Raw genomic sequence first — 81,205 nt, forward strand, 5'->3', positions numbered from 1 at the left:
GACGGTCTCGCTGGTGCTGTCGCTCAGAATGCATACGTTGCTCCGGGGCAGTTCGAAACCCCGTCACCCCTATCGGGATGATAAACGCTACGTCGTGGTCTCGCGGTTACTCGGAGCCACTCCCGAACAACCGTTTCGTCCGGCCCCACACGGACGATGTCTCGGACTCGTCATCGTCCGCACCAGCATCCACGGCGCTCGCTTCGTGAATCCGGTCTGTCTCTCGGTCATGATCTGCAAGTTCGGCCGTGAGACGCTCGATCTCTGCTTCGAGTGTGTCGATACGCTCGTCCTTTTGTTCAAGCGTCGCCTTGAGTTCGTCGACACGATCGGTTAACAGCCGATTCTTCTCGGTCAGATATGCGCGACTGCGGTTCGAGTCGTCACGTCCGGCATCGGTAGTCGACGTACCCGAGCTGGCGTGGGATTGCGTGGACTCGTCTCTGGAGTCTGGATCATAGAATTCCGAGGTGTTCGCAATCGCCCGGTCGATGGTTTTCTCCCCGTACGTCGACCCATCGGCGTAGTGAACCTCGTCCCACTTCTCCCGGAGAAGGCCTGATTGGCGGAAGAGCTGATCTACGCGCGTGTGGTCGCCGCCGGTCCAGAACGCCAGCAAATAGCACAGGGCCATGTCAGCCTCCGACTGGCTATCGTATCCGACTGTATTCCCGTTCCAGAGCCGCTCGAACTTCGTCCCATTCGACGCGTTCGTTGCCTTCTCGAGGAGCTCCTCGTCCTCGAGGTCAACGTCAACCCTGCCTCCACCGTTCGTCTCTGACTGGTCGTCAGTAGCGCCACGTTGCCCGGACTCGGCCTTCACATCGCTATCAGTGTCTTGGACGTACTCGCGGTGGATCGCCACGAGCGCGTCCTGTCGGCGCGCAACGTGGGTTGGTGTCTCCTCGACGTGGCCGCCAGTGACGGTGAAAAAGCGTGCAGTATCGTACAGTTCGATGCTTCCGCGGCGGTTTCGTCCCTCCGGTAGTTCTCCGGTGATGAGCACGTGGTAGCCGGTTCTGGATGGTGAAATTTCCGTATAGGAGTCGAGTCGCTCGATGATGTCCAGCGCTGCGTCGTCGACCTCCCCGGTCTCGGGATCACGGCAGTCATCGAGATCCACGCCGACAATTGGATCATCGTCGGTAAAGACGAAGCCAACGCCAGCAGCGTTCCCTGTTTCGACGTACTCGAGTGCCGTCTCAAAGCTGTCCCACGTATTTGGATCCGTCGACGACGCGAACGCTCCCGTCTCTGGTGACACCGGTATCTTCGTCGGTTTGCCATCGCGCTTTTCCTCTCGCCAGCACACCCACTGCTCACGCTCTCGCAGGTCGTCTGGAAGTTCCGATGCATCAATTGGCGGTTCAGAATCCATCATCATACCTCGTGGTGAGAGTCCGTCTGGACATCGCACATCCTCCATCACGATGTTGATAGAAGTCCCAGTGACCGATGGGCTGTTCGCTACCCTGTCCAACGGGTGCAACCCGTTCTATATTAGTTGGTTTTTGGCCGGGATTTACCCTGGACAGTGCTTCCGTCCGGTGGTTTTTACTCCGGACACTCGTGGATGAGCTTACCCCGGACATCCAGTTACCCCGGACGGATGAGTCAGATACCGTGCGTTCGTGGTAGAACGAGCAGCATACGGTAGAATTCCTACTCGGAGTCCAAGCGGAATGGAACCGTGAGGAACGCCAGCCAGTATACCCAATATTCCTGATATCACTCATTGGTCAAGTAGCTGGTATCCCTCTGTCGTCAGATCGATACCAGTGTAGACATTCACTTTCTCGTCGCCCTCTCTGACGCGGTCACTATCATAGTCGACGGCATTCGCCAACTTCCGACCGAACCAAACGTCGTTCGTTCCGTCAATGTCATGCGTCTCGACCCAGTTGGTGTACGCCTGAAATAAATCGTTCTTCGGCACCTGCGCTCCATCGGTCTCCTTCACGTACATCGCCGTGAACGCTTCAACACCGTCGCCATCTGGATCGACGTCAACCGACTCGTCTCTCCGCGGCGAATCAGATACTGACGCATCTAACGGAGCATCCTCACCAAGGTCGGTCGGCGAAACTTCGACTTGGGATGAGCTATCGATGGAACCGCCCGGCCATAGCTCCTCGTGGTCGGGGTTATCGGACAGCGCATATGTCTCGCCATGCTGGAAAATAATGGGACTGCCGTCGGCTGGGAGAATCAATACGATGTAGCTTTCGCGCGAAACGTCTGCCTTTGGAAGGTCGACGTCGGGGATGAACGGCCGTTTGATCGGGGTCCAGTCTCTCTCGAAGTCGTCTTTCGAGTCATAGACGCAGGTATCTCCGGGTTCGTGGACGGTGTACTGACCGGTTTCTCGGTCGTGGCTGTAGTAGGCCGGAACGCCGTCTTTGGAAAGTGTTCCCTCGTCTGGAACACGGGAAAACTCCGTCTCGCCGTCTGAAAGTACGCGCTCGCCGTCATCGCGTGTCCAGACAGTTCGATTTGTGTCTGCGGTGTGTGGCCGAACTGCGGTTACTCCACCGTGAGCGGTCGCGCCACCGCCGAACATCACGATCTCGTCACGATTATAGAACTGTTCGGTGCCGTCGGCCCGCTCTTGCAGCGGCGGCGAGAGGATATTCTCGATTCGCTTGGCCCACTTCGTGTCGGAGTCACCAGGACGGACGACGAAGAGCGGTATCCGGTCGGCCTCATGTGCTCGTTTGAGGTTCTGCAAAACTTTCGCGGGCCGGTCAGGTGTCGTCGTCTCGGCCTCAATGTTGAAGACGTCGTCGTGGTTTGGGTGGGTCGCGGTGGCGTCAGGTTGCTCGCTCCCATCCTGTTCGAGGATATCGACACTGAATCCGCGTTCGGTGAGCGCTGTCTCGGTATCAATAAGTACTGCATCGTGGCTCGTCCCGCCTGCCGACCCGACAGTCCCAGTCTCAGGCTGTACCGTCGTTTCCCCCTCGTCGGAAAGACGGACGACAATATCGTCGTTCTTCAGTTCGACTTCGAGTAACCGTGACGCTTCACGCACGTCCGGCAAGTCTTCGTACTCATAGTCAATGTCGGGATGGCTGTTCTCAAGGCGTACCGAGAGTTCCTCGTCGAGGGTGGTGACATCCACCCAGCCGTTTTCCGTCCGTACGTCCTCACGTATTTGCACTGCACGAATTGCCTCCGCCATCGTTTCATCCAGTATCTTCGTCGGATTCGCTGCCTCGTTGGCATCGCTGTAGATGAGGTTTTGCATAATCTCAGCGTCGGTCAGCGGGTCGGTCCCGTAACAGTCTAAACTCTGCTCGATGATATCGTCGACCGCGTCAGCCGACCGAAGCGGTGGATATGGCGGGAACGAGCGAAGGAGGACGGGCTCGGAGTACCGACCGCCGTCAAGAGGTAGTTTCGTCCAGGCCTGATACTGGTCGGTCGAGATGAGGTCCTCTGCCGTATAGTCTCGGAACCGCTTCATCAAGAGCTGGGCGTCGTCGACGTCGTTCACCGAGAAGGCGATGAGGCTGTCGCAGTTGTTCTGCATCGCCTTGAGCGTCTCCTCATCGAACTGTGATGGGTACTGGGAGGAAAGCGTCACAGAGAGTCGCATCGACCGGGCACGGGCGAGCATTGACTCGATATCGAGGTTGTCGCTCGCGATGTCGTCAAACTCGTCACAGAGGACAAAGTAGGGGTCCGGGTCGGTATCGCGTTCGTACGACCGTTGTTGAATTGCGCTCCAGAGGTTCCGCATCACGCCGAGCGTGACCATCTTCTTGATGTCCGTGTTCTCGACGGGCGTACGGACGATGACGATTCGGTCGTTGTCGATGATGTCACGGAAGTCGATCGTACTCTCGCGGTGGGAGATGATTCGCCGGATGACCGAGTTTTCGACCCACGATTTGATTCGCTTGAGCAGCGGTCGGACTGTCTCGTCGTCCATCCGTGCAATTTCGAGGCAGAATTCACGCACATAGGGGTCGTCGACATCGAGGGCAAACTCTTCGCGTCGCTCGGCGTTCAAGAGGGTGAAGTACATATCGATCACCGAGAACGGTTCCTCGGACTGCATCATCGCTCGCCCCATCGACTCGGTGATCGACTCCATGTTGATCCCCCAGTACTCGTCCGTATCGAAGATTGCTTTGAGGTTCTCGATGCGATTCTCGATTTCATTTTCGCGTTCCTCCTCGGTGTTGCAATCGGGAACCTCGAGGAAGTTCAGTCCGACCGTCTTGTCGTGCTCTGACGATCCAGGCTCGATCCAGACGACATCGTCCAGACGGTCTTCGGGGAGTTTCCGCAGGAGTTCGCGGGAGTCGCGACCTTTCGGGTCGAAGTATACGAAGCCATACTCTGAATATGACCACTGGATCATCATATTCAGCAACTCCGTGGTTTTCCCGTAGCCGGTGGTGCCCGTGATCCAGATATGCCGGAACAGCGACTCGAAACGGAGCGGTGCTTCACGGAATCCACGTTGGGCGTCCTCGTCGTAGCCGATCCAGAGCGGGGCGGGCGAGGTGTCAACACCTGATTCGAACATCTCACGGACGTGCGAGCCCGCAACGGTGCCTTCACTGGCTGTCTCGGTGATGACGGACTTCCCACCAACGTAGGCCGTGTCTCGCTCACTGATATCGTACGTTTCGCCGAGTCGGGTCTGGGAAGCCGATCGTGAATCGGACGTTGACCGCTCGTCTCCGTTGGTCTGCGAATTGGAATCTACTTCCTCATCTTCTGTGGGCTTCTCGGACGAGGGAGGCGACTCCTCGGAGTCGCCACGATCGAAAAATCGGTCAAACACCATTGTGTCCTCTGTTGTCAGCATTGCGTTCGTTTGCATCTCCGCTGTCGGTGGCCGGTTCGTATTGGCCTGCGTCGGCGGGGACACGGTCACCGCGTTGCGTGTATCGCCAGTCGATGTTCGGCGTCTCGATCTCGTTGTTCGGGATGTGGGCGACGCCGGCGAGTTCGTCGACGGTCATGATCATGCGCCGGTCGGTCCACTCGCGGTCGGCCATCCGGGTGACATGCTGGCGGAGTACCTGCGCACGCTTGGCTTCCTTCCGATGCCATACCGGTGTATCGTCGAGACCCTGCTCGGTGATCGCGTTGTAGTACTTTCTGAACATTCCGGCCACCCCACGGGCACGGGCCTCGGCCTCGTCCTTATCTACTGAAATTGCGACCACACGGATGTTGACGTGGAACGCCTGCTGGCCGCGCTGCTGCTCGATAGTTTTGGCGGCCTGCTTGTCCTTCTCGCTTGCTGGCCGCGTGCGAGGATTGAGCCATCCCACCGACGTTCCCTGGCGGAGTGCGTGGGCGAGGTCGTCGACACTGTTGTGCTTGAACCGGTCGCCACCGGTCCAAGACTGCTTGGCCGGTCGAAAGACGACCTGCGTGACGACTTTGCTATCGTCGAGCGAGAGCATCTCGCTCGTGATCTCGCCATATGGATCCGTCTCCCACTCCTCGCTGTTGTGGTGGCGAATCGGGTAATAGGGGAGCTTCTCCATCTCTAGCCACGCACCGGCGACGTACTCGTCGGGCTCGATGACGGGGAAGGCAGATCCTCCTTCGACGGGGAACACCTCGCTGTTGGCGTAGTTGTTGCCGACGCGACGGCGGAACTTGTCGGCGGCCGCCTCAGTTGCAGCGTGCATGAAGAATTTGACCTTCCCCTCGTCGAACCAGACTTCGAAGGAGTGGTGGTCGCTCGTGTTCTTCCCCCGGAAGTTCGTCGTCACGTCGTGAACTGACTGGAGCAGTCCGGCGCCGTCGACGACTCCCTGATTCTCTTTGAACGGACGAATCCTGAGCAGGATACCCGGCGCACTCTCTGGGTGCTGGACGAACGGCTCTTCGAACTCCAGCTGTGTTGCGTCGTACTGCAGGTTGCCACCCAGGAGTTGACTAAACATCGTCAGCACCCTCCTCATCGGACTGGACAGCGTCGTCTCCGCCGTCAGCGAGCGCGGACGTCTCCACCGTACCGTTCCGCCGTGCGTTCGCGACGACCGCTTCGATGATCTCGTCCTCGGTGAACCCATCATCGAGAATGCGAGTCGCCTCGTCCTCGCAGAGGTCGTAGCGGTTAGTGAGCGCGTTCATCTGCGCCTGATCCTCCACGAAGCCCTCGAAGTCGACGAGGTTCTCGGGCTCGGCACTAATCGTCTGCTGGATGAACTCGCGGTCGTCGGGCTCGTAGTCGATGACGCGCTTCTCGAACTCGTCAGCGACGACGTGCAGCGGGTATGTCCCGTGTTCTTCGACGCGGACGAGCGCCTGACTGTATCCGAGATCCTCCTTTCCGGCGTCGGCCCCACGGACGTACTGGCGCTGCTCACGCGTGAGCCCGATTTTGTCGGCCGTCTCGTCATCCAAGTCAGGCAGTTTGTGGAAGACTTTGATGGGGCACATGCCAAGGATTTTCTCGGCCTGGTCGGTCTCGTAGAACTCCTGGGCAGTCTGGGAGAGTAGGACCATCCGCAGGCCGGCGTGGCGCTGGTGCCGGAACGCCGTTTCGAGGAAATCGAGATTCGCCTGATCCTCGAAGAGGTAGTGCGCCTCATCGATGGCGAGTTCGACGTTTCGATCGGTCTTTTTCGCCTGCTGGTAGACCGTCGACAAGAGCAACTGCATCAGGAACGTCTGCCGGTCGATTCCTGACGCACTCCCTTCGATTTGGCCGAGGTCGATGTAGACTACCTTGTTGTCGCCTTCGAGGATGTCGATCTCCGACCGCTCTGAGAGATTCGCGTACGCGCCACCCTCACGGAACGGCTGGAATGCAATGGCGAGTTCGTCGGCGTACTGTGCGGCGCGCTCGCGAGCAGATTCGGACGCTGCGATGTTGTGTTCCTCGGGATGGTCGGCGATATCCGCGAGGATACGATGGACATCCGTCATCGTCGGCGAGTTCTCCGGGGTGTGCGTCGACACGTCGTCCTCGACGACACCTGCTTGCCGGTACGCTTCGTCGATGACGTACGAGAGCACCCCCGTTTCGGTTCCGAGGTTGATATCGCGAGCGGTCAGGAAGTTCTCGAGCACGGCGTACACCTCGTCTCTCTTCGCGGACAATGGTGAGATACCGTCCTCGGAATCGAGCACCTCCTGGGGCGTCTCACGGATCTCCAGGGGATTCAGCTGTGTGTCGCCCCCGACAGAGATCGTCTTCGCGTTCAGCGCGTCGGCGATGCCGTTGAACCCGCCGACCGGGTCGATCATCACGAGCATCGTCTCCTGCTGGCGCTTCATCATCCGCAAGTGGCGCATGATGTCGCCGAATGTCTTCCCGGCGCCGGGCATTCCGACGACGAGTTCGCTGTGGCCGGTTTCCAGCTCCCACGGGTTAATCTGGACAGGCGAACCGTTGTGACCGTGGTAGCCGTACTCGACGCCCTCGTCCATCATCATGTAGTTCGACGAGAACGGGAACATCGCGCCGACCGCCTGGTTCGTCAGCGTCGACATCCGGTCGCGACCAAGCTCATTCCGACCGAGGGGTGAGACTGTCGCAAGGCCCTTTTCTTGCCAGCGGTTCGCTACTTTGAGCGTACAGTTCGCGGGCGCGTCTTTGACAATCGAGCGCAGGCGCGTCGATTGGTTGTCTAGTTCCTGCTTGCTCTCGGCGGAGAGTCGGATGAAGACGCCACCACGGTAGAACGACGCCTTGTTCGCCCGCACGAGCGACCGCATGAACTTCCCACGGTCGATGTCCTCCTGGAGATCTTCGGCTTTAAGGCTGTTTGAGTCGTGCTGGTTGACCTTCAAATCCGAAATCCAGTCGGCCATCATATCCTCGGCCGACTGGTTGCCGAACGGATCGAGATGGATGCTGATGTCCGTCTGTAGTTCGGTCTCCAGCAGTAATCGCTCGAGCATCCCGTCGGCAGGTTCCTCCGGGAACTGCTCGATCCAGAACGTCCGGACGTACGTATCGTCGTTGATGACGGCGTAGGTCGTCTCCCAGTCGACCGTCGATGGCGCAATAACCGACTGATGTAGCGTCGACGTGTCATCGAGGTGATTCTCATAGTCGACGTCTGTCTTGTCGTCCGTTTCTGCGACTTCACTGTCAAGGTCATCGACGGAGATGTCCCACTCGTTGTTCTCTTGGTCGTGATCGTTGGTCGAAGTGCCACGACTGCTATACTGGCCATCGTCCATCGCGTCGACGACATCGTCTGGGTCTGGTGTCGACGGCACGTCGTCGCTGATGCCGTGTGCGACGACTGGGAACGTGCCGATTGCGTCAGTGATATCGCCGTACTCCTCAGTGCGCCCTGTCCAGTATTCTTTGGTCACACGAGTGAGATCGTAGGCGTCAACCGGACTGACCGAACAGCGGTAGAGCGACGACCCGCCCCGGCGGATCTGCCCAAGCCGAGATTCCAACTTGTCCTCTTTGAGGCGGTCGCGTTCGGCCTCGGAGAGACCGTCGGACTGGAATCGACCAAACACGCGCCCCAGGACAGGGATGTCGGCAAGGTAGGCGAGGACGCTATCACCGGTTTCGTCGAGCTGTTCGACGTCGGCGTCGCGAACGGCGGTGATGATGTAGTATTCGCGGATGGTCGTGCTTTCGGAGTCGATATCGCCATCCTGGTTGGTGTTGGTGGTGATGTACTCTTCGAGCAGCCGCTTGAGGATGGGGCGCGAGCGGACGTCGGCGTCACCGAGGCGACGCTGGTGGCCACGGACGACGTCGTCCTGGTCGACTTCCCGGCTGGTGAGATAGAACTTCACGTGGAAGTCGATGGTCGCATTGACAAACTCGGAGAGCGATTGGACGGCTTTCGCCCACGCCTCGTCGTCTTCGAGCGCCATGTTCGCCGGTTCGACTTTCATTGCGCCGACGAGTGCGCCGTCTGACCGCTCAATGGCGTGCGGGAAGACCTGACCAACGCGGGTCAGGTAGCGGACTTCGCTATTGTCCTCACCGTGAGTGTACTCCTTGTTCTTGACCGCCCAGCCGAGGCGGGCGGCCAGCCACTCGGTTAGCCACAGGTAGGAGGGCTTCACCTTGTGGAGTAATCCCAGAAGGAGTCCGAGCATGATGCCGATCCCGAGGATTGGGATCGTAAAGGTGGCCGGGACGAGTGCTGCGCCGATGAGCGTGACGAACGCCACGCCGACGAACAGCATGATCTCGCCGATGGTATACCCCTGGAAGAACGCAGTCGTCCCGCCGAGGGATTGATGAATTCGTCGCGCGCTGTACTCGTGGTCGTCAGTGTTTGTACTCATGGATCGTCACCACCGCGAAACCTTGTTTTTCGTGTTCCTGAACGCCTGCTTCGACCGGGCCTTCGCCGCCTGTGTGGCCTGACTCACGTCTTCTTTCGTCTTATCGCGCATCCGTCCCGTCTTCGACTGCCGCAGGTTATTGTAGCGACCTGCGTGGCCCTTCGCCGATTGAGCAGACGATCCAAGCGTGTAGGCTTTCGAATCACCGCTACCGAGCTGTGTTTGTCCGCTCTTCGTTACCGGGCCGTGGCCGTTCTCGGCGTATCCTCGATGCACGTTCCGGGCACCGCGAACAGATTTTCCAGTGCCTGTTTTCGCGGCTGAGGCGGCAGCCGCCGGATTCGTCTTTCCCGCTCCCTGTCGGGCGATCGTCTGGACCGCAGGGGCAGACCAGTAGACGGTCATAATCGAGGCGATACAGGCCGCCGGTATGAGCACGAGCCCAAGGAATAGCGAGAAGATTCCGTCTGCGCTCGTAGTGAGATTCATCTGCCAGCCGATTCGAAAGAGGACGGCAGCAGGAAGTCCCGCGAGAACGAGACCAGGATAGACGCCAGCAGCACGGCGAGCGATCTCCGATGCCGGGCTGAGTGGCCACACGTCAAGTGCCCAGAAGACACCGAGTAACGGCATCAATGGCGTCAGTACGAGGATTCCAAGCCACCGAAGACCGTAGACGATGGCGGCAACAATGAGCAAAAAGTTCGAAATCATCACCATGGCGAGAACGACGAAAAGACCACCGACTGCCGATTCGATGAGACTCCCAAACCCGGCCGACATACTGTCAATTGGGGCGAGCGTGAGGCCCAGTGCATCGGCGAACTGGAGCGGAAGCGAGACAAGCGGGAACCAGACAAACGTCCCCATGAACACGAGCCCGATCCGTCGGAGGAGTCGTTTACGACGGTAGTTACTGATTGATCCCGATCGGAGACCGATGTACGCGAGTCCAATAACTAGTAACATGATCGTCAACGGCAGAATGTACTGGAGATAGAAACCCGCATACAGACTCTGCCATGGCGCATTATCGGGCGTGCCGACGACGATGTACCGGGAGCTGGATTCCGGCGCGGGGACACCGACAATTGGGTTGAGAAGCGCCTCGAAAATGTCATTTGCAAACCCGAGGAATGCCTCTTTAATGCTCGTGAGGACGTTCTCGATGGCGTCCTCAACCTGCTCTTCCATCCATCCCATTCAGGTATCACTCCCGTTCGACGTCGTTTGGGTCGAATCAGTCGGGTCGCCGTCCACGATGGTTAGTTCACACGAGTATTTCTCCCCACCATACTCGATTGTCTGTGAGTAGGACGGATTCGTCCCAGCCTGGACGGCTCCTGTGACGGTGAGCGTATCCGTCTCCAAGTTGCCACAATCGATAGCCCCGTAAACACCAGTCGGATCTTCCGTCTGATATATCGGAGCAGTAGAGTAGATAGTTGTCTCACCTGGCGGCAAGAGGGTGTTAGGATTGTGCGTCAACGTCCCCGATGGAGATACCTTGGTATGTGGTGAATCTGTCCACTGAAACGCCGTGAGATACGTCGGCGCGTTCCCTGTATTTTCGACAGTAAGAACGGCGAATTGCTGCCACATTGATCTGTCCTTGTCCCAATCCATGTCCGGATGGTTCTTCGCCCACTTGACGTCTGTAATCGTGACCTCGGGCTCGAGGGAGATCGTCGTCTCGCCGACCGTCTCGTCACCAGCGACAGCGACGACGCGGTAGTCACCGGGCGTGTACCCGTCTTCGGCTTCACCGAGGAGCTGGAATGTAACCTGTGTCGCCCCCTCTTCGACTCGCTGAAGCGCGTTCATCTCACCATTCGGATTGAGAAGATTCACCGAATTAGCCTCAGTGTCGCTGGCGAGTTCGACAACGAGGGCGGTCTCGTTCATCGCGACGCTCGCAAAGATATCGCTCTCGCTTCCAAGAGGTGGTGATGTCCCAGAGTCAGTACTATTGTTATCGGATGGCGATGAGGTACAGCCAGCGAGCGCGACGAGGGCTCCGCTGAGCCCACTGAGGACTGTTCGGCGGTCGATACACCTGCTGTGACTGGGTGAGTTGGTGTTGTCGTTCATGTTCGGTTTGAGAGTCCAAGCAGCGCGCCATCGGACATGTAGTCGAAGCCGAAGACTAGGACAGCGACGGGGATGAACCAGAGTATCGTCACGACGACGAGCTGGATGAGCGTCTGGAAGTCGGGGAAGTTCGCAGGTGTCTTCGCGACGTCATCCGACGCTTCGTATGGTTGATCAGTGCGCCACCATGGAGCCGACTGGTACTGGCCGTGAACGAGCAGAGAGGGATTCGAAATGGTAATGACAGCCATTCCACTGTTGTTGAGCGTCGTGGTCTGATTCCCGACCGCCACGCGGCCGGTCGTGACAATATCATCAGTCGCATTCTCCGTGACTTTTGCACGGACGACCGCGTGGGTAGCGTTGGCTTCGGTGACGGTCACGGTGAGATTCGTCTCGCGGACGGTTTGCTGCTCTGAGAGGGAGACCGTTCGCGATTGCCCTCTGACGATGCCATGTACCGTGACCTCACGGAAGGCGCTCTTGTCGAGGGTTGTGGAACTTACAGCAATCGAGTCTGCGTTCACGTACGGATCGGCAGACCCGAGGTCGATGTTTGGCGGTAGCGACGGCCCTGATTGTTCTGTCCCCCACGTTTCCTCGATGACGAGTGGACGCTTCCCATCGCCGGTTGGTTCGGTCAGCACGTATGACGCTTGCTGACTCGGGAACGCGTGGACTTGGACGGGACGCACCGACGACTCACTACGTGACGTGTTGGCCGCGGTGGTCGTGACCATCGTCTGCCAGCCAGATTTCCCGGCTGTGTAGAACCACCAGTTGCTCCGGGCCCGAACGTCACCGTCGACCGCAATCGTCGACCACTCCGTGTTCGGATGGACGACCGCGCCGATTTGGTCCTCGTTTGCTTCGAACTGGACACGATTCCCAGAAATGCCGGAAAGTTGGTTGACAACGACGGTCTGTGACGTCGACACCGTTTTCGATGCTTCAGGGGTTTCGACGTCGCGATTCCAATCTCCGTCACAACTGGAGATCGAGGAGTTCCAGTCTGGACAATCCAGTGTGACGTGACGGAGTTGTACCGTAATATTGGCCTCGACGGTCAGCTGCGGTGATTCCGAGAGGTCAGTGTACTGGAGCGTGGCCTGATGGCCGCTTCCAGTGTTGATGGTTCGCCCATCAGCGGAGAGCTCAACAGACTCGATACTCGTTTGGTCGATCGACCAGTGATCACGCTGCGACCCGTTCTGATCCCCTTGGGGAACAGCAACGCGGTAGTCACTGAGTGCGCGGACCTGGCCGTCTGGGGCAACGTATTGCGTCGTCTCGTTCCCTTGGTGGAGGATCGTCGACGGTTGGGTGGCGAAGATGCTGACATACGCATCCTTTATGTACACACCGTCTTCGAGGGATGCACTTTCAGGATGGATAGACGTATCTCGGCCACCAGGACTGAAATCACCGGAATCTCCATTGTTCCAGTCCCCAGTAGCCTGTGGTGGCTGCTCGAACGGGATGTCCGTCGACCGAGCAAGTCGGTGTGCGAACTCGGCACGCGATGAAACGTTTGCATCGTCGAAATCGTCTGCTGAGAGATTGCCGTTGTCGGCGTCCTCGGACCAGAGATGCTGAAACGTACTGTTATTCACGCCGTAGTCCGGTCCGTCGTCAGGAACAGCAGATCCTGAATCGGATGTTGTGGCGGGAGCTATGCCTCCCGCGACGACAACTACAGCGCTGCTGCTCACGAGAAAGAGGGCAAGCACGGCAGCCATCGTACGGAGGGTGTACATGATTATGAGGTGAGGGGAGCGGAGACAGTTCGCTAGCCACTCCAAATGGGATTAGAAGGGCTTCACGCAGTCTGAGAAGCCGAATCCCATTTGACTACCGACTTTGTCGATGAGTTCGGGCGAGACGAGTGCGAGGGTGACGATGCCGAAGCCGATGCCGGACATGACGAGTTTTTCCTTGGCATCGTTCTTCTTCTCGGGGTTACCGCCAGCGCGCATGTACGAGAGGCCAGCCTTCCCGATGTAGAAACCGGTTGCGGGGAGGCCGAGGCCTGCGACCGCGCCGAACACGAGGTCAATCCCTGTCGCGACGCCAGTGTCACAGTATACATCGCCGACCTGACTCTGTGCGGCGGCCGGGCCAACAGCGACGATGAGGAACGCGAGCCCCATCGAGAGGGAGACAAACCGCGGAGGCGCTCGAGCGAGGACTGCTTTGAGACGGTGGCTGATCGTCGACTCGGCGTTCTGGTCGTCAGTAGGGGATGTTTCAGTTGACAGTGCATCGCTCGCGGGGTCAGAGGGTGCTTGGCTCATAGACTGGGGGAGCTAGTCGGTGGAAGGGTTTGCTTCGAGCAGGGCGTTCATATCCTCGATGCTGGAGGTTTGTTCGAGGAGGCCGTCGAGATCTCGGTCGCTGTCAGTAAGCGCGTCGTCGACGAGGTTCGAGAGTTCGTCGCGGTCGATATCTCGATAGGCCGTCTGCTCGGCCAATGCCTCACGGAAGAGCCCGGATGCGTTGATTCCGGTCGCCCAGCTGAGGAATAACGCATCGGCGGGCATGATCGACACAGTGGTGTTGACGGTGTTCCGTGACATTCGTCAGTTGATTATGTGCGATTGAACGATAGCTGGCAATGTTGATTACATTCATATATAATTTTTGGAAATCACCGATAACGATGGATAACCGATATTGAAGATTATATAATTATGGTCTATCGTGTTATCACTCGAATAGTGGAATTGCAATACGGGAATATGAAGTACAGTGCACTGACTCTTGTAGCAGGGTTATTCTACACCGGAGGTTAAGACACTAGAGGAAACCCCGTCACCTGATGGAAAGATGCGACGATGTGGCGGTGGAATATTCGACGGCTATCGCTGCGATAATTGCGGAGACTACACCTGTGAGGGCTGTTTCGAATATCTTCCCTCGAAGGGTCTAGTCGTAACCAAACATAAATGCCCTCACTGTGACGAATGGGCTGTCCTCGATCGGTACGCCTGATGCTACTTCAAGCAACAAATAAAGTTAACACTAAGTTAGTGTCCAAAAATCCAGCTACAGAACTGGAGTTGCTCAAGTTCGTCGTCGACGGGCTAGGTACGGAGGGCGTGGATTACAGGCGGTTTGCTACCAATCGCTCCATCCCTATATTTCCAGTATTTCGATGGAATCAGTCAGGCAGAAGTGGCTCGCTGGGAAAGATTCACCAATATACCGGTACGGCGACAACCAAGAAACGAGGATGTCCGTGAGCGTTCACGGCGTCTCGGTTCCAGACGTCCGCTGTCTATACTCTTTCTTGTTGTACCGCTCTCACATAGATTTCCGTGGTGTCCACACATGATGCGACGGCGACCGGAGGACTCTCTCAGTAGCACGGAATCTTTCTCGGTCTCGGTGGAGTCGTTTTCCTTGGTGGCACCGTCCTTTTCAAGAGAACGAATCGCATCTAGCCCACAGTCGCGCTCTATGGCGTTTTCTTTGGGATGGTAGCAGCTGCGGCCGGAGCTATCTTCTTTGAAGGGCTGTCGCCGGACCCCGCCTATTCCGCGGCCTCCATGCTCTTCCCATGTTCGTGGTACTAACCATTGGCGTTGTCGGTTGGCCTTCTGTTCCCTATCTTGCTCAGTAAGCATCCTATAGTAACCGCAGAAGTAGGCCGAGATCGAGTTGAATAAAAACGGACTGTCATGCCCGTATAGAGTCCGCTTATTCTATCCCCGACGTTGTGATTTTGCCTCCCGAATAGTTGCACCATCTCGAAGTTTATCAGGGCATTGGGGGCAGACCCGTGGTTCATCAACGCCATCTGGAGTGAACACACGAGCATACCGTTCAGTGACATGAGTGCCACAATTTTGGCATTCAGGCATCTTCTTTCATGGCCCTATTTAGTAGTCTTTGGGATATATTGACCAGTTCCATTTTACAGCAGACCTAAGTCTTGAAGCTTTGAAGCAATATTTTGAATAACGTCTCTTGCTTCATCGATTTCCGTGCCTCCAGTGATTATGATTTTTCCGCTCCCAAAGAGGAGAGCTACCGCATCTAAATCCTCGCCGCGGTAAACCAATCCAGGGAATTGCTCTGGTTCATACTCAATGCGTTCTAACCCCAGCCCGATAGCAGCCCCGTTCAAGTTCAGTGTCTTCCCTAAATCACCGCTGGTCACAATATTCTGTATGATAATCTCTGGGTCATCTGGTATCTCGATCCCTAGCTCTTGAAGTTGATCGAAGGTTATGGAAATAGCGGAGTTCACATCATCGACTGAGGACGCTCCGGTGCAGACCATTTTCCCAGATCGGAAAATCAGGGTTGCGGCTTTCGGGTTATTTGTTCTGTAGACTAATCCTGGGAATTGTTCTGGATTATAGTCTACTCCGTTAAGATCGTTTGATAGTGCTTCTAAGTTGAGTTCTTGGTCGATACTGGTAGAGGCGACAACATTCTCTGTAGAGAGAGTATCTGTTAGATCTGTCATCGTTAGCTAGACTAGAGGTTGTAGATGGGTTATAAATTCCGGAGGCGGTTACGAAACTACCGTATAAATTATAGAAGCAGCTTGTAGGACGTATAGAGAGTGGTTTGTAGGATAGATGTGGCGAGTTGCGATTAGCTGCTTGATCGATGGGAGTTCGGTGAGATTGATAGCGTTTCGAGTACGAGGCATCTTGATAAGTTCGTCAAGAAGCGTTCGGTAGGTCATATCCTTCCGGACTTTGAGACACAGGAGAACGATGTGTTGATGGAGCGTATAGCGTTGTTTCGAGAACTTCGATGAGTATCGAACTCTTCGTCAACAGCAACGCCGAATTTTTCCTTTGCCATGTATGTGACTCGCTAAGAACGGCGTGAACCAAGTATACGGCGTTTTCAAGGTGTTAACGATAACTCATAGAACCATGTGAATCATTCTATGACACCCTCTAGCAACGAACAATACAGCGAATAGTCCAAACGGCCGGTTTCGAGCGAGGGAAAGCGAAACGTCCACGCTACATTAGGTAGAACAGCGGGAAGAGAATCACCCAGACGATGTCGACGAAGTGCCAGTAGAGCCCGAAGAACTCCACCGGACGGTTGTCCTCGAGGTAGGCATCGACGCTCACGATTCGGTAGATCATGAACGTCGCGATGAGCAGGCCGAAGATGACGTGCAGCGCGTGTAATCCGGTCGTCACGAAATACATCGAGTACTGGAGTTCGGTGAACCAGTAGATGCCGTGAGCGAACTCCTGGCTCCACTCATAGCCTTTGATGGCGAGGAACGTGAGTCCGAGCAGCAGCGTGACCCCCATCGACGCCAGCAGCCCGCGCTTGTTCCCGCGTTCGGCCATCACCAGCGCGAGAATGACCGTGAAACTCGAGGTGATCAGGACGTAGGTGTTGATCAGGCCGATCGTCGCCGACGGTGGCACAGTCTCGAAGTTACCCCAGCCGGCGTGGATCCGCATAAAGACGTACGCTCCGATGACGGCACCGAAGACGACGACGTCTGAGGCCAGGAAGAACCAGATACCGGTCTTCGTCGTGCCGACCCCCTCGAACGGCCAGCGCTCGGCGATGGCCATCTCGGGTGCGTTGAATTCCTCGCGCCCGTACTGGAACAGCGCGATTCCCAGGATGCCGACGCCGACGAGCGAGAGCGCGGGATAGAGTACGTTCTCCGATCCGGCGACCGTGCCAGGGAATTCAGCGCCGCGTGCGGTCGCGAAGTCGGCGACGTAGGGTGTCAGCCCCGACAGCCCGAGGAACATGACGAACATGCCGAGCCCGATTCCGAACGGCCAGATGCTCGCGTGATCCTCGTGGTCGGCCTCGAGCGACTCCACCTCCCCAGTGCGCTCGTGGGCGACCGCACCGCCGTCGGTCGCCGTCGCGTCGTCGACGAACTCGAGGCGACCGTTCGCGTAGCTGGGCCGGTTCGGCCAGTTCTCGAGCGGCGGCGGCGACGTGGTCGCCCACTCGGCAGTTCGCGAGTATGCCCACGGGTTATCGGGCGCGTCGGGTCCCGAAACGAAACTCTTCGCGAGTGTAACGAAAACGAGGAGAACCCCTGTACCGATGACGAATGCCCCGACGGTCGCAATCTGGTGGAGGAGTTCGGTCCCCTCAGGGTAGTGGAAGACGCGTCGCGGCGTCTCCCACGCGAGGAACATCGGGAAGTACAGCAGATTGAAACCGACAAAGTAAACGGCGAAGCTGAGTTTCCCGAGCCGTTCGTCGTACATCTTGCCGGAGATCTTCGGCCACCAGTAGTAGAGGCCGCCGATCAGCGCGGTGACGCCCGCCACCATCACGTAGTGGAAGTGCGCGACGACCCAATAGGTACCCCTGAACTCGTAGTCGAGGACGACTGCACCGAGGAAGACGCCCGTAATGCCACCGATGATAAACAGGACGAGCGCGCCGAGGGTGAACAGAAACGGTGTCGTGAATCGGACGCGACCCTTGACCATCGTGTAGATCAACGCGAAGACCATCAGATCGAAGGGAAGCGAAATCCCGATTGTCGTCGCCATGAACAGCGTCTTGATTGGGAGGTTGATCGTCGTCAGAAACATGTGGTGCATCCAGACCAGGAAGGACTGTACCGCGACGAGCACCATCGCGATGATGACCCACTTCCGGCCGACGATTCGTCGGCCAGTGAACGTCTGGAATGTTTCGAACATGATCCCCAGCGCAGGGAAAAAGACGATATACACCTCCGGATGGCCGAAGAACCAGAAGAGGTGAGCCCACAGCAGGCTCGAGCCCTGGGCGGTCGCGAAGTATTGCGTGAGCAGGAGGCGATCGGTCAACATGAGGATCAGTGCGGCCAGCAGCGCCGCGAACGCGAACAGCATCATCCAGACAGTCAGGAGGATCCCCCACGTGACCAGCGGCATGTTCCACAGGCCGAGGCCCTCGGCGCGACAGCGGTGGATCGTCGTCAGGAAATTCACCGTACTGAGGGTGGTCGACAGGACAAACAGGGTCACCGCGAGGATCGTCGCATTGCCGCCCATCGTCAGCGTGTAACCGGGATTGTAGATCGGCACGTTCAGCGGCGCGTACATGTACCAGCCGTTGGCCCACGTCGTCCCCTGGAAGAACGAGAAGAGGATGAGAAGGCCTGAGAACAGGTAGAACCAGTAACTCAGCGCATTCAGACGCGGAAATGCCATGTCCTTCGCCCCGATCTGGAGCGGAACGATATAGTTCCCAAAGCCAAACCCGAGCGGTGAAATAAACCAGAACACCATCAACAGCCCGTGAATCGAGACCGACTGATTATACTCGGTGTTCGTGAGGAGTCCGGTGCCGCCGAACTCCCAGAGGTGAGCGCGGAACAGCAATGCGAGGACGCCGCCGGCGATGAGGAAGAACAGCGCCGTCGCGATGTACAGAATTCCAACGTCCTTGTGGTTAGTCGTCACCAGCCACCGCTTGATGGTCGTCTGCGGTGGGAGTTCACTCATGGAGCTCCACCTCCTGTTGGTGTTCCGAGTCGAACACTATCTCGGACACGCTAGGACCGGTTTCACCTGTAAACCAATAGTCGAGACAGTTCCTCGATCGCAGAACAAGATGCATGGTTAGTATTTCCTTGCTACGATTGATCATATTATGGTGTCCGGCGCATTTGCAAGTGGTACTTCCGTGTTCTGATCCCGCCACGATCGGATTCACGGTTATGCCCACTAACAGACCTCAAATAGCACGATACTAGTCAACAATGGGCTATACAACACTCCCTAGCCCTCAACTTTAATCTCATTCAACCTCAGAAAAATAACATCTGATAGAGAATCCACGGATGCCAATCGACTCCACTGAGGTAGATGTGCTCAATCATCTTGAACAGTATGGCAATGGGACTGGAGATGACAGAGTGTTACTTGAGAGGATGCCGTTGTTAATCGCGTAGAAGGAGAGATTAAACAGGTCAATATATGAATACATATCGAGCAGTTGCTCTTGGGAATGTAACTCAACGACGTGATGACGAATTGTGGATTCCACCGCAACTCTGGCGAAGAACCCTCTCTTCGCTTTTCTCTTCTTCCCGGTCCAACAAATTAACGCAGCTGAGACGATGAGAATCAGGGATGTTATCTTCGATCTAAAGTCGTATCATTTTGGGTCGCTCGTGGCATCTCGACGGGTTACCATCGTCGGAACGATAGTGGACGATCCAATCGGGTACCAGTGATGTGGATACTCTCGTTCGGCGAGTCACCCATAGATACTCACGGATCACATTTGCCTTGCGGCGTCCGAGACGGATTACGGTGAGCGTCGTACTGATCGTAACGAGCCTGAATCGTTGATTCACTGATCCCAGTGAGCGATGCGAAATCGGCGACGGAGGTCTCGAGATCGTACTGTCGTGCCGTATACAACCACGCGCCGGCGACGAGTCCAAGGAACCGCTTGTTAGCGGCCCAGTTCGCGTCCCGAGCGTCCCGGAGCAGCGAATCGACGAGGGCGATCGCGTCACTGGACGCCTCGGGAAACCGACGTTCGAACAGCTGACCTCCCGTCGCCTCGAGCAGGTCGTCGCGTCGATCGCGAAGTGTCGCGGTCGACACGTCGAGGTGAGATGCAATTTCCGCCTGGGAGAGGTCGACGTCACTGGCTGTACAGACGATGTAGAGGACCGCCGCGGCAAAGGTGTACGGAGAGACACCGCTCGTGACGCCAGCGGAGTCGCCGAGTTCGGCGAGTCGTATCGCTCGGTTTTCAACGGATTCCGGAATGGCGAGTTCACCGCATGTCTCTTCGAGGATCGTCGTTGGATCCTCGAGCGGGATCGCGATCTCGAGTTCGTTCGAGAGGCGCTGCATTTCGTCGAGAATGTTCGCTTTCGTGACCGACGTTTGTTCGGCCAGCACGGTGACGCGAACCGGTATCTCCCGTAGACGACACGCCATGAGCAATGCCGCGGCGGCCGTCCGCGTCGGCGATCGAATCCAGATTTCTCGGGAGGGTATCTCCGCGACAATCGACATTGCGTACTCGCGGGTCGTTTCGTCGATGCCGAGATCCGTCTGTATCGCCGTTATTCGCTCGAGTAGTTCCGTCTGCGACTGCGAATTTGTGTCAGTACGCTCGGTCATCTGATGATTCACTGCGTTTTCGACGGCCTGTTCCGACACGAAGCCAAAGTGGACGACGAGGTGGACATCGATCTGATCGTTCCATCGCGAGGGGGACGATTCGGGAACCGAACCCGAATCCGCCGGATCACGCGATCGGTGTCGAACTCATGGTGTCGCCCTCCTCGTCGGACAGTATAAAGCCGCGGAGTACGGCGAGGAGACCGACGGGACGAGACCTCGCGAAACGATCGTCGCGAACGCTCCGCCCCAGCGAGGGAGTCGACCACCCCAGTCCGCTTTCCTCGAGCCGGCTATTTCGTTCATAGTTTTCGGGCGCGAAACGGGCGTTCTGTACTTACTAAGAATTGAACGATCTCTACTACCTCTCGCTCAAAAGAGATAATGTGGAAATGCCATTATCTCCTAATGATGAATTGCCTGATATCGAAATCAGTCATCGTCCATCATAGGTAGGTGTTCTTCCAAGGACCTGCCTTTGAAAGCAGGCCATAAGAATGCATACTATCCACAAGGATATTTATTGTCCTGTATAATGCAGGCAGGCAAAACGAAACCTCTGCGTCTTCAAACATTGGCCTTCGGATCGTTATCAAGATCATCTATACTTACTGCAGAGAGTGACAAATTTATCATATTTTAAGAGTTTCAACAGAGCCGTTTCAGTGGAGTTTTTGGACCATAAGTTTGCGGTACCGATCGTCATCGAAGATATGACTGGTGGCCATCCGAACACTACAGATATCAACCAATCTTTGGCTGCTGCTGCTGCCGGCAAAACTGGGATCGCTATGGGTGTTAGGAGTCAACGGGCAGGGCTAGAGACCGACGATAAAGATGTTTTAGCATGTTATACAGCTGTTCGCGAAGTTACGCCCGATGCATTCCTCTACGGAAACCTCGGGGCAGCACAACTTTGAGAATGCGATTTCGAAAAGATAGAACGAGCCGTTGAACTGATCGATGCTGATGCATTAGCAGTCCATCTGAACTTCCTCCAAGAAGCTATCCAACCGGAGGGTGATGTCAATTCGAAAATTGTTCAGCAATAATTGAACGAGTAATTGATGAACTCTCTGTACTGGTGATTGTAAAGGAGACTGGAAACGGGATCTCTGCAGAAACTGCTCGGAGACTTGCTACAATCGAAATCGAGGCGGTTGATGTCGCCGGCAAAGGTGGTACAACGTAATCAGGTATCGAAGCTTACCGCGCAGCGGCAGATAATGCACCGCGAAAAGAACGCGTCGGAACTCTGTTCCGGGATTGGGGAATTCCGATTGTCACTAGTACAATGAGTGTACTCATGAACACAGCTGTGTGATTGCAAGTGGCGGAGTTCGTACTGGCTTATCTAAAGCAATCGTACTGGGTGCACAAGCAGGAGGTCTCGCTAAGCCGTTCTTAGAGTCAGCAGTAGAAGAGATAGCGGCTGTTGTTAAGTTGATTGAAGATCTGACTGCTGAACTCCAGACAGCGATGTTCGTCACTGGCTCGAGGACTATCGATGAATTCCAGGAAACGGAGTATATCTTGCTCGGGGATACTCGTGAGTATATTCAGTAGCGCCAGAACCGCTGATAGAGAGTTAACCGAGAACTCAACCTGTCTGCCTTTAATTCGGAGGAGAACGGAAACTATACCGACCAAGAAGTAGATAAGAATTGTGATGGCGTGGTATATTCTGATAATTGCAGCATTGTTCGAGATTGGATGGGCAATCGGTCTCGAATACTCCGATGGGTTCTCAAACCCAATTCCCACGTTTGGAACTATTATCGCTCTTCTCATCAGTATGATCCTACTGGCACAAGCTGTCAAAGAACTCCCTATCGGGACTGCTTATGCTGTCTGGACTGGTATTGGGGCTGTAGGAACGGCCTCATTAGGGATGATCTTGTTTGACGAACCGGTTAGTATTCTTCGGATTTTATTCATTGGTGTGATTGTTATTGGCATCGTTGGTCTCAACATCACGTCGGCAGGTCATTAATCAGTTACAATATTTCGGAGTGGATGTCCGTATTCTCACTATAGAAGTTTAGATGGTCTGTATCCGTTTCTATATCAAATTCACTTCTTAACGGCCATGAACTGTGGAGGGGTTTCGACTGTCGTACCATAACTATGAATAATATCCCAACTAAATATTTGGTGTGGATCCATACACTAATAACGTGTCTTATTTAACAAGTAGTTATGTTTATTGCAACCGTCAAAAATTACAACAATGGTCGTAGCACTGCTGAATCAAAACTCTGGATTACTTCACGAGAAAGGCCTGATAGAACTGAGTCGAAACCCATTACCACATGGAGCAGATAGTTTGAACAGTACCACTTGCTAATCATATAGATATGGATCCATTTACACTCCTTGGCATTGACGTGCTATTGTTTCTCGCGATCGGTATCCTCGCTGGAGCACACTGTATCGGAATGTGTGGCCCACTCGTCACCATTTATGCAAGCCAGATGGATGATGGCACATCAAACAACGGTCGGGAAAGTCATCTTACAACATATGAGGTACGTCAACATGCACTGTTCAATATCGGGCGAACGTTGAGTTACACTCTTCTTGGCGCAGTGTTTGGCGCACTTGGTAGTATGTTGTTCGTGACGACCGCTTCGTTCTCGTCTATTGTTGAGTTCGTCCGCGGCGGTGTCGGTCTCGTCATCGGTGGTCTCGTCATGATCATTGGGATATATTATTTACTGGGCAGAACAACCGGTGGTATTCACTTGCCTGGACTTGAGCGCATATCGAGCTGGCTTGCGACACGGGTTGATCGTCTTGCGAACGGTCCGGGTATTGTCGGACTCGGTGCTGTTCATGGACTGCTACCATGCCCAATCCTGTATCCAGCGTTTCTGTACGCGTTTGCAATTGGCTCACCTGCCGGCGGCGCACTTGCACTTGGCGCACTTGGACTCGGAACAATTCCTGCCGTCTTCGCATATGGAACTGTCATCGACGCCGTCGACGTGGTTCACCGCCAACGAGTGCATCGACTGCTTGGAGTTGCGTTCGTCGTCCTCGGATATGTCCTGCTTGCCCATGGAATGATGAGCCTAGGTATCCACCTGCCACACCCTGGATTACCGTTTTATGACGGACTTGAGACAGCAAGTGTGAATGCCAACTAGAACTCATAATAGACTAAAATGACCAACAATAGTACGACCGAAACCGGCTGCAAACTCTGCGACCTCCCCGTAGAAGGAAGCGATATTGTCGATGATGGGGACCCATTTTGTTGTCTCGGTTGTCGCGATGTCTATAACGCACTCGGCGACATTGACGATATCGAGGCAGAAGACGTTCGTCGTACTCGAGACGAATCACAGTCTAATCGGGAAATCCCGCCAGACCATGAAGCAACGTTTCTGGAAGTCGACGGGATGCATTGTGCAACCTGCGAGGCGTTCATCGAGTCAGCTGCAACCGCAGTTGAGGGTGTCAGCGATTCGAAATCAAGTTATATCACCGATACAGTTCGAATCGATCATGATCCAAATGTTGTCTCAGAAGAAGATCTTCAAGACGAGATAAGTGGACTCGGCTATAGTGCATACTCCCGTGACGATGCGTTCAGTCGCCGAAGGGCAAACGATTGGGAGATGGGGCGAGTTGCTGTCGGTGTCCTTATGGGTATGTCGGTGATGCTACAGTACATAGTTATTATATATCCAACATATTTTGGCGGACTATTTTATGATGATCGTACCGCAGAGTTCTTCGAAACAGCTCTCGCGAGTTCTGTTGCCACGCCGTTTTACGTCGTTATCGCGGCACTCACGACAATTATTGTGGCTATAACGGGAAAGCCGATTCTGCAGGGGGCATACGTTAGCGTTCGGACGCGGTCTCCGAATATGGATCTGCTCATCGCGATTGCAGCCATGAGCGCGTACGTCTACAGTACGCTCTCAATCGTATTTGGCGGTGAACACATTTATTATGATGTGACAGTCGCTATTATCGTTATCGTCACGGCAGGGAATTATTATGAGTCGACGATCAAGCAACAGGCGACTGAGCGCCTCTCTGATCTCACATCCATCCAAGTCGATGAAGCCCGTCGAATTTGTGAGGACGGTGAATACGAAGATGTCACAGTCGATGAACTCGAGGTTAGTGACCGTGTGCTTGTCCGGGCCGGAGAACGGATCCCCGTCGATGGAGAAGTTATCAATGGCGACACGGCTGTCGACGAAGCAATTGTTACTGGCGAGTCTCTTCCTGTGCAGAAAACTAATGGCGATACCGTAGTCGGAGGCTCAATGGTGACCAACGGTGCGGTGACCGTCCGTGTCGGGGAGAACGCAACGAACAGCCTCGATCGGATCGCCGAACTTGTCTGGGACCTCCAGAGTGGCTCCCACGGTATTCAGAAACTCGCGGACAAACTGGCAACGATTTTCGTGCCGGTTGTTCTCGTCCTTGCAGTTATCGTCACGGGTGTGTATCTCTTGCTCGGTAACGGAGTCTCTGCCCTTCTGGTCGGCCTCACGGTGTTGATCGTTTCTTGTCCCTGTGCGCTCGGATTGGCGACACCGCTCGCAGTTGCTGCAGGGATCCGTGACGCACTAGAGCGCTCAATTGTCATCTTCGATGACAGCGTGTTCGAGCGAATCCGTGACGCGGACACTGTCATTTTCGACAAGACTGGCACATTGACGACGGGCGAAATGACTGTCGCCGACACCGACCTGAAGGCGGCCTTATTCGAAAAGGCTGCACTCCTCGAGGGGAGGTCGTCACATCCAGTTGGGAAAGCGATTGCCGCCGAACGGACAGTCTCTGACGGCGGCACGGCCGAATCCGCTTCGAACACCAGTTCGGCAGACGACCGCGTCGAATCCTTTGACAGTCACCGGACCGGCGTTACAGGTGTCGTAGACGGAGACAAGATCCTCGTCGGCCACCCAGATCTCTTCCGTGACCACGGCTGGGACGTTCCCGCGGACATCGCCGAGAATATTGCCGATAGCCGCGAAACGGGTCGGGTTCCGGTCGCTGTCGGTCGCGACGGGACCGCCAAGGGTGTTATCGTCGTCAGTGACGAACTGCGAGCGAATTGGAATGAGACGCTGACTGCAATTTCAAGTGAAGAAAGGGAGGTCATCGTACTCACCGGAGACGACGCTCGAGCGGCGGAGAGTTTTCGTGAGCATGCTGCCGTCGACGAGGTGTTTGCGGGCGTCCCTCCGGAAGGAAAAGCTGAGACTGTCAAACGGTTCAACGGGGCTGGGCGAACAGTCATGATCGGTGATGGTACCAACGACGCACCGGCGTTAGCCGCCGCTGATCTCGGCATCGCGCTCGGTGGTGGTACCGCGATGGCCGCCGATGCTGCGGACGTCGCCCTCGTCGACGATGATCTCTCATCTGTCGAAACCGTCTTCGATCTCGCTCAAGCGACGAACCGACGCGTAAAAGGGAATATTGGGTGGGCATTCTGCTACAACGCCATCGCAATTCCGTTGGCCGTACTTGGCCTCTTGAACCCGCTCTTCGCCGCACTTGCAATGGGTGCGAGCAGCTTGCTGGTCGTCACTAATTCGACCCGGTCGCTGCTCCCAGAAGATAAATGAGGAACCTGCCCTATTAGTAGCCATCTTAACGGTATTCTCTTAAGAACGAACTCGTCAACTCTCAAATAATATAAACTGCTGGAGATTGAGATTCTGGGCTATCAGTGATAATAGGTGGTTACCTCTGTATCTTCCCCCTGGACTCATTCACGTAGACGGCCTGTCTTCATTCCGTTCCCAATATATGTAAAGGATGATAGGAGGTTAGGGACAGTCATCCAGATTAAATTTGGGTCCTCTGTACAGCATGTCATAGAATACGTCTCATACCTACTACCTAACGATTATACAGCCCCCAATTCGCGTATAAGACTTAATTCCGTCAATCATTGATTTTATCCAAGGGAAGGGACGTAAATAATGTCTGTTGAGAACTATTGTATGTCACACTCTTCTCAGTATCGTAAGACTACATCGAACATACGAGCGTCCCTACCTACGAAATTAGTTATGTAGTTGGAGATTCTAATTAGTTAGATGACACACTATATAGAACGAGATTCCGCCCCACACGATATAAGGGGGATAATATGCCATAATAGAATAAATATTATGAATATAGGCAGCATAGACCCTGATGATGTTCGACGTGAAAGCTGATGCGAAGAGAGCGAGTCCACGTATGAATGTCCCATCCGTTCTAGTTTAGCGACTGGCTGAGACGGATATCACGCCGAAATTGCGTCGAGTCTGACCGCAATCATACCGAGATAGCTGCCGTTCGGGCAGACTGGCTGATGTCCGGTCATGTCTCCCGTCGAAGGCGGCGCACTCGCGGTCGTGAGTGCGCCGCCGTTGCAGAGCCGCCGCTGATCAACAGGGCGATTCGGCCCGTTTCGTCAGGCGAGTTCCTTACCAGAACTCGCCTGACTCCACCTGTTCACGTAACCGCGGACGGTGTGGATTTGGATCTCGTGCTGACCACAGCAACAGCGAATCAAGATCCGGTAACTCGTAGCCCAGTTCAACCATCAGGTACAACTGGATCAGATGTGCGTGCCGTTCGACAGCGTGTGAACATCGTCGCCGAGGAAGTCGCGTCGACGACTCCGAGGCGTCGTCGGCGCAGTCTCGTTGGTTTGCGTTCAGTTTCTGGAGTTCGTCGGCGATAACCCGGCTCATCAGCAACGAGAGTGCTGCCATGATGATCAGCGCCTCGATGACGTAGGCATCGGTCGTGTTGATCTCGTCCAAACCGAACCGTGATTTGAGTTCTTTGAACAGCAGTTCGATCTCCCAGCGCGCCCGATAGAGCTGTGCGATATCGGGCGCGCGGTAGTCGTCTCTGTCGAGGTTCGTCAGGTACAGATGGTATTCGTCGCTGTCGTCATTGCGAACGCCGACTAATCGGAAGGTTCGGGACGTGCTGGCGCCCGACCCTCGTTTACGGTCGAACGAGAGCGTGATCCGCACGTCGATTTCCTGTCGCTGCAGGTCGTCGAGGACGGCCTGCAGCGACTGGCCTTCTAGCGGGATGCTGTTCCCTCGCCACGTGCGAAGTTCCTCGACGATTTCGAAGTTCGCGTTTTCTTTGACGCGAGAAACGAACCAGCCGTCATTGGCGTCAATGCGGTCGAACAGCCAGAAATCGTAGTAGCCGAGATCAAACAGGATGAGGGCGCCAGCTACCCACTCGCCGGTGGGTAGCTGGCTCCGTTCATGGGTGCTTGCATCGGTTGTCTGGAATCGCGTCGGAAGCCCAGTCGAGAGCGATTCGGTGAGGTGGAGCTTCGCACCGGCTCGGTCGTCATCAAGCGCGTAAACGTCTCTGGCGTCTTGGTAGAGCGAGATGATCGTGGCGTCGACGATGAGGACGTCTCGAAATCGTTCGAGACGTCCGGTCAGCTCGGTTTGGTCCGTGTCAAGATTCTCGATGGCGTCATCGAGAATCTCTCGAAGGAGTGCGACAAACCCCGGTTTGAACCACCCATGAAATGTCGCATACGAGAGGTCGTCACAGTCAGCCATCTCGACGTAGCGTTCAAGAAACGCCTGGATGGATCGATCAGATCCGGCTGCGAAGCCGAGTGAAAGCGTGTAAAACAGGGCGACAACGTCGAGTTTCCGCTCTCGCTGGATGAGATTCGTTGCGCGAGCACGCTCGCGCAACTCATCGGATGGAAACGCTCTTTGAATGCGGTTCACAACTACTGAATCCGGTAGGGTGTACACATTCTCTACCGGACCCTCACGTTTCTAGTTACTGACTATTCTAGCTTGGTGTCTCTGGATCCCCCGATCTGCTAAACTAGAACGGATGATGAATGTCCCAATTGTGGTGGGATTATAAGACCGAAATCTTACCCGGTAGCTGCCCAGAATGTGGCGGAGAAGTACAAAATAGAGTGAATCCCCTCAAATAAGTCGCCAACCGATATACATGACATCCAACTCTACAATGACGAACGAAGTAGACCCCGAAGAACAGAGCGATGAATCTGCTCAGAAGACAGCGATTCGCCAGCTCAATCACGCTGCAGAACATCTTTCTCTTGACCCAAACGTTGTTGAACGACTCAAACATCCGACTCACGTCCACGAGATCAACATTCCGGTTGAACGGGATGATGGGTCGCTTGCAGTGTATACCGGCTATCGAGTACAGCACGATAGTGTCCGTGGGCCATTCAAAGGTGGGTTGCGTTACCATCCTGAGGTTACCCGAGAGGAATGTATCGGGCTGAGTATGTGGATGACGTGGAAGTGTGCCGTAATGGATCTCCCATTTGGCGGGGCAAAGGGTGGTATCGTCGTCAATCCAAAGGAATTGAGTGACGCAGAAACAGAACGGCTTACGCGCCGGTTTACAGAAGAGATCCGTGACGCAATCGGTCCTCATAAAGATATTCCAGCACCTGATATGGGGACGGATTCTCAAACTATGGCGTGGCTGATGGATGCGTACAGCATGCAGCAAGGTGAAACCTGCCCAGGCGTTGTTACAGGAAAGCCTCCTGTAATCGGAGGTAGCCAAGGACGTGAGGAAGCCCCTGGACGAAGTGTCGCAATTATTACTCGGGAAGCACGCGACTATTACGACCAACCACTTGAGGAGACAACTGTTGCCGTGCAAGGGTTCGGTAGTGTCGGTGCAAATGCTGCTCGTCTGTTAGATGAATGGGGAGCAACAATCGTCGCGATTAGCGACGTAAATGGAGCCGCGTATGATCTTAGTGGGATCCCAGTTCACGAGATTCCATCGCACGATGAGGAACCGGAAGCCGTTATGGAATACGCGAATACCCACGCTGAGAACATCATCAGCAATGACGAACTGTTTCAGCTCGATGTGGATGTATTGATTCCTGCTGCAATCGGAAATGTGCTCACTGAAGCGAATGCCGACAACGTGCAGGCATCACTCATCGTCGAAGGGGCAAATGGACCGACGACGAGTACTGGTGATATGATTCTCACAGAACGAGGTATTCCTGTTATTCCCGATATTTTAGCTAATGCGGGCGGCGTCACAGTGAGCTATTTTGAGTGGTTACAGGATATAAATCGTCGTTCATGGTCGCTGGAGCGAGTGAATGATGAACTCGAAGCAGAAATGAAAGGTGCGTGGAACGCGGTCAAGAAAGAAGTAAATCAGCGTGATATTACATGGCGCGATGCAACGTATATTGTCGCGCTCGATCGTATTGGACGAGCCCATGAATCTCGCGGTCTCTGGCCCTGATTAGGGCCTTCGAATAGGTTTCGACCCTTCGGATTCCGGGGAGCGAGATTAGTGTGCTATTGATCTTTATGTGCGCTATACACGTCTAGTAGCTCTTGGTACCGATTCCGTATTGTGAACTCGCTCACTCCTATCGTCTCATCTACCGTCTTCTGAGTTATGTGTTCGTTCGTTAGACGTGCTGCCGCGTAGAGTGCCGAAGCTGCGAGTCCCGAAGGGGTTTTTCCGATGTGTATTCCATCGTCCTTTGCTGCCTCAAGTATGTCCCGTGCAACATGTTCCGCTTCATCACTTACTCCAAGTTCCGATGCAAACTGATGAAGATATTGAGCAGGATCAGCAGGCGCAATCTCCAGACCGAGCTCACTCGAGAGGTAGCGGTATGCTCTCTGAATGGGGATCTTTTCAACACGACTGACTGATTCGAACGTGGTGAGCATCCGCGGCGTACTATGTTTCCGAGCTGCTGCATAGAGACAAGCAGTTGTCATCGCTTCAATTGAGCGCCCAGGAAGGAGTTCTTCGTCGACAGCCCGTCGATATAATACTGCGGCGGTTTCACGACACGGATCTGATAATCCAAGCGCTGACGCCATACGCTCGAGTTCTCCGAATGCCTGCTTTAGGTTCCGTTCTTGAGAATTTTTTGAAGTAAATCGTTCGTTCCACGTTCTGAGTCGACGTAACTGCCTCCGCTTTCGAATTGGAATTTCATTTCCATATATATCCTTATTCCGCCAGCCGATCGTCGTACTGAGACCTTTATCGTGTCTCAGTTCCGTAATTGGAGCTCCAACTCGTCGGCGTTCGTTCTCCTCGTTATCGAAGGACCGCCACTCAGGGCCGTAGTCGATTCTAGCGTCGTCAAGTACTAACCCGCAACCTGTACATACACGTTCGCCGTGTTCTTCGTCATGCCGAATTCGCCCTGAGCACTCCGGACATACTGAACGCTGCCGAGTCGGCGCGGTATCCCGCTTCTTTTCCTGAGTCTGCTGTTTTTCGGCTGTATTGACGGTCATTTCAGTCATAATTTCGTGAACATGAGGTCATCTGAATCCCCTTTGGGGGATGGTGTTCCCTATCATTAGTTGTCCAAGGAGCCCTATGTATGATAGGTGGATTCCCACCCTATAGGAACCAGCTTACGTTTCTCCAGGGCTACAAGGCGAGTATCTCGAAGCATAACCTCGAGAGGGTTTACAGCAATCTATCTCTAATTCTTCTTGAGGGGGCGCTTTGACTACTGTATCCAAAACCAACATTATCCACATAAAATCCGCAACTTTTTGTTATCGTGATCTCAACAGCATATCATGCCTATACAAGACTATTTTGAGTCCGATATCCGTTTCTACTATGCGGTCGGCGTATTTATCATTGCTATATACCTCATAGGAATTATCGGGATGGCAATCGTGGATTCTACCAGTATTGATGGAACGACTCTGATCCCGCTTAGTGGTGGCTTCTTCCTGTTTATGTTTGTTTACTTCATATCGATAAGCGTTCAACTCCTTGAGGAGGAGGAGTTCTGATAACTGCCCCTATTTCGGACATCGCTGTTGTTCTTTATAGAACAGAAGATCAATCACACCCTGAGTGTTTAACCTTCTAGGAACCAATAGGCAATTAACTGATGGAACGCCCGACTCGTCAGAAAGAGCGTGATGATGAGACAGAGCGTGAATCACCTAAACAAGAAGACGTTCAGACCTGTCCTGAATGTGATTCAAGTACACTCATTAAATCAGATCTCGCGAACAGTTCGCTGCAATAAGACCGCAACTAGTGAGTACCGCAATCGCTGCTGTCAGTGGGTTTAGTAGCCCAACAATAGCGACGGATAGTGCAAGTGCGTTATAAATGAGAGCTAATCGGTTATTCTGTTGAACGCGATGATAGGCTGAACTCGCTATGTCAAATGCTGTTTCCACGGAAGCTATATCACTGTCAACAAGCGTGATATCAGCTGCATCAGCTGCTAACGCAGTCCCACTTGCCAACGAAACACCGAGATCGGCGGCAGCAAGTGCAGGTGCATCATTCGTCCCGTCACCTACCATTGTGACCTGGCCACTAGATTTGAGCCGATGAATCGTCGCAGTCTTTCCTTCAGGTGGCACACCAGCAAACACGTGTTCAACGTGGAGATGACGACGGAAAAAGTCGGTAGCCTCTTCATCGTCACCAGTTAGCACAACGATCTCTGCCCCACGCTCACTGAGTTGGGTGATAGCCTCGTCCCAACCTTCTCGTGGCTCATCACCAACAATAATGATTCCCTCTGCAACACCATCTCGGCCGACGATGACAGGGAGCCGACCGAATCCGCGGGCTTCAATGACACGCGTTTCGATTTCCTCACTTACATTCCACCCTTGTTCTTTGAAGAGATCAAGATTTCCAACTAAGATCTTTACCCCATCTACGACTCCTTCAACACCCTTTGCATGAGTTCGAAACTCACTGACTTGATCCGACTGACTTTCGTCGTAATCGTCAATAACGCCGCCGTCAGGGTGAGAGGGATCCTTTTCTTCTGCCTCATAGGAAAAAGTATCTACGATGGCGTTCGCGGCAGGGTGGGAAGCCAGACGTTCCAGTTCCGCAGCGGCCGCTAGTAGATCCTGCGGGGCCTCGGTTTCGATTACTTCCATCTCTCCGGTCGTCAGGGTGCCTGTCTTGTCAAAGACGATAAAATCGGTCTCTCGAAGGCGTTCAAAGACGGTTTCATCGAACACAACAACACCCTGCCGTAATGCCTCTTCGAGGCTAGTCGCAACAGACAACGGAGTTGCGAGGCCGAGTACCCATGGACAGCCGACGATGAATACCGTCAAGAACGCCAATAGACCAGCAGAGAATTCGACACTAAGTACAAATGATATTGCACCAGTAATGATAGCTACGCCCACAAGAGGTGGAATGATTCGGGAGGCCAAGTAATCGGCCCGACGCTGAATACCGTGTTCTGCACTCTGAAGATTCCACACGGATGTCGTGATCCGGTCGATACTACTTATCGCATCGTCACCAACCTCAACGATAGCCGCGCTATCCGTTACGATTGATCCTCCGACGATATCATCCCCTTCTTGCTTCACGACTGGGAGGGATTCTCCTGTTATGACTGATTCACTCACTGTACAGTCGCCGTCAACCAGTACCCCATCAACAGGGGTTCGTTCACCTTGGCGGACAAGAACCCGATCACCAGAAGTCACTTCTTCAACTGCAACTTCTGTCGTAGTTCCATCTTCGTTATAAACCCGAGCAGCGTCCACGTGCGAAACGGTGAGATCAGTGAGCCGATCGAGTGCACGCTGTTTTACTGACGATTCGTAGAATACTGCCGCCGTCACGACAGCTGCGGCCACCACAGTCAGATCGTAGAAGATGTCGTTTCGACCGAAGAGAACTGCGACTGTACTGTAGACATAGGCGCTCATGACAGTAATTGCAACAAGGAGGTCCATGTTCGGCTGTCGCATCTTCAAACTCACGTACGCCCCGCGCAGCACAGGTAATCCGGTGAAGAGCAGAATTATTCCGGTGAGTCCGAAGTAGAGGCGTAAGAAGAGCAGTCCACCGCCGCTATCCAACTCAAAAGAACCCGCGAAAATTTGGAGCGCATCCCAATCGAGAAACGAGGCAAGATGTGTGGGATAAAGTAATGCCACGTACGGAATCATCAAAAACGCACCAAAGAGAATCCCAGCAGCATACCGCATACCCAGCATCTCATCAGTCCGTCGCTTACGCACCCCATCCATTTCTCGTGACCGCCGTGATGTACCGGTTGTACTTTGATTAGCTTCTGAGACATCATCACGGAAATACGCCGTATATCCAAGCGTACTCAGCCCATCACGGAGGTCTGTCTTTGAAATTCGCTCAGGGTCATATTCAACACGAATCGTCTCCGTGACGTAACTTGCTTCCGCGTCGGTAACACCCTCGGATTCTTCAGCAACTGATTCCAGAAACGCTTCACACGTCGCAGAATGCATTCCATCGATCCGAAGGAAAATATGAACTACTTCCCCATCAAATTCCCCTCTGTTTATTTTTTCACTCTCAAAAATTCTATTGTCAAAGGAGCTAAGATGATCGTTGTTTGACTCACTATCTTTAGCACCAAGTGTCTTCTGAACATCACGACAGCCGACACAGCAGTATAAAAGCTTATCCTTGTCAGTAACAGGGTCTGTGGGTAGAGGCCTGCCACAGAGGCTACAATCGCCGTCTCCTGTAGGCTCACCAGCCAATAACTACCCCCTCCATTACCTGAAAGGCGGGATGAATTCCAACGGCCCCATTCTTGAATAGACCCATTACAAGAAATATTGCCCCGAGGGTAATAAGCGCAATTATAACGAGTTGTTGCCTACCTGGTCTCTGTGAAGAGATTTCGATCGCGAAAACGCGAGAGATAGAGAGAACACTGCTGCTATCAAACCAATTATCGGGGTCAGGCGTTCAAAGCAACCGTACTTTGTTGATACAGACTTACAAGCTTTCCTTGGATTTCCTGTACGATCGAAAAGGGTGTAATATGTGATGGACTTTTAAAATGAACTAGTACAAGTAGTTTTATCGCTGGTCGCTTGCCAAGAGGGGTTGATAGGCGGCCTAGTTTCTGAGCAACCTAACCGGTTGACGAACAACCTGACCTGCCCTGTTTCATTTTCAGCTCGCTATTCATCAAGCGCTGATATCTATCGTGATAGGATATCCTATAATATTGATAACATCTATAACACCCACTGTGTATATGCTTAAACAGGAAGTGATCACGCTAACTCGTACGCTCTCCAGCGGGAAAGTCTCCCAAAAGAGCCCGTGTGAAGATCCCGATCATCTATCAGGCGTTGTGTGGATGGCAGTTAGAGTTGGACACGGCCGCCTGAGGCCGGAATCGTCTAGTAACTGTTCCGAATCCGCATCTCAATTCTTAGTTCGATTATTCTCAATTGCCCTTCCAAGTGACGGTCCGCCCCCAGGTGGTCGCCTTCCCCCAGAGGCCGGACCGCATGCACTCTAGCTCGACGATCTGGGAATTATCGACGAACAGGTTAATCTCGGGCCCGAAGTTCTTGATGTACCACTCGAACATCTCCGGTCCCGGCGCCTCAAATACGAGGTTCTCGATCCCGAGCTCGTTCGCGATCTGGTAGGCGACGTCGGTGCGCCACTCGGTGACCTCCTCAGTAATGCCCTCGGCTTCGACCATCAGGAGGTCCGCGCCAGTCTCCAGGTGGCGACGGCCCTCCTCGATGGCCTGCTCGGGATCCTGCTGGCCCTGCTCCTCGAGGATCTCTGGATCGGTGGCTCCACCTGCTCCGAACTGGACGTTGATCTCCGGCTTCGGGTCGACCTCGTAGTCCTTGGCGACAATCTCCGTCATGCGCACCATGTCGTCGGTTCCGATGGTGAGGAAGCCGCTCGATAGCTCGACGATGTCGAACCCGAGGCGTTCGGCCTCCTCGAAGTACCGCTCGACTTTGTCATTGGCACGGATGAGGACGTTCTCGACGAACCCGCCTGTGGAGACTTTGACGTCGTGCTCGTGGCAGACATCGATCAACTCAGTGACTGCCTCCTCAGGCATCAGGGCGAACGACCCGCCACTGAACTTGTAGATATCGACGTATTGCCCCATCGTCTCTAGGATGTCCCGTAGTTCGCGGGGCCCCATCGGATCATAGTACGGTCCCCTGATCTCCGTGATTCCTTTGTCTCGGGGCTTCTCCTCGCGTTCGTTGTGGTGCAGGAACTCGAAGGTACGGTCGACCATGGTACGTCCAACGCTTCGTGCGCTGCATACTTAGTCAGCAGGCCAACCGAAGTCAGAAATGCCGACCGTGGCGTGCCAACTGACGGAAACTCCCTACGCCAGCGGTCCTACGAGGCCGTCTACATCGTGGGATTCCAGGTTCTCGACCACGTCGATTATATCCTGCCGGCGCTCGTCGTCGAACCGAGTACCAGCGGTATCGTGGAATTTCCTCCTGATTCGATCCCAATCCATCGAGTTGGTGGGATGGCCCTCGAAGGCGTCCTTCTTGACGACGTGGGTGGTGCCGTCCTCGAGTTCGATCGTCACGCGAGCGGGCATCTCGCCGGCCTCGAACCGCTCGGTGAACGAGTCGTCTTCCTCGTCCTCGACGGTGACGTGCCGGAGGAGGTGCTGGACGTCGTCCCGGTTGATGCGCTCGCGATCATATTGGGAGTTGCCCATCTCCCGATCGAGTAGCGCGGCTGCCAACATGTACGGTAGCGAATGGTCGGCCTGGGCCTTCGTCTCGACAGTGTGGTGATCGCCTTCGCCGCCGCCGATGATGAGCTTCGCACCGGCGAAGGTTTCCAGGTCGATGAGCTCGCCGTCACTATCATCGAGGTCTTCTCACTTGACTAGTTCGATGACACCCTCAACGGCAGACTGGGCGTACGTCTCCGCGACGTACCGCTTGGTCATGACGTCGTGGACTCGCGTGCAGCCGGGGTCAAGGTCGACTTCGAACTCGCCGCTAATCACCTGCTTCCAGCCCTTCTGCCTCTCGAAGAGGTTCTTGGGACCCTCCATCCCATCACTGGCCAGCAAGACAGCGTAGAGGGCATTGCGAGCGGCGTTCGCCGCCGCAATGCCCTTCCACTCGTTGATGCCGCCGGTGCGAGTCACCCGGAGAGAATTATGGGCGGTCCCGGCGATGCCGATGGCGTCCCGGGTCGTCTCGACGTCGATCTCGAGAGTGGATCGATTTTCTTTATTGAAACTGCGACAGTGATTATCCGCTATCCGAATTCACAATTCTCACTGATCCGAACTTCCTGCATAGCGGTGACCATGTCCATCTTGGGTATGGGATAACTTCTGAACGCAAGACCGATCCAGCCATCGAAATTGAGGAGGTGCCGTCAGATATCGATTTCGTACTGCTTTCTCACTATCATGGTGATCATTTCGATCGTATTGTCGAGGAAAACCTCGACCAAACCCTGCTGATTGTGATGACAGAACACGCAGCTGACGAACTGGCAGATAAAGGATTCCACGAAACATATCCCATGGATACATGGGAGGAGATAATCATCCGGAAAGGGGCTATAGAGCTCAATATCCCGTCATTGCCTGGCAGACATGGCCCCCCGGTTGTTGAAAAGGGCTTACCGCCCGTTATGGGTAGTATGTTAGAGTTCGAATCGACGCAGGAAAACACCCTTCTCCAGTTGTATATTACAGGGGATACGGTGATGTACGATGAATTGGAGAAGATTCCTGAAGAGTACCCAGATATCGATCTAGCACTCCTCTATTTAGGTGGGACAAAGATACTCGGTGTACTCCTAACGATGGGCGCTGAACAGGGTGTCGAAGCCGTGGAATTGTTTGATGCGGATACTTCGATTCCGATTCATTACAACGACTACGAAGTATTCCGCTCACCACCCTCGGATTTCAAGGAAGCAATCACAGAAGCTGGGCTCGAGGACCAAGTCGCATACCTCGATCATGGGGATACCTATGAGTTTACACTACCGAAGAATTGACGAACGTAATCGCCCGGAAGAGAACACTCGTGACTTCCACCTCACTCTACTCGATCACGACTGCACCGCTCGCTCCTTGAAGGCGCGGCTTCTTGTACAATCCCATGGTCTACAGGCCTGCTGTAGAACAATCCAAGAAACTCGAGAGGTGCTGTATCCCCCCTGCTTGCGCCTCCGGCGTTCGCTGAGCAAAGGGTATTAGCGCCTCGATTTAGGTAAAATAGCAACTGGGAGAGCGAAACCTTCAGTCGTCCTCTGGTAGCAACGGTCGGGTCGAATTCGTCACGACCAGCAAACTACTTGCACTCATCGCAAGTGCGGCGAAAAGCGGATTTAGAAGGCCTAGCATAGCCAGCGGAATTGCAATAGCGTTGTAGCAAAACGCCCGCCCAATATCCCCTTTCACGCATCGGTTTGTCACCTGGACGAGATCGAAAATAGTTTCGATAGATGAGAGATCGTCATCGACGAGAGCGACGTCCGCGCCATTAGCAGCCATCGCGGTACCGCCACCGATCGCGATACCGAGATTAGCTCGGCTAACGTCGGCGCGTCATTAGTACCGTCACCGATCATTACTGTTCGTCCCAGTATTAAATCGGACTATACTATTTGTTATTTATATTCCAATATGACTTGTGTTTGAAGACTAGTCCGTATACCAACGGTGAACTCATCACGGAAAACAGGGCCACCATCCAGAAATACGACCAGTAACACGTAATAGAGTCGAAGACGGACGATAGAATAGCCGACATACAAAAGATGGCTATGGTAGCGTGCAAAACAAGGTTGATCGCAGATTTATCTGTGGACATCGAATTATAGAATAAAAGGTAAGCCGTGATAAGTATTCCTGTCCAGAATAGCAACCTGAGCGCACTCATGACGGATATATCACTATCGGTGTAGCGAGCCGAATCCTAGTTCAACATAGTATATTACGTCTCATATAGTTGCCGGTTACGAGGCTGGCTCCCACGTGAACTTTCTCTATCTACATATCGATCCCGCCGAGATAACACGGGACTTACAGTGACAATCCATATGGGGATAGTGAAAACCGGATGAGTCGCTGAAGTGTCTCTCCCCGAGACCTGCTCGGGGAAATATTCGTAGCACCGTTCCGATATGATGGGTAGAGACCCTGAATCGAACGGAGATAGTGATCGAAGTGAGGAAATCGCATCGGACGCTGACTGTGCGGCTATCAATCCGTGAACGCACTCGCAACTAACAGCGGGAACACGAGCGTTGCTTCGGCCTCGACTTGCGTGTAGTTCGTTTGCTCGTCTTTGATTTTCCCCCACGACACCGCTTCGTTTGGCGGCGCTCCCGAGAGAGACCCATCTCCTTCCATCCCCGTAGAAATATAGACGACGTAGTCTGCACCGCCGCGGAACAGATTCGTCATGATCGCGTGGTGTTTTGGCACACCGCCACCGACAGCTATCAACCCTGTCGTATCCGCGAGCAACCCGTCCTCGATGAGCGAGTCGTAGTCGTCCAGGATTTCGATCCCGACCTCCGAATCGTATCCTTGTCGGTAATAATAGAGGAAGTTACCGACTTCGGAGTCTGTCAGTGCCGGGCAGTAGACGGGGACATCGTTGTCCGCGGCCTGTTTCAAGACAGAATACTCGTCGTCAAGCGTCTCTCCCAGTTCTCGTGCGAATGCTGTCGGCGTGCGAACTTTTTCGTCCGCGAAAAAGTCGTCAAAGAAGCCGTAGAGGTACTCCTCGAGCCACACATACCGATCAGACGGAACGAAAATATTCCCGAGTCGGTTGATGCCGCGGTCGCGGAGCCTTGCCTCGTCGGCGTCCCACTCACCAATCTTGAACGGCTTTGCGGTCTTAATTACGTCTTCCGCCAACGATCCAGATGTAGTGATGAGCACGTCGACATACCCTTCGCGGACCAGATACGCGACAACTTCACGTAATCCGGAAGAGACGATATTCGAGGTGAACGTGAGATAGATAGTAGCATTCTCCTTTTGCATTTGTTTGGCGATATCGACCGCTTCGGCCAATTGCGCCGCTTGGAATCCCGTCGTTTCATAGGACGCGATAAGGTCGTGAAAGTCGAACTCCCCGCGGAAATTATATCCACGAACGTCTGCTGTGGTTAGTTCGTCGTCACTGCCTGGAACAACATGTTCGTGCGATTCGTCTTCCTCCATACGATTCCGTAGCGCGACGACTGATTTGAATGTCTCGGGATGAATCAGCCACTATTCGTTACTGACTGGAATAACGGTTAACCTGACAATGTGGGCCAAACACCTTGAAAATTATCACCGAACGACACGATCCAGAAAGAGTGAAATGAGAGGCATCTCATATTACTCGTTCGAATATGATCATCTATCCAATGGTTCCATTCGTGATCAATAGGAGAGTAATTCCAGCTACTAACACCAGTGTTAACCATCCAAAGAATATTATAGCGGCTTGCCGGCCTGTGACCTGGTCACCGTTAAGGATTTCGTCAAGCTCCATATATAGTAGTACTCATCAGGTCGAGATAAATCGTTTGATCTGGTCTGTTCTCTAGCTCTATCACGATTCGTTTGACTTGATTTTCCGGAGTTTCTCGAGGAGTTCGCCGGTCGAACTGCCCTCGTCGAACGTTATTTTTCCTCGATACTCGTTCGGCTGGTTGTCCGACTCCGATTCGATCTCAGAGATCGTTCGTTCGTGACGCTCGTACTCTCGCTGGTCATAGTCACCCATTCCCATGTGAATCCGAACGTTCGCGAGGAGTCGTAATCAAGGTATCGGTCACCTCCGGGATAGCGGTATAGACGCCGTAGCGAGCTTCTACTAGCATTATACTTAGTAGTACAATATAATAGGACTCAGCCATTTCGCGTTCGATTCCACTTCTGATAATTACAAACGTACGTCTGTAATATATCTGCCCATATATTTTATTCCAGAAATTCCGATCGGTGTTATATGAGTGATAGACTCAGCCGTCATTTGAGGAGCCAACCCAAAAATCTCCTAGTACATATTAGTCCACATATACTGGACAATACTGACGCACTCTAGAGTAAAGACCTATCTTCAATCAAGTGAGGCGCCCCACTCAAGCCACACAACTAACTAGTAAGCAAAACGTTGGATAGGATAGACTCCGAATGAGAGCCCGTCTCCACAATCTCGTCTTTCACCAGTGATAGCGGGAACGGTATAGGCCTATAGTCAGTACCTCACAAAGCATCGCCAGTTCACCTGACCTGAGTCACCTGTTCTGTTGTGATGAGTCGCCGATAGCGGTTGAACAACGCTGTTCGAAGGCGGAGCTGTCGCGTCGGCGGCTGACCGCCGCCGACAGCGACAGCGTAGCCACTCACAAGGCGGCGTTCCTGGTCGGTGACTACCGGTGGAACCGGTCGTCTGGTGGCCGGTTCGCGGGGACGGCCCGACGCACCGCGAGGGCCGTCCACGCAGCCCGTCGAACCATATTGATAAACTCCTTGTACGGCCACCACCAGAGGCGGCGCCCGCCTCGGCGGGGCGTCGCCACGTATTCGTGGTGGAGATACCGCCAGACGTTCTGCAACAGCAGACTTACTACGACGTACAGCAGTCTCACCGTCGCGTCTCGCGTTGTTGTCGTCGCTATCGTTTGCTCGGACAAGCGATAGCTCGACTCGATACCGAAGCGTTTCGAGTAATGGTATCGAGCGTCGCGTGGCGTGTCAATGAACGGTGCGTCAGCGGCGTAGCCGTGACGCGCCACGCCGTTCTCGTCGTACCGTCCGTTCAGGTACGTACAGTCGATGTAGACCGGAAACTCGACGGTCCAGCTGTGACCGTCGAGTTTCCCTGTCAGGTCGTGGTTGATGACGCGACTCCATCCTTCCGAGAGTTCCTGCTGAATCGTCTCACCCCACCGGATAATCGGGACAACGTAGGCGTAGTTGTGCGTCTGGAGTAACGTGAGACACTTGCTGTCGTAGAATCCGCGATCGAGGTAGACGGCCTTGACTTCGGTGTCAAGGCCGTCGAGGACGCCGAGGAACTCAGCGAGGACGCTGCTGGCGGTGTCGCCGTCTTCGAGACGGCGCACCGCCAGCGTGTAGCGTTTGTTCTTCACACGCGCGTAGAGTGTGGCGTAGGCGTGGAAGGCGGTGGTTCCGCGCTTGGCCTCGGAGTGGTAGAGGCCGTCTGTGTCGGCTTCGTCACCGTAGTAGGGTCGCAGGTGGAGGTCTGCGCAGACCTCCACCTGCTCGGGGAGCAATTCGACGACATCCTGCCGAAGGAGTGTGTTAGCCACTCGTTCGAGCCGTTCCGGCTCGAACTTCGTCCGCAGATGATAGAGAATCGTGTTCGCTGCGGGTGAGTTCTCGCTAGAGCCACATAACGTAGAGACCGAGGTCCCGTCGGCGCACGCGCCGACGAGGACCTCGTAGATGACCTCAGCATCTATTTCAGCGTTTTTCGAAAGGCCGAGCGAAACTTCCTCGTCAAGCCGGTTGACGAGAAAGTTAAGGAGTTCGTCTTCGTGGATTTCATTGTCTGCTTGTTGGGTCTTGAACACACCTTCAGCAAGCAGACGTTCTAACTAACCGGCTTTGTGAGGTACTGATAGTGGTCGATTCAGTCGCTGTACACTGTTACTTGAGGTCGGCTGAGGACTGGATCGTCCAGGAACGGAACTCATAATGGTCAACGGGTTCTATCTATGAACACATCCGAGACAAGGCGACTACAGCGACGGCCGATTGGTCTCTTGGATGGTCCACAGAAATCAATGATGGTTACTGGTGCTACTTTCAGGCCAACCCTCGATTATCCGTTGAGTGAGAGTTCGATGTGTATAACGGTCATCGGTGCTGGTGAGGTCGGACGAACGATCGCTGCAACGCTCGCAGACCTTCACGAGGTAGTTGTTGTTGATTGTGATGAGCAGACCGTCGAGGAACTCACGTACGCGTATGATGTACTCGCTGTCCACGGAGACGGCCGAGATATTGAAACACTACGAGAGGCCGAAATCGATCGAGCGGATCTCGTAATCGCGTGTACCGACGATGACGACGTCAATACCGTTATCTGTGTGACCGTAACGATGATCTCTGATGCGTTCACGGTTGCACGAGTGAGGCACCGAACGCTCTTCGAAACATGGAACGACCATCCGGATGCGTTCGGTGTCGATTTCATGATCTGCACGAACTTGTTGACGTCCGAAGCAGTATTTCGGATTTCTGGACTCCCTGCTGCACTGGAGGTTGATACGTTCGCGAACGGTCTCGTCCGGATGGCTGCGTTCGAAATCGCCGCGCAGAGTCCGTTCGTCGATCGAACCGTGCGTGAGATCGATCTTGATGAGTCGGTAACGATCGCGGCGATCTTCCGCGACGACGAGTTGGTACTTCCGACCGGAGATACCGTGATACGTTCCACCGATCGGATCGTAGTCATTGGAAGCGCTAGCGGCGTTACGAACGTCGCGAATCGTATTTCGCTATCATCGCGAAGTCCGACCGACGAGGTCGTTATCGCCGGAGCGAGCGTGATTGGCTTTCGAATAGCCCGACTGTTCGAAGAGCACGGTTATCATCCTCGAGTAATCGAACCGGATCCCGATCTCGCCCGAACTGCGGCCGAAGCACTCCCACGTACGACAGTACTCGAGGGAGACCCCGCGGACATCGGATTTCTGGAACGCGAACACATCGAAGACGCCGATATCGTCATCGCTGCTTTGCCGGACGACGAACGGAACTTACTCGTATCGTTAGTAACTCGTCAGTTCGAGGTCGGCGAAACTATCGCTATCGTCGAGGACATCGAGTACGCCGAATTATTTGAGACCGCCGGCGTCGATGTGACCGTGAATCCGCGCGAAGAAACCGCCGAAGAGATCATTCGATTCACCCGACTGATTCCGACCGAAAAGATCGTACTGCTCAACCACGATCGCGCGGAAGTGATCGAGATCGTAGTTACTGAAGAAAGTATTCTCGCAGATCGTGAAATCAAGGATTCTACGGCGAGCCTTCCGGACGAAGTCGTTATCGGTGCGATCTCTCGCTCCGGTGAACTCGTGACGCCTCGCGGAACGACCGTAATCAGACCGGGAGATCACGTCATTTTGTTCGTTGATACAGATGTACTCGAGGAAGTCATCGAGGTTATCTAGCGCGGAATCAACACGACTTATAGGCTGCAACCGCCAGTACGTACGTATGGCAGACCTCAATCCGACCGCGAAACGAATACACCAGATCAGTCCCGACCCCGTCGAGCTGACGCTCGACGACGGAACGACGGACATATTTCATATTTCCGGGGCCGAATTCTTTCAGCAGGAATTTCAGGCGGAGGGTGTTTGCGAAGACGATGACGCGGACTATCGATTCATCACGAGCACGAATAACGAATCGGTTCTGGTCGGACGAAAGGGCGTAGACGAATCGGCGTGGACGATGATCGGGACGATAGTTGAAGTCAACAGAGACGGATCGTAATTACCTGTTCGCTAGGAATCATACTGTGCTCCCGTTCGCTACGTATCGCTTATTGCAATGTGAGGTAAAATTCTCATTCTAGTCGGTTCTTCGCCGACCTAACTGCCGTCAGCACGGTTGACGACGGTCGGCGATTCTCCTGGAATACAATGTATTCGTTCGGTGGCGTATAGTAGTCCGGATTTGTCGAACAGTGTCGACGACGGTTGCACGGTTTCGAGATTACACCTGTATGGGTGTAATTGGAATCCATCATCTCGTTCCGAAAACGGGAGAACGTATAATGATACAGTATACGCGGATTGTTCGCTGAAATTCGTGAGAGATCCGATTACTTAGCGATAATCGTCCAAGTACGAATCGCTGATTTCGGTCTCGAGGTCGTCGACGTATTCCATCAGGATCTCCGGCAACTCGGTGGTGTACCGTTCGTCCATGAATCGATACTTCGGGCCGATGATGGCGATTGCACCGAGAACGCTCCCATCAGGACCTGTCACACGTCGCCCGACTTCTCTGAGACCGTCGACGTACTCTTCGTCGGCGAATGCAACGCCTCGATCGCGAATCTGCTCGAGTTCTCGGAAGAAATCATCCCGGTCCGTGATTGTATGTGCTGTCTGTCTGGGGAGACCCCAGTCGTCCAATACCGCTTCGACGCGCTCGCCGGGTAATTCGGCGAGAATCGCTTTGCCGGTTGCAACGCTGTGGAGATAATAGTAGATCCCGGCGGAGCTAGGCGTGGTAGAGATGTGTCGCTCCTTGGACGGAAAGTGGCTGTCCGGATGGAAGGATTCGTGGACGAGAATGCCGCGGTTATCGTTCTCGACGACGAATTCAACCTCTTCGTCGATCCGATCGGAAAGCTCTGTTACGGTCTGCTTCGCCAGCGTATACGCCGTCTTGCGTGACCGCGCGTACTCACCGTGATTGAGGAACCGTAAGCCGATGTGATAGACCGCTCCCTCTTTCGTGAGATACCCTTCTTCGAGAAGGGTCTGGAGGTGGAGGTGAATCGTACTTCTCGCGATCTCTAATTCACCGGTCAATTCATTGAGTGTTGCACCCCCTAGTTTCTGGATTGTATTGATTATGACCAGTGATCGTTCTGTTGTTTTCGCCGTCTGTTTGGCCATACCTCTTCGTACCAGTTACATCGGTATAAAGATTCACCCTGATCGAATCATTAAGTACTATTGTCGCTCCTATCAGAAATCTGCATGCGGCGCACAGTTAGCGGAGGTGGTCTCGTAGGATTCGATAGCGATACGATCCGTTGTATCCTCTCGACCACTTCTCCAAGTACGGTCGACTTTCACAGAATAACCCGAACAACTCCAAAGAGAACCGATTGTCGATCTCGTCTTCGACACCCTCGTACAGTACTCGTGATTTTATGTAGGGTCCTCTCGTCGGGTGATCCAGACACTCCGTTTGTAGATACGCTCGCACTATGTCGTCTGTTTCCGCGATGTCGAACGTCTGTAACTGGGATGGGACTTTGGTCATGGTGATCGAGGTGACTCTAGCGGCTACCGGGGTGCGTATAGATAGCTTAGTCCGGATGAACCATAATGATGTTGCTGTGGCCACATCGGCTCCGGATCGATGCACATCCTGTCCCCGTTTCGGGAACGAGGACGGTTGCAATAGGCTGCTTCCGGTGATGTATTCTCTTCGGATTCCGACTCAGTAGGAATCGGCTGACCCCACATATACTGGGACTTCATACGGTTACATGTACTATGAATGATCGCGCTGGAGAACCTCGACCAGCGATATCGCGCCGTGAGCTCTGCATCGCAGCCGGTGGCACGGGTATCTCAGCTCTCGCAGGCTGTTCGACTGAGAATACGAATCCACCCCAAGCCAAGAACGCGACGACGATAACGGACCACTCATCGCCAGACCTTGAGAAGTGGGTCGATGAGGTCCCCCGACCGGGTGTCGCGAAACCGTCCGGAACGAAGGACGGGCACCCCCGCTACGAGATAGCGATGCGCGAGATTGAGCAGAAGCTACACCGCGACCTCCCGGCGACGACCGTCTGGGGCTACGACGGGCAGTTCCCAGGCCCAACGATCGAAGCCGAGCAGGGCGAACCGATCTACGTCCGCTGGGCGAACGACCTTCCGGACGAGCATCTCCTGCCCGAAGACACGACGATTCATAGCGACCTCATTCCGTACGATACACCGGGCGTACGGACCGTAACGCATCTTCACGGCGGAAACGTCGAGTCCGAGAGCGACGGTCATGCACAGGCGTGGTTCACTCGAGACTTTCAACAGACGGGCCCCGAGTTCGAGAAGAAAGACTACTACTATGTAAACGACCAGCCGCCGGCGACGCTATGGTATCACGACCACTCACTCGGCATTACGCGATTAAACGTCTACGCCGGGCTCGCGGGGTTCTATCTCTTGCGGAGTGACCACGAACGAAGCCTCGGTCTGCCCGAGGGCGAGTACGAAATCCCGCTCGTCCTTCAGGATCGGAGTTTCGAGGAGGACGGATCGCTGTTCTATCCGACGGCCATTTCGGACGAGCAAGGCGGCAACGACGAGTCGTATCCCGATCCGAGTATCGTTCCGCAGTTCTATGGGGACACGTCCGTCGTCAACGGGAAGGCTTGGCCGCGCCTCTCCGTCGAACCCAGATCGTATCGGTTCCGGCTCCTCAACGGATCGAATAGCCGATACTATACTCTCAAACTCCGCCAGTACGACGAGTCGTCGGGCGAGACTGGTGGGGATGGACCGTCGTTCGTCCAGATCGGGAACGACGGCGGCCTCCTCTCGACGCCGGTCGAGATCAGCGATCGCCTCGAGCTTGGTGCTGGCCAGCGCGCCGACGTCGTCGTCGACTTCTCCGAATACGCCGGCGAGACGCTGCTGCTCCACAACAACGCGCCCGCTCAGTATCGCGGCAGGACGGGTTTGGAGGACGACGACATCGTTTCGCTCCCCGAGATCATGCTCGTGGACGTGAACGAGGCCGGAGATTCACAGGATGCTACTGAGCTCCCCGACGAACTCACTCGTGTTCCCGACATCCCCGTCGATTCGGTTGACAACGAGCGATATCTCACGCTCAACGGCGGTACGGCCGATGACTACGGCCGGCTGCTCCACTTGCTCGGAACGGCTGAAGAACCGGACGGCCTCAAGATCGACGCCCCCGTGACCGAGGAACCTGTGCTCGGTGACACCGAAATCTGGAGTTTCGCCAACCGAAGTGGGATGTCCCATCCGATGCACCTCCACCTCGTACACTTCCAGATGCTGGGCCGACAGCCGATCGGGGACTACGATCCAGCCGAGGATGAGATCGACCTCGACGTGCTCGAGGCGCCCGAGCCGTACGAACGAGGATGGAACGACGTGATCACCGTCGATCCCGGTGAAATAGTCCACGTGATTGTCCACTTCGGAGAGCATGACGGGCTGTTCAACGATCAGACGGGCACGTACATGTGGCATTGTCATATGCTCGAACATGAGGACCACGACATGATGCGCCCGCTCGAGGTTCGACCCCGCACAGACGATACTAATACTCGTACTGAGTTGGACGCAAGGCGTCGGCCCGAATAGACGAAGGAGGCGACACAAACGTCTCTCACCGTCGCCTCCAGAATCGAACCTGCTAACAGTGACTTGAGGCCACGAAGATACCCCGTCACTAGCGGAGGAAACGGCGTAATCGAGAACACTCTCGTCCTGCTCACTCCCGATTCCAGATCGTCGTAAGCTCACCGACGACTTCCGGATTTCTGAGAGTGTCACTATCCGTGGGCGGTCGGTCGTTGACAATGCGCTTGAGGAGTTTGTACATCGTCTTTCCGGAGTAGGTTTCGGGTAGTTCGGGTGTGAATACGACGCTCGCTGGTCGTGCGAACTCACCGACGTGTTCAGCGACTGCATCCGCAACCGCGTCCCGAATGGCGGTTCGATCCTGCTGTCCTTGCTCAAGTGTCGCAAAGACGCAGAGTGCGGACTCGCCGATTGTACGCTCAGCGACAGCAGCGGCTTCGGTAACGCCGTCAATGGTCGTTATTGCAGCCTCGAGTTCGGCTGTTCCGATGCGACGATTGCCGATCGTAATGACGTCGTCGTCGCGGCCGATGATCGTCACGTACCCGTTGTCGTCGACGACCGCACGGTCGCCGGTGAAGTACCGCCAGGAATCCGCCCGTGGGTCCGAAAACGCCTGCCAGTATTCTGCGAGAACCCAGTACCGGTCTCCCTCGAGCGGAACAAGCATCGACGGCCAGGGACGGTCAATCGTCAGATAGCCAGGTTTGCCCGGCGGGAGTTCGCGACCGTCTTCGTCGACGATCTGGATTTCAATTCCGGGTAACGGAGGACCGACTGAACCGGGCTTTAACTCGTCGACCTCAGGACGGACCGAGATGAGGACGCATCCAGTTTCGGTCTGCCACCACGTGTCGACGATTGGGCACCGTTCCTGGCCGACGTGGGTGTAGTACCACTCCCAGGTGTCCGGACTGATCGGCTCACCGACGCTACCAAGCAGTCGCAACGACGAGAGGTCGTGGGACGCAGGAAACGACTCACCCCACTTCATGAATGTTCGGATTACTCCCGGCGTCGTATAGAAGACCTCCACACCGTTCCGTTCGATCACCTCCCACGGACGGTGGCGGTCCGGATAGCGGAGACTTCCCTCTGCGAGGACGACCGTCGCACCTGAAAGCAGCGGCCCGTAGACGACATAGGAGTGACCGGTAATCCATCCGGCATCGGCCGTACACCAGATCGTGGTCCCCGGTGTGAGATCGAATACGGTCTGGGCCGTCCACGCGACACCTGTGAGGTAGCCCCCGGTTGCGTGAGTCATCCGTTGCGGTTCGCCGGTCGTTCCTGATGTGTGGATGTGAAAGAGGGGGTCGGTTGCCTCCCGCGGCACTGGGGACACGTTCGCACCGACAAACGCCTCAACGAGATTGTCATAGTCGTATTGGTTCCCACCGAGGTGCATATCGTGACTCGAACCGAGTCGATTGACGACGATTGTCGGGAGCGATTCCTCGATCGATGCCAGTGCCGTATCGGCTTTCCGCTTCTGATCGATCATGGTCTCCTCGCGGAAGCTACCGTCGCATGTGACGAGCGCGCGTGAGTCAACACGTTGCATCCGTTCAGCGAGCGCGTTAGGGGCGAATCCCGCGAAAACGACGTTATGGAGCGCGCCGATACGAGCACAGGCGAGCATCGTGATCGGTAACTCGGGAAGTTTCGGCAGGTAGATCGTGACGACATCGTCTTCTTCGACGCCGAGCTCACGGAGCGCGGCTGCGACAGCTGACACCTCGCGATAGAGATCGTAGTACGTATAGGTCCGACGCTCGCCACGTTTCCCTTCCCACCGCAATGCGACCTGATTCTTCCGCTCCTCGAGATGGCGATCGATGCAGTTTTCTGCGGCGTTCAAGCGCCCACCAACGAACCATCGGTAGAACGGCGCATTTTCCTTATCCACGATGCGCTCGTAGGGCTCGCTCCACTCGAGCAACGATGCGGCGGCGTCCCAGCACGCCGGCCACGCGCGATCGGGGCAGTCACCATCGGTTGGCTCTGTCGCAGTCCCGTCGCGACCGACCACTTGTGGAGTCCGGTGGCGAACCGTTCGGTTCTTGGAGGATATATATACTGGTCTCTCTTCGGTCATAGATTTGTCTCTTCGACGTCCACCCCCCTGTAGATTCTGTTTATTTGCCCATGGTACTATAATTTATAAATAAGGGTGGGAGATACTCAGTCGATCACATCGGATTAGGATGAGTGTCTGCTTGGCGAAGGTGTGAAAGCAACCCAAGCAGACAACGAGCTAAAAGAAGAGCACCTGCTTAATTTTGTCGTCAACAGTCTCGATGAGGAACTTTCGCTGGAGCTCGGGGAGAATGTAGCGGTCACGACGGAGGAATTGTACGAGGTCCTCGCCGGCGCCAGCGCCGGCGGGACCTCAATCAATCACGTCTGCGAGAAAACAAACGACTCGCCCCACGCCAATACCGTCCGTGGATATCTTACCGATCAGTTCGATCTTGATACCGTTGAAGCGGTTGGGAACACGCTCCTTCAACGGGATGTTCTTGAGACGCTTCCAGATCGACCGGTGGAGGTCGTCGCCGACCTCCACCTCGATCCCTACTACGGTGACGAGGACGAGACGGAGTCACTGTATTTCTCGCAGGCGAAACGAGGAACCACTGCCTTTCACGCCTACGTCACGCTCTACGCACGGGTGCGTAACAAGCGATACACACTGGCGGTTCGCCAGCTGGTCGCTGGCGAAGTCACCAGCGATGCTCTTGATGAGTTCCTCGAACTCCTCGACGGCCTTGACCTGCGCGTCAAGGCCGTCTACCTTGATCGCGGATTCTACAACAGCACCTGTCTCGAACTGCTGTACGCGCACAACTACGCCTACATCATGCCAATCGTCAAGTGGGGTGAGACGATTCAAGACGAACTCAGCAGAGGCTGGAGTCGCGTGATCGAACACAAACTCGCTGGGCGGGTAACATTCCCTGTGTTCATCGACTGTGTCTACCAGCGAGGACGATACGACGAGCACGGGGTGGCGCGTCACGGCTACGCCGCTGACGCGCCGTTCATTGACACACCACAGGATGCACGAGAACACTATCGCAAGCGCTTCGGCATCGAATCAAGCTACCGATTAGCCAAGCAGAGCCTTGCTCTCACCAGTTCACGGGACGCTGGGCTTCGGTTATTGCTGTTTGTCGTGAGTCTGTTGCTGCAGAACGTCTGGCGATACCTCCACTGGATGTACGTGGCGGCGCCCCGCCGTGGGGGGCGCCGCCTCTGGGAGTGGTCGTTCACGGAGTTCTGTGAGATGGTGGTTCGTGCTGCCTGGACAACCCTCGGTGTGCGCAGAACTGTCCCAGCGAATCAACCACCCGACGACCGGTTCTTCCGGTAGCTGTCCCTGAATTGGGGCTGCGCTCGTGAGTGGCTACACTGTCGCGTCGGCGGCGATCCGCCGCCGACAGCGACTGACTGATGTCAGATCCTGCCACCACCATCGTTCCGAAGGCTATCCAGACATTACGGACGTAGATTCAGTGCCTACTGGAGGAGATCGTGAGCCTCTCGATGTGATCGACTGATACTAGCATAGTGGACCCAAATTGATCTCCGAGAACCAGTTATGGACAGCGACTAAAAGTTGCCAGTACGTGTTTGCCTCAAAGGCTCAACCTCGATACAGTGCGTGACAGAAGATCACTTCGTGGTCTCAGATCACCTGCTGGAGTTCTTCGTATAGTTTCACTGCTAATGTCACTGACGCGTTTGAGTGTGCTATCAAGAAAAACACTAATCTAATTCTAAGCTGTGAATGATGGGAATGAATGGTGTATCCATCTCGAAATTCAAACTTTATGCTCCTGTATCTTCACTACTAAATAACAATGGTCTGGTCCGTTCGGCTCAGGGACGACGAGCATGAAACGAGGCGAACCGAATCCAATGCAACTATCTCTACATGTTCAGAGTGTGGGTCGAGTAACGTAGTCCGACACTCTGATCAAGGTGAGCGAATCTGTGAGGAGTGCGGTCTAGTGATTGAGGAAGCAATGGTTGATTCGGGACCAGAATGGCGTGCATTTAATCACAAAGAACGACAGGAGAAGTCGCGTGTCGGTGCCCCAACTACTCAGACAATGCACGACAAGGGGCTCACCACCCAAATCGACTGGAAGGATAAGGATGCATACGGTCGCTCGATTTCCTCGAAGAAGCGTTCGCAGATGAACCGGTTACGGAAATGGCAGAGCCGTATCCGGACAAAAGACGCCGGTGAGCGGAATCTCCAGTTCGCGCTCAGCGAGATCGACCGGATGGCCTCGGCACTGGGTGTCCCACGATCGGTTCGTGAGGTAACAAGTGTGATTTACCGGCGAGCGCTTCAGGAAGACCTCATCCGTGGACGATCAATTGAGGGCGTTGCCACAGCTGCACTGTATGCCGGCTGTCGGCAAGAAGGTATTCCGCGCTCATTGGAAGAAATCACAGAGGTTTCGCGTATCGAACGAATAGAGGTAAGCCGTACCTACCGATACATCTCGAACGAGCTCGGTCTTGAACTACTCCCTATCGATCCGAAGCAGTACGTGCCTCGCTTTAGCTCAAAACTGGATCTCCCACAGGAAGTCGAAGCTAAGGCCAATGAAATAATTGAAGAGACCGCTGATCCATTACTCTCTGGGAGAGGTCCATCGGGATTCGCTGCCGCCGCTATTTACGCTGCCGCCTTGCTTTGCAACGAGAAACGGACCCAGAAAGAAGTAGCAGATGTCGCCCAAGTCACCGAAGTTACAATTCGTAACCGGTATCAGGAGCAAATCGAGATGCTTGGCATACAGTAATTGTACTCTCAAAGGTACTCACCCGCCGGGCTTAAGGCATACAATTACGAACAATTTACTATGTCGTCCATTGAGCTCACTCCGAGCCAGAAAAAGATTCTCCGCGCACTAACGAACCTCTACAAGGAGTCCGAGGGCGCCATCAAGGGCGAAGACATCGCCGAGCAAGTTGACCGGAACCCAGGGACAATACGCAACCAGATGCAGAGTCTCAAAGCGCTCCAACTGGTAGAGGGCGTTCCCGGCCCGAAAGGCGGCTACAAACCGACTGCTACAGCCTACCAAGCACTTGATATCCAGCAGTTGGACGACCCAGTCACTGTCGCTCTCGAGCACGAGGGGGATCTGGTCGAGGACGTCATTGTCGAGGAAATTAACCTCTCGAGCGTCCACCATCCCGAACTCTGTCGCGCGGAGATACTCCTGCAGGGAACCATCAGTGACGTCGATGAGGACGATCCAATCACCGTCGGCCCAACCCCTCTCTCGAAGCTCGTCATTGATGGACGCGTCGACGGTAAGGACGATACGAACAACATTCTCATCCTCAGGATCGAAGACATGATTGCTCCAGCCGAAAAACCCGAGCACTGACCACACGCGTCGCCGGTGTCCCGTTCATTCCCTTCTCATTCAAATTTACCTCCTAAAATAAGATGCCACTAGATGCTATGCTTGTTTTCTTGATAGCTGTCGATTGCGAGAGTTTCCAAGTTGTGACTAGTTTGAAGGTCGGTTTCACAACATTATTCTCAATCGTGAATTCAAGCGATTTCGAACTATAGACCGTGTACGTCGGTTCATGATCGACTCGCGAATCTCGAAAATCGAGATACGGGATTCGAACGAGCGCGGTCCCAGGCATAGATCACTCGAGGCCGAAGCGATCGAGATGCATTACTTTGCCCCACGCATCGACGAAGTCGCGCACGAATTTTTCCTCGGCATCGTCGGATCCGTAGATTTCTGCGATGGCTCGGAGCCGGGCGTTCGAACCGAAGATGAGATCCACACGGGTAGCCGCCCACTCGACTTCGCCCGTTTCACGGTCACGTACCTCGTAAATGTCGTGGGCCTCGGAGGGCGCTTCCCACTCCACGATGTCTTGGGATTCCGAGGGCGATTCCCACTCGTAGTCCATGTCGAGCAGGTTCCCGAAGAAATCGTTGGTCAACGTCTCCGGACGGTCGGTGAAGACGCCGATCTCGGATCCCTTGTAGTTCGCACCCAGCGCGCGCATGCCGCCGACCAGAACCGTCATCTCGTCGGCCGTCAGGTTCAGGAGGTCAGCCTTGTCTACCAGCAACTCCTCCACTGAACGGTCGTGATCGTCCCCAAGGTAGTTACGGAACCCGTCGGATTTCGGTTCAAGCACCTCGAAGGACTCGACATCGGTCTGGGCCTGCGTGGCGTCGGTGCGCCCCGGTTCGAACGGAACGTCCACGTCGTATCCGGCATCTCGCGCGGCTTTCTCGACGGCCGCAGAGCCACCCAGCACGATCAAGTCAGCAAGTGAGACACGCGTGCCGTCGGATCGCGAGCTGTTGAAGTCCTCCCGGATCCCCTCCAGCGTCGCGAGTACTCCCTCTAGCTGCTCCGGTTCGTTCACCTCCCAGTTCTTCTGCGGTTTGAGACGAAGACGAGCGCCGTTCGCACCGCCGCGCTTATCGCTGTCGCGGTACGTCGACGCCGCCGCCCAGGCGGTCTTAACCAGCTGGGAGATAGTTAGGTCCGAACTGAGGAGTCTCTCCTTGAGCTCCGCAATTTCGTCGTTGCCGATCAGCTCATAATCGGCTTCGGGGACGGGGTCCTGCCACAGCATCTCCTCGTCGGGAACCTCCGAGCCGCGGAAGCGGGACGGCGGGCCCATATCACGGTGGATCAGCTTGTACCACGCCTTCGCGAAGGCATCCTCGAATTCGTCCGGGTTCTCTCGGAAGCGCTCGATAACCTTCCGATAGTCTGGATCCTTCTTGAGGGCGATGTCTGTCGTCAGCATCATAGGTGCGTGCCTCTCCGATGGGTCGTGAGCGTCCGGTACGGTCTCCGCTGCAGCCTCGTCCGTCGGTGCCCATTGCTTCGCACCACCGGGACCCGTCACCAGTTCCCACTCGTAGTCGAGCAGGTTGTCGAGATAGGAGGTGTCCCACATCGTCGGCCAGGCGTTCCAGGCCCCTTCGAGGCCACTACCGATCGTGTCGGGGCCTTTGCCGGATCCGTGGGTGCTCTTCCAGCCGAGGCCCTGCTGGTCGATGGGGGCCGCCTCGGGTTCGGAGCCGACGTGCTCGTCGGGGTTGTCGGCGCCGTGGACCTTCCCGAACGTGTGTCCGCCAGCGATGAGCGTGGCCGTTTCCTCGTCGTTCATTGCCATGAGGCCGAACGACTCCCGGATGTTCTCCGCCGACGCGAGCGGGTCCGGTTCACCGTCCGGCCCTTCCGGATTCACGTAGATGAGCCCCATCACGGTAGCACCGAGTGGTCCCTCGAGCTTCCCATCCTCGTCGAAGCGATCGGATACTTCCCACTCGTCCTCGGGGCCCCAGTCGACGGCCTCGTCGGGGAATAGTCGTCCTCGCGGCCCCCGGCGAAGCCAAACGTCTCGAATCCCATCGTCTCGAGGGCGACGTTCCCGGCCAGAACGATCAGGTCGGCCCACGAGAGTTTGCGGCCGTACTTCTGCTTGACCGGCCAGAGCAGCCGACGTGCCTTGTCGAGGTTCACGTTATCGGGCCAACTGTTGAGTGGCGCGAACCGCTGGGTCCCACCGGACGCGCCGCCGCGGCCATCGGTGATGCGGTACGTGCCGGCGCTGTGCCACGCCATCCGGATGAACAGCGGCCCATAGTGGCTGTAGTCCGCCGGCCACCAGTCCTGCGACGTCGTCATCACGCCTTTGAGGTCCGCTTTCACCGCTTCGAGGTCCAGGTTCTCGAATTCCTCGGCGTAATCGAAGTCCTCGTCCATTGGATCGGCTGGACGAGCGTTCTGCTCGAGTATTTCCACGTTCAACCTGTTCGGCCACCAGTCCTTGCCAGGCCCAGTCATCGACGAACAGTTGCTTCTTTCTTGTATTAAGGATTTCTAATCTTCTGATGTTCTGTTCTTGTTTCACAAAATAATTTTTTCATATAGGAACTATTGTTAGTGTTGGATAGACACTGTGTATCCAGCACAACCGCTGTGCTTCTGACTAACTTACACTTCACACCCGAATTCAAGGTCAAGTCAGAACGGAGCGATTCCGAACAGCCTTCGGAGGCGGTCTACCCGCCACCGATGAGACAATATCCGAAACACCGACGCGGTGGACGCGAATCCTCGAAGGGTTAGATCTGTGCCCGTTGGTCGAGCAAGGACCACGGTAACTCCAAGTCCGTCGAAGTGTCCGTGACTCCCTGCTGGCAAAAACAACAGATGGGAGTCACCGATGCCGAGGATAGGTGTAACGGCGGTTTGGCACCGTCAGTCAGCCACTGTTTCGTGATGGGGTAAACGGGTTCTCAAAGAAAAACTGGAATCATGGTTGCGAACCTGAAGCTCCCAACGCTCGGGATTCCTGCGTCTTCAGGCGCAGAAGGATGTCAACCTCGGCGGAGACAAACGATGGCACCGATTGTCCTATGCACTTCGCTGGACTGGGCTACAATCGTGTCTGATAGAACTCATCCTGTCCAGATTCAGCGGGAATCATTTGCGAGTGACGGCAAAATGTCATATTATCACTTTCAATCGATTCGATTCCTTTCCTTGTCAAATTCGATGCTGTAACCACCAGTACGGAGGGCGGAGACCGCTTCGTCAAGGGTGGTCGTATCACGAACGAGAGTGGCAACGTCCGAACGATCAGCCACCGGGCTCGTCTCGAAGTAGAACGTTACCGAGCTAGGGACGGTAACCTCGAGGGATAGCTCCCCGCGGCGGATCGTTCGCTCCCCGAGTTCACCCCGCGCGGCTTCGACAGGAAGCCGACTCGCCTCCGTATCAACGATGTCGAGCACTGCTTCCAGTTCCGACCGGACCTGACGCGTGATCCCCCATGAGCCGAGGAGCGCGTCCTCGGAGAGCGACTCGAAGGCTCGATCGAGTTCATCGAGGGTCAATTCGCCGTCGCTTCCGAATCCAATGACACCGATGCACGTGTCGATGTCGAGTTTCTCCAAGGTAACGAGGCCGAGTCCATCGGTGACCGGACTACGTAGTCCCGGTTCGTCCCCTCGGGCGAGAATGTCACCGCCGGCGTCAACACCGACGACGAGATCGACTTCTAGCGTTTCGCAAGCATCCCGAAGTCCACTGGTCATTTCGCGGACACCCCGGCTGATGTCGATGAGCGCGACCCGTTGTTCGAAGTGGTCAGCGACGAGGGATTCGCAGAATACCAGTCCATCCTCGGTTCTCGTGTCGCCGTTTGCCATACCGACAGTCTCGCTGATCCGCTCGTAGTCGACCACTTCCGAGAGGCTGCGAGGACCGGGCCGGGAGTCGCGAGGAACCGGTTCCCAGGTCGTCCCACCCAAGATTACGTCAACGCCTACCGATTCGAGAAAACGGGCGGTCGGGATACTACCGACTACGTCGCCACTTCCACCGATACCGAAAACGAGCGCACGATCGACGTCGAAGGAGTCTTCCAGCGTATTCATATGAAGTGCAGTCACCATAGATGTATGAAGATTTGGTCCTCTGCGACGGTGACGTGCCCACTGGCTGTAATCTGAACCGACCGAACAGATGATAGAGGAGATGCTGGACCGAACCAGACGGGTTGTCCGGTCTGCACGGCAACGCCCACCGAGAGCGGGTCAGGCAAGTCGGTGCGATTATAAACGATAGAATCTAACATACGAGATGTCGAAGCTGATCCCGGCGAAGAGAAGCTGTACGAGTGCTTCAAGTGGAAAAACATCATCGCCGTGGACAGCCCTAGCTACTGTCCCGACTGTGGCGAATCGATGCGAAATCGTCGAAAGCCGCTAGAATGACCATGTCACCCAACTCCGAGAGAGACCGCGACAAGACAGAGGATTCGACAGTACAATCTACGGAACCGGAATCGGCGCTCGAAACGGCACGCCGGCAGCTCCACCATGCCGCAGACCACCTCAGTATTGACCAGCATGTCGTCGAACGGCTCAAACACCCGAAAAAAGTCCATGAGGTTACCGTCCCAGTCGAACGAGATGACGGCACAGTTGAGGTCTTTACGGGATACCGAGCCCAACATGATAGCGTCAGAGGCCCATATAAGGGAGGGCTCCGATACCACCCTGAAGTGACCAGAGATGAATGCGTCGGACTCGGCATGTGGATGACCTGGAAGTGTGCGGTTATGGACCTCCCGTTCGGCGGTGCCAAAGGTGGCGTCGCCGTCAATCCGAAAGAGCTGAGTTCGGCGGAAAAAGAGCGGCTCACCCGGCGGTTTGCACAAGAGATTCGCACCGTCATCGGTCCCAACAAGGATATTCCCGCCCCAGACATGGGGACGGATCCACAGACGATGGCGTGGCTGATGGACGCGTACTCGATGCAAGAAGGCGAGACGACACCGGGCGTCGTAACCGGAAAGCCGCCGGTCGTCGGCGGCAGTAAAGGCCGTGAAGAAGCCCCCGGACGGAGCGTGGCGATCATCACACAACTCGTCTGCGAGTACTACGACCGTCAACTCGAGGAGACGACGGTAGCAGTACAGGGATATGGAAGTGTCGGCGCAAATGCTGCCCGACTGCTTGACGAATGGGGAGCGACGGTCGTCGGGATTAGCGACGTCAACGGAGCGATGTACGATCCAGAGGGGATCGATACGGCTTCGGTCCCCTCGCACGACGAGGAGCCGGAAGCCGTCACCGACTACGCGGATACCCTGATCTCAAACGAAGAGCTACTCACGCTCGACGTCGACGTGCTCATTCCCGCAGCTCTGGGGAACGTTATTACGGAAGAAAACGCAGAGGCGATTGCTGCGGATCTCGTCGTCGAAGGAGCAAACGGTCCGACCACCTCGACAGCAGATTCGATGCTCGCCGAACGTGATGTTGCAGTGATCCCCGACATTCTCGCCAACGCCGGTGGAGTTACGGTGAGCTACTTCGAGTGGCTCCAAGACATTAATCGTCGAGCCTGGTCGCTCGAACGAGTGAATGATGAACTCGAAACAGAGATGCAGGCCGCCTGGCGTGACGTCCAAGCAGAGTTCGAAAGCCGTGATGTCACCTGGCGTGATGCAGCCTACATCGTCGCGCTTTCTCGAATCGCTGAGGCTCACGAGGCCCGGGGGTTGTGGCCGTAACAGATGGGTCATCCTCCACTCAAGCGAACTCGGCAGCCATCCACTCCGCTTGAACGAGGACTATTTCGGATATTCCGACTGTCATCGCTCGGTACCACTGCTGTAGTTGTTTGGTTATTCGGGTATCTATTCATCGGGTTTACACTCAGCGTGATTGGCATCTACGATCCTGAATTCGGCGTGATGAGCTTTACCGATCCCTTCTTTATTGTGTCGAGCTTCTTGGCGGGAGCTTTCATGTGTGCGATGTCCGGGACACTCACGCTACTCACACTCCTTCTTGATACGAAGAATGCAAACGCGGAATTTGTTATACTGATGAGTTTGATCGCCTTTGGCTTTGGCGCAGCCACGATGCGAATTACATCCAATCCTGTGCAAGCGTGGCTCATTGATGTGTGGAGCGCTATAGTGTGAACCGCCTCGAGGGCAAGTGGTTCGAGAGATCTGCTCCCTCGTCATCACGAGACGGCTTTTTTTGCTGTCTCGGACGACTCCGAAGCACGCCGCCTACTCAGCCTGGTGATCTGGATAATCCTATTCGAAGTGATCGACGGATTTCTCGTACTGCTCGGTCGCGTGTTCCCAGTCGACGACCTCGAAGAAGGCATCGATGAAGCTTCCCCGATCCGGGCCGTAGTCGTAGTAGTAGGAATGCTCCCAGACGTCGAGCGCAAGGACGGGATGAGCGCCCCAGAGCGCGCCCTGGTCGTGCTTGTCGACCACAACGTTGCGCAGCTGCTTGGTGACTGGATCGTACACTAGGAGAGCCCAGCCACCAGCGGCGCTCGCGGCGGCTTCGAACTCTCCTTTCCAGCCCTCGTAGGAGCCGAAATCGTCTTCGATGCGTTCACGGAGATCGCCGGACGGTTCGCCGCCGCCGTTGGGCGACATATTGTTCCAGAACAGTGTGTGGAGATAATGGCCACAGCCGTTGTGAGTGACGCTGCGCATCGCGCTTCCGGAGGAACCGAAGTCGCCTGATTCGCGGTTCTCCGCCAGCGTCTTTTCGGCGCTATCCAGGCCTTTCACATAGCCCTGATGGTGGGTATCGTGGTGCCACGTCAACACTTGCTCGGCGCTCTTGCGAGGGAGATTGTTGAATGCGTGAGCGGCGGCTGAATGTCGAAGAGAGTGGGCACCGCGCGGCGCCAACATGTTCCCTGTGACCAGATATTTCTGTGGGATTGGCCTTGTTGAAATCCTTTTTCGCTGACATTCGGTAGAGGTGCCCTCCTCGCTACTCACAACCAAAGCACCAGCAACGAGCCGCTATACGAAACCCCACGACTGCACGAGGGCTTCAACAGAGCCGTGGGATTCCGATCGACTTTTTACACCTGATTTATGGGTGGTCTCAGGAAGGGCTTCTTCACCCGAGGCTCCCCTCCATCTCGAGTTCGATGAGGCGGTTGAGTTCGACTGCGTACTCGATCGGCAGTTCCTCTGTGATGGGCTCGATGAGGCCCGCGACGATCATTTGCTTGGCGTCGTCGTCGCCGAGGCCACGGGACTGGAGGTAGAAGACGTCCTCGTCGCCGATTTTGCCGACAGTTGCCTCGTGGGCGACATCCACCTTCGACTCGTTGATCTCCATATACGGCATGGTGTCCGAGGTGGACTCGTTGTCGAACATCAGCGCATCGCACTCCACCGACGTGGAGGAATGTTCGGCGCCGTCGGCGATGTGGACGAGGCCGCGGTAGTTCGTACGGCCGCCGTCTCTCGAGATAGACTTCGATTCGATGGTCGACTTGGTGTTCGGTGCGTTGTGGTAGACCTTCGCGCCGGTGTCGATGTTCTGATCTTCACCAGCGAAGGCGATGGTGATGTGGTTGTCCGTCGCACCCGGACCCTTGAGGATCGTGGCCGGGTAGAGCATCGTTGCCTTCGAGCCCATGCTCCCAGACACCCACTCCATCGTGCCGTCTGCCTCGACGATGGCACGCTTGGTGTTGAGGTTGTAGGTGTTTTTCGACCAGTTCTGCACGGTCGAATACTGGACGTGCGCGCCCTCGTCCACGAACACTTCGACGCAGCCCGAGTGAAGGTTGAACTCCGAGTATTTCGGCGCCGAGCAGCCCTCGATGTAATGGACTTCCGAGCCCTTTTCGGCGACGATGAGCGTGTGCTCGAACTGGCCCATCCCTTCGGAGTTCATCCGGAAGTACGCCTGGATGGGCATCTCGACGACCGTGTCCTCGGGAACATAGACGAAGGAGCCGCCCGACCAGATCGCACCGTGGAGCGCGGCGAATTTATTGTCGCTCGGCGGAACGCACTTCGTCATGAAGTACTCTTTGACGATATCGGGGTGCTCCTGGACCGCTTTGTCCATATCCATGAAGACGATGCCCCTCTCTTCCCACTGATCCTTCATGTTTTGGTAGACGATTTCGGACTCGTACTGGGCGCCGACGCCGGAGAGAGCGTTCTTCTCGGCCTCGGGGATGCCGAGCTTGTCGAAGGTGTCCTTGATGTCCTCGGGGAGCTCATCCCAGTCGTCGACGGCGCCGCGGACGTCAACGTCCGGCCGGATGTAGGGGATGATTTCGGCGACGTCAACCTCCGAGAGGTCGGGCTGCCCCGGCCAGTCCGTCGGAACCGGCATATTCTGCTCTATTGAAAATGCGGTACGGCGGTAGGATCATAGTTTTTCAGCGGTCAGTTTGATGTTGTGAAGAGCGAACATCAGGATGATCTCTCGAAACTGTCGGTACCAGAACCGCGAACGCAAGGCGGAGTCTTGCGTTCGCTTCGTGGTTAAGTAGGACGTTTCTGCCATCCATCGTTGCGTGTACCCGCTGGCCCGGTTGAGTGCGTTATGCGCAGCAGCCATCGGTGTCGACCCACGGTGATGAACGAGGTAGTCGAGATTTAGCCCAGATAGCTCGTATTCGGTGTGCCAGTCCTGGAAGCCGTTATCGGCGACTACGGCCCGCAGGTCGTCCGCGTTCCGGCGGACGACCCGCGGGCCAGCCTTCGTATCGTGCTCTCGCTCAATGCAGCAATGAACGTCAAGCACCGCCAGAGACTCTGTATCAGTCAGTGTCGTCGCTTTGATCGTCTTAACCGTTCGATCTCGCCGCTGGAGGTAGTACTGCGAGGCTTGCTTGCGTTCGAAGAATGTGCTATCTAGGGCGACGTGTCCGGACTGGCGGTGTTGCTGCGCTGAAACGCGCAGCAACGCCCGCCAAACGTACATCGCATACCGATCGAGTGAGTGGTAGAACGTCGTTGGATCAGGCAACGCGTCCGGATGGAGCCCAAGACGTTCGCACACCTCAGGCATGAGACCGAGCCGATCGACGAGTTCAGTGAACGTGTGGCCTTCTTCCTTACGAAGACAGTGAGCGACGATGTGAGCCTCGCGGGGAAGCCCGCCGGAGGCGGGCCTCCCCGCTCGATTCCCTAACGCTTGTTTAGCTGCATGGAGTCCCTTTCCAACGAAGTCGAGGAGTGCGACTGCCATAATCGGCTTCTCGACCTCATTCCCTCAAATCATTACGGACTAATCCCGTCGCCGTCCGCTGTTTTCAATAGAGCACTATATTCTTGCCCTCAAGAAGCCGCTGAAGGCAGTGAGTAGGCAGGGTAGTTCACTTGGCGATACTCATTGAGAAGATTGGAACAGATCTGCAGTGTTACGGGAGTGATGGCGAATGGTACGGTGAAGGAGAGACGACAACCCTCCACCGTTTCCGGAGCTTTTGCTAATGGTGCGTTCCGAGAACCCACACTCCACCGTTTCCGGAGCTTTTGCTAATGGTGCGTTCCGAGAACCCACACTCCACCGTTTCCGGAGCTATCTCAAACAAAGGAGGTGGTGGTCCTAGAAAAGAGGTCTATATCACCGGAAGATTCCATGAATCGCATAGCGTGAACCACTAAAAAATAACATATAATATATTCATGATGAAGTTGCTCCGACAGTACGGTTACTGTTTCATTCACTTTTATTTAAAGCTTTGTCTTTTGCTAGACCATCGTCGAAAAGAGGGAGTACCTTTTCAAACGAAAGCTCCGGAAACAATGGAGTGAGGGTGTATTATAAAGAACGAAAGCTTAGGAAGTGATGGTGTGGGGTTGGTTTATAAGCATCTGAGCTTAGGACGCTTCGGAAGCTTAGGAAGCGGTGGCTTTATCATGTCATGTTGTATTGTAATCTCTCATGGGGATGTTCCAGCGGGATCGTCAAGTGTTCGCGGATGCCGAACCACTTGACGACTCGTATGAGCCTGAGGATATCCGTGAACGGGATGTGGAACTCGAGAAATATCAACGAGCTCTCCAACCCATCATCGATAACCGCCCGACATCGAACATTTTCCTGTACGGGAAGACGGGAACAGGAAAAACCGTCGCGACCAAATTTATGCTATCGCACTTGGAGAACGATGCTGCCGAGTACGATGACGTTGATCTCTCAACCGTCTGGGTCAGCTGTGAGAATCTTTCCTCGTCTTACCAGGTCGCAGTCGCACTCGTAAATGAGCTTCGTGAAAGCCAGAACAGAGATCGCATCAGTACCACCGGCTATTCCCAGCAACGTGTATTCGATATCCTCTACGAAGAACTCGATGCACTCGGTGGTACTGTTGTGATTGTCCTTGACGAGATCGACAACATCGGTGACTCCGATGATATTCTCTATGGACTTCCTCGAGCGCGGTCGAACGGTTATGTCAGCAACGTTCGCCCTGTGATCGTCGGTATCAGCAATGACTTCCAGTTCCGGGATAATCTCTCGCCGAAGGTCAAGGACACACTCGCTGAAAAAGAAATCCTCTTTCCGCCATACGACGCGAACCAACTGCGCTCGATTCTCGAACCACGCGCTGAAAAAGCGTTCTATGATGGCATCCTCGATGGAGACGTGGTTCCGCTTTGTGCAGCCTTTGCCGCTCAGGACACTGGATCGGCCCGACAGGCGATCCGTCTACTTCGTGAAGCTGGAGAACTGGCTCAGGCTGAAGATGCCGATATCGTGACCGAGGAGCACGTCCGGGATGCACAAGACGAACTCGAGAAGAACCAACTCTATGAAGGGATGCAAGAACTCACGACACAGGGGCACGCAGTCCTCTGTGCACTCGCTTATCGCCAGGCGCTCAACGAAGTTCCTGTCCGGTCTCGAGATCTTTACGAACGGTATATAAAGATATGTGATAGACTTGATGCTGATAGTGTGAGCGAACGGCGTGTTCGCGATCACCTTTCAGATATGAACATGCTTGGGCTCATTAACGTCTATGAACGGAACGAAGGGCTCTCGGCCGGCCGTTATCACGAGTACGAGCTTGATGTCCCGCTAAACGCAGTTCTTGAGGTTCTTCTCTCGACGAACCGGTTTAAAGAGGTGGCAAACATCATTCACTCAATGGCTAATGACAACAATCTCCTTCAGTCAGATATTTCTGATTATTGAGTCCGGGGCTTCGGTGATTGGAACAGTTCGATGGTCGCTGAAAGCTCCGGAAACGACGGAGGGTCCGGACTCGTTTAAGAGCTCCGGAGATTCCGGAGAAGACCTGTCACCAATTGGTATGGTTCATAAAAGCTGCTCACGTATATCTGTGCCGCATCTAAGTGTACTATGATAAACAACTCTAGTAATAATTCTGCGTGGGACAATTCAATTATTACTGATATTGGTTAGCCCCGTGACTATTGAACAAACAGATTGCATCGGCTATTGTGGTTTCGTCCAAAACACCCCCCCACCGTTTCCGAAGCTATGGATGGGGAACTATCAAACTAGTTATCAGTTCGAAATTTTGACTGTAGTTGTCGGCAGCTCTTTGTAGTGGTGTGATGAGCACTAATCTAGTTTATTGATAATTCGTTCAGCATCAGACGTGAACCATGCTGAACGAACCGCCCTCCAGTGCTTTGAGTGGCATTATATCTCCTCTGGGTCTATGTTCTGAGCTTTCTTCTATACTGTCTGTAGATCCGAAATGTTCGATATCATCGTTCGAGTACCTCAACATCTGGATTTGTACCCGTTGATCCGGCGACTGCTTTCGCACGCTCGAGCTCACGGATCTATCACTGAGCCTGCCGTTCGAGCGGTTTGGCTCGCCGACAACGTTCACGAGCGTCGTCGACAACGTCCTTGTCACCAATCGTGAAGCGCTTGTCACGGTGATCGATCTGCTCGAGCATCAGTACCGATTCTCGGCTTCGTCCACTGCAGCATCTCGAGCGTCCGCTTGGAGGTGCTCGTAGCGGACCTCACAGCTGTCCGAACAGAACCGACCAGAATACCCTGTCCGATCGCGAGCAGGTTCCGAACACGTCGGCATCCGACACTCATCGCGGTCAGTCATCTGGCGATTCCTCGGTTCCGGAACCGAGTTGTTTCAATGTTCGTCGACGCGATTGCTGTCTCTCGTTGTCTCATGGGTTGCTGCGGTGGGCTCCTTTCGAGCCCCCGCACCCCTTTCGGGGGTTACAAACCGTCTCGGGTGACGAGATCACTCCACAGTCAGTGGCTGAACGTGCCATCCGGCGCAAGGACAAGTCCCGTCCGGATCTCGAGGTCGACTCGGCGAAGATGCTTGCAGCCATCGTCTGGCTGGCGCTGCTCGAAATCAGGACAGGTACACGTTGTTGCCTCAATATCGACCTTGTAGGTGTTCCCGCTTTCACTCTTGACCTCGTAGAGCGGGCCCACTGTCGCAGAGCAGACGTCCAACTTCTCGTTCAGTGCACGGCGAGTTCGTGGGTCGTCGATCGAGTAGCCACCTGCCTCGAGTGCAGTCGCTGGCTGGCGGTTGTCGCAGGGGATAGTGAACTCGTCGCGACGGTTGCGTTCTTGGCCACACTTCCTGCAGCGCCAGTACCGTGTACGATACTCGTAGCCATCAGTGAGATTGAGTTCGTACGGTGTTGGCTCTGCGCCCGGCAGCCATTCGTCGATCGCGACAAGTTCGTGTCCGTTCAGTCGGGCAATGTCTCCTGGATAGCTGTGATCGCGGTCGCTCGTGTGCTCGTTTGTCGGTTGATCTCGATGCGGGTCGCTCTCGGGTGGTCGATTTGTACTCATTCGTGGCCTCGAGGCACACGAACATGCGCCTCACTCCTACTGGCGCACAAAGATTACCGGCGTAAGCAGATTAGGAGAACAGATCAAGCTCTCGGCTATCTGGCTGGTCTTTCACAATGCTCTCGGGCCGCTATCGACAATACTCGCAAACGCGACGTTCTTCTGAACCTGCTCGATTTTGACGGTGGGCTCGTCACCAGGTTGGGCGTCAGGGACGATCACGACGTAACCACGTTCGACTTTTGCAATGCCGTCGCCCTGATCGCCGACAGTCTCGATTGTTACAGTACGTACCTCACCTTCCTCGACAGGAGGTCCCGATGGGGCACGGTTCACGGTTTCCCGAGAAGGAGATTGCTGTGACTCTTGTTGCATCGATGACTCTGTCGAAGCTGGTGACTCAAGAATCGCTACACGATATGTTTCGTCAGCTGACACCGCTTCATGATCAACTTCACTCAAGAGAACTTCAACAACGTATGTTCCATTTCGTTTTTCGATTGGGGCGCTGAACAGAGAGCAAAGGGAATCGGGAATCTCGACCATTGAGTTTCTAGTGTTCAGTTCCCACGGGACAAGTAAGTTTCAGTACTTCACAAAGCTGGTCCTCGTAGACGTGGATTGCATCGTCTGCTTGCTCAATAGTAGACACACCCCGCTTAAAAAGTTAATAAAGAAGGAGATTAGAAATTGATCTTCTTGTAATTCTGTTCGAATTGTGCAGTATTGACATCGATCTCTGCCATGGACATGATGACTTGGTATTCTTCGAGGATGCTCGGAAGCTCGGTAAGGAAATCTGCTAAGTCGCTCTTGTTGCGTGATATCAAATTTGAAGGAAGCTGTCGACGAACTTGAGACCGGCCTGCAGTGACGCTTTGCTGCGTTCAGGAATACCTTCGACATCTGTCTCTCCGCGCCGCTCAACAACGTGGTAGAAATAGTCAGTTCAATCCAACAAGGAAGTACACTGTTCCTGTGAGAGAAGTGGATTCGACGGATACTGTTAAACGCCTGTCCATCAAAACTGCCATACAGAACTACGATGGCTGGCATTACAGATCCACGGCCACCACTTCCGGAGTGGATTCTCGAGTGCTACGACCGGCTGTGTACGCAGGCATGTCGGCCAGACCAGGGAGAAGACAGTGTTCCGCTGATCGACTACGACGATGCCACCGACATCCTAGTCGCCGATTCAGAGCTGGCACTCGAGCAACGGGACGTTGAGTACGCCCTTACTCGGCTCCTCGAACGAGGCTACTTCTACGAAGTCGAGAACGAACTTCGGATCACATCCCCAGAAGAGCAGTGTTGACGGCTCTTCGAAGAGCTATCCTGCGTATCGATAGATCAACACACTATGCCGACCTCGAGCCATTGCACTCGACTCGAGTCGGTCTTCCACCTCGCCACCCCATTATCGAAATTGGCCAGAGGAGACGCCTTCGCTCCGCTGGAGATCTACCTCATACTTGTCGAATACGGATTCGAATCCTTCGTCGACGATCTGCTGGACGAGTTCAGCGAACGAACTTCGATTTCCTGGATCCTCAACAAGCGACCGAAACGTACTCTCGAAGTGATGCCCATGAGAAGGCCGATCACGACTCGAGGTTTCGTGAGCGGCTTCGTGCAACACCACGAGATACAGGTCGTGCATCCAGACTGCACGCTGGCGGCTCGTCACTGCCGAGTCGGTGATCACGATGTACGTCCTGCCATCAGTCCAGGCATCGACACTCGCCTCACCGTAGTACACGTCTCGCTCAATCCCAAGCTCCTTTGCGAGCACCCGAGCGAAGCGGAGATAGCGCCGCTGATCAGCGTTCAACTGTGATTCGTCCTCGATGCGATGATAGCACGTCCAGACACCTTCTGACTCTGCTTGTTCGCCAACATCGAACGTCTCTGGCACCGCTATCGATGTATCCTCGTCAGTGGCGAGGTCGCGAAGCCGCTGGGTCGCCGAATCACTCGTATCGAGGACGACGTAACCACGCTCGACGAGTTTGTCCGCGCCTTTTTCGGCATCGCCGACCCACCCGATTTTCGGGGCCGCCTGGATCTCCTCGAGGCTGATACGGGACTCAGTCGCTAATTGGAACAGTTTGCGATCGGCCCACTGCTCGTCCGACGACTCGGATTCCATCGCCTCGATCATTACCTCCCGACTCTCAGCAGTCAGCCGGTCATCCGAGACGTCCACATACAGATCGTCACGAGCCTGCTCAAGTGCGTTGTTGATCCGCTGCCAGCGGTCACAGCCTGACTGGATATCGTTGCGGGCAAAGTTCAGCGTCAAGTTTCCCTTCGAGACGACAACCCCGCCGAGTCCGTATTCGCGTTTCGTCGTCACGTACAGGCCATTACTGTAGATATCGAGCCCCTCGTGGGGTGTGTACTCGAGTGCGAGAGTCGCATCGTCAGTTTCGCGTGTGAGCGACGGATGTGGCGAGTCAGCCACTGCCTCGAGTGGATCACCCTTGTCGACCGATTCGCCGTTGATTACGACCGAGACGCCGGTTCGTGACTGCACGTACGCGAAGCGCTTGCGAAGATCGCGAACGTAGCGCCGCCAGCGGTAACTGTCCGGATCTGGAACCTCGTCTTCGTAGTGATCGATCTCAACGAGCATCCCCTCGAGATGATGCTCAGCATCCACGAGTTGGCCATCGCGCCCACTGACGTCTGCCCACGGCCTCGAGTCGTGTCGATCTCGGTAGTCAAAGCACAGTGCGGTGCCATGACTCCAGATACGAACGGCACCCTTCGCGATGATCGCACCCTTGCCGATGCCCCACTCGCCGATCGTCTCGTCGTCCGACCGTTGCTTGCTTCCCGAACCCAGCACTGAGAGGTTGCGTCGCCCTTCGGTCGATTCGAGGTCAACACCAGCGCCGTCATCGAGGATGAGCGATCGTTCAGGCGAGATACTGACCAGCACACGGGATGACCCAGGACTGTCGATGCCGTTTTGGACCGCTTCACGGATCGCGTCTGTGAGATCCGCCATCTGATCTTCGATAAGGTACGTTGCGACCCGCTCGTCAGCGGTCATTGTCACGGTCTTCTCGGTCGATGGCTGACTGGCCGGCCTCGAGTCAGTCGCTTCGTTTGTGGCGAACTCCGATAACGTCGGATGTTCTGTCATGGTGTCCACCCCTGTGGCACCATAGAAACCGAACCGTGCGGTCACTTGGAAACAGGCATGAAATCCGGTTCGACTTGGCGCAGTCTTCCGGTATTCTCGAGGAATGAGTAGAGATCGTCGTACAGGTCAGTGTCTTCGTCGGTGCCGTCTGGGATGAACGCAACGTATACCAGTCGCCAACGATCACACAGAACCGTTGGGTGCGAATCATCACGACGTTCAACCGTCGAGGACCATCAAGGGGACGCTCAAGGAAGCCTGTCTCGCCCGCTGCATTACTCCGAACCAATGAAATGACGATTGCGACTTTTTCGTTCCCCCGGAATGAATCATCGCATCAACTGTGATGACTCTTCCAGAATCAAGTTGCACTGCTAACTTTTCTCGAATTCCGCTTTCTTAGGCTGTGTCTGTCTCAATGACTCCGATTTCGGCGCAGTTGAAGAGTACGAACCCAACTGCAACGGCGTTCGAATGATGTCCACGAGTGGCCGCGAGTGAGCGGCCAACTGTGTGTGCAGCGGGATCCGACATCTGTCTGGATCAGCTGCACTCTAACGCATGTATTCAAAGGAGAAAAATCATGCTTCCAATATAGTTTGGTTCCGTCGCAGAACTAGCGCAGGAAGTGATTGAAACGGTGTTCGCTGTGTCGAAGATTGAGCCTGAGTACCGCCGATGATCATAGTAATCGTCTCTGAGAAAGCGAAGTCCATGATACCGCTCAACACGCTCTGGTCTACGAAGAGAGGTCACGCCACTCCGTTCCTGTTGCCGTTTCCAGCTGTTCCAGAAACTGGTCTATGAGTTGGTCTTCAGTACCCGCTGATCCGGGTGCTGTGTCAAGCACGTCAATCGTTGCCCGTCTGGTGGTCTCCAGAGTTCCTTCCCAAATTTCGATATTGATAACGGCCTTTCGAAAGATGACGAGCAGTCGATCCGCTTGTACGGTGAGATAGTCGATTTCCTGCCGGTCAAGCGCAGCAGGGACATCAACAGGTGCCGTCAGCTGATATAACGTGGCCGATGCATCACTCATTATGGAGAGACTCACGATGCTCGTATAAGAGTGTCCGGCGTCCATCTGTTCACAGACGGTACGAGGCGGATGCCCCGACCCTTGTGCTGGTAGAGACTCCAGATTGAGGAAACCGCCCTGTCCGGGCAAGCGGTCGAACTGCTCCGTCGTCTCGAGACGCTGTTGGACTATTGGACCCACGTCGGAATCATGGTCGGTCTTTCCTTCCTGGTCCCGCCGTCGCTGTACGACGCAATTCGAGACGCCGGCCACGCCCACCAGCGATTCGTGGAGCTACGTCCTCGCACACGATATCGAACCAACTGACTGCGTGTAGGATACTCAGATATTTTCATCCAGCCGGGTTCAAGAAACTACTACGGACGAGATAACAAAGGCGTAGAGAGCTATGGGGGGATGTTTTGAAGCGTCTGGTGGTTACTGAAGGAGACGACGATATGATATATACATAAACTCGATCTAGCCCGACTGTGATCCAGTGAAGAGTGAATCGAGTACATTCGGATCGATGTAGTCGTAGAGCGGAGGAAGTTCTACTGGATCCCGACCTGTCTGTTTCGCAACTTCCTGGACGATATCGATAGAAGAGAGCTCACTGGTTGTCTGAATGCTCATAGACTACCTCACATAAAAATATCGGCGATCTGGTGGATGCTTGCTAATAATCATGGTGGTCAAGTCCGACCACGATATCGGCGTCATCCTTGGCTTCCTCCATCACCATATCGACCTCCTCTTAGGTTGCTTCCTCAAACTCGCTCTCGTCCATTCTATTCGCGTGTAAATCAACTAAGCGCTTCGACTGCCAAAGCGAAACGACCTATAGTGTCTACTCTGAAGTAGTACTACAGACAGTGAGCAGCGCAAAACAACGGCTCGAGGACTTGCCATCGAGTGCGAAGTTGGTCCACATGACGCTGGAATTCGAGGGAGAGTGCACACAGAAGGAACTTGTCAAGGAGACCAGGCTCTCATCTCGGACTGTTCGATATGCGATCTCTCGGCTTGAAGAAGAGCAATTAGTTGAGCAACAAGTGTCCTTTCGAGACGCCCGTCAGAAGCTCTATTCGCTTGTGGAGTAGTCCATAGTCCTCGTGGACTTCTGGGGATCCTTTGACGCCCTTGTCTTGGTAGCCTGTTCTACGAAGTCTCAAGTACGGCCACATCGGATGGTGTCACTACCACGCGGAACTCACTAACCGAGAACCGAATCTCGAGATCAGTCTGTGGGCCTGTCGAATCCACGACCCGCTCGAGGGCTTCGACGTCGATCATCCGCTGTAGTTGGTACTCGCCTCGATCGAGGCCCTGTTCCTCGAGTGCAGTGATGATCTCGAGCAAAAGCGGTCGATCACTCATTGTCGGTCATCTCGCTGACGACGTCGATGATCTCCTGGGCGGTCGAACTGATCCGTTCAAGCCGGTCGAGAATTGTCTCCGGCTCTTCTCCGTGCCACGCGGCAAGGTAAAACACTGAGCCGCTCGTATCCAACTCGAAGTGCCGTCCAACGATGTAACCGACCGCTTCGGCCTCGAGTTCACGTTTCGATCGCTCAGCCTCGTCGTCGACGCCACTGTGTAACAGCGCATGTGCGTACTCGTGAACGAGCGTGACAGCGAGATCTGCCTCGTTCTCACGATCATGGATGTCGACGTGTGGCTGTTCCGCTGGCCGATACTGGCAGACACCCTTGGCACTCCCATGCGACCAGTCCTGGGGTGATACGACCTCTACGTCTACTTCCAGTGTGTCTGCTGCCTCAAGGAGTGCGGGGACCAACTCGTCAGCCTGTCCCTTTGCTTCGGTCTCGAGGTCGGGCAGTGGCTCGCCGTCAGTCTGCGAAACATCGAAGACGGGCGCAGGTCGAAATCCCACGAGTCCCCTTTCCCAGCTGTCCGGAGGGGTTTCATCGTATTCACAGTCACTGCGCTCGTGGTACGAGGGCGAGTTTCCGCAGTTGGGACATCGCTTCGCAATGATCGGTGCCCAGATCCAGATCGCTGTCTCCCCTTCTTTCACATGCCGGTCGAACTCGTTTTGCCATGTTCGATAGCCGGCAACGCGCGTTGCATGCGGACACTGGAGTTTGATCAACAGCGTGTTTCGGTGAGAGTAGTCGTGGAAGCGACTCTGAACGTCCAACCACTCTGTGAACTGCGCGCTCGAGACGGCGTCATCGACCTCGTCGACGAGATCCTGGATCCATGCTTCGATCGTACTGTGCATCTCATCATGCCGGGTGTCCGAATCGTCGAACGTTTCCCGGGAGCTGCTGCTTGTAGCCATGTTCGATCACTGCTTCTCGAGTCGGATCGAGTCGTACTGAACTCGAGAAGACCTCCGCCCTTCAGGGGGTCTCAAAAATACGCCGGACTCGAGCAGCTAGAGAGTCGTCAGTCAGCAGGCGCCGGTTTCTCCACTTTGATCGGCGTGTCGTCTGGCGTTCTGCTCTTGTTCAGGAGAGACGCTGTGCCGATAAAAGTTCGCTCGAGTGTTGCGAGTGTTTTGGCACGTTGCTCATTAGGTATTGTCTCCGCCCTTATTGAGGCACGAAAAGCTATACTGCACTGTGTATCTTTCTACAGGTGAATACAGGGTACGAATCTTGCACCAGTTGCGGCCTGGACAGCCGTCATACAGACTTCACCATGAGAGCGTCCTGCATGTTGGCTAAACCTGGATTTTCAGTCTCCCGCAAGTAATTAAAGCGATACCAAAAATACTGCAAACAATGAATTCTCTCAATCTATTTCGAAGCTCACCCAAGACCAAGAAGGCTGGTGGTGTTCAAAGAGCCAGGTCCAACGGTGGGCTGCACCGCCAACTAACCCGCCGAGACTTGCTTGGTGGGACCGGGACTGCAATCGTCACCGCCCTTGCTGGGTGTACGAGCCCAGGAGGAACCAGGGGTGCCGCTCAAGGCGGAGCCGAGCACCAACCCGCCACGCTCAGAATGGGGACTATAACTGATTCGGAGCTACCAGCGAGGGCCCTCTATTCAATCGGTACCGAAGACGGTCCTGATCGACGGCAGGTTGAGCTGATAGACGAGATCCTTGACGGTGGAACGACGGTCGAACGTATAAACCCGCCATTCCCAGAAGACCAACACATCTACTACGATGACGCGGTCTACGTGCTCTTCCACGAGATCACCGAACAGATACCGGCCACGAGCTACCAGATCCGGATGGACATTGTCCAAGGGACGGTGGTCGAATCGGAAGCTGTCCATTTCTCCAACCTCCCGGCTGTCGACAGGGAGAAGTTTGCCGCCTACGGGTGGGACGTTGGCAGGAGTTTTGGATTTGGGACATCGATCCTCTACACCCACACCGAACATGAGAAATCAGCCCTCGTTCCAGAGTCGGAGTACTCGTACATCGTCTGGGAGGACGGCTCGGAGGCAGCGTGGTTCGTCGACAACTCCCACAAAACGACGCTAAACACCTACGAATACTCAGCCGAGAAGTACTCGACCGCCGCCGAATACGGACAGCGAATGCGCGATCAACTGGCGTTCGAGCTGGAGGGGCTCTCGGACGCTGAGACAGATATTGTCCAGACAGCCATTGACGAAAACCAGTACGCCGTCGACCACGAACAGACGCCTCCGCAGGCGTTCTGGTCGCTGGCAGACAGGTTCCGACCACAGGAACAGGCACACGGTCTCCAGGAGGATGGAGAGGGCGACCTAAGTGGCCCCTATCTCGTACGCTACGGCGGTGAGATCTACTGGACGGTGCTGTTGGTCAAGGTTGAACGGACAGAGACACACACCGTTGGGTGATCACTTCGTTGCGATTGTGGTGCTTGGGCGACGAAATCTCGTCGAAACATCTGCTTCAAGTTCAGACGCCGAGTACTGGAAGAGAGTAGCAATTCCGCTTCCTCAGGCGAACCGAGCTTAATCGATATCCAACAGGAGTGTTACAGATATGTCTGTCTGTAGTACAGAGTTGATTGACGTTTTCTCCCAGAAAGAGCAAGGTGCATTATTTTACTATCCACGATAGAACAATATTGGCAATGGGGGACAATATAGCCGTCGGAAATCGCGCTGGTCGCGCTGGAAGAGATGAACTCGATAGTCTCGCCACACGGGCACTAATTCAAAACAAGGTGATTATCCGATGAGTGACCTTCCTTCACGCACGACCATCAAGCGATGGTTAGTCACGACGAATCACAAAGATATCGGAATTCTATATTTGGTGACCTCTCTGTTCTTAATTGTCGTTGGCGGTGTCCTTGCGCTGTTGTTCCGTGTTCAGTTATGGGAGGCTAGAGGTACTGGATTTCTCACGAACACTGAATTCAATCAGGCCGTCTCGGTGCACGGTATGCTAATGATTTTCTGGGTGATTTCACCACTCGGAGTTGCCTAGGGCAACTACGTTGTTCCGCTGCAAATCGGTGCAAAAGATATGGCGTTCCCGCGTCTGAACGCCATGAGTTACTGGTTTTACCTGTTCTCGGGGCTGCTCCTCCTGCTCTCGTTCTTCCAAGGAGTCACATGGGCCAACGGCTGGTATATGTACGCATCGTTGAACATCCCCATCTATAATCCCGGATATACGCTGATAATGGGTGGAAATTCAGCGATCCTCGCGTTGACGCTGTTCGTCATCTCAGTCACCCTCAGCTCGGTAAACTTCTCGCTCTTGTATAGAGCTACGGAAAGCCCCTATAGTTACACTGAGCCGGCCATAATCTGGGAGTATGTCTTCTGCTCAGCCGGCGTTCGGCGCGATGTTTCGAGAGCTGATCGAGTTGGGCGTCGTCGAGATTGACACGGAGCCGCTCGATGCGGGCATCGAGCGGCGACTCAAGGAATTCTGGGAGAATACGTCCTGTCCACGGTGCGGGCACACCACCGTTCAAACGTGGCCGCATCTCGACCGCGTGTGGTGCCGTGACTGCAATTTCAAACCGGTCTACACCTACGGAACGCCGTTTCACGAGAAGTACCTCTCCAGTGGCGAGGTGCTTCTCGCGTTCACGCTCTACGCCGATACATTGCTCAGTATCAACCAGATCGCGCCGTTCCTCGGTCGGGCCCACAAAACCGTTCATATGGCGATTCGGGAGGCGGAAGCCGCGATCCATCGCGGCTTCCCCGTCGTCTGGAGCCTCCTCGACCAGACGATCGATGGACCGACGCAAGTCGACGAATCTGGCATAGTCTGTTCGGGCTACAAAGGACAAGAGCCGCCGCGGAGCAGCCGTTCTCGCGGCGGTTCGTCCCAGACAGGGCGCTCACGCTGGCGAGATCGTGCGAGCCGCCACTACTGCCAGCGAACGAATTATCGCGTCCAGACGCTCAAAGTCACAAAGCTCGTCGATACAGCAATGCAGGCTGTACTCGACCTTCACTGTTCGACGACGTTAGAAGGCAGTGACGCGGATCTTTGTGAGCAGATCGCCCGCCGGAACGCGGGCGATCTGCAGTTACTGGCTGCTGATAAGGGCTATGACAAGCAATAACTCCGCGAACGACTCCGTGAACTCGACATTCGTCCGCTGATCAAGCACCGGATCTTCGCGCCGTACGATCACGCACACAACGCCCGCATTGATGAAGATCGGTACGCTCAGCGGTCAATGGCCGAAACCGTCAACTCAGCCGTCAAGCGCTCGCTCGGCTACGCCGTGCGAGCGCGTAGCTGGTATCGAAAGTTCCGTGAAATTGCTCTGATGTGTGTCGTCTACAACATCAAACGTGCCGTCAAACAGTGAAATCCTTCGCCTTACAGCGATTCAACAGAGCCGATTGCTTCGATCAGCCCAGCCATGATTAGTATTCGAGAGCACTACTACCAAAAGGATTTCGTCGAATGCCTTCGGAGGCAGATACGAGGAACGAATTAGTTCGAGGTACGCAGTCTTTAGGGATCAGCTGATTCACACGGAACATATCTGTAGAAGAGAATTTCTACAGAGCCGCCCAGGCTAAAATCCTTGATGTTCCCTATTTATGGCTGACTGGAATTGCTTCAGTTCGGTATCTGTCGGCTCACCGACAACTGCTCTGGTATTAGTCATGCTCTTTGTTTCAATCCCACGCATCGCTTCACAGAGGTGTGTCGCATTTAATTCCACAACCACCATTTCTGCGTCAATTTCATCGGCAAGTCCAGAAGCTATGTCAGAAGTTAATTGTTCTTGCATTGTTAGACGGCGGGAACGCCAACGAACGTAGCGCGTAAGTTTTGAAAGGCCGATAACCTGCCCAGTTGGGAGATACGCTATGTTTGCTGTACCGAAAAATGGAAGCAGATGATGTTCGCAAAGAGAGTATACCGGAATTCCTGTCTTAACAATGAGATCATCAGAGTGAGAGTTGAAGGTCCGCATAGTAGGCTTCGATGAATTACGCTCTCCGTTTGTGAGAGTTATGAGGGATTCTGGTACCCGGCGTTTCCATGTCTCAACTAAGTCTTCTCGATCAGGATCTTCGCCAATTCCTTCGAGGAGAAGTCTGACACCTTCTTGTAGCTTCTCTTCGTCAATACGATGGTTTGCTTCGTCGCTACGCTGTGGTAACTGAGAAGGTTCGTTGGTCATTTTGAGTATTGGTTTGTGTTTTCGCCAGTAATTCTCTTCAAAGCTCTCATTCACTACTGGTTATTTGGCAATAAAAACCGGCTCCTGATAACCCTTTCATCTTCCAAACGGGAGAATATGTAGACTGGATAACGTGTGCATTGCTAGAGTACATAACTCTACCTTCCAGAAGGAGAACATTATCAGAGATATTTCAATAAACATTCAACAAGATGCGGCAAAATTGACAACCGTTATCTCTAATTTCCCGAATGTTTTCATCGATGTCATGGACGTACCTCCTCATCGCTGCCGTCTTCGAGGTTGGGTGGGCAGTCGGCCTTGAATACACAGAGGGATTTACCCACCCCGTTCCTAGCGTGTTGATTATTATCGCGATGATTATCAGTATGGGATTGCTCGCACAGGCAGTCAGAACTCTCTCTATCGGAACTGCCTATGCTGTCTGGACCGGCATCGGAGCAGTTGGGACCGCTATCGCCGGGATCATTCTTTTTGGCGAACCGCGAAACGTGATGCGATTTCTCTTCATCGGTCTCATTATCACCGGCGTCGGCGGACTGAAACTTACCTCTGGTCACTGACCGGTTCACCGTCTATCGATTATCCGTTGCAGTCTCCCACTGAGGCTGCCATTGCTCTTGGACGGAGCAGATCATCTGCTCGTCGTTCACCTGAATCGTTCCGAGAATCGAGTTTTGATTGAATGGATTCGCGACGTATACGCAGATGTTTTGCTCGTCGACGACATCGTAGGTGTTGTAGAGTGTGGCCGCCGTCCGAAGCTCAAAATCCACGTGGACATTGAGAAGTTGATCCAGTTCTGCAACGAGCGAGTCAGACATTTCCTCAACAAACTGGTTCGTGAATAGGAATCGGACGCTGACATCATGATCAAGCGTATCGGCGAGGCGGTCAATCGTTCGTGCATACACTTCCTCAAAGCCGAAGAGCCTGCCAGCGGTCGTGGTTGCAGTGATGACGAGACTGTCGGTTGCGGAATCCAGCCGATCAGCCAATAGCTCAGCAATCTCGTCCTGACCGACGGTCGCAGGCCAGAAACGACTCTCCATCGGAGCAATGGTTTCCAATTGGGCGAGAACCTCCGCAGCAACCATTTCATACTGGGTTTGCTGCCGTTGAAGACGCGGATACGGGCGGTGAGTAACCGATCAATAGCACGGTCTGGTTCGACAGCGACATATGTTCGTGGGTGGTGGTCTGGCTGACGACGGACAACGTTCTGCGATTCGAGACTGGAAAGAACGTCGTAGATACGGCCCATCGGTACGTCACTCACCCCGGAGATTTCTTCGGCGGTACCGGACCCAAGCGTTAGTAGACCCCGATATGCTTTTTCCTCATAACTAGAGAGCCCGAGATCACGGAGGGTGGGCATACCCTGTTCTCGACTCTACACATGTGGACGCGCTTCACTCTGAAGGTTCACGGAGGGCAACACGGGTCATCTCCTTAGCGTCACTAATTATCACGACTTCCAACCCGTGTTGAGATGCAAGTTTACGAAGGGATTCCGGGCATGCTTCGGGTCAGCGTCTACAGCACCGCCGCTAATTGATAGAGTGTCGAGAATCCGCATCGAAAGCGGTTGATTCTCTCGCTTTAGTCTACCTTTACACGTAATTTTCCCCCTACCTATTCCCCCGATAAACCCGGGATTGCCGTGTCTCCACTTTCGAACTCAAATCCAGAGTAGCCCGCTTCCTGAAGTTCCTGTTTCACACGTCTCCAATCGGTCGTTGTCCATTCAATCGAACGACACCGACGATAAGCATTCCTCCTGAACATAGTGTTCTTCCCTAGAGCGTCTGGAAAGTAATGCAGCGGTTTGCTATGTACACGTGCAAACTTATCAGTTGATAATCTATCTAATCCTCTTTGTCAATAGTATCAAAGACGTTCTCAGAGGCGGGAAAAACACCGTCTTGAACTTCATCCACATAGGATTCTACCGCTTCGCAGATAATCGAATTCAGATCAGCATACTGCTTTGAGAGGCGGTATGATTCTTCACTAAGACCCAGTACGTCGGTTATGACGAGTACTTGTCCATCTACATATCTACCTGCACCAATCCCGATGGTCGGAATATCTACTGCTTCAGTAACACGCTTGCCAGTCTCTTCGGTAACAGCTTCGAGAACAAGCGAAAATGCCCCAGCTTCCTCAATCTGTTGCGCTGTATCAAGAAGAGCCTCAACCGTAGTTGAGTTCTCACTATCTCTACCCTGTATGTATCCTCCACCAATTTGGTTCATGCGTTGAGGAGTTAGTCCTATATGTCCCATCACCGGCATCCCGAGTTCAGTGAGCCGATCAATGATCTCGATAGACGTCTCTCCGTACGGTGCCGTTTCCAATTTCACTGCATCAGCCCCTGCTTCCTTCATAAATCGACCTGCGTTCTTGACTGACTCCTCCATGGAACTACCGTACGACAGAAACGGCAGATCGCCGATCACCATGGCATTCTTGACTGCTCGATCAACAGCCGCTGTATTTGACAATGCCTCCTCGAGTGTGACTGGAACTGTGTCATCATACCCTAAGTGGTTATCTCCAGCACTATCTCCCACGAGAATCATATCAATACCACCATTATCGACTTGGCGGGCGATTGGGGCGTCGTATGCGGTCAGCATCGTCAAACTCTCTCCGTCTTCATACTTTTCATGAATGTCGGGGATTGACACACGGTTCATAGGGGACAGTTCGCACGACTCCACTTTAAATCCAGCATAATACCTGTACTGAGCGGTATGTGCTTCTTCTGTACTTGCCGCGATTTTCACACCCCACTCTGAATAAAGAAACCGTACTACCAACTACTGTTATTGTGACAAATGAGAATGAGCCAATCAAATTTGCCTATACGTCTTCGATGTACTGACTCTCCCACTCACGGCGGGCCTCGAGTTCTCTGTATCCCCGATCAGTGATCGTATATGAATTCGTCCGTTTGTCGAGTGAGCCTTTCTCAACCAGCCCTTTTTCGACGAGCGTATCGAGATTTGGGTAGAGCCGTCCGTGGTTGATCTCTGTTTCGTAGTAGTTTTGGAGTTCATCTTTTATCGCCAAGCCATGAGGCTCTTCATGGCCAGCAATGACGTACAGCAAGTCGCGTTGGAAGGCTGTTAGATCATACATGGGGATGAATTTCTCGCTCACAAGAATAAAACTGCCCGTTTCCAGTGGGACTCTATCGACGATCTTCCGCGATCAGCGCTGGATCTCGACTGGATCTTTCGCCAGTAGATATGCGTCTGGATTGCCTTCTTCATGAACACAGAGCCCCGCTCGAGTAAACGCCACTGCCAATCGTGGTGCATGTCCAGCAGGAGCTGGGATGTGATCGTGTTCAAGGCCGTGAGCTGGAAGAACGAATTCAGATGTCATAGGATCGTTTCTTGGAGAGACTACTCCTGGTCACAGGAGCCTGCAATGAGAATTGTCACGTCTCTTCTGCTGACTCGCCATCTGAGATCTCGGCGTAGGTCATACAGGAGGGACATCCGTGGACGTTATTCTCATCAACGGCAAAGACACGGACGAAGGTTGAGGTAACATGACTTCCACAGTTGGAACATTCAGTCATATTGATTGATTAGTTTCAATGTTTAGGATTTAGCATCCTTGATAGGGTCGGCTAAAGATCTTTACCGATCGAGACGGTAATCCGATGAAATGGGTCGGTTCGACGATATTACTCTGGAGGAACTCCATGAAGTGCGCGAACAAACGGAAGGGGAGAAGCCGCGAGAACGCGTTCTCGCGGCGATTGGACGCAAGCAAGGTGCGCAGATCGATACCCTCGCTGAACGACACGGGGTTGTCGAGAAAACCATCCGAAATTGGCTCGATCGGTTTGCCGAGCAACCGATCGAGCAGGCTCCGTACGACGCTCCACGCCCTGGCGGCCCCTCAAAACTCACCACAGAGCAGCGTGAGCACCTCGAAGAGGTGCTCCAAGATTCACCTACCGAATTGGGCTACGACCAACAGGCTTGGTCGCCGAAGCTCCTCCTGCATTACGTCGCCCGCGAGTATGATGTTGAGTACAGCGATCGCCATGCACGCTATCTCTTGAGCGAGGCTGGGCTGTCCTGGCGGACAGCCCGGCCTCGCAATCACGAAGCCGACCCCGAGGAAGAAGCGGATTTCCAGGAGACAGTCGAAAAAAACGCGACGAATTGACCGCCAAAACGGTCGTTGTTGTGGATCAGTTCACCAAGCGTGTGGGCACCGTTCAACGACATGGATGGTACCCGATCGGGTCGGATCCAACGATAGAGACGTCAAATTCCTGGGAGAAGGTGACAGTGCTCGGCGCTGTCACCGACGACGGTGACAGCTTCTATTGTTGGACCGAAGAAAGCCTCACGCGCCACCACGGAATACGCCTACTCGAAGCACTTCAGGGAGAATTTGGCGAGGAATTGGTAGTATTTCTCGATCGTGCGGGTTACTTCTATGCGAGAGATCTCTGGGAGTTCGTGAGTGGTGAGCGCGAGACCGAAACTGTCTGCGACAGTTCGGTCTCGTGCGTTTGTGGAGAGAAGCTGGATGTCTGGTATTTTCCATCAAAACTCCCCGAACTCAACCCGGTGGAAGGATGTTGGAATCAGCTCTACGAATGGTTCAAGCACCGGCTGATTCCGGATCTCTCAACGCTGAAAGAGTCCATTCTGAGGGGAATCGATACAATTGATGAGCCGAACATCTGGAACTATCTCTGTTCAGCTGAGGGGTAAAGATTCGTCACCGGCCCTATGAGTGTTACGTAGTTTCCCTACACTGACCACTTCGCTAGTCATCTTCTTGAATATCCCATCTATAATCACAACGGCAGATAGAGAAAATCCGAAGCTTTACGTTTGATTATCACTATACAGATAACCACACA

At 54.5% G+C, this 81,205-nt stretch carries 62 protein-coding genes and 11 pseudogenes (1 of these 73 cut by a window edge); 25 read left to right on the forward strand and 48 right to left on the reverse strand.

Annotated features, from left to right (window positions below; genetic code table 11):
• From CP556_RS27620 to CP556_RS21110, 15 genes and pseudogenes are all read right to left on the reverse strand, one after another.
• Positions 1 to 34 carry the 5' portion of a DUF8030 family protein gene (locus CP556_RS27620; protein ID WP_098727638.1) on the reverse strand. The gene continues 431 nt to the left of window position 1, outside the view, so only the first 34 of its 465 coding nucleotides appear in the window; it begins with the start codon at positions 32 to 34; its stop codon lies off the left edge, out of view.
• A gap of 72 nt (positions 35 to 106) precedes the next feature.
• Positions 107 to 1,378 carry a phage NrS-1 polymerase family protein gene (locus CP556_RS21045; protein ID WP_098727705.1) on the reverse strand — a complete coding sequence of 424 codons (1,272 nt, stop codon included), beginning with the start codon at positions 1,376 to 1,378 and terminating at the stop codon, positions 107 to 109.
• Positions 1,379 to 1,732: 354 nt separating this feature from the next.
• Positions 1,733 to 4,801 (reverse strand): type IV secretory system conjugative DNA transfer family protein, encoded by a 3,069-nt coding sequence (locus CP556_RS21050; RefSeq protein ID WP_176548286.1) that lies wholly within the window; start codon positions 4,799 to 4,801, stop codon positions 1,733 to 1,735.
• Positions 4,791 to 5,918 (reverse strand): DUF8128 domain-containing protein, encoded by a 1,128-nt coding sequence (locus CP556_RS21055; RefSeq protein ID WP_098727639.1) that lies wholly within the window; start codon positions 5,916 to 5,918, stop codon positions 4,791 to 4,793. The genes CP556_RS21050 and CP556_RS21055 overlap by 11 nt, the downstream gene beginning before the upstream one ends.
• Positions 5,911 to 9,249 carry a VirB4 family type IV secretion system protein gene (locus tag CP556_RS21060; protein ID WP_098727640.1) on the reverse strand — a complete coding sequence of 1,113 codons (3,339 nt, stop codon included), beginning with the start codon at positions 9,247 to 9,249 and terminating at the stop codon, positions 5,911 to 5,913. The genes CP556_RS21055 and CP556_RS21060 overlap by 8 nt, the downstream gene beginning before the upstream one ends.
• Before the next feature lie 6 nt (positions 9,250 to 9,255).
• Positions 9,256 to 10,452 (reverse strand): TrbL/VirB6 family protein, encoded by a 1,197-nt coding sequence (locus CP556_RS21065; RefSeq protein WP_098727641.1) that lies wholly within the window; start codon positions 10,450 to 10,452, stop codon positions 9,256 to 9,258.
• Complete coding sequence (locus CP556_RS21070) at positions 10,453 to 11,154, reverse strand: hypothetical protein (RefSeq protein WP_255291542.1); 702 nt, start codon at positions 11,152 to 11,154, stop codon at positions 10,453 to 10,455. It lies immediately after the preceding gene.
• Positions 11,155 to 11,336: 182 nt separating this feature from the next.
• On the reverse strand, positions 11,337 to 13,097 hold the full coding sequence (locus tag CP556_RS21075; RefSeq protein WP_098727643.1) for a DUF8186 domain-containing protein: 1,761 nt from the start codon (positions 13,095 to 13,097) through the stop codon (positions 11,337 to 11,339).
• Between the two features lie 51 nt (positions 13,098 to 13,148).
• Positions 13,149 to 13,634 carry a pilin gene (locus CP556_RS21080; protein ID WP_098727644.1) on the reverse strand — a complete coding sequence of 162 codons (486 nt, stop codon included), beginning with the start codon at positions 13,632 to 13,634 and terminating at the stop codon, positions 13,149 to 13,151.
• A 12-nt stretch (positions 13,635 to 13,646) separates the two neighbouring features.
• Complete coding sequence (locus tag CP556_RS21085; protein ID WP_098727645.1) at positions 13,647 to 13,916, reverse strand: hypothetical protein; 270 nt, start codon at positions 13,914 to 13,916, stop codon at positions 13,647 to 13,649.
• A gap of 1,128 nt (positions 13,917 to 15,044) precedes the next feature.
• Positions 15,045 to 15,203, reverse strand: a complete 159-nt coding sequence (locus CP556_RS27625; RefSeq protein ID WP_486187785.1) for a DUF7563 family protein — start codon at positions 15,201 to 15,203, stop codon at positions 15,045 to 15,047.
• 53 nt (positions 15,204 to 15,256) lie between these two features.
• Positions 15,257 to 15,814, reverse strand: a complete 558-nt coding sequence (locus tag CP556_RS21090) for a TATA-box-binding protein (protein ID WP_098727646.1) — start codon at positions 15,812 to 15,814, stop codon at positions 15,257 to 15,259.
• Positions 15,815 to 15,958: 144 nt separating this feature from the next.
• Positions 15,959 to 16,120 (reverse strand): annotated as a pseudogene (locus CP556_RS21095) (IS5/IS1182 family transposase); the annotation flags it as partial.
• A 208-nt stretch (positions 16,121 to 16,328) separates the two neighbouring features.
• The gene (locus CP556_RS21100; RefSeq protein WP_098727647.1) at positions 16,329 to 18,797 is read right to left on the reverse strand and encodes a cbb3-type cytochrome c oxidase subunit I; all 2,469 of its coding nucleotides are present in this window, start codon (positions 18,795 to 18,797) and stop codon (positions 16,329 to 16,331) included.
• A gap of 771 nt (positions 18,798 to 19,568) precedes the next feature.
• On the reverse strand, positions 19,569 to 20,438 hold the full coding sequence (locus tag CP556_RS21110) for a transcription initiation factor IIB (protein ID WP_098727707.1): 870 nt from the start codon (positions 20,436 to 20,438) through the stop codon (positions 19,569 to 19,571).
• A 662-nt stretch (positions 20,439 to 21,100) separates the two neighbouring features.
• Here CP556_RS21110 and fni point away from each other — a divergent pair.
• From fni to CP556_RS21130, 4 genes and pseudogenes are all read left to right on the forward strand, one after another.
• Positions 21,101 to 22,004 (forward strand): annotated as a pseudogene (fni, locus tag CP556_RS21115) (type 2 isopentenyl-diphosphate Delta-isomerase); the annotation flags it as partial.
• Positions 22,005 to 22,107: 103 nt separating this feature from the next.
• Positions 22,108 to 22,431 (forward strand): DMT family transporter, encoded by a 324-nt coding sequence (locus CP556_RS21120; protein ID WP_098727649.1) that lies wholly within the window; start codon positions 22,108 to 22,110, stop codon positions 22,429 to 22,431.
• Between the two features lie 364 nt (positions 22,432 to 22,795).
• Positions 22,796 to 23,587, forward strand: a complete 792-nt coding sequence (locus tag CP556_RS21125; protein ID WP_098727650.1) for a sulfite exporter TauE/SafE family protein — start codon at positions 22,796 to 22,798, stop codon at positions 23,585 to 23,587.
• A gap of 18 nt (positions 23,588 to 23,605) precedes the next feature.
• The gene (locus CP556_RS21130; protein WP_098727651.1) at positions 23,606 to 26,038 is read left to right on the forward strand and encodes a heavy metal translocating P-type ATPase; all 2,433 of its coding nucleotides are present in this window, start codon (positions 23,606 to 23,608) and stop codon (positions 26,036 to 26,038) included.
• A gap of 852 nt (positions 26,039 to 26,890) precedes the next feature.
• On the opposite strand, the gene CP556_RS21135 is transcribed toward CP556_RS21130, so the two are convergent.
• The gene (locus tag CP556_RS21135) at positions 26,891 to 28,210 is read right to left on the reverse strand and encodes an IS4 family transposase (protein ID WP_098727652.1); all 1,320 of its coding nucleotides are present in this window, start codon (positions 28,208 to 28,210) and stop codon (positions 26,891 to 26,893) included.
• A gap of 208 nt (positions 28,211 to 28,418) precedes the next feature.
• Between CP556_RS21135 and gdhB (CP556_RS21140) the strand changes: the two genes are divergently transcribed.
• A complete protein-coding gene (gene gdhB / locus CP556_RS21140) occupies positions 28,419 to 29,720 on the forward strand; it encodes a glutamate dehydrogenase GdhB (RefSeq protein ID WP_098727653.1) in 1,302 nt (433 codons plus the stop codon).
• Positions 29,721 to 29,776: 56 nt separating this feature from the next.
• Here gdhB (CP556_RS21140) and CP556_RS21145 read toward each other — a convergent pair whose 3' ends face one another.
• Complete coding sequence (locus CP556_RS21145; RefSeq protein WP_098727654.1) at positions 29,777 to 30,751, reverse strand: transcription initiation factor IIB; 975 nt, start codon at positions 30,749 to 30,751, stop codon at positions 29,777 to 29,779.
• A gap of 285 nt (positions 30,752 to 31,036) precedes the next feature.
• Here CP556_RS21145 and CP556_RS21150 point away from each other — a divergent pair, with 285 nt between their 5' ends.
• Positions 31,037 to 31,258, forward strand: coding sequence for a hypothetical protein (locus tag CP556_RS21150; RefSeq protein WP_098727655.1), 222 nt, complete (start codon positions 31,037 to 31,039; stop codon positions 31,256 to 31,258).
• Positions 31,259 to 31,465: 207 nt separating this feature from the next.
• Here CP556_RS21150 and CP556_RS21160 read toward each other — a convergent pair whose 3' ends face one another.
• From CP556_RS21160 to CP556_RS27365, 3 genes and pseudogenes are all read right to left on the reverse strand, one after another.
• A complete protein-coding gene (locus CP556_RS21160; RefSeq protein ID WP_098727656.1) occupies positions 31,466 to 33,991 on the reverse strand; it encodes a heavy metal translocating P-type ATPase in 2,526 nt (841 codons plus the stop codon).
• A 701-nt stretch (positions 33,992 to 34,692) separates the two neighbouring features.
• Positions 34,693 to 35,520, reverse strand: coding sequence for a phosphosulfolactate synthase (locus CP556_RS21165; RefSeq protein ID WP_098727657.1), 828 nt, complete (start codon positions 35,518 to 35,520; stop codon positions 34,693 to 34,695).
• A 93-nt stretch (positions 35,521 to 35,613) separates the two neighbouring features.
• Positions 35,614 to 36,474: pseudogene (locus CP556_RS27365) on the reverse strand (MmgE/PrpD family protein); the annotation flags it as partial.
• A gap of 161 nt (positions 36,475 to 36,635) precedes the next feature.
• Between CP556_RS27365 and CP556_RS21175 the strand changes: the two are divergent.
• On the forward strand, positions 36,636 to 37,274 hold the full coding sequence (locus CP556_RS21175; protein WP_343124889.1) for an MBL fold metallo-hydrolase: 639 nt from the start codon (positions 36,636 to 36,638) through the stop codon (positions 37,272 to 37,274).
• Between the two features lie 244 nt (positions 37,275 to 37,518).
• On the opposite strand, the pseudogene CP556_RS21180 reads toward CP556_RS21175, so the two are convergent.
• The 5 genes and pseudogenes from CP556_RS21180 to CP556_RS21195 form a co-directional block, all read right to left on the reverse strand.
• Positions 37,519 to 37,862 (reverse strand): annotated as a pseudogene (locus CP556_RS21180) (heavy metal translocating P-type ATPase); the annotation flags it as partial.
• A gap of 622 nt (positions 37,863 to 38,484) precedes the next feature.
• A complete protein-coding gene (locus tag CP556_RS21190; protein WP_098727659.1) occupies positions 38,485 to 39,459 on the reverse strand; it encodes a deoxyhypusine synthase in 975 nt (324 codons plus the stop codon).
• Between the two features lie 184 nt (positions 39,460 to 39,643).
• Complete coding sequence (locus CP556_RS26970; protein WP_255291546.1) at positions 39,644 to 39,778, reverse strand: hypothetical protein; 135 nt, start codon at positions 39,776 to 39,778, stop codon at positions 39,644 to 39,646.
• Between the two features lie 60 nt (positions 39,779 to 39,838).
• Complete coding sequence (locus CP556_RS25540) at positions 39,839 to 40,018, reverse strand: DUF5786 family protein (RefSeq protein ID WP_141551733.1); 180 nt, start codon at positions 40,016 to 40,018, stop codon at positions 39,839 to 39,841.
• 643 nt (positions 40,019 to 40,661) lie between these two features.
• Positions 40,662 to 41,828: an ISH3 family transposase gene (locus CP556_RS21195; RefSeq protein ID WP_098725114.1), complete on the reverse strand. Its 1,167-nt coding sequence runs from the start codon at positions 41,826 to 41,828 to the stop codon at positions 40,662 to 40,664.
• Between the two features lie 273 nt (positions 41,829 to 42,101).
• On the opposite strand from CP556_RS21195, the gene trkA reads away from it, so the two are divergent.
• Positions 42,102 to 43,436, forward strand: a complete 1,335-nt coding sequence (gene trkA / locus CP556_RS21200; RefSeq protein WP_098727660.1) for a Trk system potassium transporter TrkA — start codon at positions 42,102 to 42,104, stop codon at positions 43,434 to 43,436.
• 46 nt (positions 43,437 to 43,482) lie between these two features.
• Positions 43,483 to 43,764: a DUF8072 family protein gene (locus CP556_RS21205; protein ID WP_098727661.1), complete on the forward strand. Its 282-nt coding sequence runs from the start codon at positions 43,483 to 43,485 to the stop codon at positions 43,762 to 43,764.
• Between the two features lie 335 nt (positions 43,765 to 44,099).
• Here the strand turns inward: CP556_RS21205 and CP556_RS21210 are convergent, their stop codons facing one another.
• Complete coding sequence (locus CP556_RS21210; protein WP_098727662.1) at positions 44,100 to 44,900, reverse strand: IclR family transcriptional regulator; 801 nt, start codon at positions 44,898 to 44,900, stop codon at positions 44,100 to 44,102.
• Between the two features lie 609 nt (positions 44,901 to 45,509).
• Here CP556_RS21210 and CP556_RS21220 point away from each other — a divergent pair.
• Positions 45,510 to 47,360, forward strand: a complete 1,851-nt coding sequence (locus tag CP556_RS21220) for a multicopper oxidase family protein (protein WP_176548282.1) — start codon at positions 45,510 to 45,512, stop codon at positions 47,358 to 47,360.
• A 130-nt stretch (positions 47,361 to 47,490) separates the two neighbouring features.
• Here the strand turns inward: CP556_RS21220 and CP556_RS21225 are convergent, their stop codons facing one another.
• A complete protein-coding gene (locus CP556_RS21225; protein ID WP_098727664.1) occupies positions 47,491 to 49,458 on the reverse strand; it encodes an acetate--CoA ligase in 1,968 nt (655 codons plus the stop codon).
• Positions 49,459 to 49,590: 132 nt separating this feature from the next.
• Here CP556_RS21225 and CP556_RS21230 point away from each other — a divergent pair, with 132 nt between their 5' ends.
• From CP556_RS21230 to CP556_RS21240, 3 genes are all read left to right on the forward strand, one after another.
• Entirely contained in the window at positions 49,591 to 50,736 is a 1,146-nt protein-coding gene (locus CP556_RS21230) for an ISH3 family transposase (protein WP_098727665.1), read from the forward strand.
• Positions 50,737 to 51,226: 490 nt separating this feature from the next.
• Positions 51,227 to 52,183, forward strand: coding sequence for a transcription initiation factor IIB (locus CP556_RS21235; RefSeq protein ID WP_098727666.1), 957 nt, complete (start codon positions 51,227 to 51,229; stop codon positions 52,181 to 52,183).
• A gap of 60 nt (positions 52,184 to 52,243) precedes the next feature.
• Positions 52,244 to 52,777, forward strand: coding sequence for an Rrf2 family transcriptional regulator (locus CP556_RS21240; RefSeq protein ID WP_098727667.1), 534 nt, complete (start codon positions 52,244 to 52,246; stop codon positions 52,775 to 52,777).
• Between the two features lie 274 nt (positions 52,778 to 53,051).
• On the opposite strand, the pseudogene katG reads toward CP556_RS21240, so the two are convergent.
• Positions 53,052 to 55,228: pseudogene (gene katG, locus CP556_RS21245) on the reverse strand (catalase/peroxidase HPI).
• A 680-nt stretch (positions 55,229 to 55,908) separates the two neighbouring features.
• Complete coding sequence (locus CP556_RS21250) at positions 55,909 to 56,826, reverse strand: DUF1152 domain-containing protein (RefSeq protein WP_098727709.1); 918 nt, start codon at positions 56,824 to 56,826, stop codon at positions 55,909 to 55,911.
• A 234-nt stretch (positions 56,827 to 57,060) separates the two neighbouring features.
• Here CP556_RS21250 and CP556_RS26975 point away from each other — a divergent pair, with 234 nt between their 5' ends.
• From CP556_RS26975 to CP556_RS21260, 3 genes are all read left to right on the forward strand, one after another.
• Positions 57,061 to 57,165: a rubrerythrin-like domain-containing protein gene (locus tag CP556_RS26975; protein ID WP_394340752.1), complete on the forward strand. Its 105-nt coding sequence runs from the start codon at positions 57,061 to 57,063 to the stop codon at positions 57,163 to 57,165.
• A 2-nt stretch (positions 57,166 to 57,167) separates the two neighbouring features.
• Positions 57,168 to 58,469 carry a glutamate dehydrogenase GdhB gene (gene gdhB, locus CP556_RS21255; RefSeq protein WP_218011996.1) on the forward strand — a complete coding sequence of 434 codons (1,302 nt, stop codon included), beginning with the start codon at positions 57,168 to 57,170 and terminating at the stop codon, positions 58,467 to 58,469.
• Between the two features lie 150 nt (positions 58,470 to 58,619).
• Positions 58,620 to 58,886 (forward strand): hypothetical protein, encoded by a 267-nt coding sequence (locus CP556_RS21260; RefSeq protein ID WP_255291547.1) that lies wholly within the window; start codon positions 58,620 to 58,622, stop codon positions 58,884 to 58,886.
• A 120-nt stretch (positions 58,887 to 59,006) separates the two neighbouring features.
• On the opposite strand, the pseudogene sod reads toward CP556_RS21260, so the two are convergent.
• From sod to CP556_RS21275, 3 genes and pseudogenes are all read right to left on the reverse strand, one after another.
• A pseudogene (gene sod, locus CP556_RS21265) lies at positions 59,007 to 59,549 on the reverse strand (superoxide dismutase); the annotation flags it as partial.
• A 292-nt stretch (positions 59,550 to 59,841) separates the two neighbouring features.
• Positions 59,842 to 61,101: pseudogene (gene sufB, locus CP556_RS21270) on the reverse strand (Fe-S cluster assembly protein SufB); the annotation flags it as partial.
• A gap of 15 nt (positions 61,102 to 61,116) precedes the next feature.
• A complete protein-coding gene (locus CP556_RS21275) occupies positions 61,117 to 61,941 on the reverse strand; it encodes a transposase (RefSeq protein ID WP_098727672.1) in 825 nt (274 codons plus the stop codon).
• 699 nt (positions 61,942 to 62,640) lie between these two features.
• On the opposite strand from CP556_RS21275, the gene CP556_RS21280 reads away from it, so the two are divergent.
• A complete protein-coding gene (locus tag CP556_RS21280; protein ID WP_098727673.1) occupies positions 62,641 to 63,897 on the forward strand; it encodes an orc1/cdc6 family replication initiation protein in 1,257 nt (418 codons plus the stop codon).
• A gap of 542 nt (positions 63,898 to 64,439) precedes the next feature.
• Here CP556_RS21280 and CP556_RS27370 read toward each other — a convergent pair.
• From CP556_RS27370 to CP556_RS21295, 4 genes and pseudogenes are all read right to left on the reverse strand, one after another.
• Positions 64,440 to 64,637 (reverse strand): annotated as a pseudogene (locus CP556_RS27370) (hypothetical protein).
• On the reverse strand, positions 64,637 to 64,801 hold the full coding sequence (locus CP556_RS26185; protein ID WP_176548283.1) for a hypothetical protein: 165 nt from the start codon (positions 64,799 to 64,801) through the stop codon (positions 64,637 to 64,639). The pseudogene CP556_RS27370 and the gene CP556_RS26185 overlap by 1 nt, the downstream one beginning before the upstream one ends.
• Before the next feature lie 158 nt (positions 64,802 to 64,959).
• A complete protein-coding gene (locus CP556_RS21290; protein ID WP_098727674.1) occupies positions 64,960 to 65,520 on the reverse strand; it encodes an SWIM zinc finger family protein in 561 nt (186 codons plus the stop codon).
• 111 nt (positions 65,521 to 65,631) lie between these two features.
• Complete coding sequence (locus CP556_RS21295; RefSeq protein WP_098727675.1) at positions 65,632 to 66,066, reverse strand: TRAM domain-containing protein; 435 nt, start codon at positions 66,064 to 66,066, stop codon at positions 65,632 to 65,634.
• A 499-nt stretch (positions 66,067 to 66,565) separates the two neighbouring features.
• On the opposite strand from CP556_RS21295, the gene CP556_RS21300 reads away from it, so the two are divergent.
• Positions 66,566 to 66,838 (forward strand): hypothetical protein, encoded by a 273-nt coding sequence (locus CP556_RS21300; RefSeq protein ID WP_098727676.1) that lies wholly within the window; start codon positions 66,566 to 66,568, stop codon positions 66,836 to 66,838.
• 102 nt (positions 66,839 to 66,940) lie between these two features.
• Here the strand turns inward: CP556_RS21300 and CP556_RS21305 are convergent, their stop codons facing one another.
• The 4 genes from CP556_RS21305 to CP556_RS26190 all read right to left on the reverse strand — a co-directional run bounded on the left by CP556_RS21305 (position 66,941) and on the right by CP556_RS26190 (position 70,328).
• Positions 66,941 to 68,674, reverse strand: coding sequence for a hypothetical protein (locus CP556_RS21305; RefSeq protein WP_098727677.1), 1,734 nt, complete (start codon positions 68,672 to 68,674; stop codon positions 66,941 to 66,943).
• On the reverse strand, positions 68,625 to 68,963 hold the full coding sequence (locus CP556_RS26980; protein ID WP_255291548.1) for a C-terminal helicase domain-containing protein: 339 nt from the start codon (positions 68,961 to 68,963) through the stop codon (positions 68,625 to 68,627). The genes CP556_RS21305 and CP556_RS26980 overlap by 50 nt, the downstream gene beginning before the upstream one ends.
• A gap of 450 nt (positions 68,964 to 69,413) precedes the next feature.
• Positions 69,414 to 69,713, reverse strand: coding sequence for a hypothetical protein (locus tag CP556_RS25555; RefSeq protein WP_141551735.1), 300 nt, complete (start codon positions 69,711 to 69,713; stop codon positions 69,414 to 69,416).
• A 459-nt stretch (positions 69,714 to 70,172) separates the two neighbouring features.
• On the reverse strand, positions 70,173 to 70,328 hold the full coding sequence (locus CP556_RS26190) for a HalOD1 output domain-containing protein (protein WP_176548284.1): 156 nt from the start codon (positions 70,326 to 70,328) through the stop codon (positions 70,173 to 70,175).
• Between the two features lie 296 nt (positions 70,329 to 70,624).
• Between CP556_RS26190 and CP556_RS21320 the strand changes: the two genes are divergently transcribed.
• Positions 70,625 to 70,795: a MarR family transcriptional regulator gene (locus CP556_RS21320; RefSeq protein WP_098727710.1), complete on the forward strand. Its 171-nt coding sequence runs from the start codon at positions 70,625 to 70,627 to the stop codon at positions 70,793 to 70,795.
• Between the two features lie 58 nt (positions 70,796 to 70,853).
• Here the strand turns inward: CP556_RS21320 and CP556_RS21325 are convergent, their stop codons facing one another.
• Together CP556_RS21325 and CP556_RS21330 are read right to left on the reverse strand one after the other, a co-directional pair.
• A complete protein-coding gene (locus CP556_RS21325; RefSeq protein WP_098727679.1) occupies positions 70,854 to 71,072 on the reverse strand; it encodes a HalOD1 output domain-containing protein in 219 nt (72 codons plus the stop codon).
• Positions 71,065 to 72,000: an ArdC-like ssDNA-binding domain-containing protein gene (locus CP556_RS21330; protein ID WP_098727680.1), complete on the reverse strand. Its 936-nt coding sequence runs from the start codon at positions 71,998 to 72,000 to the stop codon at positions 71,065 to 71,067. Before CP556_RS21330 ends, CP556_RS21325 begins: the two co-directional genes overlap by 8 nt.
• A 667-nt stretch (positions 72,001 to 72,667) precedes the next feature.
• Between CP556_RS21330 and CP556_RS21335 the strand changes: the two genes are divergently transcribed.
• The 3 genes and pseudogenes from CP556_RS21335 to CP556_RS26985 all read left to right on the forward strand — a co-directional run bounded on the left by CP556_RS21335 (position 72,668) and on the right by CP556_RS26985 (position 75,453).
• Positions 72,668 to 73,504 (forward strand): hypothetical protein, encoded by an 837-nt coding sequence (locus tag CP556_RS21335; RefSeq protein ID WP_098727681.1) that lies wholly within the window; start codon positions 72,668 to 72,670, stop codon positions 73,502 to 73,504.
• A 343-nt stretch (positions 73,505 to 73,847) separates the two neighbouring features.
• Positions 73,848 to 74,432, forward strand: a pseudogene (locus CP556_RS21340) (cbb3-type cytochrome c oxidase subunit I); the annotation flags it as partial.
• A gap of 4 nt (positions 74,433 to 74,436) precedes the next feature.
• Positions 74,437 to 75,453, forward strand: a pseudogene (locus CP556_RS26985) (IS5 family transposase).
• 213 nt (positions 75,454 to 75,666) lie between these two features.
• Here the strand turns inward: CP556_RS26985 and folE are convergent.
• Positions 75,667 to 76,281: a GTP cyclohydrolase I gene (gene folE / locus CP556_RS21350; protein ID WP_098727682.1), complete on the reverse strand. Its 615-nt coding sequence runs from the start codon at positions 76,279 to 76,281 to the stop codon at positions 75,667 to 75,669.
• A 263-nt stretch (positions 76,282 to 76,544) separates the two neighbouring features.
• On the opposite strand from folE, the gene sugE reads away from it, so the two are divergent.
• The gene (sugE, locus tag CP556_RS21355; protein WP_098727711.1) at positions 76,545 to 76,865 is read left to right on the forward strand and encodes a quaternary ammonium compound efflux SMR transporter SugE; all 321 of its coding nucleotides are present in this window, start codon (positions 76,545 to 76,547) and stop codon (positions 76,863 to 76,865) included.
• Positions 76,866 to 76,877: 12 nt separating this feature from the next.
• Here the strand turns inward: sugE and CP556_RS26990 are convergent, their stop codons facing one another.
• From CP556_RS26990 to CP556_RS27630, 5 genes and pseudogenes are all read right to left on the reverse strand, one after another.
• The gene (locus tag CP556_RS26990) at positions 76,878 to 77,399 is read right to left on the reverse strand and encodes a DUF7436 family protein (RefSeq protein ID WP_255291549.1); all 522 of its coding nucleotides are present in this window, start codon (positions 77,397 to 77,399) and stop codon (positions 76,878 to 76,880) included.
• Positions 77,400 to 77,479: 80 nt separating this feature from the next.
• Positions 77,480 to 77,680 (reverse strand): annotated as a pseudogene (locus CP556_RS27375) (TrmB family transcriptional regulator); the annotation flags it as partial.
• Between the two features lie 490 nt (positions 77,681 to 78,170).
• Positions 78,171 to 79,004: a 3-methyl-2-oxobutanoate hydroxymethyltransferase gene (panB, locus tag CP556_RS21370; RefSeq protein ID WP_098727684.1), complete on the reverse strand. Its 834-nt coding sequence runs from the start codon at positions 79,002 to 79,004 to the stop codon at positions 78,171 to 78,173.
• A gap of 166 nt (positions 79,005 to 79,170) precedes the next feature.
• The gene (locus CP556_RS21375) at positions 79,171 to 79,449 is read right to left on the reverse strand and encodes a PadR family transcriptional regulator (RefSeq protein WP_098727712.1); all 279 of its coding nucleotides are present in this window, start codon (positions 79,447 to 79,449) and stop codon (positions 79,171 to 79,173) included.
• Between the two features lie 304 nt (positions 79,450 to 79,753).
• Positions 79,754 to 79,897 (reverse strand): DUF7563 family protein, encoded by a 144-nt coding sequence (locus tag CP556_RS27630; RefSeq protein ID WP_486187786.1) that lies wholly within the window; start codon positions 79,895 to 79,897, stop codon positions 79,754 to 79,756.
• Positions 79,898 to 79,986: 89 nt separating this feature from the next.
• On the opposite strand from CP556_RS27630, the gene CP556_RS21385 reads away from it, so the two are divergent.
• The gene (locus CP556_RS21385; RefSeq protein ID WP_098727686.1) at positions 79,987 to 80,496 is read left to right on the forward strand and encodes an IS630 family transposase; all 510 of its coding nucleotides are present in this window, start codon (positions 79,987 to 79,989) and stop codon (positions 80,494 to 80,496) included.
• Positions 80,493 to 81,053, forward strand: coding sequence for a transposase (locus CP556_RS21390; protein ID WP_255291550.1), 561 nt, complete (start codon positions 80,493 to 80,495; stop codon positions 81,051 to 81,053). Before CP556_RS21385 ends, CP556_RS21390 begins: the two co-directional genes overlap by 4 nt.
• The last annotated feature ends 152 nt before the right edge of the window (positions 81,054 to 81,205 follow it).

This window comes from Natrinema sp. CBA1119 (assembly GCF_002572525.1).
GTDB lineage: Archaea > Halobacteriota > Halobacteria > Halobacteriales > Natrialbaceae > Natrinema.

Coding starts and splice junctions, on each gene's coding strand:
- CP556_RS21045 (WP_098727705.1), bottom strand. CDS start 1,378: ATGGATTCTGAACCGCCAATTGATGCATCGGAACTTCCAGACGACCTG.
- CP556_RS21050 (WP_176548286.1), bottom strand. CDS start 4,801: ATGGTGTTTGACCGATTTTTCGATCGTGGCGACTCCGAGGAGTCGCCT.
- CP556_RS21055 (WP_098727639.1), bottom strand. CDS start 5,918: ATGTTTAGTCAACTCCTGGGTGGCAACCTGCAGTACGACGCAACACAG.
- CP556_RS21060 (WP_098727640.1), bottom strand. CDS start 9,249: ATGAGTACAAACACTGACGACCACGAGTACAGCGCGCGACGAATTCAT.
- CP556_RS21065 (WP_098727641.1), bottom strand. CDS start 10,452: ATGGGATGGATGGAAGAGCAGGTTGAGGACGCCATCGAGAACGTCCTC.
- CP556_RS21070 (WP_255291542.1), bottom strand. CDS start 11,154: ATGAACGAGACCGCCCTCGTTGTCGAACTCGCCAGCGACACTGAGGCT.
- CP556_RS21075 (WP_098727643.1), bottom strand. CDS start 13,097: ATGTACACCCTCCGTACGATGGCTGCCGTGCTTGCCCTCTTTCTCGTG.
- CP556_RS21080 (WP_098727644.1), bottom strand. CDS start 13,634: ATGAGCCAAGCACCCTCTGACCCCGCGAGCGATGCACTGTCAACTGAA.
- CP556_RS21085 (WP_098727645.1), bottom strand. CDS start 13,916: ATGTCACGGAACACCGTCAACACCACTGTGTCGATCATGCCCGCCGAT.
- CP556_RS27625 (WP_486187785.1), bottom strand. CDS start 15,203: ATGCCTGAATGCCAAAATTGTGGCACTCATGTCACTGAACGGTATGCT.
- CP556_RS21090 (WP_098727646.1), bottom strand. CDS start 15,814: ATGACAGATCTAACAGATACTCTCTCTACAGAGAATGTTGTCGCCTCT.
- CP556_RS21100 (WP_098727647.1), bottom strand. CDS start 18,797: ATGAGTGAACTCCCACCGCAGACGACCATCAAGCGGTGGCTGGTGACG.
- CP556_RS21110 (WP_098727707.1), bottom strand. CDS start 20,438: ATGACCGAGCGTACTGACACAAATTCGCAGTCGCAGACGGAACTACTC.
- CP556_RS21120 (WP_098727649.1), top strand. CDS start 22,108: ATGGCGTGGTATATTCTGATAATTGCAGCATTGTTCGAGATTGGATGG.
- CP556_RS21125 (WP_098727650.1), top strand. CDS start 22,796: ATGGATCCATTTACACTCCTTGGCATTGACGTGCTATTGTTTCTCGCG.
- CP556_RS21130 (WP_098727651.1), top strand. CDS start 23,606: ATGACCAACAATAGTACGACCGAAACCGGCTGCAAACTCTGCGACCTC.
- gdhB (WP_098727653.1), top strand. CDS start 28,419: ATGACATCCAACTCTACAATGACGAACGAAGTAGACCCCGAAGAACAG.
- CP556_RS21145 (WP_098727654.1), bottom strand. CDS start 30,751: ATGACTGAAATGACCGTCAATACAGCCGAAAAACAGCAGACTCAGGAA.
- CP556_RS21150 (WP_098727655.1), top strand. CDS start 31,037: ATGCCTATACAAGACTATTTTGAGTCCGATATCCGTTTCTACTATGCG.
- CP556_RS21165 (WP_098727657.1), bottom strand. CDS start 35,520: ATGGTCGACCGTACCTTCGAGTTCCTGCACCACAACGAACGCGAGGAG.
- CP556_RS21190 (WP_098727659.1), bottom strand. CDS start 39,459: ATGGAGGAAGACGAATCGCACGAACATGTTGTTCCAGGCAGTGACGAC.
- CP556_RS26970 (WP_255291546.1), bottom strand. CDS start 39,778: ATGGAGCTTGACGAAATCCTTAACGGTGACCAGGTCACAGGCCGGCAA.
- CP556_RS25540 (WP_141551733.1), bottom strand. CDS start 40,018: ATGGGAATGGGTGACTATGACCAGCGAGAGTACGAGCGTCACGAACGA.
- trkA (WP_098727660.1), top strand. CDS start 42,102: ATGTGTATAACGGTCATCGGTGCTGGTGAGGTCGGACGAACGATCGCT.
- CP556_RS21205 (WP_098727661.1), top strand. CDS start 43,483: ATGGCAGACCTCAATCCGACCGCGAAACGAATACACCAGATCAGTCCC.
- CP556_RS21210 (WP_098727662.1), bottom strand. CDS start 44,900: ATGGCCAAACAGACGGCGAAAACAACAGAACGATCACTGGTCATAATC.
- CP556_RS21220 (WP_176548282.1), top strand. CDS start 45,510: ATGAATGATCGCGCTGGAGAACCTCGACCAGCGATATCGCGCCGTGAG.
- CP556_RS21225 (WP_098727664.1), bottom strand. CDS start 49,458: ATGACCGAAGAGAGACCAGTATATATATCCTCCAAGAACCGAACGGTT.
- CP556_RS21235 (WP_098727666.1), top strand. CDS start 51,227: ATGGTCTGGTCCGTTCGGCTCAGGGACGACGAGCATGAAACGAGGCGA.
- CP556_RS21240 (WP_098727667.1), top strand. CDS start 52,244: ATGTCGTCCATTGAGCTCACTCCGAGCCAGAAAAAGATTCTCCGCGCA.
- CP556_RS21250 (WP_098727709.1), bottom strand. CDS start 56,826: ATGAATACGCTGGAAGACTCCTTCGACGTCGATCGTGCGCTCGTTTTC.
- gdhB (WP_218011996.1), top strand. CDS start 57,168: ATGTCACCCAACTCCGAGAGAGACCGCGACAAGACAGAGGATTCGACA.
- CP556_RS21275 (WP_098727672.1), bottom strand. CDS start 61,941: ATGGCAGTCGCACTCCTCGACTTCGTTGGAAAGGGACTCCATGCAGCT.
- CP556_RS21280 (WP_098727673.1), top strand. CDS start 62,641: ATGGGGATGTTCCAGCGGGATCGTCAAGTGTTCGCGGATGCCGAACCA.
- CP556_RS26185 (WP_176548283.1), bottom strand. CDS start 64,801: ATGACTGACCGCGATGAGTGTCGGATGCCGACGTGTTCGGAACCTGCT.
- CP556_RS21290 (WP_098727674.1), bottom strand. CDS start 65,520: ATGAGTACAAATCGACCACCCGAGAGCGACCCGCATCGAGATCAACCG.
- CP556_RS21295 (WP_098727675.1), bottom strand. CDS start 66,066: ATGGTCGAGATTCCCGATTCCCTTTGCTCTCTGTTCAGCGCCCCAATC.
- CP556_RS21300 (WP_098727676.1), top strand. CDS start 66,566: ATGGCTGGCATTACAGATCCACGGCCACCACTTCCGGAGTGGATTCTC.
- CP556_RS21305 (WP_098727677.1), bottom strand. CDS start 68,674: ATGACAGAACATCCGACGTTATCGGAGTTCGCCACAAACGAAGCGACT.
- CP556_RS25555 (WP_141551735.1), bottom strand. CDS start 69,713: ATGAGTGATGCATCGGCCACGTTATATCAGCTGACGGCACCTGTTGAT.
- CP556_RS26190 (WP_176548284.1), bottom strand. CDS start 70,328: ATGAGCATTCAGACAACCAGTGAGCTCTCTTCTATCGATATCGTCCAG.
- CP556_RS21320 (WP_098727710.1), top strand. CDS start 70,625: ATGACGCTGGAATTCGAGGGAGAGTGCACACAGAAGGAACTTGTCAAG.
- CP556_RS21325 (WP_098727679.1), bottom strand. CDS start 71,072: ATGAGTGATCGACCGCTTTTGCTCGAGATCATCACTGCACTCGAGGAA.
- CP556_RS21330 (WP_098727680.1), bottom strand. CDS start 72,000: ATGGCTACAAGCAGCAGCTCCCGGGAAACGTTCGACGATTCGGACACC.
- CP556_RS21335 (WP_098727681.1), top strand. CDS start 72,668: ATGGGGACTATAACTGATTCGGAGCTACCAGCGAGGGCCCTCTATTCA.
- folE (WP_098727682.1), bottom strand. CDS start 76,281: ATGACCAACGAACCTTCTCAGTTACCACAGCGTAGCGACGAAGCAAAC.
- sugE (WP_098727711.1), top strand. CDS start 76,545: ATGTCATGGACGTACCTCCTCATCGCTGCCGTCTTCGAGGTTGGGTGG.
- CP556_RS26990 (WP_255291549.1), bottom strand. CDS start 77,399: ATGGTTGCTGCGGAGGTTCTCGCCCAATTGGAAACCATTGCTCCGATG.
- panB (WP_098727684.1), bottom strand. CDS start 79,004: ATGAACCGTGTGTCAATCCCCGACATTCATGAAAAGTATGAAGACGGA.
- CP556_RS21375 (WP_098727712.1), bottom strand. CDS start 79,449: ATGTATGATCTAACAGCCTTCCAACGCGACTTGCTGTACGTCATTGCT.
- CP556_RS27630 (WP_486187786.1), bottom strand. CDS start 79,897: ATGACTGAATGTTCCAACTGTGGAAGTCATGTTACCTCAACCTTCGTC.
- CP556_RS21385 (WP_098727686.1), top strand. CDS start 79,987: ATGGGTCGGTTCGACGATATTACTCTGGAGGAACTCCATGAAGTGCGC.